The sequence below is a fragment of the Streptomyces sp. NBC_00683 genome (assembly GCF_036226745.1).
In the GTDB taxonomy this organism is placed as follows: Bacteria; Actinomycetota; Actinomycetes; order Streptomycetales; family Streptomycetaceae; genus Streptomyces.
Genome location: NZ_CP109013.1, coordinates 2,873,080 through 2,988,422, shown reverse-complemented (window position 1 = coordinate 2,988,422; position 115,343 = coordinate 2,873,080). Strand labels below are relative to the sequence as shown.

Below are 115,343 nucleotides of genomic sequence, written 5' to 3'. Positions count from 1 at the left end.
CGCCGCGGGCGCCCCGGCGGCCCTCGGCGCGTCCTCCGATCTCAACGAGTCCCAGCGGCTGGTCACGCTCGCCGAGCTGAACCAGCAGGCCATCACGCTCGCCCACTCCCTCGCCGACGAACGCGACGATGTCACCGCCCACATCGCCGCCGGCCGGGACGAGGACGACGCCAAGGACGCCGGGCGCGTGCCCGCCGCCCGCGTCGACCAGCAGGTGGACGAGATCAGGGCGGCCGCCCCCGCCGCCCTGCGGCGCGACCTCTCCACCATCCCCTCGCTGCGCCGCGACGCCCTCACGGGCAAGGGATCGGCGCTGGAGGCCCACCAGGCGTACTCCGAGGTCATCTCCAAGCTCCACGACCTCGCCGACGAGCTGGCCGAGAAGACCCCGCCGCGTGCCGCCGACGCGACCCGCGCACCGCTCGCCCTCGGTGGCGCCGTCGAGCAGGCCTCCGCCACCCGGGGGCTGCTCCTGGCCGCGCTCTCCGTTCCCGGCACGGAGCCGGCGGAACCGCAGATCGACCCCTTCACCGGGCTCCCCGTCCAGACCCGGGACGAGGGCGACAGCGAGAACGACCGCAACCGCGACGAGCTGAGCGCCGCCGCCCAGCAGGCCCGGGTGCGCGAACTCGCCTCGCTCGCCGACTTCGACCAGGCCGCCGGCCCGGCCGCCCGGGACAAGCTCGCGTCCACCGTGACCGGCCCCGAGGTCAACAGCGCGGAGAAGTACCTCACCCGCCTCACCGACCGCCCCGAGCTGTCTGAGGCGGACCGCAGGACCGACCGCAAGAAGGCCCGCACCGCGCTCTCCGCCCGCATCGACCGGATGCGGGGCGTCGAGTCCGCGCTGGGCACCGCCCGGGTCAAGAGCCTGGAACAGCTGCGCGACGACGATGTCACCGCGCTCGAACTGCGCATCGCGCTGCTCGGCGGCTGCCTGCTGATCGCCGTCGGCGTCTCCACCGCGGTCGCACGCACCCTCACCCAGCCGCTCGCCGTCCTGCGGATCGGTGCGGCCCGCCTCGCCGCCGAACCCGAGAGCGCCGAGCCGGTCCGCTACACCGGGCGCAACGACGAGTTCGCCCAGGTCGTACGGTCCATCAACACCCTGCACGGCAAGCTGCACGGGCTGCACCACGAGACGGCCGGCCGCTTCGAGAGCCTGCAGAACGAGCGCGGCGGACTGATCGCGAGCCGCGAGGCCCTCTCCGTGCAGCGCGCCGAACTCCAGGCCCAGGTCGCCGAGCTCACCACCGCGCTGACGCAGCTGAAGAACACGGTCCACCACACCTTCGTCAACCTCTCCCTGCGCACGCTCGGTCTCGTCGAGCGCCAGCTCGGTGTCATCGAGGGACTCGAGGAGCGCGAGCAGGACCCGGAGCGTCTCGCCACTCTCTTCAAGCTGGACCACATGGCCACCGTCATGCGGCGTCACAGCGAGAACATGCTGGTCCTCGCCGGTACCGACCACGGGCACGGGCACGGGGGGCCGATCCCGCTGGTCGACGTGATGCGTGCGGCCGTCAGCGAGATCGAGCGGTACGAGCGGGTCACCATCCAGTCCCTGCCGCCGCACTCCCAGATCGCCGGCTTCGCCGCCGACGACCTGAGCCACCTCGTCGCCGAACTCCTGGAGAACGCGACGTCCTTCTCGCCCCCCGACTCCCATGTCGAGCTCTCCGGCTGGCTCCTGGAGTCCGGTGAGGTGATGCTCTCCGTGCAGGACGAGGGCATCGGCATGTCGGCGGTCCGCATGGGCGAGCTGAATGCCAGGCTGGCCGACCCGGCATCGTTCGAGGCCGGTGAACAGGCCGCGGACGGAGCCGGACTCGGACTCCAGGTGACGTCGATGCTGGCCGCGCGCCACGGCGTACGGGTGCAGCTGCGTGAGCAGAAGGGGGGCGGAGTGACAGCTGTCGTCGTACTCCCGCAGGCCCTGCTGCCGAAGGCGCCGCCCGCCTCGTCGCCGCCGCCCGTGCAGATGCCCGGGGACGCGCCCACGCTGAACCTGCCGGGTTCCGTCGCGGAGGCCAACTCCAACGCTCTGCCGCCGCGTTCGGCGCAGGTGTCCGAGGACCCGCTGATCGCCGCCGCCGAGCGGACGGTCCTGGAAGCGGGCACGGACAGCGTCCCCGCCGCGCCCGAGGAACCGGCGCACGCGGAGCCCGCGGCCGCGGAACCCATGGACGCCGTACCAGCGGACGTGGAATCCGCGCAGGCAGTGCTCCCGGGCGGAGCACCCGCGCCCGAGGGGCCCGAGAGCGACAGCCCCGAAGCGGACGCCTCCGGGCACGCCGAGTCCGAGGCCGAGACCACGATGCAGGTCCGGCTGCCGGTGCCGCAGGACGCGCCCGGCCCGTACGCCATCGGACCCGACAGCCACGAGCGCGCCGCGGACACGAGCCCCGCAGCCTCCCCGTCCGACCCCGTTTCCGCCGCCGACGTCCTCCCGGGCCCGCGGCAGCCGATGACGGAGCCCCTCACCGACAAGGGGCTGCCCAAGCGCACCCCCAAGGTCGTCACCCCCGCCGCGGCGCCCGTCAAGGAGCGCAAGGGCGGCCTGGACAGGGACGCCCTGCGCCGCAGGCTCGGCGGCTTCCAGCAGGGTGCGAGGGACGGCCGACGCGATGTCGAGGCCGAGATCGCCGGGAGCACCGACGGCAGCGACGGCGCCGAGAGCGCCCCACAGACCGACCACATTGAGCTGGACGACCGTACCGATGGTCGATTCGATGAGACGGGGGACACAGTCGAGGAGGCACGCAGTTGACTGCGCCCAGCACGTTCGGGCTGAGTACCGAGGCCCGGAACCTTCACTGGTTGCTGAGCAATCTCGTGGAGGAGGTGCCAGGGGTCCACTCGGTCACCGTCGTCTCGTCCGACGGACTGATGCTGCTCTCCTCCGACCCCGGTCTCGCGACGGCCAAGCCTTCCGAGACGAAGACGGGCCCCAAGGGCTCGAGCGCCGACCTCGCCACCATCGTCTCCGGCATCGGCTCCCTCACCGTCGGCGCCGCGAAGCTGATGGACGGCGGCGGCGTCAAACAGACGATGGTCGCCATGGACGAGGGCAGCGTCTTCGTCATGTCGATCAGTGACGGCTCCCTGCTGGGTGTGCACGCCACCCCCGACTGCGACATGAGCGTCGTCGCCTACCACATGGCGCTCTTCGTCGGCCGCGCCGGACACGTACTCACCCCCGAACTCCGCAGTGAACTGCGCAAATCGATGGAGAGCGCCCAGTGACCTCTGCTGCTGAACCCGTACGCAAGCTCCCCGTCCGGGGGTCCGACCGCAGGCCCGCACGGGTCCGCCCGTACTCCCTCACCGGCGGCCGCACCCGCTTCGGCCACGTCCTGCTCGTCGAGACGTTCGTCGCAGCGCTGGAGGCCCCCGAGGAGCGCCGTGAACTCACGAACGGCAACCTCGCCTCGCGCGTCATGCCGGAGCTCCGCGCCATCGTCGAACTCTGCCGTCGTATGCGTACGGTCGCGGAGATCTCGGCCCTGTTGAAGATGCCGCTCGGTGTGGTCCGGGTGCTGCTCAGCGACTTGGCCGACCAGGGAAAGATCCGCGTGTACGGAACCGGTCACGGAACCGGTCAGCCCGACCGCGCACTGCTCGAAAGGGTGCTCAATGGACTCCGCCGTCTCTGAGGCTCCGCTCTTCACCCCGCGTCAGCCGGGGCCTCGGGACCAGCCCGACGAGTCGGTGCAGGCCTGGCAGCTGGACCACACGCGTGCGCCGATCGCCACCAAGATCGTGGTCGCGGGCGGCTTCGGCGTGGGCAAGACGACCTTCGTGGGCTCGGTCTCGGAGATAACCCCTCTGCAGACCGAAGCGATGATGACGCAGGCCAGTGAGGAGACCGACGACCTCACCGCCACGCCCGACAAGGTCACCACGACCGTCGCGATGGACTTCGGCCGTCTCACGCTCGACGACGACCTCGTGCTGTACGTGTTCGGCACACCCGGCCAGCAGCGCTTCTGGTTCATGTGGGACGACCTCGTACGTGGTGCGATCGGTGCGGTCGTGCTCGCCGACACCCGGCGCCTCGCCGACTGCTTCCCGGCACTCGACTACTTCGAGAGCTGCGGACTTCCGTACATCGTCGCCGTCAACCACTTCGAGGGATCGACCGGTTACGAGGAGAGTGACGTCAGGGAGGCCCTGACGGTACCGCCGCACGTGCCTGTTGTGATCATGGATGCGCGTAAGAGGATCACGGTCGTCGAATCGCTGCTCGCCCTCGTGGGGCACGCGCTCGACGTCACTCCCGCGTAACTGCCAGACGCACCCACGTACACGTAACGGAGAACCGCGATGCGGAAGATTCTGATAGTCGGAGCCGGTCAGTCCGGTCTCCAGTTGGCCCTTGGACTGCAGTCCAACGGGTACGAAGTCACCCTCATGTCCAACCGCACCGCGGACGAGATCCGGTCCGGCCGGGTCATGTCGACGCAGTGCATGTTCCACACGGCCCTCCAGCACGAGCGCGACCTCCAGCTCAACTTCTGGGAGTCGCAGGCGCCGCGGATCGAGGGCCTCGGTGTCTCCGTCGCCGCTCCCGACTCCTCGCGTCCCATCGACTGGGTGGGCAAGCTGGACGGTTACGCGCAGTCCGTCGACCAGCGCGTGAAGATGGCCGGCTGGATGGAGACCTTCGCGCAGCGCGGCGGTCAGCTCGTCATCCACGGCGCGGCCGTCTCCGACCTCGACTTCTTCTCCCGCACCTACGACCTCGTGATGGTCTCCGCGGGCAAGGGCGAGCTCGTCTCCATGTTCGGCCGGGACGCGTCCCGTTCGCCGTACGACGCCCCGCAGCGTGCGCTGGCCGTCTCGTACGTCCACGGCATGGGCCCGCGCCCGGAGCACCCGGACTTCGACGCGGTCCGCTGCAACCTGGTCCCCGGCGTGGGCGAGCTCTTCGTGATGCCGACGCTGACCACGTCGGGCCGCGCGGACATCCTGTTCTGGGAGGGTATCCCGGGCGGTCCCCTCGACGCCTTCCAGGGCATCAAGGACCCTTCCGAGCACCTCGCCAAGACCCTGGAGCTCATGGAGAAGTTCACCCCGTGGGAGTACGCACGCGCCACCAAGGTCGAACTGACCGATGCCAACGGCACGCTGGCGGGCCGTTACGCCCCGACCGTCCGCAAGCCGATCGGCCGGCTGCCCGGCGGCGGCCTGGTGCTCGGTGTGGCGGACGTGGTCGTGGCCAACGACCCGATCACCGGCCAGGGTTCCAACTCGGCGTCCAAGTGTGCGAAGGCCTACCTGGACTCGATCATCGAGCACGGCGACCGCGCGTTCGACGCGGACTGGATGCAGGCCACGTTCGACCGGTACTGGGACACCGCCCAGCACGTGACGAAGTGGACGAACGCGATGCTCGGCGTCCCGCCGGAGCACGTGCTGAACCTGATCGGTGCCGCCGGTCAGCTCCAGCCGGTCGCCGACCGCTTCGCCAACGGGTTCAACGACCCGGCGGACTTCGACAACTTCTTCTTCGAGCCGGACCGTACGAACGCCTACCTCGCCGAGGTCTCGGGCGCGCAGGCCTGACCTTCACGCGTACGACGGCGGCCGGGCCGCCCCACCGGTCACGACGGCGGGGCGCGCCCGGCTCACTCGTCCGGCGCGTCGTAGCCCGTGTCCGGCCCCGAGGAGGCGTCCTCGGGCAGCTCCGGCAGCGTGTACGTGGACAGCGGCTCGCCGCCGGGATCCGGACGGACCGCGCCCAGCAGCGGGTTCGACGCCACGGGTGAGACCTTGACCGTGGCCCCGGGCCTGGGTGCCTGCACGACGAGACCGTCACCGATGTACAGCGCCACATGGGTCGCCCTGGGGAAGTAGATCACCAGATCGCCGGGGCGCAGCGACTCGACCGGTACCTTCGGCAGCTGCCGCCACTGCTCCTGCGACGTACGCGGAATGCTCCGCCCCGCCGCGGTCCAGGCCTGCGAGGTCAGGCCGGAGCAGTCGAAGGACTCGGGTCCCTCCGCCCCCCAGACGTACGGCTTGCCGATCTGCTCGATCGCGTACCGCACGGCGTCACCGCCCTGCTCGGACGGCGGGCGGACCGAGCTCAGCGCCCCCGAGGCGACCAGCTCGTCCTGGGCCTTGTCGATGTTCTTCTGCTCCAGCTGCGACAGCGCGGCGAGCTGTTCGTCGGACAGGGAGGCGAGGAGCCCCTCGACCTCCTTCAGGCGTGACCGCACGGTGTCGCGCTGCCGCTTCTGCTTCCTGGCCAGCGACTGCTGCCGGTCCAGTACGGCACGCGACCTGGTCGCCAGGCTGTCGGCGCGCTTCTCGGCGCCCGTGAGCCTGCCGACGGTGGCCGACCGGCCGGCCTGGGCCCGCTCGATCACATGGCTCTGCGCCAGCGCGTGCTCGGGGTCGTCGGACAGCAGGAGCCGCATGTACACGGAGAAGTCGGTACGCCCCTGGTACTGGGCGCGGGCCAGGCGCCCCGCGTCCCGGCGGCTCGAATCGAGCACCGTCCGTGCCTTGGCGAGGGCGGTGTCCAGCTTCTTGGCCTCGGCGGTCCGCTTCCTGAGCTCCTCCGCCGTGCCGTTGTAGATCTCGCCGGCCTCCTCGGCCTCCTGGTAGAGCGTCTGCAACTGCCTGAGCAGGCCGGCGACGCTCTGCGGGGCGTCGGGGGCCGGGGCGGGGCTCGGGTCCGCCGGTGCGGGGCTCGGGTCCGCCGGTTCCGCGGTGGCGGGGGATGCGGCCACGACCGCGGCAAGCACCGCCGTGCAGAGCGTGCGCGCGACTCTGCCTGACACGACATCACCTCCGGTGACGGGGGTGCCGCCCATAAATCGGACTACCCCACAAATGCTCGGATCTCATCAATCCGGTCATCCGGTGTCAGGTGATGCAAGGACCGAGGGGCGTGGCGTCCGGAGGACCGCCCGGACGGTGGACGCCCGGAACGCCTCACTCCACCGGGAACGCGTAGAAGACCCCGCCCCGCTGGACGACGGCGGTCCTCCCCGCGGCCAGCACCCGGTACGGCGCGCTGACGGTGGCGCCCTTGGGGTCCTGCGCCCCGATGTCCTGGAACTTCCACAACCGGCGCCCGTCGGCCGCCGCGAACGCGGTCACCTGCGACGCGTCCGCCGCGAGCAGGGTCCCGCCACCGCCGCTGAGAGTGAGGGCGGGGGCGTTGCCGCCGAGGGGAACCTCCGTGGAGCGCCGCCAGAGCAGCTTCCCGGTCGCCCGGTCGACCGCGCCGACCTCCTGGTTGCGATTCGTGGTGTGGAGCAGCTTCCCGGCCTGAACGGGTGTGCCGAACACGGAGGACGCCGTGCCGTTCAAGGTCCACACCGGCTTCGCCGTGGCCATCTCGAAGGCCTGCAGGTCGTCGCCCACAGCGCCGTACAGCTGCCCCTCCTCGTCGCCGAGCGCGGCACCTGCCGGTGCGAGTGCTCCGAACTGCCGGACCCACAGCAGCTTTCCGGTCTTCCGGTCGAAGCAGCGGAAGAGCGCCCTGCCCTTTCCTGCCGCGACATCGGCCGGGGTCAGCGTCGCCGCGTCCTGGCGTACGACGAGGTCGGCGGCCCGGGCCGCGGTCAGCCGGTAGGCGGGAGTGCCGGGGGCCCGGCCCGCGGGGACGGCGACGCGCCAGAGTTCCTTGCGCAGGACGATGTCGTACGCGAAGAAGTACGCCTTGACGACCTGCGTGTCCCTGCCGGGCTTCTGGCCCTTCTTCGGCTTGGGCGCCTTCACGAGGACGGTGTGGGAGCCGGTGAACCAGACGACGGAACCGGAACTGCCGGTGAGCGGGGCCACCTTCATGTTCGGTACGCCGGTGAACTGGTCCACGAACCGGACCCGGTGCTTGACCTGCCCGTCCTTCGGGGACAGCCAGAGGAACTCGGTGGGGCTCGCCAGGAAGCAGAGGTCCTTGCCGGCGGCCAGGACCGCCTGGGCGCCGGCGGCGTCCGCGCGCTGCCAGATCTTCCGCCCGGTCCGCAGATCGATGCCGGTCGCCCCGGTCGCGCCGGTCAGCACCAGCAGCTTGTCCTCCCAGACCCCGGAGGTGAGCGGGGCCGGCTCGGCGGCCGGATGCGTGTAGATCCAACTCGGCTCGGGTGCCTGGCCGGGAAGGGTGCGGCGGGGCTTCGGCGCGGGCTTGCCGTCGTCGGCCGACGCGTCGTCACCGGACCCCAGCGCGGCCACCGCGCCCCCGCCGACGACCAGTCCCGCCGCCCCGGCGGCGACCACGGTAAGCAGGGCGCGCCTGCTCGTCGCGGACGCTGCGGCAGCTGTCGACGGCGCGGGAGCGGGAGCCTGGGCGGGCAGGGGGCGCGGGGCGGGGGCACTCTGCGGTGCGGCGGCAGGGTACGTGTACGGGTGGGGCTGGGCGGCGGGTGCGGAGGGCGGCAACGGAGCGGTGGGAGGGGCGGCGGGCCGGACGGGCTCCGGTGACTGCGGCTGCGGGCCGGCGGCCAGTTCGCGCGGGACGGCGAGCTGGGTCGTCGCCCGGTCGGTCCGCGGGGCGGGCGTCACGGTCCCCAGGAAACGGGTGGTACTGCTGTCGCCGATGTCCCCGTCGGCGGGGGCGGAGGCGGGGACGGGCAGCCCGCCATCCCGGCGGCCCGCGTCCGGGGTGTCGGCGTCCGGGGTGCCGCCGGGCGGGGTGCCGACGGGCGCCGCGAGGATTCCACTCTCAGGCCGTGCGTCCTGCGGGCCGGTAGGGATCTCGTCGGCCGGTTCGGAAGCTGGCCGGACGTCCTCGGGTGCGGCAGGGGCGGATGCCGGGGCAGACGCGCTGTCGGCAGGTTCGGTCGCTGCCGGGCCGGCAGCCGCTGCCGGATCCGCTTCGTCCTCCGGCGCTCGCAGCGCCCGTACCCGCGCGGCCTGGTCCGCCACCGACGCCGCCAGCCGCTCAGGGAGCCAGCCGCCCTTGGCGAGGCCCGCCGCGCCCTCCAGGGCCAGCTCCGCGGCGACGGAACCCGCGCTCGGCCGGTCCGCGGGGTCCTTCGCCAGGCAGCCCGCGATCAGGTCACGCAACTCGTCGGGTACGGAGTCGAGTTCCGCGGAGGCGTGCGCGATCCGCTCGGCCGCCTCGGCGGCGGGTCCGTCGGCGAGCGGGGTCGTCCCCGTCGCCGCGTACGCCAGCAGCAGTCCGAGCACGAAGAGGTCCGAGGCCGGACCCACGTCCTTGCCGTCGACCTGCTCGGGGGTGAGGTAGCCGAGCCGTACGGACAGTTGCCCGCTCGCGTTCGCCTCGGCCGCGGCAGCCGCGCCCAGCGGGCCGAACGCGGTCAGCCGGGGCCCGTCCTCGGCCAGCAGCACCGTCCCGGGCGCGAGCCCCTGGAGTACGGCCCCGGTGGCGTGCACCCGGGAGAGGGTCTCGGCCAGGCCCGCGCCCAGTATCCGCACGGCACGCTCGGGCAGCGGCCCGGCGAGATCGATCGCCTCGGCGAGCGTCAGGGCGGGCACGTACGCCGTCGCCGTCCACAGGCCGTCCGCCAGTGCGGCGAGGGGCGGCTGCACCCAGCCGCCGGCCAGCCGCTCGGCCGTGCGGGCCTCGGACTGGAAGCGGCGCCGGAAGGCGGGCACCGCGGCCAGGGCGGGCCGGGCGGCGGTCACGACGGCGATGTCGTCGCCGTCAGCGCCCCTGCCCAGATAGTGCACAGCGCTCGCGGTCTCACGGAAGCGTGCCAGCACGGTGTACGGCCCGAAGTGGCGTGGATCGTCCTGACGCAGCGCCTCCATGGCGCACCCCCCTTGTCACCGTGCCCTCGGCACCTGACCGTCGATCTTAGTTGGTCCGGTCCCCGCACCGGCTCAGGCGCCGCTGCGGGGCTTGTTCCAGGGCCACTTGAGGGTGCGGCGCTCCCGGCCCCCGGGCACGTACTCGTACACCCAGCCGCGCTGCAGCCCGAGCCGCTTCGTGTAGCCGGCCGGGGCGCGCCGGTAGGCGTACACGGTGTCCGGTCCGCCGCCGGCGTCCGGCACGGGAACCTCGTACCACTTGGGCGGATGTCCGGTGGGGCCGAGCAGGACGGGCAGGATCCGGCCGTCCAGGGGGCCGCCGGTGAAGGGGGTGTTCTCGCTTTTCACGGTGCCAGTGTGACCCAGGAGGCCGGACGCGGCTCCCAGGCCCGTAGGGCGGGCGGGTACGGCCCGGGGTCCGCCGGGGGGAACCGTCCGCCGGCCCTCAGCCGGAAGCTGCCTGTCCCGGGGGCAGCAGGTGCGTCGCCGCCTCGCCGGCCACCGGGATCACCAGTGCCGCCAGCCGTCCGACCGGGCCGTCGGCGGTCTCCTGGGCCAGCAGGTCCGCCACCACGGACGCGGTCTCCGCGTCCGTGGCGGCCGTCACCGCTATCAGGCCGATCAGATGGTCGACCAGCCAGCCGCGCAGTTCGGGCGCCGCGGGCTGCTTCTCCTCGTCGAGCCAGATGAGGGAGGCCGCCTCGACTGCCGCGATCCAGGTGCGCACCATCATCCGCAGCCGGGGCCCGGCAGGCTGCAGACCGGGCCCCGATCCCCTGCCCAGGTGCAGAAGGATCTGCTCGGCCGCCGAGCGCCGTACACCGTCCACGATCGTGGTCGTACGCGAGGTCTCGGCGACGCTGCCGCCCCGCAGCAACGCGCTGAACCCGGTGTCGTGTTCGTCGACGAAGCCCAGGTAGCGGTCCAGGACCCGGCCGACCCGCTCGGTGGGCGGGCCGGCAGCGGGTTCCGCGAAGCACAGCGTCAGCTTCTCCGCGGCCGACCCGAGCGCGGCCTCGTACAACTGCTGACGGCCGCCGGGGAAGTACCGGTAGACGAGCGGCCGGGAGACCCCGGCCACCGTCGCCACCTCGTCGAGCGACACGTCGTCCGGGGCCCGGTGGGCGAAGAGGCTGAGCGCCGCGCCGAGGAGCTGGGCGCGCCGTTCCTCCACGCCGAGCCTTCGGTACGCGCGGGTCGGCGGGGCAGCAGCGGCGGACGTCATGCTCCGAAGCCTAAGCCAACCCCTCGCGAAGGGGAGTTCGCTCAGGCCAGCAGGCCCGAGCTCTTCCACAGCCTGCGGCCGACACCGTTCAGCAGCCCGATGTCGTCGAAGAAGTCCGTCAGCCGCTTGGCGCCCGTCTGCATGACCTCCGTGCGGTGGCCGCTCGCCTTCACCTGGGCGACGGCCTCGCGGCGGTCCAGGCCGACGTTCTCGTACACCTGGGGGTTGACGAAGCAGACGGAGAAGACCCGTGCCGCCTCCCCGCAGCTGACCTTGGTGAACTCCCGTTCCCAGCGGGGCGCGGTGACCATCTGGCGGCGCAGCTCCTCGCGGGCGTACCGGACGTGCCTGGCCTCCTCGACGACGTGGATGCGGGTCACTCCGCGCACCAGCGTCTGGACGCGCTCGTCCGGGAAGGTCAGCCGCTGCATCCAGTCGAGGATCTCCTCGCCGAGCAGGGTCGCGGCGAACGAACCGGGGGTGGTGGAGACGGTCTTCAGCACGCGCGCCAGGTTGTGGTAGCGCGGAGGCACCGGATAGCTGGGCCCCTTGCCCCACTGGATCATGCGGGCGAACATCATCGAGTGCCGGCACTCGTCGGCTATCTCGGTGAGCGCGTAGCGGACGTGGTTGCTGGTCACCGACTTGTCGTAGATGTGCCGGACGAGCAGCTGCATGAGGATGATCTCGAACCAGATGCCGAGGGAGGCGAGTGACGCCGCCTCGTGCCTGGCGAGGTCCATCCGCTGCTCCTCGGACATCTTCCGCCACAGCGGGGTGTCGTAGAGGGAGACCAGCTCGGGCGGCCAGAACCACTTGCCGTCCTCGACGGGAGAGTCCCAGTCGAGCTCGGTGTCGGGGTCGAAGGAGTGCTTGGCGGAGGCTTCAAGCAGGCGGGCGGCGAGCTGCTCGCGGTCCTTGAGAGGGCCGAGCGCATCACGAAGCGCCTGAACGTCCTTCTCGGTCACAGTCGTCATGGCTGAGGGCACCTCGCACGTGGGTTACCGGCGGTCATCTCTTATGAGACTGCTCGTCAGCAAGGCAGTCAATCCCTTGCGCACGACTTGTTGACCCGGCGTCTACCAACGTGTGAACCTGCCAACTGCAGTGAGCACCACGGAACTTACGATCCTCGCCAGGCGAAGGAGCTGTCCGTGTCGACACACGACCTCTACATCAACGCCCCCCAGGCCCCGTCGTGGCAGGTTCCCGCCACGGGCGCAGCCCGGTTCAGCTGGGACTACGACGACGGCCGCGAGCGCCTGCTCGCCCTGTACCAGAAGGGCAAGGACAAGCAGTGGGACGGCAACAAGCGCATCGACTGGAGCCTGGAGGTCGACCCCACCGACCCGCTGGGCACCCCGGACGAGGCCCTCACGCTCTACGGCACCCCGCACTGGGCGAAGATGACCGAGCGGGACCGGGGTGAGCTGCGCAAGCACTACACCTCCTGGCAGTTCAGCCAGTTCCTGCACGGCGAGCAGGGCGCCATGGTCTGCGCGGCACGGATCGTCGAGTCGGTCCCCGATCTGGACGCGAAGTTCTACTCCGCGACCCAGACGATGGACGAGGCGAGGCACGCGGAGATCTACGGCCGCTTCCTGCACGAGAAGATCGGGATGCTCTACCCGATCAACGACAACCTCCAGGGCCTGCTCGGCGACACCCTGCGCGACTCCCGCTGGGACATGCCCTACCTCGGCATGCAGGTCCTCATCGAGGGCCTCGCGCTCGCCGCGTTCGGCATGATCCGCGACACGACGACCAAGCCTCTGCCGAAGCAGATCCTCGCCTACGTCATGCAGGACGAGGCCCGGCACGTCGCCTTCGGGCGGATGGCGCTGCGCGACTACTACAAGCAGCTCAGCGACGCGGAACTGCGCGAGCGCGAGGACTTCGTCATCGAGGGCTGCTACCTGATGCGTGACCGGCTCAGCGGCGTCGAGGTGCTGGAGAACTTCGGCATCGGCAAGCAGGAGGCCAAGGAGCTCTCCGAGCACTCGGAGTACCTGCAGCTCTTCCGGAAGCTGCTGTTCAGCCGGATCGTGCCCTGCGTCAAGGACATCGGCCTGTGGGGCGAACGGCTCCAGAAGGCGTACGTCGACATGGGCGTCTTCGAGCTCGGGGACTCCAGCCTCGACCTGCTCATGGCCCAGGACGAGGAGATAGCCGAGCAGCTGGACCGGGACCGCTTCGCGGTGGAGGAGCAGGCGAGGGTGGCGGAGGTCGCGGACGCGATAGCGGAGGGCGGTGCCTCGCCGGCGTGACGGCACCGTCCGGCCGGCGGGACGAATCCCGAACCCCGCGACGTGGTACCGATGCCCGCGCATCGAATGCCTGTTCCCGGTGGTGACGTAACGTGAGCGCATGACCATGCCGCCGCAGCCGCCCCAGAGCCCGTACGGGCCGCCTCAGCCTCAGCAGAATCCGTACGGGCAGCAGCCTCCGGGGCCCGCGTTCCCCCAGCAGCCGGGCTACGGGTACCCGGCCCAGCAGCCGGGCTACGGGTATCCGCCCCAGCAGCCGCAGGGTGCACCCGGGCCGTGGGGGCAGCCGCAGCACGTGACGCAGCCCGGCATGCCCGGCTGGCAGCCGCAGCCGCCGCCGAGGAAGCGGACCGGGCTGATCGTCGGCATCGTCGCCGGGTCGCTCGTCGGCGTCCTCGCCATCGTCTTCGGTGTCTACAAGCTGGTCGGTAAGGGCGCGGACGCCGTGTTCCCCGAGGCCACGCACAAGCTCGTCGTGGAGAAGTCCGTCCTGGAGGGGGAGTTCACCCTCAACAAGGACATGTCGGACACCGAGGGCAAGGAGATCGAGGACACCCCCGACCCGAGCATCCGGGACGGCGAGGCCGTCGTCGCCCAGTACGGCTCGGAGGAGAACGGCATGCTGGTGCTCTCCGGCATGTACGGGCGGCTCGCCAGCCCCGCGCTCATGCGGAGCAAGATCATGGAGGGGGCGGCCGAGGCGGACAACGCGAAGGTGGTCGTGCCCCCCAAGGAGTTCACGCCCGAGGGGTACGACGTCACGGTGGAGTGCCAGGTCGTGCAGTCCAAGGAGATCGGCCTGACCACCAACATGCCGATGTGCGCGTGGGGCGACGACAACACCGCCGCCATGGTCGCCGTGATCCGGCCGGACGAGCTCAACGAGGACGCGAAGTCGCTCGACCTGGCGAAGATCGCCGAGGACACCGCGAAGGTCCGCTCCGAGATCCGCAAGCCGATCAGCTGAACCGGGGCGGACGCGACGGCGGCAGGGCGCGCTCCGCCGCGCACGCCATGTCCAGCAGCTCCGCGTCCGTTCCCCGGTCGGTCACCAGCTGGAGGCCGGCCGGGCAGCCGTCCGGGGTGAATCCGGCCGGCATGCTCGCCGCCGGATGGCCGCTGAGGTTGAACGCCCAGGTGAGTGCCGTGGAGTAGACGTCACCCGGGCCGTCGTGACCGTGCGGCACGTTGGGCGTGACCGGGGTGAGCAGCAGGGGCGTGCGCGCGAAGAAGGCGTCGAGGGCGCGGGCGTTGGCGGCGTGGAGCGCCCGGGTGGCGGGGGTCGGTGATCCACCGCGTACCGCCGTCCACGCCTCCGCCGGGTCGAGCAGTGTGACGGGGTCCCTGACGAGGCGGACGATTCCGGCCGCGGCCAGCCGCTCCACCGCGGCTCGCGTCACCTCCGCGACGTCCGGGTCCACGGACGCGAATCCCAGGTCCGGGCTGTAGGCGGCGCGGACCGGGAGCCGCACCGGCCGGGGCGCGTACCCGTCCAGTACGTGGCGCAGGTACGTCCGGGCCCGTGCCGCCGAGCCTGCGAGCACGCCGGGGGACGCGAGGCCCGTGCGGTCGGGGGAGGGCAGCAGCCCCGTGGTCGTCTTCAGGCCGAACACGCCGCACCACGCCGCCGGGATCCGTACCGACCCGGCCCCGTCGCTGCCCGTGGCCAGGTCCACCATGCCCGCCGCGACCGCCACCGCCGAGCCCGCCGACGAGCCGCCCGGAGTCCGGTCGGGGCGCCAGGGGTTGACCGTACGGCCGTGCGCGCCCTGCCCCCACGTCTGCCAGTGCGTGCCCGGGCCGGGGACCGAGGTCGCACCCACCGGGACGGCGCCCGCGGCGGTCAGACGGCGGGCCGCGTACGAGCGGATGCCCGCGCGGCCCTTCACCGCGAACGGCAGGCCGGCGAGCGGGAGGTCCCGGGCGGACCGCTCCCGGGCCAGGGCGTCCTCGTGCCACACCTCGGTGAACGCGCACAGCTCCGGGTCCAGTTCGCCGATCCGGGCCAGCGCCGCCGCCACTGCTGAACTCATGCGGTCAGTCTCCGTCCTGGAGCGCCGCCTCCATCACCGCCCTGGCGATCGGGGCCGCGTTGCCGCCGCCGCTGATGTCGGCGCGGTTCGCCGAGGCGTCCTCCACGACCACCGCCACGGCGACGGCCGGACGGCCGGAGTCCGGTGCCTGCGCCCAGGAGATGAACCAGGCGTACGGCGTGCCGGAGTTGTCGATGCCGTGCTGGGCCGTGCCGGTCTTGCCGCCGACCGTCACTCCGTCGATCGCCGCGTTCGTCCCCGTACCGCTCTCCACGACGTCGACCATCATCCGCTGCAGCTGCATGGCCGTTGCCGGGTTCATCGCCTGCCGGTAGGAGTCCGAGCCCTGCTGGCGGACCGTGGCGCCGTCGGCGTCCGTCGTGCGGTCCACCAGGTGGGGGCGCCTGAGTTCGCCGCCGTTGGCCACCGCCGACGCGACCATCGCCATCTGCAGCGGCGTCGCCGTGGTGTCGAACTGCCCGATCGAGGACAGGGCGAGCTGGTCGTCGCTCATGTCCGAGTCGAAGTTGCTGCGGGCCACTCGGGAGGGGATCTTCAGGTCGTTGTCGTTGAAGCCGAACCTGCCCGCCGCCTCCAGCATCCCGTCCAGCCCCACCTCCACCCCCAGGTGCGCCATCACCGTGTTGCAGGAGACCCGGATCGCCTCCGCCAGCGAGGCCTTCGCGCAGCCGCGCGCCTCGTTGGGCAGTGTGGTCGAGGTGCCGGGCAGGACGTACGGCGACGGGGTGTCCGTCGCCGCGTCCGGATCGGTCACCACACGGTCGTCCAGCGCCGCCGCGGCCGTCACGATCTTGAAGGCCGAGCCCGGCGGATAGGTCTGCCGGATGGCCCTGTTGAGCATCGGCTGGCTCGCCGACCGGTTGAGCCGCGCCCATGCGTCGGTGACGGAGGATCCTGTACCGGAGAGCAGTTCGGGGTCGTACGACGGGGAGGAGACCAGGGCCAGGATCCGGCCGGTGGCCGGGTCGAGGGCGGCGACCGCGCCGCGGCGGCCGTCGAGGCCCTCGTACGCGGCGCGCTGCATCGAGTCCTTGATGGTGGTGACGACGTCGCCGCCGGGCTGCCGGCTGCGCGTGATGTCGCCCCAGAGGGGGAGCGGTGCCAGGATCGAGGCCGTGCCGGAGAGGATGTCGTCCTCGGCGTTCTCCAGGAGCGTGGTGCCGTACGTCTGCGAGGCGTAGCCGGTCACCGGCGCGTACAGCGGGCCGTGCCGGTAGGTGCGCTCGTACGCGAGCTGCTCGCCGGTGTTCTTGGAGCCGGTGACCGGCTCGTCGCCGACCAGGATGTTGCCGCGCGGCTGGTCGTAGCGGTCGATCGTGGTGCGGCGGTTGGCGGAGTTGCTGTTCAGTTCGTCGGCCTCGAAGAGCTGGATGCGGGCGGCGTTCGCCAGGAGCGCCACGAGCAGCAGCAGGCAGAACGCGGCGGCCCGCCGGATGTAGCGGATCACCGCTCGTCCTCCTCGGTGACCTGTGCGGCGACACCGGTCCCGGCCCGGCCCGGATCCGGAGTGCGGGACACGTCGCTGAGCCTGATCAGCAGCGCGATGATGATCCAGTTGGTGACGACGGAGGAGCCGCCCTGGGCCAGGAACGGCATGGCCATGCCGGTCAGCGGGATCAGCCCCATCACCCCGCCCGCGATCACGAAGACCTGGAGCGCCATGATCGAGGCGAGTCCGATCGCCAGCAGCCGCCCGAACAGGTCGCGCAGGGCGAGGCCCGCCCGGTAGCCGCGGGCCACCAGCAGGGCGTACAGCAGGAAGATCGCGGTCAGTCCGGCCAGGCCGAGCTCCTCGCCCGCGGTCGCGAGGATGAAGTCGGACTTGGCGGCGAAGCCGATGAGGATGGAGTGGCCGAGTCCGAGGCCGGTGCCGAGCATGCCGCCCGCCGCGAACGCGAAGAGCGACTGGGCGAGCTGGCTCGGCCCCTGCCCGGCGTTGATCGTCGCGAACGGGTCCAGCCAGTCCTCCACCCGGCTGTGCACATGGGGCTCGAACGAGCCGACGACGAAGGCGCCCGCAGCGGCGAGCAGGAGTCCGACCGCGATCCAGCCGGTCCGGCCGGTGGCCACGTACAGGAGGATCACGAAGAGGCCGAAGAAGAGCAGCGAGGTGCCGAGGTCCCGTTCGAGGACGAGGACTCCGACGCTGATCAGCCAGATCGCCACGATGGGGCCCAGCACCCGGCCGGTGGGGAACTGGAGCTTCCAGATCTTGCGGCCGGTGTACGCGAGCGCGTTGTGGTTCGCCGCGAGGTACGCGGCGAAGAAGACGGCGAGCAGGATCTTGGCGAACTCGCCCGGCTGGAAGGACAGTCCGCCGACCCTGATCCAGATCTTGGCCCCGTTCACCGCGGGGAAGAAGATCGGCACGATCATCAGCACCAGCGCGGCGGCGACCGAGAGGTACGCGTAACGCTGGAGCACCCGGTGATCGCGCAGCAGGACGACGACGGCGATGAAGAACGCGACCCCGAGGGTGGACCAGACCAGCTGCGTGGTCGCCGCCTGGTCCCTCGGGGTCTCCAGGTCGAGCCGGTAGATCAGCACCAGGCCCAGCCCGTTGAGGAGGACGGCGATGGGCAGCAGGAGCGGATCGGCGTACGGGGCGCGGAAGCGGACCGCGAGGTGGGCGAGCAGGGCGAGGAGGCCGAGACCGGCGCCGTACCCGGCGACATCCGGGGGCACGGCGTTGTTCCTGGCGAGGCCGACGGCGGCGTAGCCGTAGACGGAGATGAGCACGGCCCCGATCAGGAGCGAGAGCTCGACCCCGCGCCGCTTGGGCAGGCGTAGCTCGGGAGGGCGCGCGTCCGCCGTCGTTGCGGTCATGCCCCGCAACGTAGCAAGACGTGGGTGCTATTTCCCTTATGTCGGCTTCGTGGCACTCGTCCTTAGCTCTGGTACGGGTTCTGGCCGGGAGGCGCGTAGCCCGGCTGCTGCTGCGCGGCGCCGTGCTGCAGGCCGTCCTGCCCCGCGTGGTGCTGTGCGAGCAGCTGGTCGGCCTGCTCCTTCGGTATCTGGCGCTCGCCGCCGCAGAAGGTGCACTGCGTCGCGTACTTCGTCGAGAACGGGAACAGCGGCACGAAGAACAGCGTGAACTTCGTGACCCGCTTGCGCAGCGTGTGTGCGGCGGGATTGCCGCACCAGCCGCACACCATCGTGAGGATGGCCAGCTGGTAGATGTAGCCCCGCGTGCCGAAAATGATCATGATTTCGTTCCTTCTCCCGTTTTCCCCAGAAGGGCCCGCCGGCACAGCGCCAGCAGTTTCTCGTCCTCATAAGTGTCGTGACTGCCGTATCCGCCGTCCATCGCGTTGTGGCGACGTACGGAGAGGAGTTCGGCACGCAGCACCTGTGCCGCGTCCGGCCCCGCCCCGGCCACACCCATCCGGGCCAGGCAGCCGGCCACCCGGACCCTGACGTGACGGTTCTTCTCCCATGCTGCCAGGAGTACCGGCACCGACTCACCGGTCCGCCCCGTGACCTCCCACAGGGCGATCGCGGCGTCGACCCGGAGCCACAGCTCGTCGTGCGTCAGCAGGGCGCGCAACCGGGGCGCGGCCGACGCCGCGAGCTTCCCCAGCCCGCCCAGCGCGCTCGCCGCGGCCCGGCAGTCGTGCACCTGGTCCGCTCCGAGACCCTCGACCAGCACCGGGAGCACCGCACCGGCATCCCCGTCGACCGCCCAGAGGGCCTCGGCCGCCTCCGTCGCCGCCGCGGTGCCCGGACGCCTGATCAGCATCCGCAGCTCCGGTACGGCGCACCGCGCCGCGGGCCCGAACGAGCTCAGTGCCCGCAGCGCCGCCGTACGCAGCCACTCGCCCCGGTACTCGGGTGCCCCCCGCAGCACCCGCAGCACCTCCGGCGCGGCCTCGCCCGCCCGCAGCGCCGTCAGTCCGCCGAGCAGCGGACTCGCGCGGTCGTACGCACCCTCGTCCAGGCCGACCTCGCCGAGCCTGCGCCTCAGCACCCCGGCGAGCGGGGCCGCGGTGTCGCCGAGGTACCCGATGGCGAACCCCACGTCGTGCGGCACCTCGGGCCGCTCCAGGGCCGCCGCCAGCGCGGGCAGCACCCGGGCGTCGCCCAGTCTGGCCAGCGCCTTCACCGCGGAACCCAGCCCGGGCGGCCCGCTCGCCCACTCCTTCACCCAGCCACCGGGATCCCCGGCCACCCGCTCGGCCAGGGCGTCGGCGGCCGGCGCGGCCAGACCGAACAGCTCCTCCAGCACGTGCGAGGCCGCCTCGGCCAGCCGCGGCTCCGGATCGGCCAGCTGCACCCCGACCAGCCGGACCAGCCCCTCGTACGAACCGCGCCAGGCCCTGATCAGCCCGCTGCTCATCCGTACGGCATCGATCCGCTGCCAGGGATCGGGGCTGCACAGCTGGTCGGTCAGCAACGCGGTGCGGTCCTCGACGCGGTCGTCCAGGCCGACGTGCAGCGTCCGCAGCAGATCGGCGGCCCACGGGGCGCTGCGGCCCGCCGACTCCTCCGCGGACAGGGCCCGCAGCTGCCCCAGGAGCGTCGGCGCCGAGGTCCGCTCCAGCGACGCGGTGTCACCGCCCGGGGTCTCCACGGGGTGCGGATCCGGCCGTCCGGGCTGCGAGCGCAGTTCCCGCAGCAGCCCGGACACCACCCGTACGACATCGCCGGGCAGCGCGTCCGGAGCGCACCGGGCCAGCTGCGCGAGGGCGGCGAGCCGCAGCCCCGGCGCGTACGCCTCCGCGGCGAGCCTGCTCAGCCAGTCCGCCGCCTGCCCGGCCAGCGGCCGGTGGCGCAGGGCGACCCGCCCCGCGGCCTCGACGAGGGCGAGCCGCACCTCGTCGTCGGCCTCCACCGGCAGGCGCTCCCGCAGCAGCGCCAGCACCTTGACCGGGTGGCTGTGCAGGGTGGCGAGCGCGAGCGGGGCGGCGAGCCGCACGCCCGGGTCCTCGTCGGCGATCAGCTCGAAGAACACCCCCGCTCCGGCGGTGACGGCAGCCGCCGCCATCGCGTAGTTCGCCGCGCCCTCCATCTCGTCCTCGTCCAGATCGTCCTCGTCGTCCTCGTCCAGATCGATGCCGCCGATGCTGGTGAGGAGTTCCACGACCGAGCCACGGTCCTGAATGCCGGGATCCGCGACGAGTTCGAAGAGAAACGGAATGCAGGCGAGCGTGCACGCGTACACGTCGCCCTGGTGGTGAACCGCGCCGTACATCCCGTCGAGCGCGCTCTCGCGCTCCGCCGGATCGGCGGACGCGAGTCCTTGCAGGAGCCCCGGCACATCGTCGGCCGGCCCGTAGGCATGCTCCATCGAGGCCCAGTCGACCTCGTCGATCCCCGCGAACACGCCATTCCCTCCCCGTGTCATGCTCTGCACCCCGAATCCGGCGGACACCGTGTTCAGGAAGCATCTCTGCGCAGAGTGTGCACCACTGCCAGGACAATCCACCCTCCACTTGTGGCCTTTCCTCGCCAGGTGGCACGGCAGCTGTGGAGGGGCTGTGCCCCGCCTGTCCGTCCGCCGTCCGCTTCAGCCCCCGGGGAGCGGACGCGCCTGGCCCGGATCGGTCAGCGGGGCGAGCAGATCCCCGTGCCGGTCCAGCCGTGCGGCCATGTCCCCGGCGAGAAAGGCCAGATCGGCGGGGGTCCCGCACGCCTCGATCTCGTCCCAGGTGACGGGTGCGGACACGGTCGGGCTGTCCTTCGCGCGCAGGGTGTAGGGGGCCGCGGTCGTCTTGGCCGCCGCGTTCTGGCTGAAATCCACGAAGATCTTTCCCGGCCGCAGCGCACGGGTCATCCGGTGCACGGCCAGTTCGGGCAGTTCGCTCCGGGCCTCGACGGCGAGTGCCTTCGCGTAGGCCGTCACCTCGTCACTGGGGGTGGGCTCCAGGGGCACGAGCAGATGCAGCCCCTTGGATCCCGAGGTCTTCCCGTACGCGGACAGGCCGTCGGCCGCCAGCCGCTCCCGCAGCCAGAGCGCCACCGTGCAGCATTCGACGATGCTCGCGGGCGCCCCGGGATCCAGGTCGAACACCATCCGGTCGGCGACGGCGGGCGTGTCCCGGCACCACTGGTGCGTATGGAACTCCACCACCAGATTCGCGGCCCACATCAGTGAGGGCAGGTCCTGCACGAGGATCTGCCGGGCGTCCGGATCGTCGTGGCGGGGCACCGGGGCGGTGGCTACCCAGTCGGGCGTACCGGGGGGCGGATTCTTGGTGAAGAAGCGCAGTCCCGCCGGGCCGTCCGGATATCTGAGGAAGGACAGCGGCCGGTCGCGCACATGGGTGAGAAGGGCGTCCGCCGCCGTGGCCGCGTAGTAGTGCAGAACCTCGCCCTTGGTGGTGCCGGTGGCGGGGTACAGCACCTTGTCGAGATTGCTGAGCGCCAGGCGCCGCCCCTCCACCTCCGTGATCGGCGTCATACGATAAGAATCACATGAAATCGGTCTGAAGAGGGCTAAGCGGTCGTTAGGGGTGAACGGTGAGGTCCATCTGGAACGGCTCCATCTCCTTCGGGCTGGTCAGCATCCCGGTCAAGCTGATGAACGCCACCGAGAACCATTCGATCTCCTTCCGCCAGATCCACCTCGCCGACGGTGGCCGGATCCGGTACCACAAGGTCTGCGAACTGGACGAGCAGGAAGTGACCGGCGCCGAGACCGGCAAGGCGTACGAGGACGCCGACGGCACCGTGATCCCCGTGACCGACGAGGATCTCGCCTCACTCCCGCTGCCCACCGCCAAGACGATCGAGATCGAGGGCTTCGTGCCCGCCTCCGCCATCGACCCGCTCCAGCTCGACTCGGCGTACTACCTCTCCGCCAACGGGGGGCCCGCGGCCAAGCCGTACGCGCTGCTGCGCGAGGCCCTGAAGCGGAGCGAGAAGGTCGCCGTCGCGAAGTTCGCGCTGCGCGGCCGCGAACGGCTCGGCATGCTGCGGGTGGTCGACGACGTGATCGCGATGCACGGCCTGCTCTGGCCGGACGAGATCCGCACCCCCGAAGGCATCGCTCCGGACGCCGGCATCAAGGTCCGTGATGCCGAACTCGACCTGGCGGACACCCTGATGAACACCCTCGGCGAAGCCGACCTGGACACGCTCCACGACGACTACCGCGAGGCGGTCGAGGAGCTCGTCGCGGCGAAGGCCGCCGGGGAGACCGTGGAGACGGCGGAGGAGGAGAGCGGCGGGGGCCAGGTCATCGACCTCATGGCGGCGCTGGAGAGCAGCGTGCGGGCGGCGAAGGAGTCCCACGGCGAGGACGGGGACGAGGTGGCGGACGTCCACCCCATCGAGGGCCGGAAGAAGACGGGCACGAAGGCCGCCACCGGTGCGGGGGGCGCGAAGAAGACCGCTTCGGGGAGGACGGCGGCGAGGAAGACCACCGCGAAGAAGACCACCGCGAAGAGGACGACGCAGAAGAAGACCGCGGCGAAGAAGGCGACGCCGAAGAAGACGGCCGCGACGAAGACGACGGCGAAGAAGGCCGCGGCGAAGAAGACGACGCCGAAGACCGCGGGGAAGTCGGCCGGCAAGCGGGCCGCATCGAGCCGGCCCCGCTCCACGGCCTGAAGGGCGGCGCGGTCCTCCACCGGTGGACGCCGTGGAGGACCGCCGGTCCGGCCCGTCAGCCGGCCGGGACCGCCGCTTCGAGGGCCGGCAGGTAGGCCTTCTCGTGCCCCTCCGCCGTGGGGTGCACGTTCGAGTCGCTGATCCACGGGTCGCTCGTGCAGATCTCGTGGCCCGCGAACGCGGGACGGCCGTCCGCGAAGGCGAAACCGGCCGCGGCGGCGCGGCCCGCGATCGTCGCGTTCAGAAGATCGGAACCCTTGTTCACAGCCGTGCGCTTGGCCGAACTGAGACCGCCGAGGCAGAGACCGCCCTCCTTGTAGAGGTGCGGGTAGCCCACGACGACGACATGGGCGCCGGGTGCCCGGTCGCGCACGGTCGCGTACAACTGGTCCAGCTCGCCCGGAAGTTCGTCGCGGACGTACTCCGCTGCCGTGTCCAGGGCCCGCTCGCAGGCCGAGAGCGTGGAGTACTTGCAGCTCAGCATCGTCGAGGCGAAGCCGGAGTCGTTGCCGCCGATGCTGAGACTGACCAGGGTGGTGCCCGAGCCCAGGTGCTCGACCTGGTCGGCGAGGACATCGGGGATCTTCGCCCCGCCGCAGGCGGCGAAGGTGAACGAGCCCGGGGCGTTGGCGTTCGCCCAGAGCTGCGGATAGGCGTTCCTGCTCCGGGTACAGGCCGTGTCCGAGTAGTCGCCCGCGCCGGTACCGGAGGCGTACGAGTCGCCGAGGGCCACGTACTGCCCGGCCGCCGCCGCGGTCGACGTGGCAGCGGATACGGGTACCGAGATGCCCGCCAGCCCGACGGCCAGCATGGTTGCGGTGAGCACGCGGGGGATGCGCATGGGATTCCTCCGGGGAGCGGATGGGGGCGGGTGCCGTTGCACACCATCGCGCCGCCCGCTCTCCCGGAACATCGGTGAAATCGCCGACCACGTCCGACAAGCACCCGCCGCGGACGTCCGCGCAGTAAAGTGCGGAACGCCGCGACTGGCGCGTACCCGGCAGGGTGCTCCGTGGAAACGACCACGAGGGAGCGGCACACCCCGGGCCTGCCCGGGGCGTCATCGCCGGAGGGCCGTCCGCCTGGGCATCCGGGTCCACGTCGCAGCACTGCGACCGACCCGGGAGGACCCCCGTGGCCGTACAGCCGTCCGATGACCGCCGACCCGCCCTGACAGCGGCCGACCCGGAACTCGCCGCCCTGGTGAGCGCCGAGGAGCGGCTCCAGGCGGACACCCTGCGCCTGATTCCCAGTGAGAACTACGTGTCCGCCGCCGTCCTCGATGCGACCGGCACCGTCCTGCAGAACAAGTACTCCGAGGGCTACCCCGGCAAGCGCTACTACGAGGGCCAGCAGGTCATCGACCAGGTGGAGACGCTGGCCGTCGAGCGGGCCAAGGCGCTCTTCGGGATGGACCACGCCAATGTGCAGCCGTACTCCGGCTCGCCCGCCAACCTCGCCGCGTACCTGGCCTTCCTCGAACCGGGCGACACCGTCCTCGGGATGTCGCTGCCGATGGGCGGGCACCTCACGCACGGCTGGGGCGTCTCCGCGACCGGCACCTGGTTCCGGGGCGTGCAGTACGGGGTGCGCCGCGACACCGGGCGCATCGACCTGGACGAGGTGCGCGACCTGGCACGCGCCGAGCGGCCCAAGCTGATCTTCTGCGGCGGCACCGCGGTGCCCCGGGTGATCGACTTCGCCGGGTTCGCCGACGTCGCCCGCGAGGTGGGGGCGGTGCTGGTGGCCGATGTCGCCCACATCGCCGGACTGATCGCCGGGGGTGCGCACCCCTCGCCCGCTCCGTACGCGGACGTCGTGTCCACCACCACCCACAAGACCCTGCGCGGGCCCCGCGGAGCGATGCTGCTGTCCAGGGCCGAGCACGCGCGCGCCATCGACCGTGCGGTCTTCCCCGGCCTCCAGGGCGGTCCGCACAACCAGACCACCGCGGCCATCGCGGTCGCGCTGAAGGAGGCGGCGGGGGCCGGGTTCCGCGAGTACGCCCATCAGGTCGTCGCCAATGCCCGGGCTCTGGGGGAGGAGTTGGCCGCGCGCGGCTTCGACCTGGTGTCCGGCGGTACGGACAACCACCTGCTGCTGGTCGACCTCACCGGGAAGGACGTACCGGGCAAGGTCGCGGCCAAGGCCCTGGACCGGGCCGGGATCGTCGTCAACTACAACACGGTGCCGTACGACCCCCGTAAGCCCTTCGACCCGTCCGGCATCCGCATCGGCACGCCCGCGCTGACCTCCCGGGGCATCCCGGAGTCCGAGATGCGTGCCGTCGCCCAGTGGATCGACCTCGTGGTCGAGGCGGCCCGCACCGGTGACGAGGCCACCGTGTCCAAGGTCCGCGGCGAGGTGAAGGCCCTGATGGACGCCTGGCCGGCGCCCGGGCTGCCGCCCCGCTGAGAGGCGCCCCCGGGTGCCGTGGAGGGCGCGGGGCGGCCCGGACCGCCGGGGGCTCGACTCCGCGCGCCCGCTCTGCGCCCTGTCCGTTCGTCGAACTGCCGTACAGGCTGGGGGAGTCGGGTGGCGCACGCGTGAACGCGAGGGGGCACGAATGCAGGATCTGAAGGTCACGTCATGGCAGCTCTTCGGGCACGACCGGCTCTATGTGAACCTGCCGGACGGCACGGCGATCGGATGGGCGGATCTGGGCAGCGGCACGATCACGGTCCTGCACCCGCGCTACCGCGACGCCGTGACCGACGCGCTCGCGCGGCAGGTCCCGGACATGCCCGCGCTCGACGAGGCGGCGCCTGCGGGGCCGCCGCCGGCCCCACGGATCCCGCCGCTCCGGCGGATGCGGAAACCCGACGCTCCCCGCCCGGCCCCGCCGGACGGGGAGCCGGGCCGCGCACCCGACGGGGAGCCGGAGGGCTTACGGGTGCCGGAGCAGGGCCGGGCCCGGGAGCCCGCGCCCGCCCCCTTGCGGCAGGCACCGGGACGGCAGCCCGAGCAACCCGAGCAGCCTGTACAGCAGGTGCCGGCAGGGCAGCCCGGGCAGCGGGCGTCGGCGCGGCGGCCCGTGCTGCCCGCGCTCACCGCCGTGAACGACCTGGCGGCCCGACGGCCCGGTGCCGCGCTCCGGGCGCAGCTCGCCGAGAACGGCCCCGGGCTGCTCGTACGGGCCACCACCGGGGCGCTGCGGCGGAGCAAGGAGGCCGATCCGCGCCGGGGCGCCCTCGCCGGGGAGCGGCGGGTCGGGGCCGAGCTGAGGCGGCTGACCCGTCACGGCTGGAGGGTCCTGCACTCCCTGCCCCTGCCGGGCGGTGCGGAGATCGGGCATCTGCTGATCGGCCCCGGAGGGGTGTTCGCCGTGCGCACCGAGCACCGGCCCGGTGCCTCGGTACGGATCGGGGACGGCACGCTGCAGATCGACGAGGGCTCCCCGCAGACGTACGTACTCGAAGCCGCGCCCGGGGCCCGGCATGCCCGGACGGTGCTGGAGACGCACTGCGCCTTCGCCGTGCCGGTCCGGTCCGTGCTGGTGTTCGTCGGAGTCGCCGCCCTCGATGTGCTCGCCACCCCGCCCGACGTCCGCGTCTGCCGGGACCGCGACCTGTCCGCCCTCGCCCCGTTGAAGGACGTCCTGACCCCCACCCAGGTCGAAAGGGTCTACGACGTCGCCCGGAACCGGGACGCCTGGCCGGACGCGTGAGCCCGGAGCGCGGCCGGTAGATTCCTCGGGAGCCGCCGAGGGAGAAGACGCCGTGAAACTTCGCTGTGCCGTGCTGGACGACTTCCAGTCCGTCGCCACCACTGCCGCGGACTGGTCGCCCGTCGCCGACGACGTCGATGTCGTCGGCTTCGCCGAGCACTTCGCCTCCGAGGACGAACTGGCCGCCGCACTCGCCGGTTTCGACATCGTCGTCACCCTGCGCGAGCGCGTGCCGTTCCCCGCCTCCCTGATCGAGCGGCTGCCCCGGCTGCGGCTGCTCATCGCGTCCGGCATGCGCAACTCCGTCATCGACTACGCCGCCGCCGAGCGGCACGGGGTCACCGTCTGCGGCACCGCGAGCACCACCACCCCGCCCGTAGAGCTCACCTGGGCGCTCCTGCTCGGCCTGGCGCGCGGGATCGTGCCCGAGGCCAACGCCCTGCGCGACGGCGGCCCCTGGCAGTCGACCGTCGGGGCGGACCTGCACGGGCGCAAGCTGGGGCTCCTCGGACTGGGGAAGATCGGCAGCAGGGTCGCCCGGGTCGGCCTCGCCTTCGGCATGGACGTAGTGGCCTGGAGCACGAATCTGACGGCGGAACGGGCGGCGGAGGCAGGTGTCGTGCTCGCCGCGTCGAAGGAAGAGCTCCTGGAGACCAGCGACTTCGTCTCCGTGCACCTGGTGCTGAGCGATCGCACCCGAGGGCTGATCGGGGCGCAGGAGCTCGGCCTGATGCGGTCCGGCAGCTATCTGATCAACACCTCGCGGGCGGCGATCGTCGATCAGGACGCGCTGCTCGACGTACTGCACAAGGGGGCCATCGCGGGGGCCGGAGTCGACGTGTTCGACGTCGAGCCGCTTCCGGCCGGCCACCCCATGCGTACCGCCCCGCGCCTGCTGGCGACCCCGCACCTGGGCTACGTGTCCCGGGCCAACTACGCGACGTACTACACGCATGCCGTCGAGGACATCCGCGCGTTCCTCGACGGGGAGCCGGTACGCCGGCTCGGCTGACGCCGGGGGCCGTCCCGGAGCGGGGAGCGAGTGCGTCTCCAGTGGCGCTGCAGCCGCACCCGGCAGCCTGGTGGTGACGGCGCAGCCATGAGGGCGGCCGTCGCGAAGGGAGTTGCCATGTCTCAGCCCGTCGGGACCCTCCGTCAGCAGGTCACGGGTGACCTGTATGCCGAGGTGCAGACCTTCTACGCCCAGCAGATGCGACGGGTCGACGCCCTCGACATCGAGGGCTTCGCCGACACGTTCACGGACGACGGCGAGGTCGTGCACGCGGGCGGCCAGCGGCAGAGCGGCCGGGTGGAGATGATCGCCGGGATGCGGGCCAACCTGCCCCGCTACCAGGACATCGCCGTGCGGCACTGGTTCGGCCATCTGCTCATCGAGGCCGACCCGGCGGACGAGGACACGCTGCGGGTCTCGTACTACACGCTGGTCACCCAGACCGACCGTGAAGGGAAGGTCTCCTTCCAGCCGACCTTCACCGTGGACGACGTGCTGGTCCGCCGCGACGGCCGCCTGCTGACCCGCTCCCGTGTCATCCACCGCGACAGCCCGGTCGCTCCGGCCGCCTCCTGAACACGGTGTCCGGCGCATGGACGAGGGGCCCAACGCGTTGGGCCCCTCGTCCATGCGCCGGACACCGTTCCGGCAGGCCGTCAGTCGATGCCGCGGCAGATGTGCGGTTCGCTCCCGTCGTCGTCGAGGTCCCCGGCCAGCAGCAGGGGGACCCAGGGGGGTGCCTCGTCCGGCGGTGCGGGTGGCAGGGGCAGTGACAGTTCCGGCAGCGGCAGTTCCACCGTGACACGGTCCAGCAGCATCGTCTCCATCGACGACTCCTCCTTCGGTTGTGCGAGGTGTGCGAGGTGTGCGAGAGGTACGAGTGGCGCGGTGTGTGCGCCGTACCGTCAGGCGTGACAGGCCGGCAGCCCCCCGTGGAAGGCGACCATCTCCTTGAAGGACGCCGCCACATCGATGCGGGCACCCGGGGCGAGGCCGTCGAGCTCCGCATACGCGCGGTGGAGGTTCCCGACCAGCCGCTCGGAGTCCAGGAGCCCGGCGAACGCGCCGATGTCCGCCTCCCGCGCGGCCTGCAGCGGGCCCACGCCGCGCCGCAGACCGTCCTCGGCCAACCCCTGGAGCAGCCGGAGGTACGCCTCCGTCGCGTCGATGAGCTCCGGTCCGCCGACCGGGCCGTGCCCGGGGACCACCACCGCGGGCCCGAGCGCCCGCAGCCGCTCCAGGGCCCGCAGCGAACCGGTGACCGACCCCATCAGGATGTACGGGGTCACCCCCGACCAGACGACGTCACCGGTGAACAGGACAGCGCGCTCGGGCACCCACGCCACGATGTCGTTCGCCGTGTGGGCGGGCCCCACGTGCAGGAGCTCGGTACGCAGCCCCTCGCCGTGCAGGGTGAGTTCGTCCCGGAAGGTGAGGGTGGGGAGCGTCAGCGGGGTCTCGCCCCACTCCACGTCCGGCCACAGGTGGCGCAGGCCGAGGCCCGCCTCCTCGGTGTCGGCCCGCGTCCCCGCGTGGGCCACGACCACCGCGCGGGGGGCGAACTGGCCGTTGCCGAAGGTGTGGTCGCCGTGGAAGTGCGTGTTGACGACGTAGTCCGGACCGCCGGGAACGATCCGGGCGACCTCCTCCCGCAGCCGCCGGGTGCGGGACTCGGTCGCCGCCGTGTCCACCAGGACGGAGCGGCCCCCGCCGGCGACCAGGCCCGCGTTGTTGAGACACCAGCCGCCCTCCGGCTGGACGAAGGCGTACACGTCCTCGGCGACCGGCACCAGCGAGCCGGGCGGTGCCACCCGCGGGGCCTGAGCCGTCGTCACGCGCCCTCCTCCTTCGCGGCGGAGGGCAGCCGGCCGAAACGGCCCTGGTGGAAGAGGAGCGGGTCGGGGGCGGACAGCCCGCCGGACAGGGCGACCACCCTGCCGATGAGGAGCGTGTGGTCCCCGGCGGCGTACTCCGCGTCCAGGACGCACTCCACGTACGTCTCCGCGTCGGGCAGTACGGCGTTGCCGGTGACACCCTCCTCGGCGGACAGCCGCAGCATCGCGGCCCGGCCCTCCGAACGGTCGGGGCGGCAGAACTCCTGCGCCAGGTCGCGCTGCGCCTCCGTCAGCACGTTCACCGCGAAGCTCCCGGCGCGCGAGATCCGCGGCCGCATCCGGCCGTCGGCCTTCACGGACACCAGGATCAGCATCGGGTCGAGCGACACCGAGGTCAGGCTGTTGAGCGTCATGACGATGGTGTCGTCGCCGCTGCCCTGGGTGAGCAGGGTGACGCCCGTGGGGAATCGGCCCATCGCGGTACGGAAGGCGGCCACGTCGGGTTCGGCCAGCAGTGCGCCGGCGGTCACAGCAGTCATGTCAGGTACTCCGATTCTGCTCGTGCCATCAGGGCCATGAGGGGGTACGGGCGGGCTCAGTAGTTGCCGAGTCCGCCACAGACGTTCAGTGCCTGGGCGGTGATCGATCCGGCCGTGTCGGAGGCCAGGTAGCCGACCAGGCCGGCCACCTCCTCGGGGGTGGAGTAACGGCCCAGCGGGATCTTCGCGTTGAACTTGTCCTGGATCTCCTGCTCGCTCACCCCGTAGTGGCCCGCGTAGCCCTGGCGTACGCGCTGCGCCATCGGCGTCTCGACATAGCCCGGGCAGACGGCGTTCACGGTGATCCCGGTCGGGGCGAGCTCCTTGCCCACGGCCTTGGTGAAGCCGATCACGCCGTGCTTGGACGCGGAGTAGGGCGCGGCGAGTTCGACGCCCTGCTTCCCGCCGGTGGACGCGATGTTGATGATCCGGCCCCAGTCGCCGTCCCGCATCAGGCCGGCCTTGAGTACCTCGCGGGTGACGCGGAAGGTGCCGTTGAGATTGGTCTCGATCACGTCGTCCCAGAGCGAGTCCTCCATCTCGGCCGTCACACCGCCGCCGCCCCGGCCCGCGTTGTTCACGAGGATGTCGATCCGCCCGTACTCGGCGACCGCGGCCCGTACGGCCTCCTGGATCTGCTCCAGGGACGTCACGTCGCACACCGTGCCGGCCACTTCGAGGCCCTCTTCACGCAGCTGCTTGACCACGGTGCGTACGCTCTCGGCGCTGCGCGCCACACCGAACACCGCGACCCCCTGCCGGGCGAGCAGCTCGGTCACGGCCAGGCCGATACCGCTGGTCGCACCGGTGACGAAGGCAACTCGTCGTCCCGCGTCTGTCATCGTGCTCTCCCCATCGCTCGTGTCGATCCTGTCCAGGAGCTCGACGGTGGGCCCGTGTCCTTGCGGGGTTCTCGCACGCCGCTGGACCCGGGGTGGAGGCCCGGCCCTCCAGCCGAACTCCACACCGGGCCTAGCGCTTGCCGTCAGCGTGGGCGCCATTCGATGCGGCGACCGGGCGGACACCCGGCTGGAGCGAGGAGGCCCCGTGCCCGAGCAGACGCAGACCCTGCCCGATGTCAGGAAGTCGGTGACCGTGGCGGCGACGCCCGACCAGTGCTTCAAGGTCTTCACCGAGCGCCCTGTGGACTGGTGGCCGCCGAGCCACATCCTCGTGCGCAAGGAGCGGGCCGGCCTGGCCTTCGAGGCGGGCGTGGGCGGGCGTTACTACGAGTGGGACGTGGAGGGCACCGAGATCGCCTGGGGCCGGATCCTGGAATGGGTGCCCGGCCGCCGCGTCGCCATGACCTGGCGGATCGACCCCAACTGGCAGTCCATCCCCACCGACGACGGGGCGAGCCAGATCGAGGTGGACTTCGAGGCCGTCGACGGGGGCACCAAGGTCTCTCTCGCTCACGTCAAGCTGGACCGGCACGGCCCGGGCGCCGAGCGGATCTTCAAGGCGCTGGACGGACCGAGCCCGGGCGAGACGCTGGAACGCTTCGCGCAGGCCGTCGGGGACGGGGCCGGAGCATGAGCATCGACGGAAGCGTCATCGACGCCCCGGCGGCCCCCGCGGCCACGGACACGGGGCTGGTCCCGGCCGCCGACCGGCTGCGGCTGCTCGCGGCCCTGCACGCGGCCGACGCGGACACCGGGCGCGGCCTGTCCCGCGAGGTCACCGACGCGATACGTGAGGCCGGGTTCGCCCGGCACTTCGTGTCGGCCCGCTTCGGCGGCACGGAGGGCTCCTTCGCGGAGCTGACCCGGGCCGTCGTCTCCGTCGGCGAGGGCTGTGCCGCCTCGGCATGGTGTGCGTCGCTCGCCGCGTACTCGGCGCGCTTCGCCTCCCACCTGCCCGAGGAGGGCCACCAGGCCCTGTGGGGCGCAGGCCCCGACACGGTCGTGGCGACCGGCCTGATGCCCGCGGGGCGGGCCAGGGCCGTGGACGGAGGCTGGCAGGTCACCGGCCAGTGGGCGTACGTCAGCGGCATCGACTTCGCGGACTGGGCGATGGTCTGCGCGGCGGTCGGCGGCGGAGAGGGCCCGCCGCAGCTGCGCTTCTTCACCCTGCCCCGGGGCGCGTACACCGTGCGCGAGACCTGGGACAGCGTCGGGATGCGGGCCACCGGCAGCCACACGGTCGTCATCGACGACGTGTTCGTACCGGCGCACCTGTCCTTCGACCGCACCGACATGCTCACCGGCCGCAACGGCACCTCCCGGGTGGCCGCCCACAACGTGCCCTTCCAGGCCGTCGGCGGACTCACCTTCATCGCGCCCGTCGTCGGCGCCGCCACCGGCGCCCTGGCGGCGTGCGCGGGCTCCATCACCGGCCGGCGGCGCAACCAGACCGCCGAGCTGACCGTGGTCCGCGCGTCCGGCCGGGTCGACGCCGCGCGTCACCTCGTGGAGCAGAACGCCCAGGTCCTGGACGAGCGGCTGTTCACGCCCGAGCACATGGCGCGCAACGAGCGCAACGCCACCTACGCCGCCGAGACCCTCCGCGAGGCGGCCGCGCTGCTGGTCGGCGCGGCCGGCACCGGAGGTCTCGGCGAGGGGCACGCGCTGCAGCGGTTCTGGCGGGACATCACCTCCGCCACCAGCCATGTGGCGCTCCAGTACGACACGGCGGCCCGGAAGAACTACTCGGCCGTGCTCCTCGGCCCCGCCGAGTGAGCCGAGCCGCCGCACGGCGGGAGGGGGCGTCCGGGAAGTTCCGGGCGCCCCCTCCCGCGTCCCAGGGGGCTGCCCAGGGCACCGGGAACGCCCGTCGACGGACTCCAGTTCGGGGCGACTTGGCCTCCATCGGCGGTCCGTACGTTGAGGCCCGACCCGTAACGCCCCAAGCGGAGGTTTCGTCGTGACAGTCACCCAGGAGACAGCCACCCAGGAGACGGCGCCCCAGGGCACCGGCTGCCCGGTGGCCGGCACGTTCCCCTTCACCGGATCCAGCTACCGCGGCCCGGCGCCCGCGTACGGCCGGCTGCGCACCGAACAGCCGGTGGTGAAGGTGCCCACCGCGGGAGGTGTGGACGCCTGGCTGATCACCCGCTACGAGGACGTGCGCCGGCTGTCCGCCGACCCCCGGCTCAGCCGCGCCCAGGCCTGCGGCGAAGGCGCTCCCCGGGTGGGCGGCACGATGCACACCACCCCCGAGATGATCATCTCGCTGGACGCCCCCGAGCACTCGCGGCTGCGCAAGCTGGTCGCCGGCGCGTTCACCATGCGGCGGGTCGAGCGCATGCGGGAGAACGTCCAGCGGGTCACGGACGAGCTCCTCGACGACATGGAGGCCAAGGACGGCGCCGTGGACCTCGTCCAGCAGCTGGCGGTGCCGCTGCCGCTGACCGTCATCGGTGAGCTCCTGGGCGTACCGTCCCAGGACCTGCGGGAGTTCGAGCAGTGGGCCCGTGCCTTCGCGACCGTCGACGACCGGGCCGGCGGTGAGGCGTCCCTGCACGCACTGGGCAAGCTCAGCGAGTACATCGTCGGGCTGATCGCCGAGAAGCGGGCCAACCCCTCCGACGACATGCTGTCCGAGCTCATCGCGGCCCGCGACGACGACGACCGGCTCAGCGAGCCCGAGCTGGTCACCTTCGGCTTCACCCTGATCGGGGCCGGCTTCGACACCACGGCCAACCAGCTGGCCAACTCCGTACTGGCCCTGCTGGTCGACCACCAGGAGCAGTGGCGCTACCTGGTCGAGGACCACTCCCGCATCCCGAAGGCGGTCGAGGAACTCCTGCGGCACGTCAACCTGTTCGCCACCGACACCTCCGGCTTCCCGCGCATCGCGGCGGAGGACATCGAGGTCGGCGACGTGACGATCCCGAAGGGCGACGCCGTCCTGCTCTCGCTCGCCTCGGCCAACCGCGACGCGGAGGTCTTCGACGAGCCGGACCGGCTCGACCTGGGCCGTGAGCGCAACCCGCACATCTCCTTCGGCCACGGGATGCACTACTGCCTGGGCAAGCACCTGGGGCGCATGGAGATGGAGATCGCCATCGAGGGCCTCGTACGGCGCTTCCCGGACCTGAAGCTCGCGGTGCCGGAGAGCGAACTGCCGTGGCACACCGGGGAGATCAACCACACGCTGACCAGCCTCCCGGTCGTCCGGGGCAACTGACCCGGCAGACACACGGGAACGGTCCCGGCCCCCTCATCCTCCTTCACGGACAAGAAGAAGGACGAGGGGGCCGGGACCGTTCCGTGCCCGCGCCCCTCGGCGCAGCACGAGCCGCGCCCGCCTTCCGCTCGTGGGAGCGGGAGGCGGGCGCGCGGGCAGGAGGCCGGAGCCGGGTCAGCCGGCCGCGGAGGACACCCGGACGGCGGTGGCGTCCACGTCGATCGGCCCCTGCGGGCCCACGGTCGCGTCGGGGGTGACGAAGGCGTACGCCCGGGAGACGAACTGCTGCCCCGAGACCCGCCCCATGTGCACCGCTTCCACCTTGCCCGGGTACGGGGATCCCGGCGGGCCCGGCGGGTGCGTGACGTAGAAGGCGAACGTGCCGTTTTTCTTGTCGCTCCAGAAGCCGCTGCCGGCGAACTGGGGCTCACCGTTCTCGTCGGCCGGCCCCTCGACCGTCAGCTGGTGGTCGGCGCGGAAGACGAAGCGGGAGTGGGCGACGGAATCGCCGTCAGGGGTGTGGACGGTCACCGTGAGGTCCCAGGTTCCGGCCAGCGACACGGCTCTGACGTGGTGCCTGGACGTCTCGCCGGCCGTGGCCGACGCGGTGCCGACACCGGCCAGGACCGCGAGTACGGCCAGCCAGACGCCGAGGACTCTCAGGGTGATCGGACGCGGAGGCCGACGCCGGGCGGTATCGGCCCCGGTGGTCGCGCCCGCGGGCGCCGACGTGGTTTCAGGCATGGACGGACAGCCTTTCCTGGGTGGTTGTGCGGGACGGTGAAGCTGTGGGGGTGGTGGGGGTGCGGGGGAGTCTCTTGAGGTCGAAGCCCGGCTCGCGGACGGTCTCGGGCGACAGATCGGTGCCGGCCGTGAGCAGCCGCCGGGCGATGCCGTGGTCCGCGGGACGGTTCACCGACTCGACGCCGGTCAGCCGGCCCCCGCGGAAGCAGAAGACGGAGAACTTCCCGTCGGCGAGGTCGCCGACGGTGACCGTCTCGTCGTGGCCCGCCGTCAGCCCCGCGATCTGCAGCCGCAGCGCGTACTGCTCGGACCAGAACCAGGGCACGGCGGTGTACGCGTAGGGCTCGCCGCAGATCGCCGCGGCCACGCACTTGGCCTGGTCGGAGGCGTTCTGGACGGACTCCACCCGGACATGGCGGCCCGCGTGCGGGCTCGGGAAGCGCGCGCAGTCACCGAGGGCGAAGATGTCCGGGTCGCTGGTGCGCAGCTGCGCGTCCACGACGACGCCGTCACCGACGAGCAGGTCCGCGGCGAGGGCCAGTTCGATGTTCGGCAGGACGCCGACGCCGACCACGATGAGGTCCGCGGCGATCCGCTCGCCGCCGTCCAGCTCCATGACCTGGACCCGGCCCTCGGCGTCGCCGAAGAGTGCGGTCACCTCGCGCCCCAGCAGGACGCGTACGCCCCGCTCGCGGTGCTCGGCGACGATCCGGTCCGACACCGTGGGGGTGAGCGCGCGGGCCAGGGCCCGGGGCTGCGCCTCCACCACCGTCACGTCGTGGCCGAGGCCGCGGGCGGTCGCCGCCACCTCCAGGCCGATGAAGCCGGCGCCGACCACGACGAGTCTGCGGGGCGGCCCGCTGAGCCGCAGCCGCAGGTCCTCGGCGTCGGCCAGGCCGCGCAGCGACAGCACCCCGGTCAGCGAGGCGCCGGGCACGGGCAGGGTACGGGGCCGGGAACCGGTCGCCAGGACGAGGTTGTCGTACGGCAGCCGCAGTCCGGACTCCAGGAGGACGGTGCGCCGCTCGCGGTCGAGGGAGGCCACCCGGTCACCGGGCAGCAGCTCGATGTCCTGTTCGGTGTAGAACGACGGGGGCCGCAGCGCGATCTCCTCGGCCGCCACCGTGCCCGCCAGGTAGCCCTTGGACAGCGGCGGCCGGTAGGACGGCCCGGGCGGCTCGTCGCCGATGAGCGTGATCCGGCCCCGGAAGCCCCGGCTGCGCAGGGCGCAGGCGGTGTCGAACCCCGCCTGGCCCGCGCCGACCACGACGACCGCGTGGGCGGCCATCAGCTCTGCGCCTCGGGCAGGTGGACCAGCAGTCCGTCGATCTCGTCACCGACGGGCAACTGGCAGCTCAGCCGGCTGAACTCGGTGCGCTCGCAGGCGGTGCCGTACAGCACGTCGTCCTCGACGGAGTCCATCTCGGGCAGCGGCAGCGTGTTCGCCTCGTCGACGTACACATGGCAGGTGCCGCACTGGGCGGAGCCGCCGCACTGGGCCTCGATGCCGTCGACGTTGTTGAGCTTCGCACCGCGCATGACCGTGTTGGGCGCCTGGACGTCGACGATGGTGACGGTACCGTTCGGATGCTTGTAGGTGATCTTGGCCATGGCGAGCTCTCCTCGTGGAATGTCGGCCAGCCGTGCGGAAGTACGGCACCGGACTGTGGGATACGTCCCTGCAGTCCCGGTGGAGGGGATCTCGACCGCGCGGGCCCGCGCGACCCCGGCGCCACACGGGGCGGACCGGCGCTCGAGCGCGCGTCGACACGCGGTCCGGCGGCAGTCCATCGAAGGGGCGCAGCGTGCCCGCATGACTGTGACCGATCGGACGCGACAGACGCCCGCCCCGCCCGGCAGGGCCGCCCCCCGGACCGGGCTGGTGCTCGTCGCCTGCTGTCTGGGCCAGTTCATGAACGTGCTCGACGCCTCGGTGGTGAACGTGGCACTGCCCGTCATCGCTGACGACCTGGACTTCGACCGGCACAACCTGCAGCTCGTCAACAACGCCTACACCGTGGTGGTCTGCGGCTTCCTGCTGCTGGGCGGACGGCTCGCGGACCTGTTCGGCCAGCGCAGGATCTTCCTGTTCGGAGTCGCCCTGTTCACGCTCGCCAGCGCGGTCGGCGGAATGGCCGACGCCCCGGGCACGCTGATCCTCGCCCGCGCCTTCCAGGGGCTCGGCGCCGCCGTCATGGCGCCCGCCACGCTCACCGTGCTCGGCACGACCTTCACCGAACCGGGCGCACGGGCACGGGCCTACGGCTGGTGGAGCGCCGTATCCGGGACGGCCGGGGCGATCGGTGTGCTGGCCGGCGGTGTGATCACCGAGTGGTTCTCCTGGCGGTGGATCTTCCTGATCAACGTCCCCATCGGGATCGCCCTGCTCGCCGCCGTCCGCTGGGTCGTACCGGAGACCCGGCCGCAGGGCGAGGGCCGTGCCCACCGCAGGCTCGACCTCCCCGGTGCCGTCACGGTCACGCTCGGGCTGATGAGCACCGTGTACGGGGTCTCGGAGTCGCACGTGCACGGCTGGGGTTCCGTGCGGGTGCTCGGACCGCTGCTGGCCGGCGCCGCGCTGCTCGCCGCCTTCCTGGTGATCCAGGCACGGTTCGCCCGGCACCCCCTGGTGCCGCTCAAGATCTTCCGCAACCGCTCCGTGGCCGCCGCCAACCTCGTCGCCTTCTTCGGCATCGCCGCGCTCTTCAGCACCTTCTACTTCTTCACCCTGCTGCTCCAACAGGTGCTCGGCTACAGCCCGCTGGTCACCGGCCTGAGCTATCTGCCCCTGTCCCTGGGCATGGCGCTCGGCGGCTGGGGCATCGCCTCGGTCGTTCCCCGCACCGGACCGCGCCCGGTCCTGCTCGGCGGCCTCGGGCTGTCCGCCGCCGCACTGTTCTGGCTCGCCCGGCTGGACGCGGGCGCCACGTACACCGTGGACGTACTGGGCCCCGCCGTGCTCCTCGGCTTCGGCATGGGCGCGGTGCTCAACGCCACGACGAACGCCGCCACCGCCGGACTCCCCGCCCATCAGGCCGGGCTCGCCTCCGGGCTGCTCAACACCACCCGGCAGCTCGGCAGCGCGGCCGGTCTGGTGACCCTGGCCGCACTGTCCGCCGCCCGCGTCGACGCCCGCGTCGCCGCCGGGGCGGACACCACGGACGCCCTCGCCTCCGGCTACGGACTGGCGCTCACCTGGGCGGCCCTGTTCGCCGTTGCCGGACTGGTGGCGGCCCTGTTCGTGCCGGTCCGGGAACGTTCCAGTACCCCTCGAGGCGCTACCGAGAGTCTGGCGGCCTGACGAGAACGGAGGTTTGCGGTGGTGAGCGAGTTCCACACACAGCGGCCGGCATGGTCGCCCGCACCGGACGACGACCGGACCGAGCACGCGACGATCGAGGTCCCCCGCGACTACACCGACCCCGGGGGCGAGCGGATCACACTCGCCCTCAGCCGCCGCCGCGCCACCGACCCGGCGCGCCGGCGCGGTGTCCTGCTGGCCGTCAACGGCGGCCCCGGCGGCGACTGGGGGCACGGCCTCGGACTGCCCGGCAAGTTCGCCGGAACCCCCCTGGAGGAGGTCTACGACCTCATCGGCCTGGACCCGCGCGGCACCGCCGGATCGACCCGGCTGTACGCCGAAGTGGCCGTCCCCGCCCAGCCGTTCGACTCCCGGCCGCCGGACACCGTGTTCGCCGGACTGGCCGAGGACATGCGGCTGCGCGAGGAGGCCTGCGCACGGGGCGGCGGGGACCTGCGCCCGCACATCAGCACCCCCAACACCGCCCGGGACATGGACGTGATCCGTGCCGTGCTCGGCGAGGAGCGGATCAGCTTCGTCGGGTACGCGTACGGCGCCTACGTCGGTGCCGTCTACGGCAGCCTCTTCCCGGCCGGCCTGGACCGGCTGGTCCTGGACTCCTGCGTCGGCCCGCAGTGGACGTGGCGCGAGCAGTTCCTCCAGCAGGGCGACGCCGTCCAGCGCAACGTCGACCTGTGGGCCCGCTGGACCGGTGAGCGGCACGGCAGCTTCGCCGTCGGCGCCTCGGCCGAGCAGGTGCTCACCACCGTGGAGGAGGCGGTCGCCGCCCTGGAGTCGCTGCCGCAGGACGCCGTGAGGCTGCGGACCCTGTTCGACGGGGCCGTGGGCAACCGGGCGGCCGACCGCGGCCAGTGGGCCACCCTCGCCGTCCTGGTCGCCGGCGTGCACCGGGCGGCACGCGAGGGCGACCCGGACGCCTGCCGCGAACTGCTCGCCGAACAGGGCACCTGGCGGCCCGCAGACAGCGAGGGCGACCTGCGCGTCGGCGTCCTGGAAGCCATCACGCTGGAGCACGCCTGGCCGTCCGACCTGGAGGTCTACTACCAGGACATGCGGGAGTTCCGTAAGCGGTTCCCGTACGGCTACGGGGTGCTCCGGGCCTCGCCGTGGGTGGGTGCCTTCCGCGCCTTCGAGGCCGCCGAGGAGCCGGTGCGGATCACCCGCGACGGCTACGCCGCCGGTCTGATCGTGCAGGCCGACGGCGACCCCATGGACCACTACGACGGCGGTGTGGCCATGGCCGAACTGGTCGGCCACCACCTGCTCACCGTCCAGGACTCGGGAGAGCACGAGGTGTACGTGCTGGGCGGCAACCCGCACGTCGACGCCGTCGTGCACCGCTATCTCGTGGACGGCACCCTGCCGCCCGCACGCTCTTCCGTCCCGGGCCGCACCCCGCGCCCGGACGTCCCGGCGGACGCGGCCTGAGCGGGTCGAGTCCGAAGCAACCCCGTGTCCAGCAGCGCCTTCTACGGTGCCGCGCAACCGTGTCAACTGTGGAGGTGCTGTTGTGTCCGTGACCGAGTACGGGAGCGAGTCAGTGACCGATGAGGACCGGGACATGAAGGTGTTCCCCCTCGCCGGCTCGTCCTACCGCTGCCCCGCCCCGCAGTACGCCGGGCTGCGGGCCGGGCAGCCGGTCGTACGGGTGCGTACCGAGGGCGGCGTGGACGCCTGGCTCGTGACCGCCTACGACGAGGCCCGGGAAGCACTGGCGGATCCCCGGCTGAGCCGGGCCGAGACCGTGAAGCCCGGCGCACCCCGGATCGGCGGGGCGATGACCTCGACGCCCGAAATGATCATTTCCATGGACGGGTCCGAGCACTCCCGGCTGCGCCGGCTCGCGGCCGGGGCGTTCACCGCCCGGCGCATCGAGCAGATGAGGCCGGGCATCCAGCGGATCGCCGACGGGATGCTCGACGGCCTCGCCGCGTCCGGCGGACCGGTCGACCTGGTGGAGCGGTTCACCGTCCCCATGCCGCTGACCGTCATCGGTGAGCTGCTGGGTGTGCCGATGAGGGTCCTGCGGCTGTTCGCCGCCAACGCGCGGGACTTCGTCACCGTCGACGACCAGGGCGAGGACTCGGACTCCGTCAACGGACTGGCCAAGCTGAACGAGTACATGGTCGAGGTCGTCGCGGAGAAGCGCGAGAACCCCACCCAGGACCTGCTGTCGGATCTGATCACGGCCAGGGACAGCGGGGACCGGCTCAGCGAGACGGAGCTGGTGACCTTCGCCTTCACCCTGATCGGGGCGGGCTTCGACACCACGGCCAACCAGCTCGCCAGCTCCGTCCTGGCACTCATCGCGCACCACCGCGACCAGTGGAGCTGGCTGGCCGAGGACCGCTCCCGGATCCCGAAGGCGGTCGAGGAACTGCTGCGGCACGTCAACCTCTTCTCCACGGACTCGGCCGGCAACCCGCGCATCGCCGTGGAGGACCTGGAGCTCGGCGGGGTGAAGATCGCCAAGGGGGACGCCGTGGTGATCGCCATCTCCTCGGCCAACCGTGACGAGAGGGTCTTCCCCGACCCGGACCGCCTCGACCTCGGCCGCTCCCACAACCCGCATCTCTCCTTCGGCCACGGCATGCACCTGTGCCTGGGCAAGCAACTGACCCGGATGGAGCTGGAGATCGCCATCGACGGCCTGGTCCGGCGCTTCCCCGACCTCAGGCTCGCCGTGCCCGAGAGCGAGGTCCCCTGGCACCTGGGCGGGATCAACCACGCCCTGGAGACCCTGCCGGTCACCTGGGGATCCTGATCCAGGAACACAGCAGTTGAGCCCCCGCCCTTCCGGGCGGGGGCTCAACTGCTGTGCGGGGGAAAGCCGTCGTCAGCCGATGGGCGCGTCCTGCTGCACCTCGGCGGGGTCCGCGCCGGCGATCCAGGCGTCCATGGACGGCTTCATCAGGGTGTTCAGCAGCTCGACCCGGATGCCGCCCAGACCGCGGTGGTAGACCCACATCAGGGTGCCGTCCGCCTCGGTGTCGTTGGAGGCCTCCACCTCGAAGCCGAGTTCCACGAGCGCAGCGGAGGTCGCCTCGATCCGGTCGTTCTCGGCCCAGTAGCCCACGTGGTGGGCCCCGTTGCTGCCGTCGGACACCCAGACGGTGCCCGGGATGGCCTCGACGAGTTCGAGCCGCGGCTCCTCCAGCGACAGCACGAAACGCTGGTCGCCGTGCTGGAGGCCGCCCGGGGTGCGCGCCGTCACCTGGAGCTCCATCACGCTGGTCCAGCGGTAGCCCGCCAGCTCGCTCAGCGTCTTCATCGCCAGGTCCAGGTCCTCCACGACCAGACCGGTGTGGAACAGGGCCTCGGGGCTGAGCACCGGGCCGGGCGCGGGGCTGCCGTCCTGCCGGTCCACTGTCTGCGACATCGGTGTGCCGTCCTTTCCTTCTTCGGGTTCGGTTCGGTGGGCCCGGATGGCCTCAGACCTGCTTCGCGCGTACGAGATCGGCGCCGCCGTCCATCGTGAGGATCTGGCCCGTCACCCACGCGCTGCTCGGCGCGGCGAGCAGCGTGATCCACTGCGACACGTCCTCGGGCACGCCCGTCACTCCCAGCGGCACGCTCTTCGCCGCCTGTGCGAAGAGCTCGTCCACCTGCTCGGGGGGCATGCCGTGGCTCTCGTACACCTCGGTGCGCACCCAGCCCGGAGCGACCGCGTTCACCCGGATGCCCTTCGGGGCCAGCTCCAGTGCCCAGGAGCGGGTGAAGGTGTTCACCGCGGCCTTGCTCGCCGCGTACACCGAGGCCATCGGAGTCGGGTTGTGGCCGGCCGGGCTGGTGACGAACACGATGCTGCCGCCCGGCGAACGGAGCGCCGGGAGGAGCCGGTTGGTGAGGATCACGGTGCCGAGCACATTGACGTCGAACAGCTCTCGGGCCGCGTCCGTGTCGATGCTGCCGGCCGCGCCGATGGTGTGGATCCCGGCGTTGTGCACCAGGACGTCGAGGGAGCCGCCCAGCTCGCCGACCGCCTCGGCGACCGCGTCCGCGCCGCTCTGCGTGCTCACATCGGCGCGGACCGGGACGATGGCCGGGTGCAGTGCCGCCACCTCGGCGAGCCGGTCGGCCCGGCGCCCGGTGACGATCACGCCCGCGGCACCCTGCTTGGCGAAGTCGAGGGCGGTGGCACGGCCGATGCCGGTGGCACCGCCCGTGACCACGACGTACTGGTTGGTGAACGGATGGTTGGTCATGCTCCGTCCTTTCAGGTCGGCTCGGGAGAGGGGGATCAGACGTAGATGGACTTCGACGTCCAGTCGGGGGCGGGCAGCGCCTTGCGGTCCGCCTTGCCGTTCCCGGTGATGGGCAGCTCGGCCAGCGAGACGAAGGCCGCGGGGATCATGTGCTCGGGCACGCGCTCGCGCAGGTACGAGCGCAGGGCGCGCCGGTCGAGGGTGTCGGCCTCCGGTACGACCCATGCCACCAGTCGGCGGTCGCCCAGGTGGCTCTCCCGGACGCCGACCGCGGCGCCGCGCACCTGCGGATGGCCGGCGAGGACGCTCTCGAGCTCACCGGGCTCGATACGGAAGCCCCGCAGCTTGAACTGGTCGTCGTTGCGGCCGAGGAACTCGATGACCCCGTCGGGGCGCCGCCTGGCCAGGTCGCCGCTGCGGTAGAACCGCCCGGCCGCACCGTCCCAGGGGGCGGTGACGAAGGCCTTGTCGGTGAGGTCGGGGCGCCGCCAGTACCCCCGGGACACTCCCGCGCCGCCGATCCACAGCTCGCCGGAGGCGCCGTCGGGCAGCGGCAGGCCGGAGTCGCCGACGATACGGACGTCGACGTTCTGCAGCGGGGTGCCGATCGGCACGGAGTGGCCGAGGTCCTCCCGCGCGCCGATCCGGTGGCAGACGGCGAACGTGGTGGTCTCCGTCGGCCCGTAGCCGTTGACGATCCCGCAGCCGGGCACCGCGGCCTGCAGCTCGCGGATGTGCGGGACGGAGAGCACGTCGCCGCCGGCCAGCACCGTGCGCAGCCCGCTGAACGCCTTGACGTCCACATCGATCTGCCGGTGGAAGAGCGCGGCCGTCAGCCAGAGCACGGTGATGCCCTCGTCGCGCAGCAGGGCGCCGAGCTCCTCCGCCTGGATCTGCCGCGGCGGGGCGAGCACCAGCCGGGCCCCGTTGAGGAGAGCGCCCCAGATCTCGAACGTGGCGGCGTCGAAGGCGACGGGAGCGAGCTGCAGGATCCGGTCGTCGGGGCCCAGCTCCACGTAGTTGGGGTCCGTCACCAGGTTGGTGATGTTGCGGTGCTCGACCATGACGGCTTTCGGGCGGCCGGTGGATCCCGAGGTGTACATCAGATAGGCGAGGTCGCCGGGCCGGACCCCGGCGGTCTCCGGCGGCAGGGGCAGGTCCGCCGCGGGACGGGCCGGGACCCGCAGGACCGGGATGCCGTACGCCGAGAAGCGGCCGGCATCGTCCGGCTCGCACAGGACGGCACGTACCTCCGCGTCCGCGAACACCTCGGCCACCCGTGCGGCCGGGTCGTCGAGGCCGATGGGGACGAAGGCCGCGCCGGCCCCCAGCACGCCGAGCAGCGCGGCGACGAGTTCGGGGGAGCGCTCCAGGCAGACCGCGATCCGGTCGCCCGCCGTCGCCCCCGCACGGTCCGTGAGCTCCCGCGACACCTCTCGCGCCCAGCGGTCGAGCCCGGCGTAGGTCAGGTGGTCGTCACCGGCGGAGACCGCCACGGTGTCGGGGGCGTCGGCGGCCCGACGGCGAAACGCTGCGACTACCGATGTCATCGGCCTGTCTCCTCTCGAGGTGCCCGGGGCGGCAGGGTCTGCGAACCGGCTCGAATGCCGGTGGAACCGGCCACGTCCTCGCTCGGGTCAAGGCACGCGCGAGTGGGGCCCTGTTCACTGAATTGCCGGCTCCGCTTAGGGCCCGTCCGACCCCGTTACGCCGGACAGGCCCGTAGGGCCGACGGTTTCCGTCAGCCACCCCACCATCCGGGCCGGTACCGCACTCGACGGGAGTACCACCGTGACCATTCTCGTAACCGGGGCACGCGGCAACGTCGGCCGCCGCGTCCTCGACCGCCTGCACGCCGCGGGCCACACCCTGCGCGCATCCGGCCGCACACCCGGGGAGTTGAGCGTTCCGGCCGGAGTGGACACCGTCCGGCTGGACCTGAATGAGCCGGACACCTTCGACGCCGCCCTCGACGGCGTGGACAAGGTGTTCCTGTACGCCGAGTCCGAAGGCGCCAAGGACCTCTTCGCCGCCGCGGCCGGGGCAGGGGTCCGGCACGTCGTCCTGCTGTCCTCGTCCACGGTCGGCGGCCCCGACGCCGAGACCGACGCCCTGGCCCTGCTCCACGCGGCCGTCGAGGACGCGCTCGCCGAGTCGGCGCTGCCGGGCACCGTGCTGCGGCCTGGCGCCTTCGACGGCAACGCGTTCGGGTGGAGTGACGCCATCCGCAGGGGGCAGCCCGTCGAACTGCCGTACACGCACGCCCACACCGCGCCCATCCACGAGGGCGACATCGCCGACGTCGCCGCGGCCGCCCTGGCCGACGAGACCCTCGTGGGCCGGACCCTCACCCTCACCGGACCGCAGTCGCTGACCTTCCGTGAGCAGCTCGGCATCCTCGGGGAACTCCTCGGACGCGAGATCCCGGTACGGGAACTCACCCGCGACCAGGCGGTCGAGCAGATGGGCCGGTTCGTCCCCGCGCCGATCCTCGCCTCGCTCCTCGGCCAGTGGGCCGCGGGGGTCGGCCGGCCGGCCGCGACCCTGGACACCGTGGAACGCATCACCGGACGGCCGGCGCGGACCTTCCGCCAGTGGGCCGGGGAGAACCTCGGCGCGTTCGCCGCCCAGGACTGATCGAGCGGGTCTCAAGAAGAGACTGCGAAGGTGCCCTCAGATTGCTCCTAAGCCGGTGGGCCGGGCGTCGTCCGCCCGGCCCACCGTCGAACCGAGGGGCATGTCCGTGACTTGGAGGTCCGGAATGTACGACGTCATCGTGGTGGGGGCTCGCGTCGCGGGTGCCGCCTCCGCTCTGCTCCTGGCGCGGGCGGGCCATCGGGTGCTGCTCGTCGACCGGGCGCGGTTCCCCAGTGACACGCTCTCCACGCACTACATCCACCAGCCCGGTATCGCGCGGCTCGCCCGCTGGGGGGTGCTGGACGCGGTCCGCGCCACCGGCTGCCCGGCGCTGGACAGGACCATCTACCAGGTCGAGGACGTCCGGCTGGACGGCGGCACCGTCCCGCACGAGGGACAGTCGGCCGCGTACGCACCGCGCCGGTACCTGCTGGACCAGATCCTGGTCGACGCGGCCGTGGCCGCCGGTGCGGAGTTCCGGGACGGCTGCTCCGTGTCCGGTCTCGTCTTCGACGGGGACCGCGTCGTCGGGGTCAAGTGCCGCTCGGCGGAGGGCAAGCCGGTCGAGGAGCGGGCCCGCCTCGTGGTGGGTGCGGACGGGATGCGGTCGGCGGTGGCCAAGGCCGTCGACGCCCCGTACACGGTCCAGGACCCGCTGATGTCCTGCATCTACTTCACCTACTGGCAGGGCATCAAGTCCCAGTTCGAGCTGTACGAGCGCCCCGGCCGTTGGATCGGCGCGATACCGACCAACGACGACGCCACCCTGATCGCCGCGTACTTCCCGCAGGCGGAATTCAACCAGGTGCGCGGCGACGCGCTGGAGCACTACCTGGAGAACATCCGCACCACCGCGCCTGACCTGTACGCGCGGGCGATGGACGGCGGCGAACGCGTCGAACGGCTGCGCGGCACCGGGGACCAGCAGAACTTCTTCCGCACCCCGGCCGGCCCCGGCTGGGCGCTCGTCGGCGACGCCGCACACCACAAGGACTCGATCACCGCGCGCGGCATCAGCGACGCCTTCCTGCAGGCCGATCTGCTGGCCGCGTCGGTCGGCGGCGTACTCGATGACCCGGCGCGGCTCGCCGAAGGGCTGCGGAAGTACGGGGAGGAGCTCCAGGACGAGCTCTTCGAGGGCTACCGCAACACCCTGTTCGTGAGCCGTCTGGAGGTCACACCCGACCGGATGGCGATGCTCCGCATGGTCAGCGGGTCCCAGGACCTGACGGAGCGCTACTTCGCGGTGGCCGCCGGCGGCATGTCCGTCGACGAGCTGTACGACGAGGAACTGCACAGCCGGCTCGAGACCGAAGCGGCATGACGCCGACCGCGCCCCCGGACCGGGGCCACCAACCGACGCAGAAGACAACGGAGGCACCGATGACCGCAACGGAGTGGGAGAGGGAGCTTTGCCTGCTGTTCGGCGAAGTTCTCGGCATGCCGGACGTCGATGTGGAGGACAGCTTCTTCGACCTGGGCGGGCACTCCCTCCTGGCGTCCAAACTGACCCGGCGCGTCCAGGAGGCGTTCGGGATCAAGATCCCGGTACGCCGCATCTACCAGGCGCCCACCCCCGCGACTCTCGCGGCGTACCTCTACGCGTCCTGAAGGAGAGACTGACATGCGCTGGAACAACCTCTACGTCGCCGGTGTGGGTGCGTACCTGCCCGAGCGGATCGAGACCGCCGAGGAGGCGATCGCCGCGGGCAGTTACACGGAGCAGAAGCGTTCGCTGAACGGCTTCCGCTCGGTCCACGTGGCCGCCGAGAACGAGACCGGCCCCACGATGGCGGCGATCGCGGGGCGCCGGGCGGTGGCCAGGTCCGGACACGAGCACGACGAGTTCGGCCTGGTCCTGCACAGCTACATCGGGCACCAGGGGCTCGACTTCTGGACCCCCGCGAGCTTCGTGCAGCGCGAGACGGTCGGCGGCACGGGCCCGGCGTTCGAGATCAAGCAGGGCTGCAACGGCATGCTGGCGGCCTTCGAGGTCGCCTCCTCGTACGTGACCTCCCGCCCCGATGTCACCGCGGCGCTCATCACGGGCGGCGACGCATTCCGGATGCCCTACATCGACCGCTGGGGATCGGACGAGCAGAACGTCGACGGCGACGGCGCCGCGGCCCTCGTCCTGTCCAGCCGCGGCGGGTTCGCCCGCGTCCGCGCCACGTACTCGCACGCGGACCCCTCGCTGGAGCCGATGGGCCGCAGCGGGGCCGGCTGGACGGACGCGCCGTTCTCCGGGGGAGCCCCGGTCGGGGTCAGCGAGCGCAAGTCGGACTACCTGCTCGCCGAGGACATGGACTTCGACGACGCGATCGAGAAGATCTCCGCCAGCGTCCAGCTCTCGATGAAGCAGGCCCTCCACGAGGCCGAGGTGGAGCTGCCCGACGTGCGGTACTTCCTCCACCAGAACCTCGCCCTGTCGATCGTGACCCACGGGCTCTACGGCCTGCTGGGTGTCGACCGGGAGCGGACGACGCACGAGTGGGGCCTGAGCACCGGCATGGTCGGTACCGCCGACCCGGTGCTCGGACTGAACCGGGTCATGGAGAGCGGCGAGGCGAAGCCCGGGGACCTGGTGGTCCTCCAGGCGGCCGGCGCGGGATACGTGTGGACGACGACGGTCCTGGAGATCCTCGACACCCCGGACTGGTCGAACTGACCGCGTACGACGGCGGGGGAGAGACCGGGCCTTCCGGTCCCTCCCCCGCCGTCGTACGCCCTCAGTCGAAGCGGAGGCCGCGCGTCGTGGCGGAGGCCGCCGCGAAGTCGAGCAGGCTGCTCCCCTCCTCGGCGACGGCGTCGCGGTCCTTCCTGCCCAGCGTGCCGAACGGCTCGATCACGAGGGTCGCCTCCTTGCGCGCCTGCTCGATCCGCCACAGCCCCCGTACGAAACCGTCCACGAGGAACGTCGACTTGATCAGGCCGTTACGGGTGAAGACCAGCTTGCGCTGCTCGTCCGTGAGGATGCGGCTGCGGTCGGCGTGCGACAGCAGGATGTTGTCGAACTCCGGCAGGAAGCGAACCGGCACGGGCATCCCCGGGTCGGGCAGGGGAGCGTCGGCGAGGTCGAGGAGCTCCAGCCCGTTCTCGTCGCGGAAGGTGCGCAGCCGGGGCCTGAGCCGGTTCACCGAGTCGGCCAGCCGTGTCATTCCGGACCAGGTCTGGATGTCCTTGACGGTGGCGGGCCCGAAGGCCGCGAGATAGCGCTCGACCATCGCGTCGGGCGAGGTGCTCTCGGCGAGCGTCCCGCCGAGCCAGGACTCCGCCGTCGTGTGCACTGCCTGGCCGCTCTCGCCCCACAGGCCGCGCGGCGGCACCTGCACCAGCGGCACCAGATTGCGTACGGCATTGGCCAGGGCGAACGGATCGCGGTCCGGCCAGCGTTCGGCGAGCAGGGTGCCGAGACCGCCCAGCGTGAGCGGCTCCTTCTCGACCAGCTCACGGCCCAGCGCCACCACGTCCGCGGTGTCGAGCCCCGCCAGCTTCCGGCCGAAGGTGCCCTTCAGCCCCTGCTCCAGAGCGCCCTGGAGCACCGGCCGGAGCGCCAGGCAGTCCTGCGCCGTGACCAGGTGGATCGTGCCCCGCATCAGCACCAGCCGGACCACCTCGCGGTCCCTGACCCTGTCCGCCAGGTCCTCGATACGGAATCCGGCCAGCCGGGTCCACAGCCCGATGTAGGGCGGGTTGGGCGCCTGGGCCTGCATCCCCACCAGATGTCCGACCGCCTGTACGGCCGGCAGACCGGCGCGCTCCAGCAGCAGCTGCCGGGCCAGCAGGCTCCGGTTGAGCGCCCGTCGGTCCAGCACGTTCGGGTCTCCTGTCACCATGACCGGATCCTCTCCTCGTATCCATGAAAAGACGGTGGTGCCCCGGGACACGCGGACCCCGGGGCACCACCGCAGCACAAAAGACCGCCGGTCTCAGCTCATCCTGACCAGGACCGTGCCGCTGTACTTCCGGCCGAGCAGAGCCACGAACGCCTCCGGCAGCTCCGCGACCCCGCCCTCGACGACCGTGTGCGGGAAGACGATGCGCTCCTCGCGCAGCCAGGTGCTGAACTGGGCGTTCCAGCCCTCGATCTGGTCGGGCGTGTGCAGCGTCGCGAAGCCGCGCAGCGTCAGGTCCTTGGTGATGGCGGACATCAGGGGCAGCCGGGGGCTGCCGCCGTCACCCGCGCCGTGCTGCCCGGACAGGGCACCGCACAGCGCGAACCGGGCCCCGCGGGCCGCGACCTGGACCGCGGCCTCGAACTGCTCGCCGCCCACGTTGTCGAAGACCACGTCGAGGCCGTCGGGCGCCAGTGCGGCGAGCTGCTCGGCCACCGGCCCCTCGTGGTAGTCGAACGCGGCGTCGAAGCCGAGCTCCTCGACCAGGAAGTCGATCTTCTCCTTGGACCCGGTGCTGCCGATGACGCGCTTGGCGCCCCGCAGCTTCGCTATCTGCCCGGCCAGCGCGCCGACACCGTTGGTGGCTCCCGACACGAACACCGTGTCGCCCTCGGCGACCGCCGCCGTACCGACCATGCCGTGCCAGGCCGTCGGCCCCTGGGACAGGAAGTACTCCGGGCCCGGCAGGAGGGAGCGGTCACGCTTGAAGAACCCGTGGGCGTTGCCGACCGCGTAGTCGCGCCAGCCGGAGAAGTGCTCCACGAGATCGCCGACGGCGAGGGTGTCGCTGTTGGACGCGACCACCGTGCCGACGGTGCGGCCCCACATCGCGACGCCCGGCTGGAAGACCGGGATCGGCAGCTTCGTGTCGGGGTTCATCTGGTCGCGGGCCACCGAGCCGAGCGTCATCCAGTCGTTGCGTACGACGACCTCGCCGTCAGCAGGCGCGGACAGCTCGGTCTCACCGAACTCGAAGTGCTCCAGGGTGACTTCGTCGACCGGGTAGGCCGCAAGGCGGACCTCCCTGCTGACGGCGGGAAGTTCGACGCTGCTCATGTGGTGCTCCTTCTCAGGTGGACGGGGAGGCTGACCAGGTTGTGGTTCACATCGCCGGCCCTCCAGAGCAGCTCGCTCTCCGGCACGGCCAGCCGCGCGTCGGGGTAGCGGCCGGTCAGTTCCTCCAGGGCGACGGCGAGCTCCACCCGGGCCAGCGGCGCCCCCAGGCAGTGGTGGATGCCGTACCCGAACGCGAGGTGGGGATTGGCGGTCCGGCCGAAGTCGGCGGTGTCGGGGTCGGCGAACACCGACCCGTCACGGTTGGCGGAGGCGAAGGAGAGGAACACGGCGTCCCCGGCGGGGATGACCGCGCCGCCTATCTCCACGTCCTCCGTGGCGATCCGCGGCAGCCCCGAGGTGTCGTTGCCGGTCAGGTTGACCGTACGCAGGAGCTCCTCCAGCGCCGCCGGTACGTCCTCCGGGTGCTCGCCGAGCCGGCGCCAGACGTCGGTGTGGCGGTCGAGCAGCGTCAGGGCGAAGTTGGAGATCTGGCCGGCCGCCGAGTCGAAACCGCCGCCCAGCAGCGTGTAGCCGAGCCCGACCAGCTCCTCGAAGCCGAGCCGGTCCTCGCCGTCACGGGCGGTGATCAGGGCGGAGAGCACATCGTCGGCGGGCTCCGCCTGCTTGCCGGCCACCAGTCCGGCGATATAGGCACCGAGGTTCTCGCGGCCCTCGACGGCCAGCTCCTCGGGACCCGACACATCGGCGAACTGGCGTACCCACGTGAGGAACTGGTCCCTGTCCTGCTCCGGGACACCCAGCAGCTCACAGATGACGGCCATGGCCAGCGGAGCGGCGAAGCCCTCGACCAGATCCACCGGACCGCCGTCCGACTCCTTGTCCAGCGCGTCCAGCAGCCGGCCCGCCAGCTCCCGCACCCGGGGCCGCATCCCCTGGATCCGGGCCGGCGAGAACGCCTGCTCGGCCAGCACGCGCAGCCTGGTGTGGTCCGGCGGATCGAGCGAGATGATCATTCCCGGCGGGGCCTGGAACAGCCCGCTGAAGGTGGGGGCGTCCGGCGCGTACGAGGCGGCGCGGCTGAAACGGGTGTCGTCCAGTACCGACTTGATGTCCTCGTGGCGGGTCACCAGCCAGGCATGACCGCCTCCGCTCCACTGCACCCGCGCGACGGGCCGCTCCGCGCGCAACCGCGTGAAGATCGGGTCGGGGCCCCGGTAACTCGTACCCGGGAACGGGAATTCGGGCAGGTCTTCACTCACCCCGGTCGTTCGGGCGGTCATGGGCAGTGCCTCCAGACGGAAGGTCTCAGGTCTCGGGTCTCAGGTCAGCGTGCGGAAGAAGGAGCGCAGCTCCTCGACGAGCAGCTCCGGCTGTTCCAGGGCGGGGAAGTGCCCGCCCTGCTCGTGGTCGGTCCACCGCCGCAGATCGGTGAAGCGGTGCGCGCACCAGGCGCGCGGCATCCGGGCGTCCTTGGGGAAGACGGAGCAGGCCGTGGGCACGTCGACCCGGCCGAGCGCCATCTTGTTGTGGCTCTCCCAGTAGATCCGGGCGGACGAGGTGCCGGTGCCGGCCAGCCAGGCGAGCGTCACGGCGTCCAGCAGCCTGTCGCGGGGGATGACCTTCTCGACGTCGCCGTCGTGGTCGCTCCAGGCCCAGTACTTCTCGATCATCCAGGCCAGCTGGCCGACGGGCGAGTCGGCGAGCCCGTACCCGAGGGTCTGCGGTCGGGTGGCCTGCAGCACGGAGTACGCGCCCTCGTGGGTCTGGAACTCCTTGAGCGCGGCCAGGCCGGCCAGATCCCGCTCGTCCAGCTCCACCTGTTCCTGCGGCGGCCGGGCGAAGGGCATCGCCAGGTGGATGCCCACCAGGTGCTCCGCGTCGCTCTCGCCCAGGATTCCGGTCAGGAAGGAGCCCCAGTCGGTGCCGTGCGCCGCGTACCGCTCGTATCCGAGCCGGTTCATCAGCTCGGCCCAGGCGGCCGCGGTGCGCTCCACCGTCCAGCCCGCCTCGTCCGGCTTGTCGCTGAAGCCGAAGCCGGGCAGCGACGGGCAGACCACGTGGAAGGCGTCCGCCGGATCCTCGGGGTCCGTCAACGGGCCGATGATGTCCAGGAATTCGATGACGGATCCGGGCCAGCCGTGGCTGAGCAGCAGCGGCTTCGCCTGCGGGTGGCGCGAGCGCACGTGCAGGAAGTGGATGCCGAGACCGTCGATCTCGGTGCGGAACTGCGGCAGCGCGTTCAGCCGCGCCTCGGCCGCCCGCCAGTCGTAGGTGTTCCGCCAGTACTCGGCGAGCTCCTGGAGGTAGGCCAGCGGCACGCCCTGCGACCAGTCACCGACCGTCTCCTTGTCGGGCCACCGGGTCCGGGCCAGCCGCTCGCCGAGGTCGGCGAGATCCGCGTCGGGGAACCCGACGCGGAAAGGCGTGAGTGCCGTGCTCATACGTCTTCCTCCTGGACTGCCGCCGGGGTGTGGTGCCACGGCACGCTACGGATGGCTGCTCGAGCACGGGTCGACCTCACCACTTGACCGGCAGCTCCCACAGCCCGTAGATCACTGCGCCCTCCTTACGGGGTATCTCCAGGAAGGGCTTGGCGAGCTGCAGCGTCGGGATGCGCTGGAACAGCTTGCTCCACACGATCTCCAGCTCCAGGCGGGCGAGGTCCGCGCCGATGCAGTGGTGCACGCCGTGCCCGAAGCCCAGGTGCTTGCGGCTGCCGCGCGTGATGTCGAGCTTCTCCGGCTCGGGGAACACCTCGGGGTCCCGGTTCGCGGCGAGGCCGAGGCAGAGGATGCCGTCGCCCTTGCGGATGACCGAGCCGCCGATCTCGATGTCCTCCAGGGCGACCCGGGGGACCGCGGTGTCGCCGATGGTCGCGAACCGCACCAGCTCCTCGACGGCCGGCTTGACCAGCGAGGGGTCGTTCAGCAGGAGCTTCAGCTGGTCGGGGTTCTCCAGCAGGCAGGCGGTGCCGAGCGAGATCTGGCTGGCCGTGGTCTCGTGGCCGCCGTTCATCAGGAGCCGGACCATGTTGAACAGGTCGCGGTCGGTGTACTCCTCGCCGGACGCCTCGTAGTCGGCCATCGCACGGCTGAGCAGGTCCTCGCCCGGCTCGCGCTTCTTCAGCTGGATGAGGTCGCTGACGTACGCGTTCACCTCGACGATCGCGGCCTGGCGCTCCTCGGTGGAGCTGTGCCCGCCGAGCAGTGCCGTGCCGTGCTTGATGAAGAACTCGTGCCGGTCCTGCGGAATGCCCAGCAGCTCGCAGATGACGGTCATCGGCACCGGCAGCGAGAACGCGTGGTGGAAGTCCACCCCGGGCTCCATGGCCAGCAGCTTGTCGAGGTGGTCGTCGACGATCTCCTCGATACGGGGCCGCAGCCGGCGCACCTGGCGGCTGGTGAACGTCAGGGCGGCCTTGCGGCGGGTGTCGCTGTGCGCCTTGCCGTCGTAGCCGATGAAGGACGTCTCGGTGCGGTACTCCGGCGGGGCGATGAAGTAGAAGGGGAAGTTGTCGTGCCGGCGCGAGGCGCTGACCCGGGGGTCCGTCAGCAGCTGCCGGATCGTCTCGTAGCCCGCGACCGTCCAGATGCGGAGGCCGGATCCGGACAGCGTGACCTGGGAGACGTCCTTCTCGACGATCTCCGCGTACTCCTTCGGAGGAGTGAAGGGGCACTGCCGTTTGTAGGGGAAGGTGCTGGTCTCCGCCTCGGCGGTGCCCGGCTCCGTAGCACTGGTTGTCACAGTGGATCCTTCCTCGTGGGGAATCGTTCCTCGTGAAGAACGTCGGGTTTCCGACGGCACAAAGTTCCCGGTGCACGGTGCCAGCGCCCGCTCGGGCACAGCTGGAGTCCGTGCGCCGCGGTGCGAGCCCGGCGCGAGCGCGGCCCGAGCCGGTTTCCGGACAGGCTTCCTAGCCTCCCGGGATGGGCATAGCAGCGAGTGAGGGCCGGTCCGCCGCGACCGGGCCCCTGAGCGGGCTGAGAGTGGTCGAACTGGCGGCGATCGGGCCGGCGCCCTTCGCCTGCATGGTGCTGGCCGACCTGGGCGCCGAAGTGATCCGGATCGACCGGGCCGACGGCCGCCGCTCCTTCGAACAGTGGCACCAGGTCCTGGACCGCGGACGCCACCGCATCGCACTGGACCTGAAGAGCCCCGACGACATCGCGGAGCTCCTGAGCCTCCTCGAGAGCTCCGACATCCTGGTCGAGGGCTTCAGACCGGGGGTGGCCGAGCGGCTCGGCATCGGACCCGAGGTGTGCCTGGACCGCAATCCCGCCCTCGTCTACGCCCGGATGACGGGCTGGGGGCAGGAGGGACCGCTCGCCAGTACCCCCGGACACGACATCAACTACCTCGCGCTCAGTGGCGCGTTGTACGCGATCGGCGAAGCCGGCGGGCCGCCCGTCGTCCCGGTGAACTTCCTGGGGGACTTCGCGGGCGGCTCGATGTTCCTGGTCGCCGGGGTCCTCGCGGCCGTGTACGAGCGGCAGCGGACCGGCCGGGGGCAGGTCGTCGACGCCGCGATCGTGGACGGCGCGGGGGCGATGCTCGGCATGCTGGTCGGCATGGAGGCGGCCGGCCAGTGGCGGCACGAGCGCGGCGCGAACCTGCTGGACGGCGGAGCGCCGTTCTACACCACCTACGCGTGCGCCGACGGCGGCTACGTGGCCGTCGGCGCGCTGGAGGAACGCTTCTACGCCGCGCTGCTGCACGGGCTCGGACTGGCGGGCGCGGCCCTGCCCGACCGGGACGAACCGCACAACTGGCCGGCGTTGCGCAGGGAGTTCGCGAGCCGCTTCATCACCGGGGAGCGGGATCACTGGGCGCAGCTGTTCGAAGGCACCGAGGCCTGTGTCACGCCGGTGCTGAGTGCCGCGGAGGCGGCATCTCATCCGCACCACCTGGCACGCGGAAGCGGTCCTGCCGCAGTGGCCCCGCGGTTCAGCCGCACTCCAGTGGAATTCCACTGACATCGGGCATCCTGCCGTCCGATGGTCCAAGGCTGTCCAGCCACCTGCGGAACCCCCCAAGGACTATCCCGGTCCCCCCAAGATCTGAGAGGTACACCATGGCTATTTCCTCCGAGCAGGCTCCGTCCACGGAGACGGAGGTGGCAAGGGACGAGACGGCTGCGGACAAGCGAACCGGTGCGGCGCCGCCCGACCCGAAGCGCTGGATGGCCCTGCTGGTGCTGCTCGTCGCCGCCTTCATGGACATGCTGGACGGCACCATCGCGAACGTGGCGGCCCCGGCCATCCAGCAAGGCATCGGCGGCGGCTACTCCATCATCCAGTGGGTGCTGGTGGGCTATCAGCTCAGCTTCGCGCTGATGCTGATCCTCGGTGGCAGGCTGGGCGACATCTACGGCCGCAAGCGGATGTTCCTCCTCGGCGTCGTCGGCTTCACGCTGGCATCCCTGGGAGCCGGACTTGCCCAGGAGCCCTGGCAGCTGGTCGCGTCCCGCATGATCCAGGGCGCCTTCGCCGGAATCATGGTTCCGCAGATCCTCGCCATCATCCACGTCACCTTCTCCGCCAAGGAGCGGGCCGGCGCCTTCGCCATGTACGGCGGTGTGGCCGGTGTGGCCGCCGCGGTCGGCATGGGCGCGGGCGGACCGCTGGCCGAGTGGGACCTCTTCGGCCTCGGCTGGCGGCTGATCTTCCTCATCAACATCCCGGTCGGCATCCTCGGGCTGATCTACGCCCCGCGCGTGCTCCGTGAGTCCAAGGCACCGCACGCCCTGAAGCTCGACGTCAGGGGCGTCGTCCTCGCCACCGCCGGTCTGCTCCTGCTGATCTTCCCGCTGCTCCAGGGCCGCGAACTGGGCTGGCCGCTGTGGGGCTTCGTGTCGATGGCCGCTTCGGTGCCGGTGCTCGCCGCCTTCATCCTGTGGCAGAAGAAGAAGACCCTCCTGGACGGCTCACCGCTCGTGGAGCTGGCGCTGTTCCGCATCCGCAGCTTCTCCTCCGGGCTCGGCGTGAACCTCGCCTTCTACATCGGCATCGGCATGTTCAACATCGGCTGGACCGTCTACATGCAGGTCGGCCTCGGCTGGTCGCCGATGCGCTCGGGGCTCACGAGCCTCCCGTTCTGCATCGGTGCCTTCCTCACCTCCTCGGCGGCCATGGTCGTCCTGGTGCCCAAGTTCGGCCGCAAGGTGCTGCAGTCCGGCGCGGTCGTCACCGTGGTCGGTGCGCTGGCCTTCCTGTGGGCGGCGGGCGAGTACGGCAGCGGCATCAGCTCCTGGCAGCTCGTGGTGCCGATGCTGCTGATCGGTCTCGGCTTCGGCCTCATCGCGGCCCCGCTGCCGCAGATCGTGATCTCCGAGGTGCCGCAGAAGGACGCGGGCTCCGCCTCCGGCATCGTCCACACCAACGCCCAGCTCGGCTTCGCCGTCGGCGGTGCCCTGGTCAGCGTCGTCTTCTTCGCCGGACTGGTGGGCAACACCGGAACGGCGATCGACGACCAGTCCGCGGAACTGCGCAAGGAACTCGTCGCCACCGCCGGGCTCACCCCGGGAGAGGCGGACACCACCGTCGCGGCCTACCGGACGTGCGCGGTCGACCGGGTCGAGGAGAAGGACCCGGCCGTCGTCCCGGAGAGCTGCGCCGTCCCCGCGCTCCAGAACCAGCAGGCGGCCCCGGTCCTGGCCGGCTACGCCAAGGACGCCACCGGAACCTCCTTCGCAGGCAGCCTGCAGACCACCCTGTGGGTCTTCGGCGGAGTCGTCGTCCTCGCCTTCCTCCTGATGCTCGCGATCCCGCGGCAGATGAGGCTGGAAGCCCCCGAGGACGAGGAGGAGGCCGGCAAGGCCCCCGAGGCCGCCCCGGCTTCCTGACCCCGTAACACCCCCGCTCACGGTGCGGCGGGAGCGGACGGCCTCTGCCGTCCGCTCCCGCCGCACCGTCGTGTGCGCACGGTCCATCACCGCTCGAGCCTTTCTCCGGCCCGCCGCCGGACCGTGGGGGAAGTATCCGGACAGCGGCCGGCCATCGCCGGCGCACACAGGACAAGGGAGGGGCGATGGCCGAGCAGAGCTTCCAGCTCTACGACACGACCCTGCGCGACGGCACTCAGCAGGAAGGCATGGTGCTGACGGTCGAGGACAAGCTCGCCGTCGCACGCCGGCTCGACGACCTCGGGGTGGGCTTCATCGAGGGAGGCTGGCCGGGGGCCGTGCCGAAGGACACCGAGTTCTTCCGTCGCGCCCGCACCGAACTCGACCTGAAGAACGCCGTGCTCGCCGCCTTCGGCGCCACCCGCAGGCCCGGCGTACCCGCCTCCCTCGACCCGCAGGTACGCGCCCTGCTGGAGGCCGAGACCCCGGTGGTGACCCTGGTGGCCAAGAGCCACACCGGGCATGTGCGCAACGCGCTGCGCACCACGCTCGCCGAGAACCTCGCCATGATCAGCGGGACGGTACGCCACCTGGTGCACGCCGGCCGGCGGGTGTTCGTCGACGCCGAGCACTACTTCGACGGCTACCAGCTCAACCGCGAGTACGCGCTCGCCGTGGTCCGCGCCGCGGCCGAGGCGGGCGCCGAGACGGTCGTCCTCTGCGACACCAACGGCGGCTCACTGCCCGACGAGGTGCGGTCCGTCGTCGCCGAGACACTCGCCCTGACCGGAGTGCAGCTCGGCATCCACTGCCACAACGACACCGGCTGCGCCGTCGCCAACACCATGGCAGCGGTGGACGCGGGAGCCGTCCAGGCACAGGGCACCGCGCACGGCTACGGCGAACGGTGCGGCAACGCCGACCTGTTCACCGTCATCGCGAACCTCGTGCTCAAGCGGGGCCGGGAGGTCGTGCCGCTGGAGAAGCTGCGGGAGCTTGCCGCCACCGGCCGGGCCATCACCGAGCTGACCCAGGTGGCCGGCAACGTCGCCGCCCCGTACATCGGCGGCTCGGCCTTCACCCACAAGGCCGGACTGCACGCCTCCGCGCTGCGGGTCGACCCCGACCTCTACCAGCACACCACCCCTGAGCTGGTCGGCAACACGATGCGCACCCTCGTCTCCGACATGGGAGGCCGCTCGTCGATCGAGCTCAAGGCGCGTGAACTCGGGTACGACGTGGAAGCGGGCTCCGACGAGGTGGCCCGCGCCGCGACCCGGGTGAAGGACCTGGAGAACAGCGGCTACAGCTTCGAGTCCGCCGACGCCTCGTTCGAGCTGCTGCTGCGCGAGGAGCTCGCCGGCGGCCCCGGGCCCCGCCCCTTCGAGGTGGAGTCCTGGTCCGTCGGGGTGTTCGGGGTGCTGAGCGGCGAGGTCCGCACCGAGGCCACCGTACGGCTCCTGGTCCAGGGCCGCAGCGTCACCGCGACCGGGCACGGCAACGGCCCCGTCAACGCCCTGGACACCGCGCTGCACACGGCCCTGGACCCCTGCTTCCCGGCCCTCGCCCGGCTCGAACTGGTGGACTACCGGGTGCGGGTGCTCAGCGGGGAGACCGGCAGCGGCGCAGCTGCCCGGGTCCTCATCTCCTACCGGGACGGGGAGCGCCGCTGGGGCACCGTCGGGGTGGACGGCAACACGACCGCGGCCAGCTGGCAGGCGCTCCTGGACGCCGTCCACTACGTCCTGCTCGACGGACCGCCCGGCCTCGTCCACGACACCGCGCCCCTGGCCGCCGCCGCAACGGGCTGATCCCCGACCTTCCTTGGAGTGACAGTGCGTCTGGAAGACGTCTACATACGGGGGACCTCCACACGGCTTCCCTCCCGCATCCCGGTGGCCGACGCCGTCGCCTCCGGGGCGTGCCCGCCCCGGGTGGCAGCGGCCACCGGCATGGAATCGGTGGCGTACTCGCCCCACGAGTCGGCAGCCGAGATGGCCGCCGCCGCCGCCCGGACCGCCCTGGAGCGGGCCGGCACCCACGGCGGCGATGTCGATCTGCTGCTGCACGCGGACACCTACCACCAGGGCCAGGACCTGTGGCCCGTCGCCTCCTACATCCAGCGCGAGGCACTCGGCAACACCTGCCAGGCCATCGAGATCCGGCAGATGTCCAACGGCGGGCTCGCCGCACTCGATCTGGCCACCGCCTACCTCACCGCGGGCCACGGGCACAGCGACGCGCTGCTCACCACCGCCGACCGGTTCTGCGCCCCCGGCATCGACCGCTGGAACACCGACCCCGGCACCCCGTACGCCGACGGCGCCACCTCGCTCGTGCTCTCCCGGCGCGGCGGCTTCGCCCGGCTGGTCTCGCTCGCGCTGTACGCGGACCCCGAGCTGGAGCCGCTGCACCGCGGCGACGACCCGTTCACCACAGCACCGTTCGGCCACCGCATGCCCGTGGACTTCGAGGCCGCGAAACGGTCCTTCGTCGGCCGCGCCGGGATCTCGTACGCCATCACCCGGGCGCACAACGGCCAGCAGACGGTCATCAAGCAGGCGCTGGCCGACGCCGGCAGCGAACTCTCCGAAGCCGACTGGGTGGTGCTGCCGCACTTCGGGAAACGGCGCCTGACCTCCATCTACTACAAGCCGTTCGGCATCGACCCCGCCCGCACCACCTGGGACTTCAGCCGCACGGTCGGACACCTCGGCGCCGGTGACCAGTTCGCCGGCCTGGACCATCTGACGGTCTCCGGCCGGGCGGCGCCCGGCGACCGGATCGTCCTGGTCAGCGTCGGCGCCGGATACAGCTGGGGCTGCGCCGTCCTGGACATCCTCGAACGCCCCGGCTGGGCCGCAGCGTAAGACCGACCGGCACATGGGGGGCGGCGTCGCGCCCCATGTGCCGGTCGGTCCAAGCGGGTCCACCGGTTCTCCAGTTTCGCTTGAGCCATTCATGTCAGCCTTGTGATCCGCCTTGCTGCGGACTGTCGAAGGGAAGGTCTGCCGTGGCGCCGACCGCTACGTCCGAAACCGAAGCACTCCATGTCACGGAGCACTCCATCACCGTGGCGGCAGCACCTGAGGCCGTCTACGCGCTGGTGGCCGATGTCGCCGAGTGGCCCCAGGTGTTCGGCCCCACCGTGCACGTCGAGGTGCTGGAGGAGGCCCCCGCCGACGGCGGCGAGCAGCTCCTGCGCATCTGGGCAGTCGCCGGTGACAAGGTCCGCACCTGGACCTCGCGCCGGGTCCTGGACCCGGCCGCCCGCACCATCACCTTCCGCCAGGTCGTCACGGCCGCCCCCGTCGCCTCGATGGGCGGCGAGTGGCGTGTCCAGGAGCTCGAGGACGGCACCACCCGCGTCACGCTGCTGCACGACTACCGTGCCGTCGACGGCGACCCGGCCGCGGAGGAGCTCATCGAGAGCGCCGTCGACGGCAACAGCCGCGCCGAGCTCCTCGCCCTGAAGAACACCGCCGAGCAGGGCGACGCCCGCGAGGAACTCCACTTCACCTTCAGCGACTCCGAGACCGTGTTCGGGGCGGCCGGCGACGTGTTCGCCTTCCTGGACCGCGCCGACCTGTGGCCCGAGCGGCTGCCGCACGTGGCACGCCTCGACCTCACCGAGGACGAGCCGGGCATCCAGCACATGGACATGGACACCCGCAGCCCGGACGGCTCCACGCACAACACCACCTCGGTCCGGGTCTGCTTCGAGGACCGCGACGTCATCGTCTACAAGCAGCTCCGGGTACCGGTCGCGATGGCCGGACACACGGGCCGCTGGGTCATCGAGTCACTGGGGGACGGTACGGTCAGGGCCACCTCGTGGCACACGGTGACCCTGGACCCCGCGGGCGTACGCACCGCGCTGGGCCCGCAGGCCACCCTCGCCGAGGCACGCGCGCTGGTGCGCAAGGCACTCGGTACGAACAGTTCCACCACTTTGCGTCATGCCAAGCAGTTCGCGGAGGAAGCGCGTGCACAGTCGTAGTCAGGACACACCCGTCACCGTGGTCAACCGGTTCGAGGTGAAGGGCGACACCGGGCGGTTCGAGCGCGAGTTCAGGGATCACTCCCAATACCTGCGCAGACGCCAGGACTTCGACTTCCTGGTGACCGTCCAACTCGTCGAGCGCCCCGAGGTGTTCGTCCACCTCGGACACTGGCGGACCATGCGGGGCTTCCTGAACACCGTCCACGACGACACCTTCCAGGCCCACGTCAAACAGCTCGGCCCGATGGTCAACACCGAGGTGGACCAGGCCGTCAGCGTGGCGCGGGTGCTGAAGGAGGACGCCGTGGTCGGGGCGGAGAACGTCGTGCTGACCCGGGCCCGGATCTTCCGTGACCCGGCGCTCTTCGAACGGCGCTTCGCCGAGGCGGACGAGCACTTCGGCCGGCTCGGCGGCTTCGGCGGCAGCGATCTGCTGCGCTCCACCCTCCGCCCCGACGTGTACACGGGCATCCAGTGGTGGCGCGACACCGACGACTGCGAACGCGCCCTGGCCGACGGCGGATACACCGCGCTGACCGAGCAGATGCGCGAGAGCGCGGACGTCCTCGTGGAACGCACCCGTCACCTCGCGTACGAACGCGTCCTGGTCTGACACCCCGTACCGCCTCCACCCGCGCCGGAGCCGAGGGCCACCAGGTCCTCGGCTCCGGCGCGTCCCGGGCGCGAGCACGCTTCGAGCAGGTGGGAGCACGCTGTCGTCATGGCGAATCCGATGCGCATCACCGTGCTCCGTGGCCGGCCCGACGAGGCCGAGCTGGCGGCCGTGACCGCCGTGCTGCTCGCCCTGGTCCGCCGTTCCGGCGAACCGGACGAGGAGACCAAGGCGGCCTACGCCGGATGGACCGTCAAACGTGGCGGCTACCGGCACCCGGTCACCTGGACCGCGCCGTGAAGCGGAATTCGCCGTACGTCCACGGGCGAGGTCGAGGACCCCTCAAGGGTCCGCGCCTACCTTGCCCACAGCAGAGCCAGCCGTGGCCCGTCCCCGGGGACGGTGCCACGACATGGGAGGGGGAGGCGTGAGAGGTCACCGGACCTTTACGGAACACATCCAAGCCCAGGCCGCCGAGACGCCGGACCGGGAGGCGCTGATCCTCCTCACCGAGCGCGACGGCAGCCTGCGGCCGCAGACGATCGCGTACGCGGAACTCGACCGCTCGGCCCGCACCCTGGCGACCGCACTGCGCCGTCATGTGGAACCGGGGGAGCGGGTACTGATCGCGCACCGCTCACGCGCCCTGTTCGTCACCGGCTTCCTCGCCTGCCTGTACGCGGGAGCCGTCGCCGTACCCGTCGCCCCGCCCGGCGGGCGGGGCCACCACGACGACCGCATCGCCGGGATCGTCAAGGAGGCCGCCGCCGTCTGCGTGCTCACCTCCACCGACGAGGCCGCGGAGGTCTCCCAGCTGCTCGCCCGCACCGGGCACGGCGACGTCGTCTGCCTCCTGGCCGACGGCCCCGCAGCCACCCACGCCCCCGAGCCCTGGCAGCCCTTCGTGCCCGGACCGGACACGGTCGCCTACCTCCAGTACACCTCCGGATCCACCCGTGACCCGCGCGGCGTGGTCGTCACCCACCGCAGTCTGCTCGCCAACCAGCGGGCCATCCAGGAAGCACTCGGCACCCGTCCCGGCATCCGGATGGGCGGCTGGCTGCCGCTCCACCACGACATGGGACTCGTCGGCCAGCTCCTGCACGCCCTGTGGCTCGGCGGCACCGCCGTGCTCATGTCGCCGGCCGCGTTCGTCAAGCGGCCCGCGAACTGGCTGGAGGCCATCTCGCGGTACGGGCTGACGGTCAGCGGCGCCCCGGACTTCGCGTACGAGCTGTGCGTACGCAGGATCAACGACTCGCAGCTCGCGGGCCTCGACCTGTCCCGCTGGGAGGTCGCCGTCAACGGCGGCGAGCCCATCGACCCCGCCACCCTGACCCAGTTCGCCGAGCGCTTCGCCCCTGCCGGACTGCGCCCCGGTGCCCTGGCGCCCTGCTACGGCCTGGCCGAGGCGACCCTCATGGTCTCCGGCACCCGCACCGCCCCGGCCGCCGCCGCCCGCACCGTCGACGCGGCCGCGCTGGAGGCCGGCCGGCTCACCGCCCCCACCGGACCCGGCCGCACCCTCGCGCACTGCGGCCCCGCCGCGTCCGTCGAGCTGCGCATCGTCGACCCGGAGACCTGCCGCGAGCTGCCGGACGGCCGGATCGGGGAGATCTGGGTCCGCGGCGAGAGCGTGGGACCCGGCTACTGGGCCCGCCCCGCGGAGACCGCGGCGGCCTTCGACTGCCGCATCGACGGCGGTGGCGGCGGCTATCTCCGCACCGGTGACCTCGGCGCCCTGCACGACGGCCTGCTGCACGTCACCGGCCGGCTCAAGGACATGATCGTCGTCGCCGGGCGCAATCTCTATCCGCAGGACCTGGAACGCACGGTGCAGCAGGTCAGCGGCCTCTTCGGGGCCGCCACCGCCTTCGCGGTGCCCGGTGCCCGCGAACGCATCGTCATCGTCCAGGAGCTGCGGGCCCGGAGCCGGTACGACATAGACCTCGCGGCACTCGCCGCCGCCGTCCAGCAGCGTCTCGGCGAGGAGTACGAGGTCCGTACCGCCGGGGTGCTGCTCGTACGGCCCGGCACGGTACGCCGCACGACGAGCGGAAAGGTGGAGCGGGCGGCCATGCGCCGGCTGTTCCTGCGCGGTGAGCTCACCCCGCTGCACCAGCGGATCGAGCCCGAGGTCGAGCTGCTGCTGGCAGCGGGGAGGCAGCGATGACCACGGCAGAGGAGCGGATCGACACCCTGGAGCGGGCGTTCGGCCCCCTCGACGACCCCGCGAACCCGCTCGGCACCGCCGCCCTGCTCGCCGCCGACGCGGCGGGCGAGGTGCTGCCCGAGGCCGAACAGGTGCTGGACGCGTTCGACCTCAACGCCGAGTTCGTGCCCGCCGATGTGGGCGGCCGGCTGGAGCGGATGGACGTGCTCGGGCGGATCCTCCGCCCCGTCTTCCGCCGGGACGCGTCCCTCGGCTTCGGTTACGGGCTCAACTGCTTCTTCGCCACCACCCCGGTGTGGACCGCGGGCGACCCCGAACAGCGCGGCCACGCCGCCCGGCTGCTCCTCGGCGGCCGGCGCGTCGCCGTGGCCCGGCACGAGGTCGCGCACGGCAACGACTTCGTCCGCGACGAGTTCACCGCACGCACCGTCCCCGGCGGCCTGATCCTCGACGGCAGCAAGTCCGCCATCGCCAACGCCTCGCGCGCCACCGGCCTCGTCATCTTCGCCCGCACGGAGGGCGCCGCCCGCGGCCGCAGCCACACGGTGCTGCTGCTCGACCGCGACGAACTGCCCGCCGACCGGGTCGAGGACCTGGCCCGCCGCACCACGACGGGCATGCGCAGCGCGGAGTTCGGCGGACTGCGGATCACCGACTGCCCCGTACCGGAGAGCGCCGTCCTCGGCGAGATCGGCGACGGCTACGAACTGTCGCTGCGCTCCTCGCTGCTCATCCGGGGGCTGATCCCGTCCATCGTGCTCGCCGGCGCCGACACCGCACTGCGCACCGTCGCCCGGTTCGCCAACCGGACCCGGGCGGACGGCCGTTCGTCGCTGGACGTGCAGCACGTGCGCGACGTGCTGACGGGCGGATTCCTCGACCTGCTGGTCATCGACTGCCTCGCCCTGGTCGCGACCAGGGCGCTGCACCTGCTGCCCCGGCAGATGAGTGCCTACGCGGCGGCCGCCGCCTATCTGGCACCCAAGCTCGTGGCCGAGAGCATGGACGAGATGTCGTCGGTGCTGGGTGAGGAAACGTTCGCCCAGGACGGCGCGTACGGGATGTTCCAGAAGCAGCGCCGCGACCTGCCTGTCACCTCGCTGGGCCACGCGGGCAGCGCCGGCCGGCAGGTCAGCATCCTGCCCCAGCTCCCGTACTTCGCGCGGCACGCCTGGTTCGCGGACCCCGAACCGCCCCCCGGCCTGTTCCGCCCGCACGAGCCGCTGCCGCCCCTGGACCTGTCCCAGCCGGTCCTGCTAGGCGACGGCGACCCGCTCGCCGCGACCCTGGTCGCCTGCACGGATCTGCTCGAAGCGGCAGGAGGGCAGGGCGAGGAGGGGGAGGGCGGCCCCACCCTGCGCTTCCTGGCCAGGGCGCTCACGGGGGAGCTCGTCGAGCTGAAGAAGGCGTTCGAGAAGGTGCAGCAGGGCGACCGGGAGGCGCTCTCCAGCCCGTACAGCTTCGGCCTCGCGGACCGCTACACCCTGGTGCTCGCCGGGGCTGCCGCGCTCGGGGTGTGGCGCGAACAGCGGCATGCGCCCGCCGACCGCGTCGACTCCTTCCTGGCCTCCCCCGCCTGGGCCACCGCGGTGCTGTACCGGCTGGTCAGACGGCTCGGGCTGCCGCTGCCCGACCGCCCGGCCGACTGCGAGCGCCTCGCCCTGGACGAGGTCATGGCCCGGCTGCACAACCGGCGCAGCTACGACCTCTACAGCTCGCCGCTCGCCTGAACACCCCCGGCAGCCACCCCCGTACCCCCGACCGCCCCGGGCGCCCCCCGCCCCAGAGCCCGACAGGGAGCAGACTCATGCAGGACCAACCGCCCCGCGCCCAGGACGACTTCGCGGTGGCCCACCGCGAGTGGCTGAGCGAACGGGTCGCGCATTACATCGGACGCCCGGTGGAGGACACCGTTCCGCTGGCCGAGGAGGGCCTCGACTCGGTGGCCGCGCTCAGCCTCTACGGCGACATCGAGGAGGAGTTCGGCCCCCTCATCGAGCCCGACGACATCTGGGCCTACCCCACCGTGCGCCAGCTCGCCGACTTCCTCGCGATGCGGGACGTGAACCAGGGCGGCAGCCAGATCCGCGCCGCGTTCGTCTTCACCGGCCAGGGCTCCCAGCACCCGGGGATGACCTCCGGGCTCTACCTGAACTCCACCGGCTACCGCGCCTTCCTCGACGAGGCCGACGCCGCGATCATGCCGTGGACCAAGCAGTCCATCGTGAAGCTGATCCTCGCCGACGACCCGGCGATCCACCGCACCGCGCTGACCCAGCCCGCCCTGTTCGCCGTCGAGTACGCCCTGGCCAGGACACTGGAGGAGGCCGGGGTGCGCCCGGTGGCCGTACTCGGCCACGGCATCGGGGAGTTCGCCGCCGCCACCGTCGCCGGGGCGCTCACCCTGGCCGACGCCGCGAAGCTCGTCTCGATGCGCGGCGCCTTCATGCAGTACCTGCCGCCGGGCGGCGGCATGATGGCCATCTGCATCACGCCGTACGAGGCCGCCGAGCTCGTCTCCGCCGAACCCGCCGTGGGCATCAGCGCCATCAACGCGGCGAAGGCGATCGTCCTGTCCGGCGACCGTGCCGCCCTGGAGCGCATCGAGGTCCGGCTCGGCGAGCGCGGCATCCGCTGCCGCCACCTGGCCGTGTCGCACGCCTTCCACTCCCCGCTGATGGCCCCCGTGGTCCCCAAGTTCGAAGCGATCGTCCGACGGATGCCCGGCGGAGCCGCCCGGGTGCCGTTCTACTCGACGGTGTACGGCCGGCTGGCCACCGAGCCGCTCTACGCCCCGTACTGGACCGAACAGATCACCGCACCCGTCCGGTTCGCCGACGCCGCGCGCAGCCTGCTGGCACAGCAGGCACCCACGCACGTCGTCGAGATCGGGCCCCAGGCCGTGCTCACGCCGTTCCTGCGCCGGATGGGCGGCGGACCGCGCGGTCCCGTCTGCCTGCCCGTGTGCCAGGGGCCGGCGAGCGACGCCGTGGACCTGGCAGGGGTGATCTCCGCCCTCGACGCCGGGCCGCTGGCCGCAGCCCTCTCCGGAGCCTGAGGTGAGGGAACGGGTCGGGCGCCCGTTGCTCGCCGAAGGCCCCGGCGGCCCCTGGGGCGACATCCACGGGGAGCTTTCCCGTACGGGCAGCGTCGTGATGTACGCGACGATGCCCCCCTGGCTTCCGCAGGGAGACACCGAGGCCGAGCTGCGCCGGCAGCTGGGACGGGACTGGCGCCGCTACGAGAGCCTCTCCCAGCCCCGTATGCGCGAGAGGTTCGTCGCCTCCCGGCTGTTCCTGCGGCATGCCGCGGCCGCGGTCCTGCGCACCGGCCCCGACCTGGTGGACCTGGCCTACCAGCCGGGCGGGCGTCCGTACGTGCGCGGCTGCGACCAGATCGACGTCAGCCTCAGCCACACCGAGGAGATGATGGTCGTCGGCATCACCCGCAGGGGGCGCATCGGCGTCGACGTGGAGCGCGCCGACCGGCGGCTCGCGCACACCGGTTCCGAGCGCCAGGCGTGCACTCCGTACGAGAAGGAGCGGCTGGACGCAGGCGGGGACGGGTCGCGCAACGACACCATGGTGCGGCTGTGGACGCTCAAGGAGGCGTACAGCAAGGCACTGGGCCAGGGACTGCGCTTCCGCTTCACCGAGTTCGGCTTCGCCCTGGACGGTCACAGGGGCGGCGACGGCACCCGGCTGGTCCGTCCTGACGGCTCGCCGGTCCCGGGCTCGGAGTGGCAGTTCGGTACGTTCCGGGCAGGGGAGGGCTATGTCGTGAGCGTCGCGGTCTGTGACACCGGTTTCGGTGAACTGGCGGACCTGTCGGTGGGCACCACCCTGGACGACGGCATGCTCGACACGCTGCTGGGCACGCCCGGTGCGGTCCGCGGGCCCGTGCGGGCGCGGTCAGGGGAGCCAGCCGGCTTCCTCGGCGATCCGGATCGCGTCGATACGGTTGCGCGCGCCGAGCTTGCCGACGATGGCCGTGAGGTAGTTGCGGACCGTGCCCTTGGACAGGTACAGGCAGCCGGCGATCTCGGCGGCGTCGGCGCCGCGGGTGGCGAGCCGTAGTACCTCGAGCTCCCGGGGGGACAGCGGGTTCTCCGGGGAGTCCCAGGCGGTCAGCGCCAGTTGGGGGTCCACGACCCGGCGCCCGGTGGCCACCGACCGTACGGCGAGCGCGAGCTGGTCCGGCGGCGAGTCCTTGAGCAGGAAGCCCGAGACATGGGCGGACAGGGCGCGCCGCAGGGTGCCGGGACGTCCGAGGCTCGTGAGGATCAGGGTGCGGCAGCTGGGCAGCTGCTCATGGAGCTCGGCTGCCGCCGTCAGACCGTCGATGCCGGGGAGATCGATGTCGATCACCGCGACGTCCGGCTTGGACGCGAGCGCCGTGGCCACGATCGTGTCACCCCGGTCCACCGCGGCGACCACATGAAGATCCGGCTCCAGTTGGAGCAGCGCCACCAGCGCGCCTCGGATCATGTGAACATCCTCGGCGAGGAGGATTCGCACGGACAGCATCGTTACCCCCGGTCAGATGATGTGAAGTCAGGCTACGGCGGATCTCTCCGGGGTCGCGGGCTCCAGAACCAGCAGTTCGTTCTCGTTGTTCTGGGGCCTGATCGGTGCCCAGACCTCGAGATGGAACCGGCCGTCGCCCTGAAGTCCCGCGGTCAGCCCGCCGCCGATGGCGGCGAACCGGCACCTCAGATTGTCCAGCCCGCTGCCGCCGCCGGCCCGCGCGGAGAAGACGTCCGTCTGCTCGTGCGGGTGGTCGTTGGTCAGGCCGAGACGGACCGTTTCTTCGTCCAGCTCCGCCTTGATGGTGCAGACCCGGACCCCGCTGTGCCGCAGAATATTGGTGACTCCCTCGCGCAGGGCGGTGGCGAGCACGGTGTCGACGACCGGATGCAGCCGCCCGCACTCCACCGTGACATCCGCCCTGATGTCCGCGGCGGCGAGCACGGTCCCCGCCGATTCCGCCTCCTCGGACAGCGACATGTCGCGGTAACCGCTGGACACCAGCCGTACGTCGGCCAGGGCCTGCCGTGCCACCCGCAGCACCGAGGCGGTCTCCTCGCGTGCCTTGTCCGGGCGGCTGCTGATGAGCCGCTGGATCAGTTCTCCCTTGAGCGTGATGGCGGAGAGGCTGTAGCCGAGCAGGTCGTGCAGATCGCGGGCGAACCTCAGCCGTTCCTGCGTCACGGCCATCCGGGCCAGCTCCTCCCGGGTGGCATGCACCTCGTGCACGAGGTCGGTGAGACGGGTCAGGCCGTAGATGACGAGACCGGTGAGGATGCCGGCGATCGTGAAGTACAGCACCAGGTCGATCGTCGCCCCGGCCATCAGGTTGTACACCGGGATGAAGGCGATCAGCAGCCCGTAGCTGGGCCAGGCCCAGCGCGCCGGAAGCGTGAGCAGCAGCGAGGCGGCGAGCGGCCCCTCCATGCTGCCCCAGTTCGTACCGAACCAGACGAGCGGCGCAAAGGTGAGCACCGCCTGCAGGATCAGAACAAGCGCTTTCCAGCCGGTCGGCCAACGGCGGGCTTGCGGAGAGGAGACGGCCAGCTGCACGCCGAACACCGCGAGAACCAGTCCGATACAGACGATGAGCTGTGTCGTTCCGGGCCGGGTCCGCACCACATTGAGCACCGTCATGGTGCCGTAACAAACAAGAGCCACCACGATAATCGCGCGGGCCAGCCGCGGGGCCGGTGCCTGCGAACGGGGTGAGAACGGAACGACGTTCCTCGTCGGCATCGCCGCCTCCTCGCCAAGGACCAACAGTGGCGGACGCATGCTATGTCTTCCGGTTGTCCGTGAGCTAGCGGATGCGGACGGCAGCCGGATTCAGACGAACAGCGGTACGGGGTTGATTTGTTCGTATGGGAGCGGGCGTTCAAGTCGTCCGAGTTTCACAGGTATGTCGAAGAGACGGCCCGGGGCGAATCGGGCCCAGAAGTGACGCATCCCCGGAATGATCACCTTCACAACGGGAAGTCCCACGTCGGGCCGGGTTTGGTCGAGAATGAGCATCTCCATTCCATGACTCCGTACGAGGGTTTCGGCCAACTCGATGTCCTCACGCAGATCGCCTCGGGCGGCGAAGGAGTAGCAGTCGGGAGTGCGTGAGGTTTCGGCTGGATCCGCGCTCAGGTATGGCTGATTTTCCACCGTCGCACCACGCCACCAGGAGGAGAGATCCCGGTCCGCGGAAAGGAGTTCGGGAGAGTTCTCCTCCGGAGGCAGGAGTTGGGCCATCTCCGTCACCGCTCTGCGCAGTGCGAGCCGGGGATCGAAATGAGCCCCGAAGCCGAAGGAAATGCCCTCGGCCGTCCGGTCGGTGCGCCGGGACAGTGCGGCCATCACGGGTATGCCGAAGTCCGCGGTGAGATCGAGAACCCAGATTTCCCGGTGCAGCCGCGCGTACGCCTGCCGTGTCCTGGCCAGCCAGGGCTCGTCGAACGCATCGAGGTCCACCGCGGGCTGCCGGGTGCGGTTGTACCACCACAGGGCGACGGCGTCCCGTTCCACCACCTCCAGGAATCCCTGGACGACGGCGTCCTCCGGACTGCTGCCCGCCGCGTTGCCGTTGGAGTCGGCCCACGGAGCGGCAGGTACGCCATCCGGTCCGGGGCCGAAGTAGAGCATGGAGGTGGGCAGCAGCCGCTGCGTGCCGGAGGTGAGCGACCAGACCGGGGTCCAGTCGGCCGGTGCTTGCGGGTCGAACGGTGGCGGGACCTGCTGGAAGCGGGAGTGCCGGGCGTTCCAGCGGTCCCGCTCCCGGAACTGCCGGCCGGCGAACAACTGGCAGGAATTGGGGTGCACGGCCGCGCCCCCGAGCCCGGCCAGGGTGTCGCGCACGGTGGGCTCATCGCCCTGCCGGGTGCCGCAGTAACGTTCCAGCGCCTCGCACAGGGCGCCGACCTCGGCCTCCTGCGGTGTCGTTCCCTTGCCGCCGCTCTGCCCCCGCAGCCCGCCGCGCAGCCCGGCCAGTGAACGGCTGTCGCCCAGAGCCATGTTGCGCCCGGCGACGTACCGGTTCAGCCCCTCCGGAGAGCCGGGCGCCGGGCGGAGTCCGGAGATGATGCCGGTGACCGGATCGGCCAGGTGCCGGTAGCGCGCCAGAACCGTTTCCGCGCTCTGCGCCCGGTGGTTGCCCCCCACGGTGTGCACCTTCGGGCTCGACACGGGTACGAAGGGTCTTCGTACCCGCTCGGGGACGAGCTCCGGATCCCCGCACGTCGAGCACTGCGGGCGGCGGGCCACCGGGTGCCGGCTGGTGTGCAGGGTGCGGGTGTCCAGCGTGCACACCGCCTGCTGGCCCTCGTACCGCATGCCGGCCACCCATTTCGTGGCCTCCAGCACCGCCGTGTGCAGCCCGAGGGCCCGCACGGTGGCGAACGACGCCTCCGGGACCTGGACCGTACCCGCGAGCCCGAGGGCGTGCAGAACCGGTGCCCGGGAGGCCCGGTGGCCGCGCAGACGGTGTGCCAGACACTCCCAGCAGGCACCCTGCTCCGACCCGAACACCGGGCCCACCCAGGTCTCCGCGCCGCTCGGCTTGGCCAGCAGCCAGGCCCTGCCCGACTCCCGGTGCCGGGCGTCGACCTCGGCCAGCCGGGGGTCCAGGTAGTCGTCGCACAGGACGAGGGAGAGTGCTGCCGGCTCCCCCTCGTCCGGTCCGGTGACCCGCAGCCCGGCGGCCAGGCACTCGGCCCTGGCCGCCCCGGGGTCGGCCCGCCCGAGGGTCACCAGCTCCACCGCTGTCGTACGGAACGACGCGGAGGCGCTGGGACCGTCGACGCCGGCGAACTCCCAGTACGCCTCCGTACAGGCGTCGGTGGCAGGGTCGTGATAGCCGATCAGATCGGCCCGTGCGAGTTCCGCGATCATGCGGGCCGCGGTGGCGGGCGGCAGCGTCGGCGCCGCGTCCCGCAGTACCCCGGCCAAGGTGCGGGTGCCGTCCAGCAGGGCCGCGAGCTCCTGAACCTCACGCCCCTGCAAGGCCGTTGTCCCCTGCTCCGACAGCAGGTAGACGGCGTCCCCCTCGATCGCCTCCACCCGCAGATGTCTCTTGAAACCCACCGGCAGCTCGGTGCCCGTCCCCCCGGTCATGGTCATGCAAGCGCCGCCCCGGCCTCTTCCCCGGGCAGGGGCGCCATGCCGCTGTAGCACCCGTAGAGCGTGGCGGTGCCCGGCCGGTCCAGGTGGTCGATCACCAGGTCCCGCCCCGAAGCGCCGGGCGTGCTGTTCTTGAACGCGTCGCCGGACAGGTCCCCGAACATGTCCCCGTAGACCGGCTCCATCGCCGGGAGGCCGAACTCGGCGAGTACGGAGACCGGGTCGCTCGTGTAGCGCTGGGCCAGCTCGGGCTCGAGGCCGGCCCGTGCCGTCAGCAGGGCGAGGCGGTGATCGGACGAGAGCGGCTGGGTGGCCGTGCCGGCCGGGGCGTTGTGTGCGGAGACGTGCATGGTGATGTTCATGGAGTTCCCCCTCCAGGGTCCGTGATACGAGACCGGATGCGTTTCCGTCGTTCACTCGTTTCCCGAGTGCCAGGATTCTGCGTCCCGCCGCGCCGCACAGCACAGTGCGAGGCTCACCACCGGGGCATGACATTTTCATGTGCGCCCTCGTGACCACCTCACTGGGACTCGAACGTCGCAGGTGTCAGGCTCGGCCCAGACTCCGCAAGCTCATGCCGGTCCACCGACGGGCCGGCCGCGCAGCGCACGAAAGGGAGGGCGCAATCATGGAGATCAAAGTCCTGGGACCGCTGACAGCCCGTGAGAACGGGGTGTCCGTCGTGCCCACCGCGGCCAAGCCGCGCCAGATCCTGTCCCTGCTCGCCCTGCAGTCCGACCGCGTCGTGACCGTGGCGACGCTGATGGAGGAGATCTGGGGCGAGGACATCCCGCGCAGCGCGGCCACCACTCTGCAGACCTACATCCTCCAGCTCCGCCGCAAGATCGCGGCAGCGCTCGACGGGGACCCGGCCCGCCAGGCCAAGGACGTCCTGATCACCCAGCACGGCGGCTACCTGCTCCAGGTGCAGCCGGGCCAGGTGGACGCCCACGAGTTCAGCCAGCTCACCGCCTCCGGGCGGGCGGCGCACGAGGCCGGCGACCACTACGCCGCCTCCGACCTGCTGGGCCGGGCCCTCAAGATGTGGCAGGGCTCCGCACTCGTCGACGTACGCATCGGCACCGTGCTCGAGCTCGAGGTGCTCCGCATGGAGGAGGACCGGATGGCCGCCCTGGAGCGGCGCATCGACGCCGACCTCATAATCGGCCGGCACACGGAGATCGTGCCCGAACTGCGGGTCCTGGTCGCCAGGCACCCGATGCACGAGAACTTCTGCGCCCAGCTGATGACCGCACTGCACCGCTCGGGCGGCGCCTGGCGGGCACTCGAGGCCTACCAGCGGCTGCGCGTCACCCTGGTCGACGAGCTCGGACTGGAGCCCTCGGCCCGGCTGCAACGCCTCCACCAGGCCGTTCTCTCCGCGGACCCCGCGCTCGACCTCCCGGTCCCGGCCTCCGGCTGACCCCCGGCGGGAGCTCTCCCATAACTTCCGGTGGGAGCTCTCCAGCACGTCTCTAGCCGGCGTTCCTACGTTCGGCCGATGACGATCCTTGACGACCTGACGGTCGCACCGGCCGCCCCCGACCTGCGACGTGCCGCCGCTGAACTGCGCCGGCTCAAGGAGGAAGTGAGCCGCGGGCCCGACCCCGCAGCCACTCGGCGGCAGCACGAGAAGAACAAACTCACCGCACACGAACGGCTGGAACTCCTCTTCGACGAGGACACGTTCACCGAGATCGAGCCGCTGCGCCGGCACCGGGCCTCCGGCTTCGGTCTCGAAGCACGCAAACCGCACGGCGACGGCGTCGTGATCGGCTGGGGACTGGTCCACGGCCGGACGGTGTTCGCCTACGCGCACGACTTCCGCGTCTTCGCCGGCGCCCTGGGCGAGGCGCACGCCGCGAAGGTGCACAAGGTGATGGACCTCGCGGAGGCTGCCGGCGCACCGCTGGTGAGCCTCAACGACGGGGCGGGCGCCCGGATCCAGGAGGGTGTGACGGCGCTCGCGGGCTACGGCGGGATCTTCCGCCGCAATGTCGCGGCCTCCGGGGTCATCCCGCAGATCAGTGTGATGCTCGGCCCGTGCGCCGGGGGAGCCGCCTACTCGCCGGCGCTCACCGACTACGTCTTCATGGTCCGCGACTCCGCGCAGATGTTCATCACGGGACCCGACGTCGTACAGGCGGTGACGGGCGAGAAGATCACCCACAACGGCCTGGGCGGCGCCGATGTGCACGCGAGCGTCTCGGGCGTCAGCCACTTCGCGTACGACGACGAGGTGACCTGCCTGGAGGACGTACGGTTCCTCATCGCGCTGCTGCCGTCCAACAACCGAGAGATGCCCCCGGTGGTGGCCTGCGAGGACCCCGCCGACCGGCGCACCGACGCCCTCACGGACCTGGTGCCGGCCGACCCGGGCCGCAGCTACGACATCCGTACGGTGATCGAGGAGATCGTCGACGACGGGGAGAGCTTCGAGGTCCACGAGGCGTGGGCGCCCAACATCGTGTGCACCCTCGCACGCCTGGACGGCCACCCGGTGGGCATCGTCGCCAACCAGCCCGCGGCCCTGGCCGGCGTGCTGGACATCCATGCCAGCGAGAAGGCCGCCCGCTTCGTCTCGACGTGCGACTCCTTCAACATCCCGCTGGTCACCCTCGTCGACGTGCCCGGCTTCCTGCCCGGGGTCGACCAGGAGCACAACGGCATCATCCGGCACGGCGCCAAGCTCCTGTACGCGTACTGCAACGCGACCGTGCCACGCATCTCCCTCGTCCTGCGCAAGGCCTACGGCGGCGCGTACATCGTCATGGACTCCCGGTCCATCGGCGCCGACCTGGCCTTCGCCTGGCCGACGAACGAGATCGCCGTGATGGGGGCGGAGGGCGCCGCCAACGTCATCTTCCGCCGGGAGATTTCCGCGTCCGACGACCCGGAGGCGCTGCGGGCGCAGCGCATCGAGGAGTACAGGACCGAGCTGATGCACCCCTACTACGCGGCCGAGCGAGGCCTCGTGGACGACGTGATCGACCCCGGGGACACCCGTCGGATCCTCATCCGTTCGCTGGCCATGCTGCGCTCCAAGCACGCCGAAGTGCCGTCCCGTAAGCACGGGAATATCCCCACATAGTGGGGTGATTCGACAGATCCACGCACACGCGAGTCCCGGTCTAGGGCACAGACGTTCCATGGCTGCACCGGAAACGGCGGCCCGCTACGAGCGAGCGGCCGACCGGTCCGGCCGGCCGGGGGGTTCCCAACCCGAACCGCCCCGGCCGCCGATATCGACTCAACGATCAGCAGTGACACGGACGAAGGGATCGACAGTGACCCCCACAGTGCCAACCGGCAGGTGCGCAGAGCCGCACCCGGCCCCGTCGAAGGCCAGGTAGACCATGCGCAGAGTCGCCATCACCGGCCTGGGCGTCGTGGCCCCCGGTGGGGTCGGTGTCAAGGAGTACTGGAACCTGCTCACGGCGGGCCGCACCGCCACCCGCAGGATCTCCTTCTACGACCCCTCGCCGTTCCGTTCGCAGGTCGCCGCCGAGTGCGACTTCGACCCCCTGGCCGCCGGACTCTCCCACCAGGAGATCCGCAGACTCGACCGGGCCTCCCAGTTCGCGGTCGTCTCCACCCGGGAGGCCCTGGCCGACAGCGGCCTCGACCTCTCCGCCCTCGACCCGGGCCGCATAGGCACCGCGGTGGGCAGCGCGGTCGGCTGCACCACCAGCCTGGAACGCGAGTACGCCGTCGTCAGCGACGGCGGCCGCAAGTGGAACGTGGACCACGAGTACGCCGTACCCGAGCTGTACCGGCACTTCGTACCCAGCTCCATCGCCGCCGAAGTCGGCCTGGCAGCAGGTGCGGAGGGCCCGGCAGCGGTCGTCTCCACCGGATGCACCTCCGGTCTCGACTCGCTGGGCCACGCGGTGGAACTCATCCGCGAAGGCACCACCGACATCATGATCGCCGGTGCCACCGAGGCGCCGATCTCGCCGATCACCTCGGCCTGCTTCGACGCCATCCACGCCACCACCCCTCGCAACGACACCCCGGAGAGCTCCTGCCGGCCCTTCGACCGGACCCGCAGCGGACTCGTCCTCGGCGAGGGCGCGGCGATCCTGGTCCTGGAGGAGCTGGAGAGCGCGCGGCGGCGCGGCGCGCACATCTACGCCGAGATCGCGGGCTTCGCCTCCCGCTGCAACGCGTACCACATGACCGGTCTCAAGCCGGAGGGCCTCGAAATGGCTGAGGCCATCGACGTCGCCCTGGCCGAGGCCCGCCTCGCACCGGACACCGTCGACTACATCAACGCACACGGCTCGGGCACCAAGATGAACGACCGCCACGAGACGGGCGCGTTCAAGCGCAGCCTCGGGGAGCACGCGTACCGCACCCCGATCAGCTCCATCAAGTCGATGATCGGGCACTCGCTCGGCGCCATCGGCTCTCTGGAGATCGCCGCCTGCGCCCTCGCGATGGAGCACAGCATCCTGCCGCCCACCGCGAACCTCCACGAGCCCGACCCCGAGCTCGACCTCGACTACATACCGCTGACCGCCCGCGAGAAGAAGACCGACGTGGTCCTCAGCGTGGGCAGCGGCTTCGGCGGATTCCAGAGCGCCATGGTGCTGGCCCGCCCGGAGAGGAGCACCTCATGACCACCGCAGTGGTGACCGGCCTGGGCATCACCGCCCCCAACGGCCTGGGAACCGAGGACTACTGGAAGGCCACGCTGGCCGGCGAGTCCGGTCTCGGACCCGTCACCCGCTTCGACGCCACCCAGTACCCCTCCCGGATCGCCGGGGAGGTCAGCGACTACGTCGCCGAGGACCACATCCCCAGCAGGCTGATGCCGCAGACCGACCACATGACGCGCCTCGCGCTGACCGCGGCCGACTGGGCACTGGCCGACGCGGGCATCGACACCACCGAACTGCCGGAGTACGGCATCGGCGTGGTCACCGCCGCGTCCGGCGGAGCCGTGGAGTTCGGCCAGCGGGAACTGCAGAACCTCTGGAGCAAGGGCAAGGAGTACGTCAGCGCCTACCAGTCGTTCGCCTGGTTCTACGCCGTCAACACCGGCCAGATATCCATCCGGCACAAGCTGCGCGGACCCAGCGGCGTGCTGCTCACCGAGCAGGCCGGCGGCATCGACGCCCTCGGCCACGCCCGCCGCCACATCCGCAAGGGCTTCCCGGCCGTCATCTCCGGCGGCATCGACGCGGCCATCTGCCCCTGGGGCTGGGTACCGCAGATCGCCTCCGGCCTGATGAGCACCGTCAACGACCCGGCCCGCGCCTATCTGCCCTTCTCCGAGGAGGCCGGCGGATACGTACCCGGCGAGGGCGGAGCGATCCTCCTCGTCGAGGACGCCGAGTCGGCCCGCGCCCGCGGTGCCGCCACGGTCTACGGGGAGATCGCCGGATACGCGGCGACCCTCGACCCTGCCCCCGGAACGGGCAGACCGCCCGGTTTGCGCAGGGCCGCCGAGAACGCCCTGGCCGACGCCGGGATCACCGCCGCCGACATCGACGTCGTCTTCGCCGACGCCGCCGGCGTACCCGAGCTCGACCGGGCCGAGGCCCAGGCCCTCACCGAGATCTTCGGTGCGAACGGGGTCCCCGTCACCGCACCCAAGACCATGACGGGGCGCCTGCTCGCCGGGGGCGCCGCCCTCGACGCGGCGACCGCACTGCTCGCCCTGCGCGACGGTGTCATCCCGCCCACCGCCAACGTCGGCGCCGCCGCCGCGGGCCACACCATCGACCTGGTGACCGAGGCACGCGAGGCCGGACTGCGCAACGCGCTCGTCCTCGCACGCGGCCACGGCGGCTTCAACGCGGCACTCGTCGTACGCCGCCCGGGCTGAAAAGCCCCACGACCCCCACGCACCACAGGCACCCCCACCAGCGGCACCAGCACCACCGGCACACCCGAACAGCCCATACGCCCAACCGAGAGGACGGCACCGACCATGAGCACCACGACCGCCACAGTGACCCTGGCCGACCTGACCCGCATGCTGCGCGAGAGCGCAGGCGAGGAGGAGGGCATCGACCTCGACGGTGACGTCATCGACACCCCGTTCATGGAGCTCGGCTACGACTCCCTCGCACTGCTCCAGGTCATCGGGCAGATCCAGCGCGAGTACGGCATCGAGATCCCCGACGACGCCGTCGTCGACGCCGAGACCCCCGGTGCCCTCCTCGCCCTCATCAACTCCGGCCAGGCGCCCGCCGCCTGAGCCGGCCCCATACGGCCGCCCCGCCTTCCGTCCCCCCGGGGCGGGGCGGCCGTCACTGCGCCGGAACCACCCGAACCACCGGAATCACCCCTTCATTGCCCCCGTACTGCCCCCTTACGCACCGAATGGGGCCGGAGCCGCGGCCCACGAGGAGGGAACCATGTCGCTCACGAACCGGAGTGCGGTGGTCCGCCGGCTGATCGTCAGCCCAGGCTCCGCGCCCCAGCAGCACGCACGGGCCGTGGCCTCGGCCGCCGGCGTATCGGCGGTGCTGCGCGCCTTCGGCCGTCCTCCCGAGGACCTGCCCGCCCGTACCGTCGTCCTCCTCGGCGCGGCCGCCTTCGAACCGGGCATCAGGCCCGAACACGAGGGCTTCACCGTCCGCACCGCGTCCACCCCCGGCCGCGCGCTGCGCCAGGCCCACCGGGAACTCCACGAGGGAACCGCCGATCTCGCCCTCGTCGCCGGCTTCGGCGAACCCGACCCCCAGACCATCACCGTGTACGCGGTCAAACGCGCCGCCGAAGCGGTGGCGGAGGGCGACGCGGTCCTCGGCGTACTCGACGTCACCGCCCCCGCCGACGAGGACACCGCCCCGGCGCTGCGCCCCATGCACCAGAACCCGCGGGGCACCGACCCCGACCGGCACCGCCTCATCCTCTGGTCGGGCCGGAACGCCGTGGACGAGGAACGGGTGCGCGGCGAACTCCTGCCGATGCTCAGCGGGGTGCACCGCGAGGTCTTCCCCGCCCTCCCGACCACCGTGCCCTGCGGCACCGCCCCCGGCCCGGTACGCGGTGCGGCCGTCACCGTCTCCGCCCTCGCCTCCCGTGCCGTGCACAAGGCCCGCACCACCGACGCCTCACGCCCCCGGCCCATCGCCCTGCTCTTCCCGGGCCAGGGCTCCCAGCACGCCGGGATGGCAGCAGGCCTCTACCGCCGCGAACCCGTCTTCACGGCGGCGGTCGACGCGGCCCTCTCCCACATGGGCGAGGAGGGGCCCCGTATCCGCGCCGACTGGCTCGACCCCGCGCGTGCCTCCATCGACATCGACGACGTACGCAGGGCCCAGCCCCTCCTGTTCGCGATCGACTACGCGCTCGGCCGCCTCGTACTCAGCTGGGGCGTCCGCCCGACGGCCTTCCTCGGCCACAGCGCGGGGGAGCTCGTCGCCGCGACCTTCGCCGGAGTCGTATCCCTGAGCGACGCGGCCCAGATGGTGCAGGCCCGGGTCCGGGAGGCGGTGAAGATACCGGCGGGCGGCATGCTCGCGGTCGCCGCGAGCGAGGAGCAGCTGCTCCCGTACCTGACCGAGGACGTCGGCATCGCGGCCGTCAACGCCAACCAGCAGGTGATGCTGGCGGGTTCGAAGGAACCGCTCATCGAGGTCGCCGCCCGCCTCAAGGCGGACGGCCACACCGTGGTCACGGTGCCCGCGACCAGCCCCTTCCACTCCCCGGCGATGGCTCCCGCCTCCGACGCGGTGGAGATCGCCTACCGAGACATCCCGCTGCGTGAGCCGAAGCTTCCCTTCTACTCCGGCTACACCGGGGCCTTGATGAGCCCCGACGAGGCGCGCAGCCCGCGCTTCTGGGCCCGCCAGATCACCGACACGGTCTACTTCCGCAACGCCCTGGACGAGCTCCTGGCCGCCGACGACGTCCTGCTCGTCGAGGCGGGACCGCGCCAGACACTCACCGCCTTCGCCCGCAGGCACCGCTCGCTGCGACTGGGCGCCGGCGCCGTGACCCCGCTCCTCCCGGCCCGCGCCGGTACGCCCGAGGCCGACCGCCAGTCGGTGCTCACGGCAGCGGCCCGCATCTGGACCGAGGGCCACGACCTGGACCTGAACGCGGTGGCCAGGCTGTGGACCTGGAGCGAGGAGGAGCAGTCCGCGGGCACCGCGGCGCCCCGTATCCACGCAGAGGCGGAGGTACAGCTCGCATGAAGTACGTGAGAAGAGCTCTGCGCGAGATCTACAGCTCGCTGACCGCGGCGGGCTGGATCTGGCTGGGCCTCCCCACCATGGGACCGCCGGTACCGATGGTCGCGACGCGATTGAAGGAACCCCCGGAGGGCCATCCGGAAAGGCTTTGCCCGGACGTACCGCTGACCCGTACGGAAATCGCGCTGCAAAAACAACTCATGGCACCGATCGGGGAGCGGGAGTGAACGAGATTCGCCGTCTGGACCGGGTGATCATTCGCTTCGCGGGTGACTCGGGTGATGGCATGCAATTGACGGGTGACCGGTTCACGTCGGAGACGGCGTCGTTCGGGAACGACCTGTCGACGCTGCCGAACTTCCCCGCCGAGATCCGAGCACCTGCCGGCACATTGCCGGGTGTGTCGTCGTTCCAGCTGCACTTCGCGGACCACGACATCCTGACCCCCGGCGACGCACCGAACGTCCTGGTCGCGATGAACCCCGCCGCACTCAAGGCGAATATGGAGGACGTGCCGCGGGGTGCCGAGATCATCGTGAACACCGATGAATTCACCAAGCGCCCCATGGCGAAGGTCGGTTACGACACCTCCCCGTTGGAGGACGGCTCCCTCGACGGTTACCAGGTCCATCCGGTGCCGTTGACGACGTTGACGATCGAGGCTTTGAAGGAGTTCGGGCTTTCCCGTAAAGAGGCCGAGCGGTCGAAGAATATGTTTGCGCTCGGGTTGTTGTCGTGGATGTACAACCGTCCGACGGAGGGTACGGAGAAGTTTCTCCGGTCGAAGTTCGCGAAGAAGCCGGTCATTGCCGAGGCGAATGTGGCGGCGTTCCGGGCGGGCTGGAATTTCGGTGAGACGACGGAGGACTTCGCTGTCTCTTATGAGGTGGCTCCTGCGACGCAGGCGTTCCCGACAGGTACGTACCGCAATATTTCTGGGAATCTCGCATTGTCGTACGGTTTGATCGCGGCGGGGCGGCTGGCGGATCTGCCGGTGTACCTGGGTTCGTATCCGATCACTCCTGCGTCGGACATCCTGCATGAGCTGTCGCGTCACAAGAACTTCGGTGTGCGGACGTTCCAGGCGGAGGACGAGATCGCGGGGATCGGGGCGGCGCTGGGTGCGGCGTTCGGTGGTTCTCTCGGGGTGACGACGACGTCGGGTCCGGGTGTGGCGCTGAAGTCGGAGACGATCGGGCTGGCGGTGTCTTTGGAGTTGCCGTTGCTGATCATCGACATCCAGCGGGGTGGTCCGTCGACGGGGCTGCCGACGAAGACGGAGCAGGCGGATCTGCTGCAGGCGATGTACGGGCGCAACGGTGAGGCTCCGGTGCCGATCGTGGCTCCCAGGACGCCGGCGGACTGCTTCGACGCGACGCTGGACGCGGTGAGGATCGCGCTGACGTACCGGACTCCGGTGTTCCTGCTGTCGGACGGGTATCTGGCGAACGGTTCGGAGCCGTGGCGGATCCCGGAGATCGACAGTCTTCCGGATCTGCGGACGCAGTTCGCGACGGGCCCGAACCATGAACTGGCCGACGGTACGGAGGTGTTCTGGCCCTACAAGCGGGATCCTGGGACGCTGGCCCGTCCGTGGGCGGTGCCGGGGACGCCGGGTCTGGAGCACCGGATCGGCGGGATCGAGAAGCAGGACGGCACGGGGAACATCTCCTACGACCCGGCCAACCACGACTTCATGGTCCGTACCCGCCAGGCGAAGATCGACGGGATCACGGTGCCGGACCTGGAGGTCGACGATCCGGCGGGGGCCGCCACCCTGGTGCTGGGGTGGGGTTCGACGTACGGGCCGATCACCGCGGCGGTACGGCGGCTGCGGGCGGCCGGCGAGCCGATCGCGCAGGCCCACCTGCGTCACCTCAACCCGTTCCCGAAGAACCTCGGCGAGGTGCTGAAGCGGTACGACAAGGTCGTCGTCCCGGAGATGAACCTCGGCCAGCTCGCCACCCTGATCCGGGCCAAGTACCTGGTCGATGCCCGCAGTTTCACCCAGGTCAACGGAATGCCCTTCAAGGCCGAGCAGCTCGCCACAGCCCTCAAGGAGGCCATCGATGTCCAGTGAGCTCCTGTCGCTCGTCCCGAAGAGCGAAGCTTCCCTGAGCGCCCGTGATTTCAAGTCCGACCAGGAGGTGCGCTGGTGCCCGGGCTGCGGTGACTACGCGGTTCTCGCGGCGGTGCAGGGGTTCATGCCCGAACTCGGGCTGGCGAAGGAGAACATCACCTTCATTTCCGGCATCGGCTGCTCCTCGCGCTTCCCGTACTACATGAACACCTACGGGATGCACTCCATCCACGGCCGCGCCCCCTCCATCGCGACCGGGCTGGCCACCTCACGCCGTGACCTGTCGGTCTGGGTCGTCACCGGCGACGGGGATGCCCTGTCCATCGGCGGGAACCACCTCATCCACGCCCTGCGCCGCAACGTCAACCTCAAGATCCTCCTGTTCAACAACAGGATCTACGGACTGACCAAGGGCCAGTACAGCCCCACCTCCGAAATCGGCAAGATCACCAAGTCCACGCCGATGGGATCCCTCGACGCCCCCTTCAACCCCGTCTCCCTCGCACTGGGCGCCGAGGCGTCCTTCGTCGCCCGCACCGTCGACTCCGACCGCAAGCACCTCACCAGCGTGCTGCGCGCGGCGGCCGACCACCCGGGCACCGCGCTCGTGGAGATCTACCAGAACTGCAACATCTTCAACGACGGCGCCTTCGACGCCCTCAAGGACAAGGACCGGGCCGAGGAAGCCGTCATCCGCCTCGAACACGGCCGGCCCATCCGCTTCGGCGCCGAAGGCCACAAGGGCGTCGTCCGCGACCCGGTCACCGGCGACCTCGAAGTGGTCGCGGTCACCGAGGACAACCAGTCCCGCATCCTCGTCCACGACGCCCACAACCCCAGCTCCACCACGGCCTTCGCCCTGTCCCGCCTCGCCGACGCCGACACCCTCCACCACACCCCCATCGGTGTCCTGCGCAGCGTCGAGCGACCCGTCTACGACACCCTCATGTCCGACCAGCTCGACACCGCCGTCGAACAACACGGCAAGGGTGAACTGGACACGCTCCTCGCCGGCAAGGACACCTGGACCGTCGTGGGCTGACCCGCTTCTCCGTATCGTGGGCCTCGGCGGCCTGTCGGCCTCCTCGAACTGAGAGGCCCACGGCGTGCACCCGCTCACCGACGACCCGATGACCGCCGCGATGGCCGAGATCCCCGGCGGCACCGTCGACCTGCGTGACGACCGCCGGGGCACCCGCTGGCAGGCGGAGATCGCGCCCTTCCTGCTCGGCCGGTACCCGGTCACCACCCGACAGCACGGAGCCGTCACCGGAACGGACCCCGCCCCCGCCGTGAGCAGTGCCGCGCCCGTCACGAACATCAGCTGGCTCGACGCCGTCGAGGTGTGCAACCTGATGTCGGTGCGGGCCGGGCTGGCCCAGGCCTACTCCCATGACGTACGGAGCGGGGAAGTGACCTGGGACCGGACGGCCGACGGCTACCGCCTGCCGACCGAGGCCGAGTGGCAGTACGCCTGCAAGGCGGGGACCACCGGTTACCGCTACGGCGAGATCGACGAGATCGCCTGGTACGACGCCAACTCCGAGGGCCGCGCCCACGACGTCGGCGGCAGGACGCCCAACGCGTGGGGGCTGCACGACATGCTGGGCAACGTCTGGGAGTGGTGCTGGGATCTCTACGACGAGGAGGTCTACGGCGCGTACCGCATCTTCCGCGGCGGCGGCTGGGCCGAGTCGGAGCGCGGCTGCGGCGCCACGGTGCGCCGCCGCAGCCACCCCACGTTCACCATCGACGACCTCGGCTTCCGACTGGCCCGCGGCGCGGCCTGAGGTCCGGTGGGCCGGAGTGCCGCGTTACGCGGTGGGGTCCATCAGCGCGGAAGCCGCGAGGAAGTAGCCGACGACGAGGGCGCTCTGCAGGACGAGCACGCCCCAGGGGTGAGCGTGCCACCAGGCGAGGCGGACACGGGGAAAGGCGCTCCTCAGCTCCTTGAGCGACGAGGCGGCGGATGCCGACACCGGTACGTTCCGCAGACGTCGCGTGAGCCGTTCCACGTCGGCCTGCTGCCAGGGCCGCAGGTCGAGCACGTACGGGCGCGTCACCGCCGAGGTGATGACCACACGCCCCGGCGTCGGGGTGAGGGGCCCGGCGCCGAAGGTGATGGGATGCAGACCGGTCAGGAACTCCACGGGGACGGAGTAGAGAGCCGCACCGAAGGCGTTGTCGACCCGGAGTTCGTCCCCGATGACCGAGATCTGCGCCAGCGAGGAGCGCAGCGCCATCATCACGAGGGTCGCCACCAGGGGCAGGACGATCAGCACGAGCATCGGAACGAGCCAGCCGATGCCGAACTCACCGATCGTCAGGGCTCCGAGCGAGCACAGAGCAGGAACACCGATCACGCCGTAGAGCGCCAACCGCCTGCGGTAGAGCGCGTTGTCCGGCCGCACCACTATGCGCGCGCCTGCTCCCGCCATGACATCCCCCCTGGATTCACCCGGCCCACCGCGTCATCATGACCCCGATCCCCACCCGATGACAGAGGGCGGCGCACCGGGCGGCGCGAAAAACCGTACGGACGATCGACACCCGGTGAGGTACGTTCCTCTGGTCCGAAGGGGGGCGAAGTGGCGAAGCTCAACCAGATCATCGCCGTGGAAAAGGGTGTCAAGAGCAAGTCGCTCCAGGACATCACCGCGGCACACCACAAGGTGCAGAAGCCCGTACAGCTGGCCGGTATCTCGCGTACGTACCAGCCGAAGGACGAGGAGGGCGAGCAGCTGCCGCCCGAGTCCACGCGCGTACAGGTCAAGACCGAGGACGTGCTGCGTGAGATCTCCGCGTCCCTGACCCGGCTGTTCGACGTGACCGCCACCAAGGACTGGGCCAACTGCGCAGCCCGCGCCGACGTCACCGTCGACGGACGGACGATCGTCCGCGAAGTACCGGTCAGCTACCTGCTCTTCCTGGAGAAGCAGCTCACCGACCTGCACACCTTCGTGAAGAAGCTCCCCGTGCTCGACGCCTCCGAGTCCTGGTCGCTCGACCCGTCGACGGACTGGTGGAAGACCGACCCGGTCCGCACGATCCGGACGAAGAAGGTCCCGCGCAACCACGTCAAGGCCGAGGCGACCGAGAAGCACCCGGCGCAGGTCGACGTGTACTACGAGGACGTGCCGATCGGGTACTGGACGACCGTGAAGTTCTCCGGTTCGCTTCCGGCGAAGCGGGTGAACGAGCTGCTGGAGCGGGTCGAGAAGCTGCAGCACGCGGTCAAGTTCGCCCGCGAGGAGGCCAACAGCGCCGAGGTCACCGACCAGCGGGTCGGCGACGCGGTGTTCGGCTACCTGTTCGGCTAGCACCGGACGCAGGTAGCATCCACAATCGCCCCCGCGCACTGTCGTGGGGGTGCGCACCATCACGCGGCCGGTTGAGGTCCGGTCCGTGTGACGAGCGCAGACTGAAACTGACGTTCAGCCTGAAGACGCGGCAAAGGTGAAGGTTCGAGTCCTTCCCCCGGCACCACTGGCCGGGGTGGCCCAACATGGCAGAGGCAACCGCGATCACACTCAGACTCTCGCTCAAGCTTCAGTATTGCCACCGACTGCCAGATCGACCGGGTACGGACGAACACCGTTGAATGCTGGTTCGAATCCGGCCTGCACCTCTTCTTGGCGCGGTAGTTCAATGGAAGAACGCGACGGTCTGACGACTGATCCGCACTCTTAAACGGCGCTGGCAAGCGCAATTGGGTGGCATCCCCAGGGGCCCGGGAGCTGGATACGACTCCCGGGCTCCGCCACGTCCGGCGGGGTGTGGTGTTCCGGCCAGTTCCGGCCACAACAGGTGCGGGCCCGTGCATGTACTCGATGTATTCCGAGTTGCCCGGCGTACAGGCACGGTCCTCCGACCGTATCCGCCTGCAGGGCCATGCGACGCGGTGGGCGGTAGGGGCGACGAGATCAGGAGGACCGTGCCTGACCTCCGTCATCCGCCGCCGCCGGCTACGGAGTCTTGCTCGAAGGAGGGGGCGTCACGGACGGTTCGATGGTCGACCGGACGTAGATCCGCGTGGTGCCTGGTGCGAACTCGTGGGCGAAGAGATCGACGCAGCGTTGGAGGTACTTGCCCTCCGGGGTCGCGAGGTCGTCCGGGCACAGGCTGGACTTCCGCAGGCCCTGGACCAACGTCTCCGGTTCGGGCAGTCCGAGATGCCTGAAGGCGGCCGCAGGGCGGTACCCCTTTTCCTTGGGGTGGGAGTTCCCGATCATCTTCGTGCCGGTCTGGATGAGTCGCCCGGTGTACGTCTCCGCTTCCTCGCTCGGGAGGACGAAGGACAGCAGACCGGTGTCGTAGCGCTGCCCGGTCTTGTACCCCGCACGACGGTCCGATGCCGCGTCGGGAATCCGGATGCCGAGCTGGCCGCTCATCCAGGTAGGCGTGGCCCCGTCCTCCCAGCAGCAGGTCATCTCCTGGTCCGACAGGTCCGATGAGACTTCGTCGGCGGCGCAGGAAACCAGGCCGATCGCGGCGGCCACGCAGGCCAGGAGTACCGACACGACGACGACTGCGACCGGCATGCGACGGCGGCGTACGGGCGGCTCGCCCGAAGTGATCTTGATGGAGCTGTTCATCGGTCCTCTACCGCGCTTCCTGCTGCTCACGGCCCGGGTCGGTGCGGTCGCCCTCGCGCCCGGGCTCATCCGGTGCGGGCAGGGGGTCCTGGTTCGGAGCGGATCCGCCCAGATCGAAGTGCTTGACCGAGCTGCTTCCCGCCATGTCGAATTCCTGGGCGATACCCGTGGTGTGCAGGCGGGCCATCAGGCGGTCCGGGACGGCATCCCCAGGGGCCCGGGAGCTGGATACGACTCCCGGGCTCCGCCACGTCCGGCGGGGTGTGGGGTGTGGCTCTACGCTCTGCGCAGCCGGGCGATGATCCCGTCCAGGTCTCGTTGGAACAGGTCGGGGCGCACGAAGTGCCCGCCGGGTACCTCGTGCCACTCGTGCGGGATGCCGGCTGCGCCGAGGCCGGCCCGGAACTCACGCTGGCCCGCGAGCACTTGCGTCTCGTTGACCGTGTCGAACCAGTTGACCGGGTCGGGACTGGTGCCGGCGACCAGGAAGACCCGCTTGTTCCGGTAGCTCTCGATGCGCTGCACGGGATTGTCGGCGGTGACCCTCGCCTCGTCCCAGAGCGGAGCCCCGTAGACGGTGCCCCCACCCAGTTCCACGGCTGCGGAGGAGGCGTTGGCCCAGTGGGTGACCAGGCCGAAGTCGCGGCGCAGGCTGGCCGGTCCGGAGTGGGCGCTCACCGAGGCGAAGTGGCCGTAGTACTTGGCGGCGTACTTCAGCGCTCCGAAGCCGCCCATCGAGAAGCCTGAGACGGCTCGGCCGTTGTACTCGGCGTACGTCCGGAAGTTGGCGTCGATCCACGGGAGCAGCTGGGCGATGTGGAAGGTCTCCCAGTTGCGGGGGCCGGTGTTGGAGCTGACCGGGTTGGAGTACCAGCCCGCGTGGCCACCGTCGGGCATCACGACGATGACCGGCTTTCCGGCGGTCCAGGCGCGGATGCCCATGCGGTCGAACGTGATGAAGTCCTGGTCGGTGCCCCCGCCGTGGAAGAGGTAGAGGACCGGATAGGAGCGTCCGCCGGTGTGGTAGCCGTCGGGGAGCAGGACGTTGACGCCCGGATCCCAGCCGATCGCGTCTGTCGCGAAGCGGTAGTACCACATACGGGCATCGCTCTCGTTGCGGTCCACGATGCGTAACCCGAAGCCGTCGCCCGCAGCAGTGGCCGCCGATGCCGACGCCAGGACGCTCCCTGCGCCGAGGGCTGTCGCCGTGGTGAGTCCGGCGACGGCCTTGATGACGCTTCTGCGGGTGGGGCGGTGCGTACTCAACATGATCTCCTGGGGGGAAGCGGAACGGGCCGAGTCACGCGGAGTACCCCTTCGGCGGGATCAGCGTGGCGAGCTGGTCGAAGGAGATCCAGTAGATCTGGTTGCCGCTGAAGGAAGCGGGGTCGGCGATGAGGACGGTGCGGTCCACCTCGTCGTAGCCGAAGACCGTGAAGTAGTGGTAGATCGTCTGGTCCGACGGGTACCCGGGCGGCTGGTTGCCCGGCGGGGCGACGATGTTGGCCACCAGCGGATAGTTGCGGTCGATGTCGAACACGATGTCGTACCAGAGCAGGTCCCGCTGTCCCTGGGTGGGCGGATCGTTCGGCATCTCCTTGGTCTCGTACCAGCCCCCGCCCAGGTTCGCGTTGAGGACGCGCGTCACCTGGCCGATGTGGTCGGTGCCCGCCTGGGTGGTGCCGAGCTGCCAGGCGAGATCGCCCTGGCTCGGCGGGGCGGTCCGGGCGGAGAGCGCGATGCGGGTGGCGGCCGGACCGCACCAGTAGCCGGTCTCCTGGACCTGGTAGTCGATCTGGAGCCAGTGCGCGCTCCGGGTGCGCCCGGAGTCGACCTTGAGCCGGCTGCCCGGCTCGTTGAACCCGCTGACGACGGCCGTACCGGCCTTCGAACCGTGGGCGAGTACGGACACCTGAGGGACGGACGGTGCGGGCGACGCGTGTGCCATGCCGGGCTGCAGGAGAGCTCCGACGGCGACGGCTGCGATCGCTGCGGACACAAGTCTCTTACGCATGAAGGCTCCTGGGGGGACGGGCCCTTGCGGGAAGTGGCGATGTGGGGGAATTCCCGGTTCGTGTGCGAGAGCGGGGACCAGCGTGATTCCTGACCCGCTGCGGGCGCAAGCGTCGAAAGTTCAGGCTTACCGGGGGACTTGGGCGCCCCGGCGGACAGCCTCAGGGCCTCGGCCCGCCCCGCTCCTCGGTGGCGAGCAGGGCGCGGCCTTCCGCGGTCGCGACGTGGAAGGACCGGCCGGCCCTGCGGACCGTGGTGATCAGACCGGCCGCACGCAGCACGTTCACGTGCTGGCTGACGGCGGGGTGGGTCACCTGCAGGAGGCGGGCGGCCTCGCCGGTGGAACAGCCGGTGCGGGCCGCGCGCAGAATGCCGGCACGGGTGTGCCCCAGCAGCGGCCCCAGGGGGCCGGAGCCTTGAGAGGGGCGGGCATCGGGAGCGGGCTCGGCCCAGTCGGCGGCGTGGTGGATGGGGTACACGAGAACGGGTGGCAGTTCACCGTCCGCCAGGGTGGTCGGCGTGGGCCAGCAGAAGAACGACGGCTGCAGCACGAGGCCCCGCCCGCCCAGATGAAGCTGCTGATCCACCGGGTACGTGACCTCCAGCACGGGCGCCCGCCAGCGGATGTGCGGACCCAGGCCGGCCAGCAGCCCCTCGGTGCCCCGGTCGAGGAGGCTGTCCAGCCGGACCGCACGGTCGGCCTCGATGTGTGCGCGGACACGCGGCCAGTACGGTGCGAGCGCCTCCAGCTGATAGGTGTGCAGGGCATCGCCCAGACGGCGGAGGGCATCGCTGTCGCCCGAGGCCAGGGAGCTGACCCAGCCGGGCACGTGCGGCGAGGACGCCAGATGCGCCAGATCGGTGCGCAGCCGTGGGTGCGGAGTGCTCATCAGGGTGTCGAGGGACGCCTGCAAGGTGGTGCGGTCGCCCGACGTGGGGGTGAGGAAGTCGGGGGAGTAGCCGCGGGGCGGCAGCAGGCCGGCCAGCAGTGTGCGGCTGCCGGAGAGCCTCGGCCGCGCCCAGTGGCGCCACGCGCCGAACACGCTCTCGCCGTCGCGGCGCTGCAGGGTCTGCACGCTGTTGCTGATCTCCCAGAGGAAGTCAGGTCCTGGGGCCACCCGAACCCGCGCCAGGTCCTCGGATGTGAAGTACACCCGCAACATGGTCCCTCCAGCGAGAGATGAAGGTGCGCCGATGCCGACCGCGGGCACGTCCGGCGGGTCAACAAGCTTGTGTGCGACTGGAGTTCGTGAACCGTCGCCGCACCCCGCCGGGTGCCTCCGGGCAGCGTACCCTCGCGCGATCGCCGCGTGGCCCGGGGCGGGGGAGTGACCGTCCGCACGTGACGTCCGCCATGTTCGGCTCCGGCCCGGGCAGGGTCAGACCGGTCGGCCCGGCCAGCGTGCCCAGCGCAGGGACCCGGCCTCCTCGGGGGGCAGGAGGCCCGTGGCGACCAGCGCCGCCCGGCCTGCCTGCCGACCCGCGATCCGGTAGCCGTACTCGGACGAGTCGACCTCGCTGAACGAGCCTTCCGTGATCAGGACCGCCGCCGTCACCCCGTCCAGCCCTTCCAGCAGCCCCGCCCGCAGGGCAGGCAGGTACTCCGCGGGCAGCTGCCTCTCCGGGGCCACGCTGACGAGCTCGAACTCACCACCCGGGCCGGGCGGTTCGAAGTGCGCCACGACGTGCGCGTACGGCCCGCAGGCGCCGATGCTCATGAGCACGCGGACGCAGACGTCGGGTACGGGGGAGGGGAGGCAGGTCATCGGCACGCACCGTGCCGATTACGCGACGCCGTCCCGCCACACGGGGTTGTGGTGGCCCGAGGAGTCGGACTTGTAGATGTACATCCGGATGGGGGTCCCCTCGGGCAGGTCGAGGTACTTCCACGGGGTGCAGTAGGGCGCGTAGTTCCCCTTGGTGGTGGCCGAGGAGTCGAAGTCGCCGTCCCGGCCTATGTCGATACGGACGTAGATGGCGTAGCCGTCGGACTTGATGTCGCAAGCCTGGAACGAGTCGCCCAGGAGGTCGCCGGACGGATCCTGCTGCCACTCGCCGTACCCGCCGCCCTCGTAGGCGCCGTAGGTCCAGGCGCTCGCGGGGCTGGACATCGCGAAGGTGAGACCCAGTGAGGCGAGCATGACAGCTACGGCCTTGGTCTTGCGCAGACGCATGTGAGTCCTTCGAGGGAGGCGGCAACGCCCCGTGCCGGGGCGGCGATCCGGCGAGCTGCCGTGATCACCGAGCAGCCTAGTGCGCCACTCACCGCTCACTCGCGATCAATGGAGGACAACGACAAAGAGCCGGACCCAGTGAGACTGGGTCCGGCTCTTGAAGTCTGGCACTTCGCCTGCTCAGCGAGTTGATCGCTGTGCTCCTACGGAAGTGCCCCCGGCAGGATTCGAACCTGCGCACCCGGCTCCGGAGGCCGATGCTCTATCCCCTGAGCTACGGGGGCGATATCGCTGCACTTGGCGGCGACGAGTGAAACCCTACCAGCTTCGGCGGGGTGTCCGGGAACAGGTATTTCCGCGTCGGCGCACCGGTTCGTCGCCGGTCGGCCGAGGGCTCGGCGGACGGGACACCGAGACCGTGCGCGGCCTCCCGGGGGCCGTGCGCCGAATCCGGGCCGTGGGGCGCCTGGCCACCCCTCCGGGGCCGGAAGTGGCCAAAACCCGGACGCAGCCCCTCCGGCGGACCTACTCTCGAAGGGTGTCAGGGGCGTACGGCCGCGTGCTTGTTGTGGACGACAACAAGGTCATCCGGCAGCTGATCAGGGTCAATCTCGAGCTGGAGGGCTTCGAGGTCGTGACCGCGGCCGATGGTGTCGAGTGTCTGGATCTGGTCCACCGGGTCTGCCCGGATGTGATCACGCTCGATGTGGTGATGCCCCGACTCGACGGAATCCAGACCGCTGTCCGGCTGCGCGCCGATCCGCGGACACGCGACCTGCCCGTCGCCGTTGTCAGTGCCTGCACGCCGTACGAGGTGGACTCGGGGGTGGCCGCCGGGATCGACGCCTTCCTGGCGAAGCCGTTCGAGCCGAGCGAGCTGGTGCGGATCGTCCACCGCCTGATGCGCAGGAAGGACTCGCCGTCGGTCGACGGCAGACACGGTGCCGGGAGGGCCGGGAGCACGGCCGGATGACGGCATGACCGACCGCCGTCCGCCCGCATACCGGGCCGCACGGGTGACCGGATGGCGAAACGGGGTCGCGAAGTGCCCCCCTCCCTCCCATACGCTTGTCCCGTGACCCCCACAGATCTCTCCCGAACCGTGCTGCGCGCTGTGCGCCGCGCGGTCGACGAGGACGTCCTGCACGCGCCCGTGCCCGCGCGCGTGCGGGTGGAGCGGACACGACCCGGCGGCAGCGGCGACTACGCCTGCGCCGTCGCCCTCCAGCTGGCCGGTCCCGCCGCGCTCCCGGCCCGGGAGGTCGCGAGCATCCTGCGCGACCGGGTGGCGGCGGCGCCCGGCATCGGGCGGGTCGAGATCACCGGGCCCGGTTTCCTGAACTTCACGCTCGACGCGTCCGCCGACACGGCCGCCCGCGCCGCGCTCGTACGCGACGTACGGGAGCAGGGCCTCCGGTACGGACGGTGCACCACGGACGCCGGGCGGCTCCACCGGCTCCACCACGCGCCCGAGGTCCGGGCCGCGGTCCACGCCCAGGTGGTCGGGCGCCTCCTGCGGACGCAGGGCGGCCAGGTGCTCATCGGCTGCACCGGAGCGGCCGACCCCGGGTGGGAGCGGCTGGGCGTCGTGGCCGGCCCCCGTCAGGGGCCGGAGGAGAGCATCGAGATCCGTCCCGTGCCCGCCCGCGCCACCGCCACCGAGCTCCTGGCGCGCCTGGGGCGGGACGCCGCGCTGTGGGGCCTGCTGCGGCCCGCGGCCCATGACCACGCCCCGCTGGGCGACGAGCTCCTCGTCCAGGGCGAGGCCAACGCGCTCTTCCTGGTCCGCTACGCCCACGCGCGCGCCCGCGCATTCACAAGGAGCGCGGAGCAGCTCGGGTTCGCCGGCGCGTACGACGAGGACGTGGACGCACCCGCGCTGCACGCCGCGCTCGCCGACCATGTCGGCGTACTCGCCTCCGCCGCCCGCCACCACGCTCCCGACCGGCTCGCCCGGCACCTGGAGACGGTGGCGCGCGCCTTCTTCGACCTCCACGACACGAACCCGCCGCTCCCCGTCGGCGACGAGAAACCCTCGGCCGCCCACCGCTCCCGGCTGGCTCTTGCCGAAGCCGCCGGGACGGTGCTGGCAGGCGGCCTGTTCCTGCTCGGCATCAGCGCGCCCGAACACCTCTGAGACCTGAGAGAACAGAACGATGAGCCGATCCGCACACCCCGCCGGGCCCCGTCACGCAGACGTCTACACCGAGGGCCACTACAGCGCCCCCGCGACCGACCTGAACGTGCTGGACGAGAAGGTCTGGGCCCGCACCGTCACCCGCGACACGGACGGCGCGCTCACCGTCGGCGGGATCGAAGTCGCCCGGCTGGCCGAGGAGTTCGGCACCCCGGCCTACTTCCTCGACGAGAGCGACTTCCGGGCGCGCTGCCGCGCCTGGGCCGATGCCTTCGGGCCGGACGCCGATGTGTTCTACGCCGGGAAGGCCTTCCTGTCGCGCGCCGTCGTGCGCTGGCTCCAGGAAGAGGGACTGAACCTCGACGTGTGCTCCGGCGGCGAGCTCGTCACCGCGCTGGACGCCGGCATGCCCGCCGAGCGCATCGCCTTCCACGGCAACAACAAGACCGTCGCCGAGATCGAGCGGGCCATCGAGGCCGGTGTCGGGCGGATCGTGCTCGACTCCTTCCAGGAGATCGTCCGCGTCTCGCACATCGCCCAGCAGCTCGGAAAGCGTCAGCGCGTACAGATCCGTGTGACGGTCGGCGTCGAGGCCCACACCCACGAGTTCATCGCGACGGCGCACGAGGACCAGAAGTTCGGTATCGCGCTGGCCGACGGACAGGCCGCCGAGGCGGTGCGCAGGGCGCTCACCCTCGACGGGCTCGAACTCATCGGCATCCACTCGCACATCGGCTCGCAGATCTTCGACATGGCCGGCTTCGAGGTCTCCGCGCGGCGCGTGGTGCAGCTGCTCGCCGAGATCCGCGACGAGCACGGCGTCGAGCTCCCCGAGATCGACCTCGGCGGCGGCCTCGGTATCGCGTACACCTCCGAGGACGACCCCCGCGAGCCGCACGAGATCGCCAAGGCGCTCAGGGACATCGTGACCCGCGAGTGCGAGTCGGCGAAGCTGCGGACCCCGCGCATCTCCGTCGAGCCGGGGCGCGCCATCGTCGGACCCACCGCGTTCACGCTGTACGAGGTCGGCACCATCAAGCCCCTCGAGGGCCTGCGTACGTACGTCAGTGTCGACGGCGGCATGTCGGACAACATCCGCACCGCGCTGTACGACGCCGAGTACAGCGTCTCCCTCGTCTCGCGCAGCTCCGACGCCGAGCCCATGCTCGTGCGCGTCGTCGGCAAGCACTGCGAGAGCGGCGACATCGTGGTCAAGGACGCCTTCCTGCCCTCGGACCTGGCCCCCGGCGACCTGATCGCCGTGCCGGCCACCGGGGCGTACTGCCGCTCCATGGCGAGCAACTACAACCACGCCCTGCGGCCTCCGGTCGTCGCCGTGCGCGACGGCCGGGCGCGGGTGATCGTCCGGCGCGAGACGGAGGAAGATCTTCTGCGTCTCGATGTCGGCTGATGAAATAAGGGTCTCAGGATCCGGACGGGTGACAGAAACTCCCGTCCGGTGAGTGAGACTGTTCCACACATCTGAAGTATGAGAAACGAGGTCGGATGATGCGTACGCGTCCGCTGAAGGTGGCGCTGCTGGGCTGTGGAGTGGTCGGCTCAGAGGTGGCTCGCATCATGACGACGCACGCCGACGACCTCGCCGCGCGCATCGGTGTGCCCGTCGAGCTCGCGGGTGTCGCCGTGCGCCGTCCCTCCAAGGTGCGGGAGGGCATCGACCCCGCGCTGATCACCACCGATGCGACCGCCCTGGTCAAACGGGGTGACATCGACGTCGTCGTCGAGGTCATCGGGGGCATCGAGCCCGCCAGGTCGCTCATCACGACCGCCTTCGAGCACGGTGCGAGCGTGGTCTCCGCCAACAAGGCACTGCTCGCCGAGGACGGCGCCGCCCTGCACGCCACCGCCGGGAAGTACGGCCGGGACCTCTACTACGAGGCCGCCGTGGCCGGTGCCATTCCGCTCGTACGTCCGCTGCGCGAGTCGCTCGCCGGGGACAAGGTCAACCGGGTGCTCGGCATCGTCAACGGCACGACCAACTTCATCCTCGACAAGATGGACACGAGCGGAGCGGGCTACTCCGAGGCGCTCGACGAGGCCACCGCGCTCGGCTACGCCGAGGCCGACCCGACCGCGGACGTCGAGGGCTTCGACGCCGCGGCGAAGGCCGCGATCCTCGCGGGCATCGCCTTCCACACCCGGGTGAGGATCGGCGAGGTGCACCGCGAGGGCATCACCGAGGTCACCGCCGCCGACATCGCCTCCGCCCGCCGCATGGGCTGCACCGTCAAGCTCCTCGCCATCTGCGAGCGCGCCGCCGACGGCAGGTCCGTCACCGCCCGCGTGCACCCCGCGATGATCCCGCTCAGCCACCCGCTGGCCTCCGTCCGCGAGGCGTACAACGCGGTCTTCGTCGAGGCCGAGGCGGCCGGGCAGCTGATGTTCTACGGTCCCGGCGCCGGTGGCGCCCCGACCGCGTCCGCGGTCCTCGGCGACCTGGTCGCCGTCTGCCGCAACAAGATCGGCGAGACCACCGGCCCCGGTGAGTCCGCGTACACGCGTCTGCCGGTCAGCCCCATGGGCGAGGTCGTCACGCGGTACCACATCAGTCTCGACGTGGCCGACAAGCCGGGCGTACTCGCCCAGGTGGCAACGGTCTTCGCCGAACAGGGCGTATCCATCGATACGGTCCGCCAGCAGAGCCGACAGGACGGAGACGGCGAGGCATCCCTCGTCGTCGTCACCCACCGCGCGCCCGACGCAGCCCTCTCCGGGACCGTCGAAGCGCTGCGCAAGCTGGACACCGTGCGCGGTGTCGCCAGCATCATGCGTGTTGAAGGGGAGTAAGGACCCATGACCAGCAAGGGCACCCACCAGTGGCGCGGCATCATCGAGGAGTACCGGGACCGTCTTCCGGTCACGAGCACGACGCCGGTCGTCACGCTCCGTGAGGGTGGCACGCCGCTCGTTCCGGCGCAGGTCCTCTCCGAGCGCACGGGCTGCGAGGTGCACCTCAAGGTCGAGGGCGCCAACCCCACGGGGTCGTTCAAGGACCGCGGCATGACGATGGCGATCACCCGGGCCAAGGAGGAGGGCGCGCAGGCCGTCATCTGCGCCTCCACCGGAAACACCTCCGCGTCCGCCGCCGCGTACGCGGTGCGGGCCGGCATGGTCTGCGCCGTACTCGTACCGCAGGGCAAGATCGCGCTCGGCAAGATGGGGCAGGCCCTCGTCCACGGCGCGAAGATCCTCCAGGTCGACGGCAACTTCGACGACTGCCTGACCCTGGCCCGCAGCCTCTCGGACAACTACCCGGTGGCGCTGGTCAATTCGGTCAACCCGGTCCGGATCGAGGGCCAGAAGACCGCCGCGTTCGAGATCGTCGACGCGCTCGGCGACGCCCCCGACATCCATGTCCTGCCGGTCGGCAACGCGGGCAACATCACGGCCTACTGGAAGGGCTACAAGGAGTACGCGGGGGACGGGCTGTCCACGCACACCCCCCGTATGTGGGGCTTCCAGGCATCCGGCTCCGCGCCCATCGTGCGCGGCGAGATCGTCAAGGACCCGGCGACCATCGCCACCGCGATCCGGATCGGAAACCCGGCCTCCTGGCAGTTCGCCCTGGACGCGCGGGACGAATCGGGCGGTTTCATCGATGAGGTGACGGACCGGCAGATTCTCTCCGCGTACCGTCTGTTGGCCTCCCAGGAGGGTGTTTTCGTCGAGCCCGCGTCGGCCGCCTCCGTGGCCGGTCTGCTCAAGGCCGCCGAAGAGGGCAAGGTCGACCCGGGCCAGAAGATCGTCTGCACCGTCACGGGCAACGGCCTCAAGGACCCCGACTGGGCCGTCGCGGGCGCTCCGCAGCCGGTCACGGTCCCCGTGGACGCGGTCACCGCCGCCCAGAAGCTGGGCCTGGTGTAACCAGTACTTTTCGCAGCTCAGCCGCCCTTTTCGGGCGGAGAGCGCATAGGAGGCGTGCGACACGCATCGTGCGCCTCCTGTGCGCCCTATGTCGCCACAGAACCTTCCTTCGATAAGCTGTAGTCAACCCGCCCCGCGCATGCGCCGCGGTGCAGTCGCCGTAGTGGCTGCCGGGTACCCCCATTCCGGCACTCCGGCGCCCCACGCACGCCGAGGTCCCCGCCCGCATCACCCCGCACGACATCCCCGCCGCCGTACAGGAAGAGTCGTCCAACCGATGGCCGGTCCCGCGTTCCGAGCTGCCGCCGTCCGGGTGCGCGTCCCCGCAACCAGCGCCAACCTCGGCCCCGGTTTCGACGCCCTGGGCCTCTCGCTGGGGCTCTACGACGACGTCGTCGTCCGGGTCGCCGACTCCGGGCTGCACATCGACATCGCGGGTGAGGGCGCCGAGACGCTGCCCCGCGACGAGAGCCACCTGCTCGTACGCTCCCTGCGCACGGCCTTCGACCTGCTCGGCGGACAGCCCCGCGGCCTCGAGATCGTCTGCGCCAACCGCATCCCGCACGGCAGGGGCATGGGCTCCTCGTCCGCCGCGATCTGCGCCGGCATCGTCGCCGCGCGTGCCGTGACGACGGGCGGCGACGCCCGCCTCGACGACGCGGCCCTGCTGGAGCTGGCCACCGAGATCGAAGGGCACCCCGACAACGTCGCGGCCTGCCTCCTCGGCGGTTTCACGCTCGCGTGGATGGACGGCGGAGCGGCCCGGGCCATCAGGATGGATCCTGCGGATTCCGTCGTTCCGGTGGTTTTCGTCCCGGCCACGCCCGTGCTCACCGAGACGGCACGCGGTCTGCTGCCGCGCACGGTTCCGCACGTGGACGCCGCTGCCAACGCCGGTCGTGCGGCCCTCCTCGTAGAGGCCCTGACCAGGCGACCCGAGCTGCTGCTCGCGGCCACCGAGGACCGGATCCACCAGGAGTACCGGGCCCCCGCGATGCCGCAGAGCGTGGAACTTGTGAACCGGCTGCGCGCCGACGGCGTCCCTGCTGTCATCTCCGGAGCGGGGCCGACCGTGCTCGCTCTGACGGAGGAAGGCTCGGCCGACAAGGTCACCCGGCTGGCGGGTGAGGGATGGGCCGCGAACCGGCTCGCGCTCGACACCACGGGCGCGAGCGTGCTGCCGCTCGCCGGGTAATCGCACGTGATTGCCGGTGCATGAGAGGGGGAATGTTTGTTGGAGCCGGTAGTGTTAACCTCAAGTCAGCAATCGACGTCTTTGTGGCGCGTTGCTTCGTGTCCCCCTTCGGGACCACCACTCTTCCGGGAGCCTCCCCGACTGCCTGAGCAGCCTGCCTGAGCAGTTTCGAGCACGCTCCGGAACCGGCACGACACCCTCTTGCTCATCCAGGAGTGGGCCGAGCAGGGGGATCTCGAGCCGGAACCCCGCACATTCATCTCTCCGCCGTACCCGGCGGACCACCGCCCCGGCAAGGTCCGCGATCGAAAAGATCAACAGACCGTAGTCGGACAGCACAACCGGTCGCCGAGCCAGAAGGCCGACGTCCGCTCCAGGGAAGGACCCTTCGTGAGCGACACCACCGATCTGATGGGCGTGACTGCCGACAAGAGCGTCGACAGCTCTGCGCCCGCCGAAGGTGCTGCCACTGGCACCACCGCACGGCGCCGCCGCTCCGGCACCGGCCTCGAGGGCATGGTCCTGGCCGAGCTGCAGCAGGTCGCGTCCGGCCTCGGCATCAGGGGAACTGCGCGGATGCGCAAGAGCCAGCTGATCGAGGTCATCAAGGAGGCGCAGGCCGGGAGCTCCTCCGCACCCAAGACTGCCTCCAAGGCTGCTGCCGCCCCCGCCGGTACGGACGCCGAGAGCAAGCCCAAGCGGCGTGCCACGTCCAAGTCGCGTACGGGTGACGAGTCCGCCGCCGCGGCCGAGAAGCCCGCGGCCCAGCAGCAGATCGACATCCCCGGTCAGCCGGCCAGCGACGACCAGCCCACGGGCGAGCGTCGTCGTCGCCGGGCGACCGCGCAGGCGGGCAGCCCCGACACCAAGGGCGACGTCAAGGCCGAGGCCAGGACGGAGCCGCAGGCCGAGTCGAAGACCGAGGGCCGTCAGGACCGCGGCGACGAGCGCGGCGAGGCTAAGGGTGACGCGAAGGCCGAGTCCGCCGCCGACACCGCCGAGGGCCGCCGCGGAGACCGCCAGGACCGCGGCCAGCGCGGTGAGCGTGGCGAGCGCGGTGACCGCCGTGACCGTCAGCGCGACCGGCGCGGCAAGGGCGACGACCAGGGCCAGCAGGGCGGCGGCCAGCGCCGTCAGGGTCAGGGCCAGAGCCAGGGTCAGGGTGGTCAGGGCCAGAGCCAGGGCCAGAGCCAGGGCCAGCAGGGCGGCGGCGGTCAGCAGGACGACGCCTACGACGACGAGGGCGGCCGGCGTGGCCGTCGGGGCCGTTACCGCGACCGCCGTGGCCGTCGTGGCCGCGACGACTTCGCGACCGACGTCCAGGTGGCCGACGACGACGTCCTGATCCCCGTCGCGGGCATCCTGGACATCCTCGACAACTACGCGTTCATCCGGACCTCCGGCTACCTGCCGGGCCCGAACGACGTGTACGTCTCGCTCGCCCAGGTCCGTAAGAACGGCCTGCGCAAGGGTGACCACGTCACCGGTGCGGTGCGCCAGCCCAAGGACGGCGAGCGCCGCGAGAAGTTCAACGCGCTGGTCCGCCTCGACTCGGTGAACGGCATGGCGCCGGAGACCGGCCGCGGCCGTCCCGAGTTCCAGAAGCTGACCCCGCTGTACCCGCAGGACAGGCTCCGTCTGGAGACCGACTCCAACATCCTGACCACCCGGATCATCGACCTGGTCGCCCCGATCGGCAAGGGCCAGCGAGGCCTGATCGTGGCCCCGCCGAAGACCGGTAAGACCATGATCCTGCAGGCGATCGCCAACGCGATCACGGTCAACAGCCCCGAGTGCCACCTGATGGTCGTCCTGGTCGACGAGCGTCCGGAAGAGGTCACCGACATGCAGCGGTCGGTGAAGGGCGAGGTCATCTCCTCGACCTTCGACCGTCCCGCCGAGGACCACACCACGGTCGCCGAGCTGGCCATCGAGCGCGCGAAGCGCCTCGTGGAGCTGGGTCACGACGTGGTCGTCCTGCTGGACTCGATCACCCGTCTGGGCCGTGCGTACAACCTGGCCGCACCGGCCTCGGGCCGCATCCTGTCCGGTGGTGTCGACTCGACCGCGCTGTACCCGCCGAAGCGCTTCTTCGGTGCCGCGCGGAACATCGAGGACGGCGGCTCGCTGACGATCCTGGCCACCGCGCTCGTCGAGACCGGCTCGCGCATGGACGAGGTGATCTTCGAGGAGTTCAAGGGCACCGGCAACATGGAGCTCAAGCTCGACCGGAAGCTCTCGGACAAGCGCATCTTCCCGGCGGTGGACGTGGACGCGTCCAGCACCCGTAAGGAAGAGATCCTGCTCGGCAGCGACGAGCTCGCGGTTGTCTGGAAGCTGCGCCGGGTGCTGCACGCACTCGACCAGCAGCAGGCGATCGAGCTGCTCCTGGACCGCATGAAGAAGACGCAGTCCAACGCGGAGTTCCTGCTCCAGATCCAGAAGACGACGCCGGGTAACGGCAACGACTGACGTCGCATCAGGAGTCACCCAGAACTGCCCTCGTCACACCGGTGACGAGGGCAGTTCTGCGTTGTAGGATCAGCAGGCTGTATGTGGGGGGGAACGTATTTTCGATACGCCCACTGTGTGGTGTTCCAGTGGGCGTCTTTCTCTCTCCTTCGAGTGCAACTACCCGGCGCCGTACTCGCGTTGCGCCGCGTCGATCGAAGGGATTCTTGAGTGACATCTGGCAGACGGAAGGGCTTCATCACCTTCCCCGCGGCGGTCGCCGCGCTCGCGCTGGGGACCGCGGCCCTGTCCGCAGTTCCCGCGCAGGCCACCGACTCGCCCCAGCCGGCCGGAAAGCAGAGCGTTCAGCAGCGCTCGACGGCCTCGCAGGCCGAACTGCGCGAAACCGTCAAGGGTTCGGTCGCGGAGCTGCAGCAGGGCGAGTCCGGTGCACCCGCAGAAGCGGACAACGGCTCGGAGCCCACGCCGGAGGCTTCCGGGCGGACCATCGACCCGAAGATCATCGGTGGTACCCCCGCCACGCTCAGCGAGGCCCCGTGGATGGTGCAGCTGCACTACTACGACGACAAGGGCACCGCCGACGAGACCGATGACGAGGGCTACTTCTGCGGGGGCACGCTCGTCGCCCCCGCGAAGGTCCTCACCGCCGCGCACTGCGTGGACGGTCTGGACTGGCAGGCGAACGGAGCCGTCCTCGGCGGCACCGCGCAGCTTCCGGTCGGCGACGACCTCCACGGCGGTACGGCGGTCAGCGTCTGGCGTCAGTGGGTCAACCCGAACTACGACGACGCCGCCATCAAGGGCGACGTCGCCGTTCTGACGCTCGGCTCCGCGCTCCCGTACAAGACGCTGCAGCCGGCGGCGTCCGGTGACACGGCGCGCTACAAGACCGGCACGCCGGCGACCGTCTACGGCTGGGGGCGCACCAGCTCCACCAGCGACGACATCTCGCCGACCCTGCTCAAGGCCTCCGTGCCCGTGCAGGCGGACTCGGCGTGCTCCGGTTACTTCGGCGGCGACTTCGTTGCGGGGCAGATGGTCTGCGCCGGAACGCCGGCCAGCGGCCAGGACGCCGGTACGGTCTCGCCGTGCAACGGCGACTCGGGCGGGCCGCTCGTGGTCAACGGCCGGATCGCCGGTGTCGTCTCGTGGGGAACGACCGACTGCGTGGCAGCGGGTGCGTACGGCGTGTACGCCAAGACCGCCACGTTCGCCGGGCTGGTCAACCCCCGCATCGACGACGCCAACCTCAACTTCGACGACAAGGCGGACCTGTTCGCCCGCGCGTCGACGGGCGAGGGCTTCAACTACTACTCGCGGGGCACCTCGGTCGGCAGCCGCGAGTCGGTGGGCAACTGGGAAGGCATCAACCTGGTCCGCCAGGCCGATGTCAACCGTGACTTCTACCAGGACTACGTCTACCGCACCACGGCGGGCGAGCTCTGGTGGTGGGGTTACGACAGTGCCGCCGACGCCTACACCGAGCACAAGATCGGTACCGGCTGGACCAACCTGCGCAACATCACCTTCACCGGTGATGTGACGGGCGACGGTCTGGTGGACCTGACGGCCAACGACTCGGCCGGCAAGCTGTTCCTGTGGACGGGCCGGGGCAACGGCACGTTCGCACCCAAGGTGCAGATCGGTGTCGGCTGGAGCTCGTACCAGGTGTACGGCAAGGGCGACTACAGCGGGGACGGCAAGCCGGACCTGATCGCCCGCGACGGCCAGGCGGTGCTCTGGATGTACAAGGGCACCGGTTCCGCCTCCGCCCCGTTCTCCGGACGCGTCAAGGTGGGCAGCGGCTGGAACTTCACCGCGTACGCCACGACCGGTGACGTGACGGGTGACGGCCGCGCCGACTTCATCGTCCGTGACACCGCGGGCGAGCTCTGGGCGTACAAGAGCACGGGCTCGGCCACGGTTCCGTTCGCCACTGCGGCGAGGATCAAGCTCGGCACGGGCTGGAAGTCCTACAGCCTGCTCGGCTGATGGTTCATCGCAGGCCGGAACCGGCCCCGGACCTTCGTGGTCCGGGGCCGGTTCCTCTTTCCCCGGACACCGCCTCCCGGACCGTTTCCCCGGGACGGCCGACGGCCCGGTCGGTCATGAACTGTCCGTATATGTCTTGACTTTTGCCTGGTTCTCCCTTGCCGGGAGACCTTTCCCACAGCGGCGGACCCGGTGACCCGCCGGCACGCGTCCCGGCGCCGCGCGGAGAACACGCAGGTGAGGCCCTCGATTCGAGGGCGCGCCCGGAGCGGGGGAGGTCCCCGTGCCGCCGGGACCGCTCACCCGGGCCGCACGTCCGCCTGTGCAAGTCTTTTCCCTGCTTCGGGGTCCGACACGGTGTCGACACGGCCACAGCTGAGCCTCTTCGCGAGGCGGCAGGGCAGCAGGGAGCAGCCGACGACCGAGGGAGTCGCATGAGCGAGCAGAGCAGGAGCACCGGCCGAATACGTGGCACCGGCAGCCGCCGCAGGAAACCCTCGCGGGGCCGCCGGGTGAAGGCCGTGGCGCTGTGGACCGCCGCCGCGGTGGTCGTGGCCGGAGGATCCGGGCTCGGTTACGCGTACTTCAAGCTCAACGGCAACCTCAAGGGCGTCAACATCAACGCCGCCCTGGGCACGCAGCGCCCCGACGACGTGGACAACGGTTCGCAGGACATCCTGGTGCTGGGATCGGACTCCCGCTCCGGCGCGAACTCCGAGTACGGCGCCGACCAGGGCTCCGCGCGGGCGGACACCGCGATGATCGTCCACGTCAACGAGGGACACACCTCCGCGAGCGTGGTCTCGGTCCCGCGGGACACCCTCGTCGACCGTCCCGCCTGCACGAGCGACACGACCGGCAAGCAGGTCGGTGCGGAGCACGAGACGATGTTCAACTCCGCCTACCAGGTCGGCGGACCCGCCTGCGCGGTGAAGACCGTCGAGTCGATGTCGGGCATCCGCATGGACCACTACGTCGAGGTCGACTTCACCGGGTTCAAGAAGCTCGTCGACGAGCTCGGCGGCGTCAGGATCACCACCTCGCAGGCGATCGACGACCCCGACAGCCATCTCGCGCTGAAGCCCGGCCCGCACACCCTGAGCGGGGAGCAGTCGCTCGGCCTCGTCCGTACGCGCCACGACGTCGGCGACGGCAGCGACCTGGGCCGCATCCAGCTCCAGCAGGCCTTCGTGAAGGCGCTGATGGACCAGGCGAAGAGCGTCGGGGTGTTCTCGAACCCCAAGACGCTCTTCGGCCTCGCCGACACCGCGACGAAGGCCGTCACCACCGACTCGGAGCTGGCGTCGGTCAAGAAGCTCACCGGCTTCGCGAACGGCCTGAAGGGCCTCGGCTCCGAGAACGTCCGGATGGTCACGCTGCCCGTCGAGTACGACCCGGCCGACCCGAACCGTGTGCTGCCGCAGGAGAAGGCGGACCGGCAGGTGTGGGCTGCGCTCAAGAAGGACCTGCCGATCCCCGCGTCCGCCACCGCGAAGTCGGCCGGCGACAAGGGCGAAGCGGGAGACGTCGTACGGTAACGGCGTTTTCCGTCACCGGCCGGTCGCGGAGTGTTCCCGGAACGTGCGGGAATATGCGCGGCCGGTCCCCCGTTTTGGGAGATACGGCCGGTCCTGGCAGACTGGTACGTCGGCCCCGGTTCACGGACGCGCAATCCGCGCGTACGACCCGGCGCCCTCCCGAAACTAGGAGACACCTTGAAGCGCGACATTCACCCCCAGTACGTCGAGACCCAGGTCAGCTGCACCTGCGGTGCGTCGTTCACCACCCGGAGCACCATCGACAACGGTGCGATCCGCGCCGATGTCTGCTCCGAGTGCCACCCGTTCTACACGGGCAAGCAGAAGATCCTCGACACCGGTGGCCGTGTGGCCCGCTTCGAGGCCCGCTTCGGCAAGGCTGCCGGCTCCGCCGCCAAGTAGCGAGCCAATGCGCCGGTTCCCGGCGCCCTCTCACGGGGGCGCCGGGGCCGGCGTTTTTTCCGGCTGTGCGGTTCCGGGGCGTCCTCCGGGCGCACGGTCGGCAGCACGCCGTCCAGCAGGCCCGCAGACGTATGACGCACGGAACCAGGAGCCCGAAGATGTTCGAGGCGGTCGAGGAACTGATCGGCGAACACGCCGATCTCGAGAAGAAGCTCGCCGACCCGTCGGTCCACGCCGACCAGGCCAACGCGCGCAAGCTCAACAAGCGCTACGCGGAGCTGACCCCGATCGTCTCCACGTACAGGTCCTGGAAGCGGACCGGTGACGACATCGGCACCGCACGCGAGTTCGCCGCCGACGACCCCGACTTCGCCGCCGAGGTCAAGGTCCTGGAGAAGCAGCGCGAAGAGATCACCGAGAAGCTCCGGCTCCTCCTGGTCCCGCGCGACCCCAGTGACGACAAGGACGTGCTCCTGGAGATCAAGGCGGGCGCGGGCGGCGACGAGTCCGCCCTGTTCGCCGGCGACCTGCTGCGCATGTACCTGCGGTACGCGGAGCGCGTCGGCTGGAAGACCGAGATCATCGACTCCACCGAGTCCGAGCTCGGCGGCTACAAGGACGTCCAGGTCGCCGTGAAGACCAAGGGCGGCAACGGTGCCACCGAGCCCGGCCAGGGCGTCTGGGCCCGGATGAAGTACGAGGGCGGCGTGCACCGCGTGCAGCGCGTGCCCTCCACCGAGTCCCAGGGCCGTATCCACACCTCCGCCGCCGGTGTGCTCGTCACGCCCGAGGCGGAGGAGGTCGACGTGGAGATCCACGCCAACGACCTGCGCATCGACGTCTACCGCTCCTCGGGACCCGGCGGCCAGTCCGTCAACACCACCGACTCCGCGGTCCGCATCACCCACTTGCCGACCGGCGTCGTCGCCTCCTGCCAGAACGAGAAGAGCCAGCTCCAGAACAAGGAGCAGGCCATGCGCATCCTGAGGTCCCGGCTGCTGGCCGCCGCCCAGGAAGCGGCCGAGCAGGAAGCCTCCGACGTCCGCCGCAGCCAGGTCCGTACCGTCGACCGGTCCGAGAAGATCCGCACGTACAACTTCCCGGAAAACCGGATCTCGGACCACCGCGTCGGCTTCAAGGCGTACAACTTGGACCAGGTGCTCGACGGCGACCTCGACGCCGTCATCCAGGCATGCGTGGACGCCGACTCCGCCGCCAAGCTCGCCGCCGCATAAGCTGCGCCCCGCCCCGCACGTGAACCTGTACGGAGAACCGCGATGAACCTGCTGCTCGCCGAGGTGGCCCAGGCCACCCAGCGGCTGGCCGACGCCGGTGTCCCCTCGCCGCGTTTCGATGCCGAGGAACTCGCCGCATTCGTGCACGACGTCAAGCGGGGCGAGCTGCACCATGTGCCGGACGCCGACTTCGACGCCCGCTACTGGGAGACGATCGCCCGCCGCGAGGCCCGCGAACCGCTCCAGCACATCACCGGCCGCGCCTTCTTCCGCTACCTGGAGCTCCAGGTCGGCCCCGGCGTCTTCGTGCCCCGCCCGGAGACCGAGTCGGTCGTCGGCTGGGCGATAGACGCAGTCCGTGCGATGGACGTCGTCGAACCGCTGATCGTCGACCTCTGCACGGGATCGGGCGCCATCGCCCTCGCCATGGCGCAGGAGGTGCCGCGCTCGCGCGTGCACGGCGTGGAGCTGTCCGAGGACGCCCTGCGCTGGACGCGGAAGAACGCCGAGGGGTCCAGGGTCACCATCCACCGGGGAGACGCTCTGAGCGCCCTTCCCGAGCTCGACGGCCAGGTCGACCTCGTGATCTCCAACCCGCCGTACATCCCGCTCACCGAGTGGGAGTACGTGGCGCCCGAGGCCCGCGACCACGACCCCCAGATGGCGCTCTTCTCCGGCGAGGACGGCCTCGACACCATCCGGGGCATCGAGCGCACCGCGCACCGCCTGCTGCGGCCCGGCGGTCTCGTCGTCATCGAGCACGCCGACACCCAGGGCGGCCAGGTGCCGTGGATCTTCACCGAGGAGCGGGGCTGGGCCGACGCGGCCGACCACCCCGACCTGAACAACCGGCCCCGGTTCGCCACGGCACGCAAGGCCATGCCGTGACCACCGGGACACCGGAAGCGCACGACCCCTACCCGCCAGACCCGTACATGTCCGAGGAGGCCGGCTGATGGCACGGCGATACGACTGCAACGACGCGACCGACCGTACGACCGGCCTGCGTGAAGCCGCGTCCGCCGTCCGCCGCGGCGAACTGGTCGTGCTGCCCACGGACACCGTGTACGGGATCGGTGCGGACGCCTTCAGCTCCGAGGGCGTCGCCGACCTGCTCGACGCCAAGGGCCGTGGCCGCAACATGCCGACGCCCGTGCTGATCGGCTCCCCGAACACCCTGCACGGCCTGGTCACCGACTTCTCCGAGCAGGCGTGGGAGCTCGTCGACGCCTTCTGGCCCGGCGCCCTCACCCTCGTCGCCAAGCACCAGCCCTCGCTGCAGTGGGACCTCGGCGACACCCGGGGCACCGTCGCCATCCGGATGCCGCTGCACCCGGTCGCGATCGAGCTCCTCACGGAGGTCGGCCCGATGGCCGTCTCCAGCGCCAACCTCACCGGACACCCCTCGCCCGAGGACTGCGACGCGGCCCAGGAGATGCTCGGCGACTCCGTGTCCGTCTACCTCGACGGCGGTCCGACCCCCGGCATCGTCCCGTCCTCCATCGTCGACGTCACCGGCAAGGTCCCGGTGCTGCTGCGGGCCGGTGCGCTGTCCGTCGAGGACCTGCGGAAGGTAGTACCTGACCTCGAGGTGGCCAATTGACCGCCCCTGAGGGGCGTGGCATAGCGGGACGACACGACACTTTCCGCATCCTCCACGTCAGCACCGGCAACGTCTGCCGCTCGCCCATCACCGAGCGGCTGACCCGCCATGCCCTGGTGGACCGCCTCGGCGATCCGCTCAGCGGCGGCCTGATCGTGGAGAGTGCGGGCACCTGGGGGCACGAAGGCGCGCCCATGGAGGCCAACGCCGAGGTCGTTCTCGCCGACTTCGGCGCCGACGCCACCGGCTTCGTCGGCCGCGAACTGCTCGACGAGCACGTGATCCGCGCCGACCTGGTCCTCACCGCCACCCGCGACCACCGCGCCCAGGTGATCTCCATGGGCCACTCGGCGGGCCTGCGGACCTTCACGCTCAAGGAGTTCACCCGGCTCGTGCGGGCGATCGACCCCGCGACGCTGCCCGACGCCCGCGAGGAGGGCGTCGTCGAGCGCGCCCGCGCGCTGGTGCGCGCCGCGGCGGCGCTCCGCGGCTGGCTGCTGGCGCCCACCGCCGAGGCGGACGAGGTCTACGACCCGTACGGCGCCCCGATCACGTTCTTCCGCTCCATCGGCGACGAGATCAACCAGGCGCTCGATCCCGTGGTGACCGCGCTGACGGGCGTGCGCGACCCCCGCTGACACCGCCGGGCGCCGCGCGATCCGCGGGAGCCGGCCCCCGCGCCCACGGAAACCCGGACCCCCGCCGGAGGGCACCCCGGGCGCCGAGTGCGCCCGACCGGCGTACGGGGCCGCACGGCGGCAGGCAAGGGGCCCGGAGCGGGCCTACATTGGATCTGAAGCCAGCGCCCCCCTTCCCAGGCCCGGAGCCGTCAGATGCCGGTCACCACTCCAGCCGCACCCGCAGCCGTGCCCCCGTCCGACACCGCACTGCCGCAGGACTTCGGCGCGCTGGCCCGACAGGATCCGGAGATCGCCGGCATCCTGCTGGAGGAGGTCCGGCGCCAGTCGAGCACGCTGCAGCTCATCGCCGCCGAGAACTTCACCTCGCCCGCGGTCCTCGCCGCCCTCGGCTCCCCGCTCGCCAACAAGTACGCCGAGGGCTACCCGGGCGCCCGCCACCACGGCGGCTGCGAACAGGCCGACGAGGCCGAACGTGTCGCGGTCAGGCGGGCCATGTCGCTCTTCGGCGCCGAGCACGCCAACGTGCAGCCCCACTCCGGCTCCTCGGCGGTCCTGGCCGCCTACGCGGCGCTGCTGCGCCCCGGTGACGCGGTGCTGGCCATGGGACTCCCGTACGGCGGGCACCTCACCCACGGCGCCCCCGGCAACTTCTCCGGCCGCTGGTTCGACTTCACCGGCTACGGCGTCGACCCCGACAGCGGACTCATCGACTACGCGCAGGTCCGCGCCCTGGCCCGCGCCCGCCGCCCCAAGGCGATCGTCTGCGGCTCCATCTCGTACCCCCGCCACCCCGACTACGAGACGTTCCGGGAGATCGCCGACGAGGTCGGCGCGTATCTGATCGCCGACGCCGCCCACCCGATGGGCCTGATCGCCGGGGGAGCGGCGCCCAGCCCCGTCCCGTACGCGGACGTGGTGTGCGCCACGACGCACAAGGTGCTGCGCGGGCCCCGCGGCGGCATGATCCTGTGCGGCGCGGAACTGGCCGAGCGGATCGACCGCGCGGTGTTCCCCTTCACCCAGGGCGGCGCCCAGATGCACACCGTCGCGGCCAAGGCCGTCGCGTTCGGGGAGGCGGCGACCCCGGCCTTCGCGCTCTACGCCCACCAGGTGGTCGCCCATGCGCGGATGCTCGCCGCCGGGCTGGAGGCCGAGGGCTTCGAGATCACCACGGGCGGTACGGACACCCATATCGTCGTAGCCGACCCCGGCCCGCTGGGCGTCGACGGCCGCACGGCCCGGGAGCGGCTCGTCGCGGCGGGCATGGTGCTCGACACCTGCGCCCTGCCGTACGGGGACGCCCGCGGGATCCGGCTCGGCACCGCGGCCGTCACCACCCAGGGCATGGACGAATCCGACATGGCGCGGATCGCCGCCCTGTTCGGCGCGGCCGTACGGGACGGGGCCGACGCCGAACGCCTGCGGGCCGAGGTGCGCCGGCTCACAGAGCGGAATCCGCCGTACCCGGGGTAGGCGATGTCTGTGCAACCATCACCCGTACCTTGGAGTCCTTGCTCATGAGACTAGGGTGTGGGGCTGAGATGGCCGGCGAAATCTGTGGGGCAGCCCGTGCGTGATTACCTGCTGACGCTCTGTGTCACGGCCGCAGTTACCTATCTGCTGACCGGGCCGGTGCGGAAGTTCGCCATCGCGGTCGGGGCTATGCCCGCGATCCGTGCGCGCGACGTACACCGAGAACCGACACCGCGGCTCGGTGGCATCGCCATGTTCGGCGGACTGTGTGCGGGACTGATCGTCGCGGACCACCTGTTCAACCTGAACGGTGTCTTCGAGCTCTCCAACGAACCGCGTGCGCTGCTGTCCGGCGCCGCCCTGATCTGGCTGATCGGCGTCCTGGACGACAAGTTCGAGATCGACGCGCTGATCAAGCTCGGCGGACAGATGATCGCCGCGGCGGTCATGGTCATGCAGGGTCTGACGATCCTGTGGCTGCCCATCCCCGGCGTCGGCACGGTCGCCCTCACCCAGTGGCAGGGCACGCTGCTCACGGTCGCGCTGGTCGTGATCACCATCAACGCCGTCAACTTCGTCGACGGCCTGGACGGCCTCGCGGCCGGCATGGTCTGCATCGCGTCCGCGGCGTTCTTCCTGTACACCTACCGCCTCTGGTACGGGTACGGAATCGAGGCGGCGGCCCCCGCGACCCTCTTCGCCGCGATCCTGATGGGCATGTGCCTGGGCTTCCTGCCGCACAACATGCACCCTGCCCGGATCTTCATGGGCGACTCGGGGTCGATGCTGATCGGCCTGGTGCTGGCCGCGGGTGCGATCTCCGTCACCGGGCAGGTCGACCCGGACGCCATGAAGCTCTTCGAGGGCAGTGAGCGGCAGGCGACCCACGCGATGCTGCCCGTCTTCATCCCGCTGCTGCTGCCGCTGACGATCATCGCGATCCCGGCTGCCGACCTGGTGCTCGCGATCGTGCGGCGCACCTGGAACGGACAGTCGCCGTTCGCGGCCGACCGCGGGCACCTGCACCACCGGCTGCTGGAGATCGGGCACTCGCACAGCAGGTCCGTGCTGATCATGTACTTCTGGTCCGCGCTGATCGCGTTCGGCGCGGTCGGCTACTCCGTGCACTCGGCGTCCCTGTGGATCGTCCTGGTGATCGTGGGGCTCAGCGCCGTGGGTCTCGTGCTGCTGCTCATGCCGCGCTTCACCCCGCGCGCTCCCCGCTGGGCGGAGGCCTTCGTGCCGCCGCGCTACCGGCGCCGCGGCGCCGGCGAGGCGGAGGAGCAGGGCTCGCACACCGCTTCGGGGGAGGCCCCGAAGGATCAACAGGGGCCCGCAGGCTCGCAGATGGCCTCCGGTACCCCGGAACAGGTCCCTGTTGCCGTGGGCGTCTCCGGCGTCAACGGGGCGACCGCGATCGGCCCCCGTTCTCGGTTCGGCAATCGTGACCGCGCCGATTCACCGCGTTGACGATTCGGACGCCGAGGCTCATTACCAGGCAAAGTGCCGTGTTGTCCTGCACACACGCGCGGAGTAACTCTCATGTGTGACAGTTGGCACACTTTCCAGGTAAAGACCTCATCAAATAGTTTGTGATACCGTTCACTAAGCCCGGTGACGGAGCCGAAGGACCCTAGTGAGACGGTCCATTGGCCCGAGGCATCGACTCGGACCGGGCCTACGCTCGTCCATGACGACACCACTGCCCACCCCCTGCACAAGCGGAGTTGCCGCCATGCCGTCCAACGACGTCCGGACTCTCCTCCAGGCCGCCGTGCCCACCGCTGTCGCCGGCGCCGTTGCCGCCGCGATCAGCGCAGGCATCGCCGGTGGCAAGGGAGCCCTGGGCGCGGTCGTTGCGACGCTGGTGGTGATCCTCTTCATGGGGATCGGACTCGTGGTCCTGCAACGGACCGCGAAGTCCCTGCCGCACTTGTTCCAGGCGATGGGGCTGATGCTGTATACGGCTCAGCTCCTGCTGCTGTTCATTTTCGTCGCCGTGTTCAAGGACACCTCGCTGTTCAACCCGAAGGCCTTCGCGATCACGCTGGTTGCGACGACTCTCGTGTGGATCGGCGCACAGGCGCGTGCGCACATGAAGGCCAAGATCCTCTACGTCGAACCCGAGTCCAGCGAGGGTGACAAGCCCAAGAAGACGGGCCCGTCGACGTGAAGGGTAGGGGCGGAATAAGGGCGCTCCCCGGACCCTGCTATCGTCCGGTTTCAACTGCGGCACTGCGGGCGCGGGCATGTGAGCTGACGCCTGCTCGATCGCGAGGCTCAATGCCTGACTGCCGCTCACACATTCGTAACACCAGTCCAGTGCCGAACCGCGGCCGTGCGCCGCGCCGACACATCGAGGTTGCCGTACCTATGCGCCACGCTGAAGGAGCCCGCGGTGAGTGCTGACCCGACACAGGTGCTCGCCTTCGAGACCGATTGCCACATCTTCGACGGTTGTGGTTTCCCGGCACCCGGCTTGCACTCGTTCCTGTTCGAGCCGCTGTGGGGTGACCCGGACAGCAACTTGTACTTCAACAAGCCGATGCTGCTGGCGCTCCTCGGCTCGCTCATCATCGTCGGTTTCTTCTGGGCGGCGTTCCGGAAGCCCAAGATGGTCCCCGGCAAGCTGCAGTCGGTCGCGGAGATGGGCTACGACTTCATCCGTCGCGGCATCGTCTACGAGACCATCGGCAAGCGCGAGGGCGAGAAGTACGTCCCGCTGGTCGTGTCGCTGTTCTTCTTCGTCTGGATGATGAACCTCTGGTCGATCATTCCGGTCGCCCAGTTCCCCGTGACGTCGATCATCGCGTACCCGATCGTGCTGGCAGTGATCGTGTACGTGCTCTGGGTCAGCCTGACCTTCAAGCGGCACGGGTTCGTCGGCGGCTGGAAGAACATCACCGGCTACGACAAGTCGCTCGGCCCGGTGCTCCCGCTGGCGATGCTGATCGAGTTCTTCTCGAACCTGCTGGTCCGGCCGTTCACTCACGCGGTGCGACTCTTCGCGAACATGTTCGCCGGTCACACCCTCCTGCTGCTGTTCACGATCGCCAGCTGGTACCTGCTCAACGGCATCGGTATCGCCTACGCCGGCGTCTCGTTCGTGATGGTCATCGTGATGACCGCGTTCGAGCTCTTCATCCAGGCGCTTCAGGCGTACGTCTTCGTGCTCCTGACCTGCACCTTCATTCAGGGCGCGCTCGCCAAGCACCACTGAGCACCCGCACCCTGTCCCTCAGTCGTCCGGTGGCCAACCCCCACCGGTCCGTGAAAGAGAAGGAAGAACTGGCATGTCCCAGACCCTTGCTGCCGTCAGCGGCTCCCTCGGTTCCGTCGGTTACGGTCTCGCCGCCATCGGCCCCGGCGTCGGCGTCGGCATCATCTTCGGTAACGGCACCCAGGCTCTTGCCCGTCAGCCCGAAGCTGCCGGCCTCATCCGCGCCAACCAGATCCTCGGCTTCGCCTTCTGTGAGGCGCTCGCCCTCATCGGTCTGGTCATGCCGTTCGTCTACGGCACCTGATCCTCGGATCAGCAGACCGCCCACTAGACGAAAGGCACTGATATGAGCCAGCTGCTTACGGTCGCGGCTGAGGAGATGGAAAATCCCCTCATCCCGCCGATTCCAGAGCTCGTCATCGGCCTCATCGCCTTCGTCATCGTCTTCGGCTTCCTCGCCAAGAAGCTCCTCCCGAACATCAACAAGGTTCTGGAAGAGCGCCGCGAGGCCATCGAAGGCGGTATCGAGAAGGCCGATGCGGCCCAGACCGAGGCCCAGAGCGTTCTTGAGCAGTACAAGGCTCAGCTCGCCGAGGCCCGCCACGAAGCCGCCCGTCTGCGCCAGGAGGCGCAGGAGCAGGGTGCCGTCATCATCCAGGAGATGAGGACGGAAGGTCAGCGGCAGCGCGAAGAGATCATCGCCGCCGGCCACGCCCAGATCGAGGCCGACCGCAAGGCCGCGGCTTCCGCGCTGCGCCAGGACGTGGGCACGCTCGCCACCGCCCTGGCCGGCAAGCTCGTCGGCGAGTCCCTCGAGGACCACGCCCGGCAGAGCGGCACCGTCGACCGTTTCCTCGACGAGCTCGAGGCGAAGGCCGAGGCTGTCCGATGAACGGAGCGAGCCGCGAGGCACTGGCTGCCGCACGTGAGCGTCTCGACGCACTGACCGACAACACGTCGGTCGACGCGGCGAAGCTCGCCGAGGAGCTGGCAGCCGTCACCGCGCTGCTCCACCGCGAGGTATCGCTGCGCCGGGTCCTCACCGACCCGTCGCAGGGCGGCGAGGCGAAGGCCGAGCTGGCCGGACGGCTGCTGCGCGGTCAGGTGGGCGGCGAAGCCGTCGACCTGATCTCCGGCATGGTCCGCTCCCGCTGGTCGCAGTCGCGTGACCTGGTCGACTCGGTCGAGGAACTGGCGAACACCGCAGACCTCACCGCGGCCCAGCGCAGCGGCGCGCTCGACGACGTCGAGGACGAGCTGTTCCGGTTCGGCCGGATCGTCGGTTCCGACAAGGAACTGCGCTCCGCGCTGACCAGCCGGACGGCGTCCACCGCCGCCAAGGGCGAGCTGCTCCGCAGCCTGCTCGGCGGCAAGGCGCAGCCCGTCACCGAGCGGATCGTCACGCGGCTGGTGACCCAGCCCCGTGGACGTAGCCTGGAAGCGGGACTCGACTCCCTGTCCAAGCTCGCCGCGGAGCGCCGGGACCGCATGGTCGCCGTCGTCACCTCGGCGGTGCCGCTGTCCGATCGCCAGAAGCAGCGCCTCGGTGCCGCCCTGGCGAAGATCTACGGCCGGCAGATGCACCTGAACCTGGACGTGGACCCCGCGGTCCTCGGCGGGATCTCGGTGCGCGTCGGTGACGAGGTCATCAACGGCACGATCGCGGAGCGCCTCGAAGAGGCGACCCGCCGGATGGCCGGCTGACAGCGAGCAGCGCAACCGCACCAACTGAACGAGCAAGAACAGCGGCCCGGTTGGGCCGTGCAGAAATTGCAGAAGATTCCTGGGGGTCGCCCCCAGACCCCCTTAAGAAACTTCGGGCCCAACAAGGAGAGCAGGGAACCCAGATGGCGGAGCTCACGATCCGGCCGGAGGAGATCCGGGACGCACTGGAGAACTTTGTCCAGTCGTACCAGCCGGACGCGGCCTCGCGCGAGGAGGTCGGTACGGTCAGCGTTGCCGGCGACGGCATCGCGAAGGTGGAGGGCCTGCCCTCCGCCATGGCGAACGAGCTGCTGAAGTTCGAGGACGGCACCCTCGGTCTCGCCCTCAACCTCGAGGAGCGCGAGATCGGTGCGATCGTCCTCGGCGAGTTCAGCGGAATCGAGGAGGGCCAGCCGGTGCAGCGCACCGGTGAGGTGCTCTCCGTCGGCGTCGGCGAGGGTTACCTCGGCCGCGTCGTCGACCCGCTCGGCAACCCGATCGACGGTCTCGGCGAGATCGCGACCGAAGGCCGCCGCGCCCTCGAGCTGCAGGCCCCTGGCGTCATGGTCCGCAAGTCGGTGCACGAGCCGATGCAGACCGGCTACAAGGCCGTCGACGCCATGGTGCCGATCGGCCGCGGCCAGCGTCAGCTGATCATTGGTGACCGTCAGACGGGTAAGACCGCTCTGGCTGTCGACACGATCATCAACCAGCGCGACAACTGGCGCTCGGGCGACGTGAACAAGCAGGTGCGCTGCATCTACGTCGCCATCGGTCAGAAGGGCTCCACCATCGCCTCCGTGCGAGGTGCCCTGGAAGAGGCCGGCGCGCTCGAGTACACGACCATCGTCGCCGCCCCGGCGTCCGACCCGGCCGGCTTCAAGTACCTGGCGCCGTACACCGGTTCGGCCATCGGCCAGCACTGGATGTACGACGGCAAGCACGTTCTGATCATCTTCGACGACCTTTCGAAGCAGGCCGACGCCTACCGCGCCGTGTCGCTTCTGCTGCGCCGTCCGCCGGGCCGTGAGGCCTACCCGGGCGACGTCTTCTACCTGCACTCGCGTCTGCTGGAGCGCTGCGCCAAGCTCTCCGACGACATGGGCGCCGGTTCGATGACGGGCCTCCCGATCGTCGAGACCAAGGCGAACGACGTGTCGGCGTTCATTCCGACCAACGTCATCTCCATCACCGACGGCCAGTGCTTCCTGGAGTCCGACCTGTTCAACGCAGGTCAGCGT

The 115,343-nt window shown here is 71.0% G+C and carries 104 protein-coding genes, 1 tRNA gene and 1 pseudogene (2 of these 106 only partly in view); 66 read left to right on the top strand and 40 right to left on the bottom strand.

Annotation, left to right across the window (positions count from 1 at the left end; genetic code table 11):
* The 5 genes in view from OG257_RS13020 to OG257_RS13000 are tightly spaced (at most 39 nt apart) and all read left to right on the top strand, a layout consistent with a single transcriptional unit that may run on beyond the window.
* Positions 1–2,770 carry the 3' portion of a sensor histidine kinase gene (locus tag OG257_RS13020; RefSeq protein WP_329215055.1) on the top strand. 143 nt of this gene lie to the left of the window's left edge, so 2,770 of the gene's 2,913 nt are visible here — the last part of the coding sequence; the start codon falls outside the window, past its left edge; its stop codon occupies positions 2,768–2,770.
* Positions 2,767–3,246 carry a roadblock/LC7 domain-containing protein gene (locus OG257_RS13015; RefSeq protein ID WP_329207470.1) on the top strand — a complete coding sequence of 160 codons (480 nt, stop codon included), beginning with the start codon at positions 2,767–2,769 and terminating at the stop codon, positions 3,244–3,246. The genes OG257_RS13020 and OG257_RS13015 overlap by 4 nt, the downstream gene beginning before the upstream one ends.
* Complete coding sequence (locus tag OG257_RS13010; protein WP_329207468.1) at positions 3,243–3,656, top strand: DUF742 domain-containing protein; 414 nt, start codon at positions 3,243–3,245, stop codon at positions 3,654–3,656. Before OG257_RS13015 ends, OG257_RS13010 begins: the two co-directional genes overlap by 4 nt.
* Complete coding sequence (locus tag OG257_RS13005) at positions 3,637–4,287, top strand: GTP-binding protein (protein WP_329207466.1); 651 nt, start codon at positions 3,637–3,639, stop codon at positions 4,285–4,287. The genes OG257_RS13010 and OG257_RS13005 overlap by 20 nt, the downstream gene beginning before the upstream one ends.
* A 39-nt stretch (positions 4,288–4,326) precedes the next feature.
* Positions 4,327–5,568 (top strand): styrene monooxygenase/indole monooxygenase family protein, encoded by a 1,242-nt coding sequence (locus OG257_RS13000; protein ID WP_329207464.1) that lies wholly within the window; start codon positions 4,327–4,329, stop codon positions 5,566–5,568.
* Positions 5,569–5,630: 62 nt separating this feature from the next.
* Here OG257_RS13000 and OG257_RS12995 read toward each other — a convergent pair whose 3' ends face one another.
* From OG257_RS12995 to OG257_RS12975, 5 genes are all read right to left on the bottom strand, one after another.
* Positions 5,631–6,791 carry a C40 family peptidase gene (locus OG257_RS12995; protein ID WP_329207462.1) on the bottom strand — a complete coding sequence of 387 codons (1,161 nt, stop codon included), beginning with the start codon at positions 6,789–6,791 and terminating at the stop codon, positions 5,631–5,633.
* A gap of 154 nt (positions 6,792–6,945) precedes the next feature.
* The gene (locus OG257_RS12990) at positions 6,946–9,732 is read right to left on the bottom strand and encodes an outer membrane protein assembly factor BamB family protein (RefSeq protein ID WP_329207460.1); all 2,787 of its coding nucleotides are present in this window, start codon (positions 9,730–9,732) and stop codon (positions 6,946–6,948) included.
* 72 nt (positions 9,733–9,804) lie between these two features.
* Positions 9,805–10,080 (bottom strand): hypothetical protein, encoded by a 276-nt coding sequence (locus OG257_RS12985; RefSeq protein WP_329207459.1) that lies wholly within the window; start codon positions 10,078–10,080, stop codon positions 9,805–9,807.
* Positions 10,081–10,177: 97 nt separating this feature from the next.
* Entirely contained in the window at positions 10,178–10,957 is a 780-nt protein-coding gene (locus tag OG257_RS12980; protein WP_329207457.1) for a TetR/AcrR family transcriptional regulator, read from the bottom strand.
* A 41-nt stretch (positions 10,958–10,998) separates the two neighbouring features.
* Complete coding sequence (locus tag OG257_RS12975; RefSeq protein ID WP_329207455.1) at positions 10,999–11,934, bottom strand: AurF N-oxygenase family protein; 936 nt, start codon at positions 11,932–11,934, stop codon at positions 10,999–11,001.
* 177 nt (positions 11,935–12,111) lie between these two features.
* On the opposite strand from OG257_RS12975, the gene OG257_RS12970 reads away from it, so the two are divergent.
* Positions 12,112–13,224 (top strand): ferritin-like domain-containing protein, encoded by a 1,113-nt coding sequence (locus tag OG257_RS12970; RefSeq protein WP_329207453.1) that lies wholly within the window; start codon positions 12,112–12,114, stop codon positions 13,222–13,224.
* Positions 13,225–13,324: 100 nt separating this feature from the next.
* Positions 13,325–14,191, top strand: coding sequence for a hypothetical protein (locus OG257_RS12965; RefSeq protein WP_329207451.1), 867 nt, complete (start codon positions 13,325–13,327; stop codon positions 14,189–14,191).
* Here the strand turns inward: OG257_RS12965 and OG257_RS12960 are convergent.
* The 6 genes from OG257_RS12960 to ligD all read right to left on the bottom strand — a co-directional run bounded on the left by OG257_RS12960 (position 14,184) and on the right by ligD (position 21,678).
* On the bottom strand, positions 14,184–15,257 hold the full coding sequence (locus OG257_RS12960) for an amidase (protein ID WP_329207449.1): 1,074 nt from the start codon (positions 15,255–15,257) through the stop codon (positions 14,184–14,186). The two genes, OG257_RS12965 and OG257_RS12960, sit on opposite strands and share 8 nt — an antisense overlap.
* Before the next feature lie 4 nt (positions 15,258–15,261).
* On the bottom strand, positions 15,262–16,725 hold the full coding sequence (locus tag OG257_RS12955; protein ID WP_329207447.1) for a peptidoglycan D,D-transpeptidase FtsI family protein: 1,464 nt from the start codon (positions 16,723–16,725) through the stop codon (positions 15,262–15,264).
* Positions 16,722–18,104, bottom strand: a complete 1,383-nt coding sequence (locus OG257_RS12950; protein WP_329207446.1) for an FtsW/RodA/SpoVE family cell cycle protein — start codon at positions 18,102–18,104, stop codon at positions 16,722–16,724. Before OG257_RS12950 ends, OG257_RS12955 begins: the two co-directional genes overlap by 4 nt.
* 62 nt (positions 18,105–18,166) lie before the next feature.
* Positions 18,167–18,484, bottom strand: coding sequence for a zinc-ribbon domain-containing protein (locus OG257_RS12945; RefSeq protein ID WP_329207445.1), 318 nt, complete (start codon positions 18,482–18,484; stop codon positions 18,167–18,169).
* The gene (locus OG257_RS12940; protein ID WP_329207443.1) at positions 18,481–20,601 is read right to left on the bottom strand and encodes a PBS lyase; all 2,121 of its coding nucleotides are present in this window, start codon (positions 20,599–20,601) and stop codon (positions 18,481–18,483) included. The genes OG257_RS12945 and OG257_RS12940 overlap by 4 nt, the downstream gene beginning before the upstream one ends.
* 183 nt (positions 20,602–20,784) lie before the next feature.
* The gene (gene ligD / locus OG257_RS12935) at positions 20,785–21,678 is read right to left on the bottom strand and encodes a non-homologous end-joining DNA ligase (RefSeq protein WP_329207441.1); all 894 of its coding nucleotides are present in this window, start codon (positions 21,676–21,678) and stop codon (positions 20,785–20,787) included.
* Positions 21,679–21,737: 59 nt separating this feature from the next.
* Between ligD and ku the strand changes: the two genes are divergently transcribed.
* Positions 21,738–22,829, top strand: coding sequence for a non-homologous end joining protein Ku (gene ku, locus OG257_RS12930; RefSeq protein ID WP_329207440.1), 1,092 nt, complete (start codon positions 21,738–21,740; stop codon positions 22,827–22,829).
* A gap of 55 nt (positions 22,830–22,884) precedes the next feature.
* Here ku and OG257_RS12925 read toward each other — a convergent pair whose 3' ends face one another.
* Positions 22,885–23,670 (bottom strand): SGNH/GDSL hydrolase family protein, encoded by a 786-nt coding sequence (locus tag OG257_RS12925; RefSeq protein ID WP_329207438.1) that lies wholly within the window; start codon positions 23,668–23,670, stop codon positions 22,885–22,887.
* 293 nt (positions 23,671–23,963) lie between these two features.
* Here OG257_RS12925 and glyA (OG257_RS12920) point away from each other — a divergent pair, with 293 nt between their 5' ends.
* The 4 genes from glyA (OG257_RS12920) (at position 23,964) to OG257_RS12905 (ending at position 28,084) form a co-directional block, all read left to right on the top strand.
* Complete coding sequence (glyA, locus tag OG257_RS12920) at positions 23,964–25,244, top strand: serine hydroxymethyltransferase (RefSeq protein WP_329207436.1); 1,281 nt, start codon at positions 23,964–23,966, stop codon at positions 25,242–25,244.
* A 151-nt stretch (positions 25,245–25,395) separates the two neighbouring features.
* Complete coding sequence (locus OG257_RS12915) at positions 25,396–26,496, top strand: nuclease-related domain-containing protein (protein WP_329207434.1); 1,101 nt, start codon at positions 25,396–25,398, stop codon at positions 26,494–26,496.
* 52 nt (positions 26,497–26,548) lie between these two features.
* Positions 26,549–27,508 carry a D-2-hydroxyacid dehydrogenase family protein gene (locus OG257_RS12910; protein ID WP_329207433.1) on the top strand — a complete coding sequence of 320 codons (960 nt, stop codon included), beginning with the start codon at positions 26,549–26,551 and terminating at the stop codon, positions 27,506–27,508.
* Positions 27,509–27,625: 117 nt separating this feature from the next.
* Positions 27,626–28,084, top strand: a complete 459-nt coding sequence (locus OG257_RS12905; protein WP_329207431.1) for a nuclear transport factor 2 family protein — start codon at positions 27,626–27,628, stop codon at positions 28,082–28,084.
* An 80-nt stretch (positions 28,085–28,164) separates the two neighbouring features.
* Here OG257_RS12905 and OG257_RS12900 read toward each other — a convergent pair whose 3' ends face one another.
* From OG257_RS12900 to OG257_RS12885, 4 genes are all read right to left on the bottom strand, one after another.
* On the bottom strand, positions 28,165–28,335 hold the full coding sequence (locus OG257_RS12900; protein ID WP_329207429.1) for a hypothetical protein: 171 nt from the start codon (positions 28,333–28,335) through the stop codon (positions 28,165–28,167).
* Between the two features lie 78 nt (positions 28,336–28,413).
* Positions 28,414–29,343 carry an MBL fold metallo-hydrolase gene (locus tag OG257_RS12895; protein WP_329207428.1) on the bottom strand — a complete coding sequence of 310 codons (930 nt, stop codon included), beginning with the start codon at positions 29,341–29,343 and terminating at the stop codon, positions 28,414–28,416.
* Entirely contained in the window at positions 29,340–29,882 is a 543-nt protein-coding gene (locus OG257_RS12890) for a flavin reductase family protein (protein WP_329207426.1), read from the bottom strand. Before OG257_RS12890 ends, OG257_RS12895 begins: the two co-directional genes overlap by 4 nt.
* Positions 29,883–29,938: 56 nt before the next feature.
* Positions 29,939–30,724, bottom strand: a complete 786-nt coding sequence (locus tag OG257_RS12885) for an SDR family NAD(P)-dependent oxidoreductase (RefSeq protein ID WP_329207425.1) — start codon at positions 30,722–30,724, stop codon at positions 29,939–29,941.
* Positions 30,725–30,929: 205 nt separating this feature from the next.
* Between OG257_RS12885 and OG257_RS12880 the strand changes: the two genes are divergently transcribed.
* The 3 genes from OG257_RS12880 to OG257_RS12870 all read left to right on the top strand — a co-directional run bounded on the left by OG257_RS12880 (position 30,930) and on the right by OG257_RS12870 (position 34,010).
* A complete protein-coding gene (locus OG257_RS12880) occupies positions 30,930–31,418 on the top strand; it encodes an SRPBCC domain-containing protein (RefSeq protein WP_329207424.1) in 489 nt (162 codons plus the stop codon).
* On the top strand, positions 31,415–32,560 hold the full coding sequence (locus tag OG257_RS12875; RefSeq protein WP_329207423.1) for a hydrolase: 1,146 nt from the start codon (positions 31,415–31,417) through the stop codon (positions 32,558–32,560). The genes OG257_RS12880 and OG257_RS12875 overlap by 4 nt, the downstream gene beginning before the upstream one ends.
* A gap of 184 nt (positions 32,561–32,744) precedes the next feature.
* Positions 32,745–34,010, top strand: coding sequence for a cytochrome P450 (locus OG257_RS12870; RefSeq protein ID WP_329207422.1), 1,266 nt, complete (start codon positions 32,745–32,747; stop codon positions 34,008–34,010).
* Between the two features lie 174 nt (positions 34,011–34,184).
* Here OG257_RS12870 and OG257_RS12865 read toward each other — a convergent pair whose 3' ends face one another.
* From OG257_RS12865 to OG257_RS12855, 3 genes are read right to left on the bottom strand one after another with little or no spacing between them, the layout of a single operon-like run.
* On the bottom strand, positions 34,185–34,754 hold the full coding sequence (locus OG257_RS12865) for a hypothetical protein (RefSeq protein WP_329207421.1): 570 nt from the start codon (positions 34,752–34,754) through the stop codon (positions 34,185–34,187).
* Entirely contained in the window at positions 34,747–36,042 is a 1,296-nt protein-coding gene (locus OG257_RS12860; protein ID WP_329207420.1) for an NAD(P)/FAD-dependent oxidoreductase, read from the bottom strand. Before OG257_RS12860 ends, OG257_RS12865 begins: the two co-directional genes overlap by 8 nt.
* Positions 36,042–36,365 (bottom strand): 2Fe-2S iron-sulfur cluster-binding protein, encoded by a 324-nt coding sequence (locus OG257_RS12855; RefSeq protein ID WP_327114700.1) that lies wholly within the window; start codon positions 36,363–36,365, stop codon positions 36,042–36,044. The genes OG257_RS12860 and OG257_RS12855 overlap by 1 nt, the downstream gene beginning before the upstream one ends.
* A 202-nt stretch (positions 36,366–36,567) precedes the next feature.
* Between OG257_RS12855 and OG257_RS12850 the strand changes: the two genes are divergently transcribed.
* The 3 genes from OG257_RS12850 to OG257_RS12840 all read left to right on the top strand — a co-directional run bounded on the left by OG257_RS12850 (position 36,568) and on the right by OG257_RS12840 (position 40,840).
* Positions 36,568–38,055, top strand: a complete 1,488-nt coding sequence (locus OG257_RS12850) for an MFS transporter (RefSeq protein ID WP_329207418.1) — start codon at positions 36,568–36,570, stop codon at positions 38,053–38,055.
* A 21-nt stretch (positions 38,056–38,076) separates the two neighbouring features.
* Positions 38,077–39,504 (top strand): alpha/beta fold hydrolase, encoded by a 1,428-nt coding sequence (locus tag OG257_RS12845; protein WP_329207416.1) that lies wholly within the window; start codon positions 38,077–38,079, stop codon positions 39,502–39,504.
* Positions 39,505–39,616: 112 nt separating this feature from the next.
* Positions 39,617–40,840, top strand: coding sequence for a cytochrome P450 (locus OG257_RS12840; RefSeq protein WP_329207414.1), 1,224 nt, complete (start codon positions 39,617–39,619; stop codon positions 40,838–40,840).
* 72 nt (positions 40,841–40,912) lie between these two features.
* Here the strand turns inward: OG257_RS12840 and OG257_RS12835 are convergent, their stop codons facing one another.
* Genes OG257_RS12835 through OG257_RS12825 form a run of 3 tightly spaced genes read right to left on the bottom strand, consistent with a single transcriptional unit; the run spans position 40,913 to position 43,831 of the window.
* Positions 40,913–41,455, bottom strand: coding sequence for a VOC family protein (locus OG257_RS12835; protein WP_329207412.1), 543 nt, complete (start codon positions 41,453–41,455; stop codon positions 40,913–40,915).
* A gap of 52 nt (positions 41,456–41,507) precedes the next feature.
* Positions 41,508–42,281, bottom strand: coding sequence for an SDR family NAD(P)-dependent oxidoreductase (locus OG257_RS12830; protein WP_327114689.1), 774 nt, complete (start codon positions 42,279–42,281; stop codon positions 41,508–41,510).
* Between the two features lie 35 nt (positions 42,282–42,316).
* Entirely contained in the window at positions 42,317–43,831 is a 1,515-nt protein-coding gene (locus OG257_RS12825; protein WP_329207411.1) for an amino acid adenylation domain-containing protein, read from the bottom strand.
* A gap of 241 nt (positions 43,832–44,072) precedes the next feature.
* Here OG257_RS12825 and OG257_RS12820 point away from each other — a divergent pair, with 241 nt between their 5' ends.
* The 4 genes from OG257_RS12820 to OG257_RS12805 all read left to right on the top strand — a co-directional run bounded on the left by OG257_RS12820 (position 44,073) and on the right by OG257_RS12805 (position 47,586).
* Positions 44,073–44,918 carry an SDR family oxidoreductase gene (locus OG257_RS12820; RefSeq protein WP_329207409.1) on the top strand — a complete coding sequence of 282 codons (846 nt, stop codon included), beginning with the start codon at positions 44,073–44,075 and terminating at the stop codon, positions 44,916–44,918.
* A 124-nt stretch (positions 44,919–45,042) separates the two neighbouring features.
* Complete coding sequence (locus OG257_RS12815) at positions 45,043–46,242, top strand: NAD(P)/FAD-dependent oxidoreductase (RefSeq protein ID WP_329207407.1); 1,200 nt, start codon at positions 45,043–45,045, stop codon at positions 46,240–46,242.
* A 59-nt stretch (positions 46,243–46,301) separates the two neighbouring features.
* Positions 46,302–46,529, top strand: a complete 228-nt coding sequence (locus tag OG257_RS12810; RefSeq protein ID WP_329207405.1) for an acyl carrier protein — start codon at positions 46,302–46,304, stop codon at positions 46,527–46,529.
* A 13-nt stretch (positions 46,530–46,542) separates the two neighbouring features.
* Positions 46,543–47,586, top strand: a complete 1,044-nt coding sequence (locus OG257_RS12805; protein ID WP_329207404.1) for a ketoacyl-ACP synthase III family protein — start codon at positions 46,543–46,545, stop codon at positions 47,584–47,586.
* 61 nt (positions 47,587–47,647) lie between these two features.
* On the opposite strand, the gene OG257_RS12800 is transcribed toward OG257_RS12805, so the two are convergent.
* From OG257_RS12800 to OG257_RS12780, 5 genes are all read right to left on the bottom strand, one after another.
* Positions 47,648–48,754, bottom strand: coding sequence for a winged helix DNA-binding domain-containing protein (locus OG257_RS12800; protein WP_329207402.1), 1,107 nt, complete (start codon positions 48,752–48,754; stop codon positions 47,648–47,650).
* 93 nt (positions 48,755–48,847) lie between these two features.
* Entirely contained in the window at positions 48,848–49,870 is a 1,023-nt protein-coding gene (locus OG257_RS12795; RefSeq protein WP_329207400.1) for an NADP-dependent oxidoreductase, read from the bottom strand.
* Positions 49,867–51,111: a cytochrome P450 gene (locus OG257_RS12790; RefSeq protein ID WP_329207399.1), complete on the bottom strand. Its 1,245-nt coding sequence runs from the start codon at positions 51,109–51,111 to the stop codon at positions 49,867–49,869. Before OG257_RS12790 ends, OG257_RS12795 begins: the two co-directional genes overlap by 4 nt.
* 39 nt (positions 51,112–51,150) lie before the next feature.
* Positions 51,151–52,272, bottom strand: coding sequence for an epoxide hydrolase family protein (locus tag OG257_RS12785; RefSeq protein WP_329207397.1), 1,122 nt, complete (start codon positions 52,270–52,272; stop codon positions 51,151–51,153).
* Positions 52,273–52,348: 76 nt separating this feature from the next.
* A complete protein-coding gene (locus OG257_RS12780; protein ID WP_329207396.1) occupies positions 52,349–53,575 on the bottom strand; it encodes a cytochrome P450 in 1,227 nt (408 codons plus the stop codon).
* A gap of 182 nt (positions 53,576–53,757) precedes the next feature.
* Between OG257_RS12780 and OG257_RS12775 the strand changes: the two genes are divergently transcribed.
* From OG257_RS12775 to OG257_RS12725, 11 genes and pseudogenes are all read left to right on the top strand, one after another.
* Entirely contained in the window at positions 53,758–54,804 is a 1,047-nt protein-coding gene (locus tag OG257_RS12775; RefSeq protein WP_329207394.1) for a CaiB/BaiF CoA transferase family protein, read from the top strand.
* 98 nt (positions 54,805–54,902) lie between these two features.
* Positions 54,903–56,672, top strand: coding sequence for an MFS transporter (locus OG257_RS12770; protein WP_329207393.1), 1,770 nt, complete (start codon positions 54,903–54,905; stop codon positions 56,670–56,672).
* A gap of 185 nt (positions 56,673–56,857) precedes the next feature.
* Entirely contained in the window at positions 56,858–58,483 is a 1,626-nt protein-coding gene (gene cimA / locus OG257_RS12765) for a citramalate synthase (RefSeq protein WP_329207391.1), read from the top strand.
* Between the two features lie 24 nt (positions 58,484–58,507).
* Positions 58,508–59,542, top strand: coding sequence for a ketoacyl-ACP synthase III family protein (locus tag OG257_RS12760; protein WP_329215053.1), 1,035 nt, complete (start codon positions 58,508–58,510; stop codon positions 59,540–59,542).
* A gap of 143 nt (positions 59,543–59,685) precedes the next feature.
* On the top strand, positions 59,686–60,672 hold the full coding sequence (locus tag OG257_RS12755; protein WP_329207390.1) for an aromatase/cyclase: 987 nt from the start codon (positions 59,686–59,688) through the stop codon (positions 60,670–60,672).
* Positions 60,659–61,288 (top strand): hypothetical protein, encoded by a 630-nt coding sequence (locus OG257_RS12750; protein WP_329207388.1) that lies wholly within the window; start codon positions 60,659–60,661, stop codon positions 61,286–61,288. Before OG257_RS12755 ends, OG257_RS12750 begins: the two co-directional genes overlap by 14 nt.
* A gap of 108 nt (positions 61,289–61,396) precedes the next feature.
* On the top strand, positions 61,397–61,588 hold the full coding sequence (locus tag OG257_RS12745) for an acyl-CoA carboxylase subunit epsilon (protein ID WP_329207386.1): 192 nt from the start codon (positions 61,397–61,399) through the stop codon (positions 61,586–61,588).
* A gap of 127 nt (positions 61,589–61,715) precedes the next feature.
* Complete coding sequence (locus OG257_RS12740; protein ID WP_329207385.1) at positions 61,716–63,461, top strand: fatty acyl-AMP ligase; 1,746 nt, start codon at positions 61,716–61,718, stop codon at positions 63,459–63,461.
* Positions 63,458–65,191 carry an acyl-CoA dehydrogenase gene (locus tag OG257_RS12735; RefSeq protein WP_329207383.1) on the top strand — a complete coding sequence of 578 codons (1,734 nt, stop codon included), beginning with the start codon at positions 63,458–63,460 and terminating at the stop codon, positions 65,189–65,191. The genes OG257_RS12740 and OG257_RS12735 overlap by 4 nt, the downstream gene beginning before the upstream one ends.
* Before the next feature lie 77 nt (positions 65,192–65,268).
* Positions 65,269–66,519 carry an acyltransferase domain-containing protein gene (locus OG257_RS12730; RefSeq protein WP_329207381.1) on the top strand — a complete coding sequence of 417 codons (1,251 nt, stop codon included), beginning with the start codon at positions 65,269–65,271 and terminating at the stop codon, positions 66,517–66,519.
* A 97-nt stretch (positions 66,520–66,616) separates the two neighbouring features.
* A pseudogene (locus OG257_RS12725) lies at positions 66,617–67,237 on the top strand (4'-phosphopantetheinyl transferase family protein); the annotation flags it as partial.
* Positions 67,238–67,372: 135 nt separating this feature from the next.
* On the opposite strand, the gene OG257_RS12720 reads toward OG257_RS12725, so the two are convergent.
* The 4 genes from OG257_RS12720 to OG257_RS12705 all read right to left on the bottom strand — a co-directional run bounded on the left by OG257_RS12720 (position 67,373) and on the right by OG257_RS12705 (position 71,952).
* Entirely contained in the window at positions 67,373–67,987 is a 615-nt protein-coding gene (locus OG257_RS12720) for a response regulator transcription factor (protein WP_329207379.1), read from the bottom strand.
* A 27-nt stretch (positions 67,988–68,014) separates the two neighbouring features.
* On the bottom strand, positions 68,015–69,124 hold the full coding sequence (locus OG257_RS12715; protein ID WP_329207378.1) for a sensor histidine kinase: 1,110 nt from the start codon (positions 69,122–69,124) through the stop codon (positions 68,015–68,017).
* A 192-nt stretch (positions 69,125–69,316) separates the two neighbouring features.
* Positions 69,317–71,590: a TOMM precursor leader peptide-binding protein gene (locus tag OG257_RS12710; RefSeq protein ID WP_329207376.1), complete on the bottom strand. Its 2,274-nt coding sequence runs from the start codon at positions 71,588–71,590 to the stop codon at positions 69,317–69,319.
* Positions 71,587–71,952, bottom strand: coding sequence for a hypothetical protein (locus OG257_RS12705; RefSeq protein ID WP_329207375.1), 366 nt, complete (start codon positions 71,950–71,952; stop codon positions 71,587–71,589). The genes OG257_RS12710 and OG257_RS12705 overlap by 4 nt, the downstream gene beginning before the upstream one ends.
* Before the next feature lie 266 nt (positions 71,953–72,218).
* Here OG257_RS12705 and OG257_RS12700 point away from each other — a divergent pair, with 266 nt between their 5' ends.
* From OG257_RS12700 to OG257_RS12655, 10 genes are all read left to right on the top strand, one after another.
* Positions 72,219–73,013 carry an AfsR/SARP family transcriptional regulator gene (locus OG257_RS12700; protein ID WP_329207374.1) on the top strand — a complete coding sequence of 265 codons (795 nt, stop codon included), beginning with the start codon at positions 72,219–72,221 and terminating at the stop codon, positions 73,011–73,013.
* A gap of 78 nt (positions 73,014–73,091) precedes the next feature.
* Positions 73,092–74,681 (top strand): acyl-CoA carboxylase subunit beta, encoded by a 1,590-nt coding sequence (locus OG257_RS12695; RefSeq protein WP_329207373.1) that lies wholly within the window; start codon positions 73,092–73,094, stop codon positions 74,679–74,681.
* A gap of 265 nt (positions 74,682–74,946) precedes the next feature.
* The gene (locus OG257_RS12690; RefSeq protein WP_329207372.1) at positions 74,947–76,212 is read left to right on the top strand and encodes a beta-ketoacyl-[acyl-carrier-protein] synthase family protein; all 1,266 of its coding nucleotides are present in this window, start codon (positions 74,947–74,949) and stop codon (positions 76,210–76,212) included.
* Complete coding sequence (locus OG257_RS12685; protein ID WP_329207368.1) at positions 76,209–77,423, top strand: ketosynthase chain-length factor; 1,215 nt, start codon at positions 76,209–76,211, stop codon at positions 77,421–77,423. Before OG257_RS12690 ends, OG257_RS12685 begins: the two co-directional genes overlap by 4 nt.
* A gap of 105 nt (positions 77,424–77,528) precedes the next feature.
* A complete protein-coding gene (locus OG257_RS12680) occupies positions 77,529–77,798 on the top strand; it encodes an acyl carrier protein (protein ID WP_329207366.1) in 270 nt (89 codons plus the stop codon).
* Between the two features lie 160 nt (positions 77,799–77,958).
* Positions 77,959–79,746 carry an acyltransferase domain-containing protein gene (locus OG257_RS12675; protein WP_329207364.1) on the top strand — a complete coding sequence of 596 codons (1,788 nt, stop codon included), beginning with the start codon at positions 77,959–77,961 and terminating at the stop codon, positions 79,744–79,746.
* A complete protein-coding gene (locus OG257_RS12670) occupies positions 79,743–79,970 on the top strand; it encodes a DUF6059 family protein (protein ID WP_329207363.1) in 228 nt (75 codons plus the stop codon). Before OG257_RS12675 ends, OG257_RS12670 begins: the two co-directional genes overlap by 4 nt.
* Positions 79,892–81,823, top strand: coding sequence for a 2-oxoacid:acceptor oxidoreductase subunit alpha (locus OG257_RS12665; protein WP_443054375.1), 1,932 nt, complete (start codon positions 79,892–79,894; stop codon positions 81,821–81,823). Before OG257_RS12670 ends, OG257_RS12665 begins: the two co-directional genes overlap by 79 nt.
* Positions 81,813–82,865, top strand: a complete 1,053-nt coding sequence (locus tag OG257_RS12660) for a 2-oxoacid:ferredoxin oxidoreductase subunit beta (protein ID WP_329207360.1) — start codon at positions 81,813–81,815, stop codon at positions 82,863–82,865. The genes OG257_RS12665 and OG257_RS12660 overlap by 11 nt, the downstream gene beginning before the upstream one ends.
* Before the next feature lie 100 nt (positions 82,866–82,965).
* Positions 82,966–83,613 (top strand): formylglycine-generating enzyme family protein, encoded by a 648-nt coding sequence (locus OG257_RS12655; protein WP_329215051.1) that lies wholly within the window; start codon positions 82,966–82,968, stop codon positions 83,611–83,613.
* A gap of 24 nt (positions 83,614–83,637) precedes the next feature.
* On the opposite strand, the gene OG257_RS12650 is transcribed toward OG257_RS12655, so the two are convergent.
* Positions 83,638–84,261, bottom strand: a complete 624-nt coding sequence (locus tag OG257_RS12650) for a hypothetical protein (protein WP_329207359.1) — start codon at positions 84,259–84,261, stop codon at positions 83,638–83,640.
* Between the two features lie 150 nt (positions 84,262–84,411).
* On the opposite strand from OG257_RS12650, the gene OG257_RS12645 reads away from it, so the two are divergent.
* Positions 84,412–85,143, top strand: a complete 732-nt coding sequence (locus OG257_RS12645; protein ID WP_329207357.1) for a DUF7873 family protein — start codon at positions 84,412–84,414, stop codon at positions 85,141–85,143.
* A gap of 645 nt (positions 85,144–85,788) precedes the next feature.
* Here the strand turns inward: OG257_RS12645 and OG257_RS12640 are convergent.
* The 8 genes from OG257_RS12640 to OG257_RS12605 all read right to left on the bottom strand — a co-directional run bounded on the left by OG257_RS12640 (position 85,789) and on the right by OG257_RS12605 (position 90,889).
* Positions 85,789–86,418 carry a hypothetical protein gene (locus tag OG257_RS12640; protein WP_329207355.1) on the bottom strand — a complete coding sequence of 210 codons (630 nt, stop codon included), beginning with the start codon at positions 86,416–86,418 and terminating at the stop codon, positions 85,789–85,791.
* 7 nt (positions 86,419–86,425) lie between these two features.
* Positions 86,426–86,605 (bottom strand): hypothetical protein, encoded by a 180-nt coding sequence (locus OG257_RS12635; protein WP_443054374.1) that lies wholly within the window; start codon positions 86,603–86,605, stop codon positions 86,426–86,428.
* A gap of 89 nt (positions 86,606–86,694) precedes the next feature.
* Entirely contained in the window at positions 86,695–87,684 is a 990-nt protein-coding gene (locus tag OG257_RS12630; protein WP_329207353.1) for an alpha/beta hydrolase, read from the bottom strand.
* 34 nt (positions 87,685–87,718) lie between these two features.
* On the bottom strand, positions 87,719–88,432 hold the full coding sequence (locus tag OG257_RS12625) for a C39 family peptidase (RefSeq protein ID WP_329207351.1): 714 nt from the start codon (positions 88,430–88,432) through the stop codon (positions 87,719–87,721).
* A 160-nt stretch (positions 88,433–88,592) separates the two neighbouring features.
* Positions 88,593–89,594, bottom strand: coding sequence for an ArsR/SmtB family transcription factor (locus tag OG257_RS12620; RefSeq protein ID WP_329207350.1), 1,002 nt, complete (start codon positions 89,592–89,594; stop codon positions 88,593–88,595).
* A 216-nt stretch (positions 89,595–89,810) separates the two neighbouring features.
* A complete protein-coding gene (locus OG257_RS12615; protein WP_329207349.1) occupies positions 89,811–90,197 on the bottom strand; it encodes a hypothetical protein in 387 nt (128 codons plus the stop codon).
* Positions 90,198–90,215: 18 nt separating this feature from the next.
* Positions 90,216–90,605: a hypothetical protein gene (locus tag OG257_RS12610; protein ID WP_329207348.1), complete on the bottom strand. Its 390-nt coding sequence runs from the start codon at positions 90,603–90,605 to the stop codon at positions 90,216–90,218.
* Between the two features lie 212 nt (positions 90,606–90,817).
* A tRNA-Arg gene (locus OG257_RS12605) sits at positions 90,818–90,889 on the bottom strand.
* Positions 90,890–91,095: 206 nt separating this feature from the next.
* Here OG257_RS12605 and OG257_RS12600 point away from each other — a divergent pair.
* The 22 genes from OG257_RS12600 to atpA form a co-directional block, all read left to right on the top strand.
* On the top strand, positions 91,096–91,578 hold the full coding sequence (locus OG257_RS12600; RefSeq protein WP_329207346.1) for a response regulator: 483 nt from the start codon (positions 91,096–91,098) through the stop codon (positions 91,576–91,578).
* Between the two features lie 102 nt (positions 91,579–91,680).
* Positions 91,681–92,742: an ArgS-related anticodon-binding protein NrtL gene (gene nrtL, locus OG257_RS12595; protein ID WP_329207344.1), complete on the top strand. Its 1,062-nt coding sequence runs from the start codon at positions 91,681–91,683 to the stop codon at positions 92,740–92,742.
* 19 nt (positions 92,743–92,761) lie between these two features.
* On the top strand, positions 92,762–94,153 hold the full coding sequence (lysA, locus tag OG257_RS12590; RefSeq protein ID WP_329207342.1) for a diaminopimelate decarboxylase: 1,392 nt from the start codon (positions 92,762–92,764) through the stop codon (positions 94,151–94,153).
* A gap of 95 nt (positions 94,154–94,248) precedes the next feature.
* Positions 94,249–95,550, top strand: coding sequence for a homoserine dehydrogenase (locus tag OG257_RS12585; RefSeq protein WP_329207340.1), 1,302 nt, complete (start codon positions 94,249–94,251; stop codon positions 95,548–95,550).
* Positions 95,551–95,556: 6 nt separating this feature from the next.
* Positions 95,557–96,627 (top strand): threonine synthase, encoded by a 1,071-nt coding sequence (gene thrC, locus OG257_RS12580; RefSeq protein ID WP_329207338.1) that lies wholly within the window; start codon positions 95,557–95,559, stop codon positions 96,625–96,627.
* A gap of 277 nt (positions 96,628–96,904) precedes the next feature.
* Positions 96,905–97,822 carry a homoserine kinase gene (gene thrB, locus OG257_RS12575; RefSeq protein WP_329207336.1) on the top strand — a complete coding sequence of 306 codons (918 nt, stop codon included), beginning with the start codon at positions 96,905–96,907 and terminating at the stop codon, positions 97,820–97,822.
* A gap of 390 nt (positions 97,823–98,212) precedes the next feature.
* Positions 98,213–100,294 (top strand): transcription termination factor Rho, encoded by a 2,082-nt coding sequence (gene rho, locus OG257_RS12570; RefSeq protein ID WP_329207334.1) that lies wholly within the window; start codon positions 98,213–98,215, stop codon positions 100,292–100,294.
* 210 nt (positions 100,295–100,504) lie between these two features.
* A complete protein-coding gene (locus OG257_RS12565; RefSeq protein WP_329207332.1) occupies positions 100,505–102,286 on the top strand; it encodes a trypsin-like serine protease in 1,782 nt (593 codons plus the stop codon).
* A 434-nt stretch (positions 102,287–102,720) separates the two neighbouring features.
* A complete protein-coding gene (locus OG257_RS12560; protein ID WP_329207331.1) occupies positions 102,721–103,824 on the top strand; it encodes an LCP family protein in 1,104 nt (367 codons plus the stop codon).
* Positions 103,825–104,001: 177 nt separating this feature from the next.
* A complete protein-coding gene (rpmE, locus tag OG257_RS12555) occupies positions 104,002–104,226 on the top strand; it encodes a 50S ribosomal protein L31 (protein ID WP_328905900.1) in 225 nt (74 codons plus the stop codon).
* 158 nt (positions 104,227–104,384) lie between these two features.
* The gene (gene prfA / locus OG257_RS12550) at positions 104,385–105,461 is read left to right on the top strand and encodes a peptide chain release factor 1 (RefSeq protein ID WP_205022357.1); all 1,077 of its coding nucleotides are present in this window, start codon (positions 104,385–104,387) and stop codon (positions 105,459–105,461) included.
* A 42-nt stretch (positions 105,462–105,503) separates the two neighbouring features.
* The gene (gene prmC, locus OG257_RS12545) at positions 105,504–106,349 is read left to right on the top strand and encodes a peptide chain release factor N(5)-glutamine methyltransferase (RefSeq protein ID WP_329207327.1); all 846 of its coding nucleotides are present in this window, start codon (positions 105,504–105,506) and stop codon (positions 106,347–106,349) included.
* Positions 106,350–106,416: 67 nt separating this feature from the next.
* Complete coding sequence (locus OG257_RS12540) at positions 106,417–107,064, top strand: L-threonylcarbamoyladenylate synthase (RefSeq protein WP_329207325.1); 648 nt, start codon at positions 106,417–106,419, stop codon at positions 107,062–107,064.
* Positions 107,061–107,702, top strand: a complete 642-nt coding sequence (locus OG257_RS12535) for an arsenate reductase/protein-tyrosine-phosphatase family protein (protein WP_329207324.1) — start codon at positions 107,061–107,063, stop codon at positions 107,700–107,702. Before OG257_RS12540 ends, OG257_RS12535 begins: the two co-directional genes overlap by 4 nt.
* Before the next feature lie 195 nt (positions 107,703–107,897).
* Positions 107,898–109,178, top strand: a complete 1,281-nt coding sequence (gene glyA / locus OG257_RS12530; protein WP_329207322.1) for a serine hydroxymethyltransferase — start codon at positions 107,898–107,900, stop codon at positions 109,176–109,178.
* An 84-nt stretch (positions 109,179–109,262) separates the two neighbouring features.
* Entirely contained in the window at positions 109,263–110,648 is a 1,386-nt protein-coding gene (locus OG257_RS12525; protein ID WP_329207320.1) for an MraY family glycosyltransferase, read from the top strand.
* Positions 110,649–110,913: 265 nt separating this feature from the next.
* Positions 110,914–111,351, top strand: a complete 438-nt coding sequence (locus OG257_RS12520; protein ID WP_329207318.1) for a hypothetical protein — start codon at positions 110,914–110,916, stop codon at positions 111,349–111,351.
* A gap of 225 nt (positions 111,352–111,576) precedes the next feature.
* On the top strand, positions 111,577–112,398 hold the full coding sequence (gene atpB / locus OG257_RS12515) for a F0F1 ATP synthase subunit A (RefSeq protein WP_329207316.1): 822 nt from the start codon (positions 111,577–111,579) through the stop codon (positions 112,396–112,398).
* A gap of 73 nt (positions 112,399–112,471) precedes the next feature.
* Positions 112,472–112,702 (top strand): ATP synthase F0 subunit C, encoded by a 231-nt coding sequence (gene atpE, locus OG257_RS12510; RefSeq protein ID WP_073889576.1) that lies wholly within the window; start codon positions 112,472–112,474, stop codon positions 112,700–112,702.
* Positions 112,703–112,744: 42 nt separating this feature from the next.
* Entirely contained in the window at positions 112,745–113,290 is a 546-nt protein-coding gene (locus tag OG257_RS12505; protein WP_329207314.1) for a F0F1 ATP synthase subunit B, read from the top strand.
* Positions 113,287–114,102 (top strand): F0F1 ATP synthase subunit delta, encoded by an 816-nt coding sequence (locus OG257_RS12500; protein ID WP_329207313.1) that lies wholly within the window; start codon positions 113,287–113,289, stop codon positions 114,100–114,102. Before OG257_RS12505 ends, OG257_RS12500 begins: the two co-directional genes overlap by 4 nt.
* A 143-nt stretch (positions 114,103–114,245) precedes the next feature.
* Positions 114,246–115,343 carry the 5' portion of a F0F1 ATP synthase subunit alpha gene (gene atpA, locus OG257_RS12495; RefSeq protein ID WP_329207311.1) on the top strand. 474 nt of this gene lie beyond the right edge of the window, so the window shows 1,098 of its 1,572 coding nt (coding positions 1–1,098); it begins with the start codon at positions 114,246–114,248; its stop codon lies off the right edge, out of view.

Bases quoted from the DNA above. Each gene is read 5' to 3' on its own strand.
- OG257_RS12950 (WP_329207446.1), bottom strand. From the start codon at position 18,104: ATGACCGCAACGACGGCGGACGCGCGCCCTCCCGAGCTACGCCTGCCC.
- thrC (WP_329207338.1), top strand. From the start codon at position 95,557: ATGACCAGCAAGGGCACCCACCAGTGGCGCGGCATCATCGAGGAGTAC.
- OG257_RS12625 (WP_329207351.1), bottom strand. From the start codon at position 88,432: ATGCGTAAGAGACTTGTGTCCGCAGCGATCGCAGCCGTCGCCGTCGGA.
- OG257_RS12830 (WP_327114689.1), bottom strand. From the start codon at position 42,281: ATGACCAACCATCCGTTCACCAACCAGTACGTCGTGGTCACGGGCGGT.
- OG257_RS12770 (WP_329207393.1), top strand. From the start codon at position 54,903: ATGGCTATTTCCTCCGAGCAGGCTCCGTCCACGGAGACGGAGGTGGCA.
- OG257_RS12610 (WP_329207348.1), bottom strand. From the start codon at position 90,605: ATGCGTCTGCGCAAGACCAAGGCCGTAGCTGTCATGCTCGCCTCACTG.
- OG257_RS12505 (WP_329207314.1), top strand. From the start codon at position 112,745: ATGAGCCAGCTGCTTACGGTCGCGGCTGAGGAGATGGAAAATCCCCTC.
- OG257_RS12960 (WP_329207449.1), bottom strand. From the start codon at position 15,257: ATGAGTTCAGCAGTGGCGGCGGCGCTGGCCCGGATCGGCGAACTGGAC.
- OG257_RS12785 (WP_329207397.1), bottom strand. From the start codon at position 52,272: ATGAGCACGGCACTCACGCCTTTCCGCGTCGGGTTCCCCGACGCGGAT.
- ligD (WP_329207441.1), bottom strand. From the start codon at position 21,678: ATGACGCCGATCACGGAGGTGGAGGGGCGGCGCCTGGCGCTCAGCAAT.
- lysA (WP_329207342.1), top strand. From the start codon at position 92,762: ATGAGCCGATCCGCACACCCCGCCGGGCCCCGTCACGCAGACGTCTAC.
- OG257_RS12990 (WP_329207460.1), bottom strand. From the start codon at position 9,732: ATGGAGGCGCTGCGTCAGGACGATCCACGCCACTTCGGGCCGTACACC.
- OG257_RS12800 (WP_329207402.1), bottom strand. From the start codon at position 48,754: ATGGTGACAGGAGACCCGAACGTGCTGGACCGACGGGCGCTCAACCGG.
- OG257_RS12685 (WP_329207368.1), top strand. From the start codon at position 76,209: ATGACCACCGCAGTGGTGACCGGCCTGGGCATCACCGCCCCCAACGGC.
- OG257_RS12715 (WP_329207378.1), bottom strand. From the start codon at position 69,124: ATGACGGTGCTCAATGTGGTGCGGACCCGGCCCGGAACGACACAGCTC.
- OG257_RS12860 (WP_329207420.1), bottom strand. From the start codon at position 36,042: ATGGCCGCCCACGCGGTCGTCGTGGTCGGCGCGGGCCAGGCGGGGTTC.
- OG257_RS12680 (WP_329207366.1), top strand. From the start codon at position 77,529: ATGAGCACCACGACCGCCACAGTGACCCTGGCCGACCTGACCCGCATG.
- OG257_RS12945 (WP_329207445.1), bottom strand. From the start codon at position 18,484: ATGATCATTTTCGGCACGCGGGGCTACATCTACCAGCTGGCCATCCTC.
- atpE (WP_073889576.1), top strand. From the start codon at position 112,472: ATGTCCCAGACCCTTGCTGCCGTCAGCGGCTCCCTCGGTTCCGTCGGT.
- OG257_RS12850 (WP_329207418.1), top strand. From the start codon at position 36,568: ATGACTGTGACCGATCGGACGCGACAGACGCCCGCCCCGCCCGGCAGG.
- OG257_RS12900 (WP_329207429.1), bottom strand. From the start codon at position 28,335: ATGGAGACGATGCTGCTGGACCGTGTCACGGTGGAACTGCCGCTGCCG.
- OG257_RS12810 (WP_329207405.1), top strand. From the start codon at position 46,302: ATGACCGCAACGGAGTGGGAGAGGGAGCTTTGCCTGCTGTTCGGCGAA.
- OG257_RS12730 (WP_329207381.1), top strand. From the start codon at position 65,269: ATGCAGGACCAACCGCCCCGCGCCCAGGACGACTTCGCGGTGGCCCAC.
- prmC (WP_329207327.1), top strand. From the start codon at position 105,504: ATGAACCTGCTGCTCGCCGAGGTGGCCCAGGCCACCCAGCGGCTGGCC.
- OG257_RS12905 (WP_329207431.1), top strand. From the start codon at position 27,626: ATGTCTCAGCCCGTCGGGACCCTCCGTCAGCAGGTCACGGGTGACCTG.
- OG257_RS12690 (WP_329207372.1), top strand. From the start codon at position 74,947: ATGCGCAGAGTCGCCATCACCGGCCTGGGCGTCGTGGCCCCCGGTGGG.
- OG257_RS12705 (WP_329207375.1), bottom strand. From the start codon at position 71,952: ATGAACATCACCATGCACGTCTCCGCACACAACGCCCCGGCCGGCACG.
- OG257_RS12700 (WP_329207374.1), top strand. From the start codon at position 72,219: ATGGAGATCAAAGTCCTGGGACCGCTGACAGCCCGTGAGAACGGGGTG.
- OG257_RS12695 (WP_329207373.1), top strand. From the start codon at position 73,092: ATGACGATCCTTGACGACCTGACGGTCGCACCGGCCGCCCCCGACCTG.
- OG257_RS12540 (WP_329207325.1), top strand. From the start codon at position 106,417: ATGGCACGGCGATACGACTGCAACGACGCGACCGACCGTACGACCGGC.
- OG257_RS12710 (WP_329207376.1), bottom strand. From the start codon at position 71,590: ATGACCATGACCGGGGGGACGGGCACCGAGCTGCCGGTGGGTTTCAAG.
- OG257_RS12815 (WP_329207407.1), top strand. From the start codon at position 45,043: ATGTACGACGTCATCGTGGTGGGGGCTCGCGTCGCGGGTGCCGCCTCC.
- OG257_RS12980 (WP_329207457.1), bottom strand. From the start codon at position 10,957: ATGACGTCCGCCGCTGCTGCCCCGCCGACCCGCGCGTACCGAAGGCTC.
- OG257_RS12965 (WP_329207451.1), top strand. From the start codon at position 13,325: ATGACCATGCCGCCGCAGCCGCCCCAGAGCCCGTACGGGCCGCCTCAG.
- OG257_RS12635 (WP_443054374.1), bottom strand. From the start codon at position 86,605: ATGGCCCGCCTGCACACCACGGGTATCGCCCAGGAATTCGACATGGCG.
- OG257_RS12500 (WP_329207313.1), top strand. From the start codon at position 113,287: ATGAACGGAGCGAGCCGCGAGGCACTGGCTGCCGCACGTGAGCGTCTC.
- OG257_RS12825 (WP_329207411.1), bottom strand. From the start codon at position 43,831: ATGACATCGGTAGTCGCAGCGTTTCGCCGTCGGGCCGCCGACGCCCCC.
- OG257_RS12790 (WP_329207399.1), bottom strand. From the start codon at position 51,111: ATGACCGCCCGAACGACCGGGGTGAGTGAAGACCTGCCCGAATTCCCG.
- OG257_RS12615 (WP_329207349.1), bottom strand. From the start codon at position 90,197: ATGACCTGCCTCCCCTCCCCCGTACCCGACGTCTGCGTCCGCGTGCTC.
- OG257_RS12925 (WP_329207438.1), bottom strand. From the start codon at position 23,670: ATGCGCATCCCCCGCGTGCTCACCGCAACCATGCTGGCCGTCGGGCTG.
- OG257_RS12875 (WP_329207423.1), top strand. From the start codon at position 31,415: ATGAGCATCGACGGAAGCGTCATCGACGCCCCGGCGGCCCCCGCGGCC.
- OG257_RS12890 (WP_329207426.1), bottom strand. From the start codon at position 29,882: ATGACTGCTGTGACCGCCGGCGCACTGCTGGCCGAACCCGACGTGGCC.
- OG257_RS12675 (WP_329207364.1), top strand. From the start codon at position 77,959: ATGTCGCTCACGAACCGGAGTGCGGTGGTCCGCCGGCTGATCGTCAGC.
- OG257_RS12720 (WP_329207379.1), bottom strand. From the start codon at position 67,987: ATGCTGTCCGTGCGAATCCTCCTCGCCGAGGATGTTCACATGATCCGA.
- OG257_RS12855 (WP_327114700.1), bottom strand. From the start codon at position 36,365: ATGGCCAAGATCACCTACAAGCATCCGAACGGTACCGTCACCATCGTC.
- OG257_RS12735 (WP_329207383.1), top strand. From the start codon at position 63,458: ATGACCACGGCAGAGGAGCGGATCGACACCCTGGAGCGGGCGTTCGGC.
- OG257_RS12915 (WP_329207434.1), top strand. From the start codon at position 25,396: ATGCAGGATCTGAAGGTCACGTCATGGCAGCTCTTCGGGCACGACCGG.
- prfA (WP_205022357.1), top strand. From the start codon at position 104,385: ATGTTCGAGGCGGTCGAGGAACTGATCGGCGAACACGCCGATCTCGAG.
- glyA (WP_329207322.1), top strand. From the start codon at position 107,898: ATGCCGGTCACCACTCCAGCCGCACCCGCAGCCGTGCCCCCGTCCGAC.
- OG257_RS13005 (WP_329207466.1), top strand. From the start codon at position 3,637: ATGGACTCCGCCGTCTCTGAGGCTCCGCTCTTCACCCCGCGTCAGCCG.
- OG257_RS12865 (WP_329207421.1), bottom strand. From the start codon at position 34,754: ATGCCTGAAACCACGTCGGCGCCCGCGGGCGCGACCACCGGGGCCGAT.
- OG257_RS12585 (WP_329207340.1), top strand. From the start codon at position 94,249: ATGATGCGTACGCGTCCGCTGAAGGTGGCGCTGCTGGGCTGTGGAGTG.
- thrB (WP_329207336.1), top strand. From the start codon at position 96,905: ATGGCCGGTCCCGCGTTCCGAGCTGCCGCCGTCCGGGTGCGCGTCCCC.
- OG257_RS12670 (WP_329207363.1), top strand. From the start codon at position 79,743: ATGAAGTACGTGAGAAGAGCTCTGCGCGAGATCTACAGCTCGCTGACC.
- OG257_RS12520 (WP_329207318.1), top strand. From the start codon at position 110,914: ATGCCGTCCAACGACGTCCGGACTCTCCTCCAGGCCGCCGTGCCCACC.
- OG257_RS12745 (WP_329207386.1), top strand. From the start codon at position 61,397: ATGGCGAATCCGATGCGCATCACCGTGCTCCGTGGCCGGCCCGACGAG.
- cimA (WP_329207391.1), top strand. From the start codon at position 56,858: ATGGCCGAGCAGAGCTTCCAGCTCTACGACACGACCCTGCGCGACGGC.
- OG257_RS13000 (WP_329207464.1), top strand. From the start codon at position 4,327: ATGCGGAAGATTCTGATAGTCGGAGCCGGTCAGTCCGGTCTCCAGTTG.
- OG257_RS12795 (WP_329207400.1), bottom strand. From the start codon at position 49,870: ATGAGCAGCGTCGAACTTCCCGCCGTCAGCAGGGAGGTCCGCCTTGCG.
- OG257_RS12650 (WP_329207359.1), bottom strand. From the start codon at position 84,261: ATGGCGGGAGCAGGCGCGCGCATAGTGGTGCGGCCGGACAACGCGCTC.
- OG257_RS12655 (WP_329215051.1), top strand. From the start codon at position 82,966: ATGGCCGAGATCCCCGGCGGCACCGTCGACCTGCGTGACGACCGCCGG.
- OG257_RS12560 (WP_329207331.1), top strand. From the start codon at position 102,721: ATGAGCGAGCAGAGCAGGAGCACCGGCCGAATACGTGGCACCGGCAGC.
- OG257_RS12805 (WP_329207404.1), top strand. From the start codon at position 46,543: ATGCGCTGGAACAACCTCTACGTCGCCGGTGTGGGTGCGTACCTGCCC.
- OG257_RS12835 (WP_329207412.1), bottom strand. From the start codon at position 41,455: ATGTCGCAGACAGTGGACCGGCAGGACGGCAGCCCCGCGCCCGGCCCG.
- OG257_RS12640 (WP_329207355.1), bottom strand. From the start codon at position 86,418: ATGAACAGCTCCATCAAGATCACTTCGGGCGAGCCGCCCGTACGCCGC.
- OG257_RS12975 (WP_329207455.1), bottom strand. From the start codon at position 11,934: ATGACGACTGTGACCGAGAAGGACGTTCAGGCGCTTCGTGATGCGCTC.
- OG257_RS12885 (WP_329207425.1), bottom strand. From the start codon at position 30,724: ATGACAGACGCGGGACGACGAGTTGCCTTCGTCACCGGTGCGACCAGC.
- OG257_RS12660 (WP_329207360.1), top strand. From the start codon at position 81,813: ATGTCCAGTGAGCTCCTGTCGCTCGTCCCGAAGAGCGAAGCTTCCCTG.
- OG257_RS12620 (WP_329207350.1), bottom strand. From the start codon at position 89,594: ATGTTGCGGGTGTACTTCACATCCGAGGACCTGGCGCGGGTTCGGGTG.
- OG257_RS12775 (WP_329207394.1), top strand. From the start codon at position 53,758: ATGGGCATAGCAGCGAGTGAGGGCCGGTCCGCCGCGACCGGGCCCCTG.